Here is a 115,343-nt window from a genome sequence, read left to right as displayed (position 1 = left end):
AGTGGTGGTGCGTGTTGACCAGGCCGGGGGTGACCAGGTGGCCGGTGGCGTCGACGCGGCGGACGACGTTCGCCAGGCCCTCGGGGGCCCGGCCGGCGCCGATCGACTCGATCCTGTTGCCGGCGACGACGACGTACCCCGAGGCGTACTCGGTGTCCTGGGCGTCGACCGTGGCGATCGCGGCGTTCTCGATGACGATGCGCTCTACGGCGCCGTCGGTTCCGTCGGGGGTTGCCGATGCTGCCATGGTGCTTCCTTCTCTACTGGTGGCGATGCGATGTGGGCACGGCATGACCCTAGGAAGATTTGAGTGCCGCGGCGTTGGAGCCACGGGTGCCGAGATGGTGGAAGAACAGGTTGAGCGAGACCGCGACGAGTGCGCCGGCGCTGATGCCGGAGCCGAGCACCGTCTGGGCCCAGGCGGGGAACTCCGCGTAGAAGGTGGGCGCGGCGAGCGGGATGATGCCCGCCCCGAGCGACACGGCCACCAGGATGATGTTGGAGCTGTCGTCCAGGCCCGCCTCGGAGAGCGTACGGATGCCGCTGACCGCGATGGAGCCGAAGAGGACGATGCCCGCGCCGCCGAGGACCGGCATCGGCACGACGTTGACGACCGCGCCGAGCACCGGGAAGGCGCCGAGGACGATGAGCGCGCCGCCGGCGACGGCGACGACGTACCGGCTGCGTACCCGGGTCAGCGAGACGACGCCGACGTTCTGCGCGAAGGCGGAGGTCGGGAAGCCGCCGAAGACGGGGCCGACCAGGGTGGCGATGCCGTCGGTGCGCAGGCCGCGGGTGATGGTCCTTCCGTCGGTCCTGCGCTCGCAGATCTCGCCGAGGGCGAGCATGCCGGCCGCGGACTCGGTCATCAGGACCAGCATCACGATGCAGAGCGAGAGGATCGCGGCGGGCTGGAAGACGGGGGCGCCGGCGGCGAACGGGGTGGGCAGGGCAGCGAGCGGGGCCGTCTGCACCGAGGTGAAGTCCGCCATGCCGAACGGGATCGCGGCGAGCGTGCCGATGAACAGGCCTGCCAGCAGGGCGACTTGCTTGAGGAAGCCGCGGCCGAAGCGCTGGAAGAGCAGGATCACGACGAGCGTGAAGGCGGCGAGCGCCAGGAACTTCATGTCGCCGAAGGCCGGGTCGGTCTCGTCGCCGCCCTGCGCCCACTTCACGGGCACGGGCATCAGCGTGACGCCGATGAGGGTGATGACGACGCCGGTGACCAGCGGCGGGAAGAAGCGGAGCAGCCGGCCGAAGAAGGGCCCGACGGCGAGGCAGAAGACGCCCGCGACCATCACCGCGCCGTAGATCGCGGGGAGTTGGTCGCCCTTGGCGTTGGTCTCGGCGATGGCGAGGATGGGTGCGATGCCCGCCGACGAGGCGGCGTTCACGAACGGCAGACGGTTGCCGACGAAGCCTTTGACGCCGAGGGTCTGCAGGATGGTGGCGAGACCGGCGATCAGCAGCCCGGCGGCGATGAGCCGGGTCTGCGCCACGGTGTCCAGGCCGCAGGCCTGGCCGATGATGAGCGGAGGGGTGACCACACCCGCGTACATGGCGGCGATGTGCTGGAGCGCGGCGGGGACGAGCCGCGAGGGGTGGAGCTTCTCGTCCACCGGGTGACAGTCGGCGGTTGCCGCGCCGTCGGTCATGTCCGATGGGGTGGAACACGGGCCTTCGGCTGCTGCCGGCCCCTTTGCAGGCTGTGCCATTGCGGATGTTCCCTCCGGTGTGGCGCGCCCCCGACCACTGCGGTGGGGCGGGGGCGCGCATCCCGCGTCAGAGGTTGGTCATGTCGACCGGGATCTTCGGCTCGACGCCGTCCCGCAGAATCGTGGCCTCGATGAGGCCGTAGGGACGGTCGGCGGCGTAGTAGACCGCCCCGTCCTTGGCCGCGTTGTCGAGGCCGAAGGGCGAGAGGTCCTGACGGAAGTGGTGCTTGTTGGGCGCGGAGAAGCGGATCTCGTCGATCTCGCTGCGGTTGTTGATGACCCGCGAACCCATCTGGTAGAGCGTCTGCTGCAGCGACAGCGAGTAGGTCTCCACGAAGGCGTGCAGAATGTGCTTCTTCGCCTGCTCGTAGCTGCGCTCCCAACTGGGCATGCGCTGCTCGTCGTTGGTCCAGTTGTGCCGCCACCAGGTGGACAGGGAGGTGGCGAGGATGCGGTCGTAGTCCTCTTGGAGGGTCGTGTACTTGTCCTTGATGTAGCCCCAGAACTCGGAGTTCGTGGAGTTCATCACGGTCAGGTCCTTCAGACCCGAGAGGACCTCGAAGTTCTCGCCGTCGTAGGTGATCTGGGCGAGCCGCGTCTCCTGGCCCTTGCGGACGAAGGAGTGCTTGACCTCGTCGGCGCCTATGAACTTGGAGTTGCTGTCGGAGCCGCCGATGCGCTCCCAGGAGTACTCCTCGATCCGGATCCGCGCGCGGTGGATCGAGGGCTGGCTGTCCACGAAGTGCCGGGCGAGGTGGATGCCGTACTGCTCGGCGGACTCGATGCCGTATTCCTTGGCGAACGCGAAGCAGGTGTTCTTCGTCGTGTCCGTCGGCAGGCAGTTGGCGTTCGAGCCGTTGTAGTGGACGTCGTCCAGGTCGCCGGAGAGGGCGACGGAGACGTTCAGGTCCTTGATGTGATGGGTGTCGCCGTCCCGCGTGATCTTTACGACCCGGTTCTCAGCCTTGCCGTACTGGTTCTGTCCCAGAATGGTGGGCATGTCTGCTAGCTCCCTCGGTAAACGGAGTAGCCGAACGGGTTGAGCAGCAGCGGTACGTGGTAGTGCTCGCCCGGCGTGACGGCGAACGTGATCGCCACCTCCGGGAAGAACGCTCCGGTCGCACCGCTGTCCCGATTCGCGGGGGCGTCCTGCTGCGCCTCGGCTTGCTTGTTCTGCGTGTTCGTCCTGGCCAGGAAGTACGGCTCGGTCTCGAAGTCGAGCCGTACGTGCGAGGTCCCCTCCGGCAGGGCCGGCAGGTCCTTGCAGCGCCCGTCCGCGTCGGTCGCGCTGCCGCCGAGCGCCTTCCACTCCTCGCCGGCGCCGCTGCGGGCCGAGAGGGAGATGGCGACGCCCTCGGCGGGGCGTCCGATGCTGGTGTCCAGGATGTGCGTGGACACCGATGCGGTCGTTTCCGTGCTCATGCGACTTCCTCCTCCAGGAGGCGGGTCAGGCGGATGCGGTTGATCTTGCCCAGTTCGGTGCGGACGATTTCCCGCTCCTGCTCGGGCGAGTTGCCGATCCGTTCCTTGACCGCGTCCCGCATCTGCTCGCCGGTGCGACCGGTGGCGCAGATCAGGAAGACGTGTCCGAACTTGTCCTGGTAGGCCAGGTTCAGTTCGAGCATCTCGGTCTTCAGTTCCTCGGAGGCGCCGGCCATGCCCCGCTGTTCGCGGGACGAGGTCGGGTCCCCGGGCTTCGGGCGCCCGATCGGCGGGTGCCCCGCCATCGCCTCGGCCAGGTCCTCGGCGGTGAGCTCGGCCATGGCGGCGTCGCTCGCGGCGAAGAGGTCGTCGGCGGTGGCGTAGGGGCGCTGGGCGAGCAGCTTGCTTCCCCAGGCCGAAGAGGCGCAGGCCTCGTGGAGCGCGGCGGTGGCCGCGGCATCCTCCAAGGCGTTGAACCGGGTGAGACCCGGCGTCTTACTCGAAGTCACGGGAGCCTCCGTGGCCTTGTGCTGGACGGGCTGCGGAACAGCTAAGACCTTCAACAACACCGCGTCAACAGTTTGTTGAAATAACTTGAACAAAGAAGCCGTCACCCGGTGAAAAGGGTGACGGCTCGGCCGCTCAGAGTGACGAGAGGGCCGGGGTGCGCGGGGGCCCCGCGGGCGGATTTACTCCCCCTTCGCGGCATTCTCCCTGTTCAGGTAGTTGTAGACGGTGAAGCGGCTGACGCCGAGCGCCCCCGCGACCGTTTCCACGCCGTGCCGGACGGAGAAGGCGCCGCGCGCCTCCAGTATGCGCACGACCTCCTGTTTGGCCTTGCGGTCCAGCTCGGAGAGGGGCCGGCCCTGCTTGCGCTCCAGGGCCAGCAGGATGTGGTCCAGCGAGTCGGCGAGCTGGGGCAGCCGCACGGCCACCACGTCCTCGCCCTCCCAGGCGAGGACCACGTCGTCGGCCCCCGCCTGCTCGGGCGGCATCATCTCGCCGCCCATGGCGTCCACCAGCGGCTTCACCGCGGTGACGAAGGGGTCGTCCCCGAAACCGGTCACTTATCCGCCTCCCCCGGGTCCGCCGGGCCGCCCGGCTCGCCGATCACGTTGACCTGGAGCGAGACACGGGTGGCGCCCGCGCCCAGGGACCGGCGCAGCATCGCGTCGACGGCGGTCAGCACCGCGTCGACGTCCCCCTCGGCCGTATTGCCGAACGGACCTACGTCCACGGCGTCCAGCGGGGCCCCCTGGATGACCTCACGGGCCACCAGCGCATGCGCGGGGGCCTCGTCGAGATCGAAGGGTTCGGTCGTGAACTCCACTCTCAATCGCACGTCCACAACCTAATGCCGCCGGTCGAATTTTCGGCAGCCCCCTCTTGACAGCTTCCGCAGACCAGAGGCAGTCTTCCATCAAGCAGAAATGAACTTCCGCAATACGGAAGGAGCGCGGAAGCCCCATGGGATACTCCGACCAGCGCTTCAATGTGAACCTGTCGATCCTCTTCACCGAGCTCCCGCTCCTGGAGCGCCCCGCGGCCGCCGCGAAGGCCGGCTTCAGCGCGGTCGAGCTGTGGTGGCCCTGGGTCGACGCCCCCACCCCCGAGCAGTCCGAGCTCGACGCCCTGAAGAAGGCGATCGAGGACGCGGGCGTGCGTCTGGTGGGTCTGAACTTCTACGCCGGGCAGCTGCCCGGCCCCGACCGCGGCGCCCTGTCGATCCCCGGCGAGGAGAGCGAGAAGTTCCGCGCCAACCTCAAGGTGGCGGCGGACTTCGCGCAGTCGCTCGGCTGCACGGCGCTCAACGCGCTGTACGGCAACCGCGTGGAGGGCGTGGACCCGGCCGCCCAGGACGAACTCGCCCTGGAGAACCTGGTGCTCGCCGCCCGCCAGGCCGACCGGGTCGGCGCGATCCTGCTGATCGAGGCCCTCAACAAGCCCGAGTCGCCGCGCTGCCCGATCGTGAGCGCGCCGAAGGCGATCGAGGTCGTCGACCAGGTGAACGCGGCCACCGGCCTCGGCAACGCCAAGTTCCTCATGGACCTGTACCACCTGTCCATGAACGGCGAGGACCTGCCGTCGGTCATCGAGACCTACGCCGACAGGACCGGCCACGTGCAGATCGCGGACAACCCCGGCCGCGGCGCCCCCGGCACCGGCTCGCTCCCCCTGGAGGGCCTGCTCGACCAGCTCGCGAAGGCGGGCTACGAGGGCTGGGTCGGCCTGGAGTACAAGGCGGGCGACCGCCCGAGCGCCGAGGCCTTCGACTGGCTGCCCGCCGAGGCCCGCGCCGCGCGCTGAGCGCGAACTCACCGTCGTACGAAAGCAGTTAGAGAGGCACCCTCATGAGCAACCTTCCCAAGATCGCGTGGATCGGCCTCGGCATCATGGGCTCCCCCATGTCCGAGAACCTGATCAAGGCGGGTTACTCCGTCACCGGCTTCACCCTCGAGCAGGACAAGCTGGACCGCCTGGCCGCGGCCGGCGGCACCGCGGCGAAGTCCATCGCCGAGGCCGTCAAGGACGCCGACGTCGTCGTGACGATGGTGCCCGCCTCCCCGCAGGTCGAGGCCATCGCGTACGGTCCCGACGGCATCCTGGAGAACGCGAAGTCCGGCGCGCTGATCGTCGACATGTCGTCGATCACCCCGCAGACCTCGGTGGACCTGGCCAAGGCCGCCAAGGAGAAGGGCCTGCGCGTCCTGGACGCCCCCGTCTCGGGCGGCGAGGCCGGTGCCATCGAGGCCGTGCTCTCCATCATGGTCGGCGGTGAGCAGGCCGACTTCGACGAGGCCAAGCCGCTCCTGGACGCGCTGGGCAAGACCATCGTGCTGTGCGGTCCGCACGGCTCGGGCCAGACCGTCAAGGCCGCCAACCAGCTCATCGTCGCCGTGAACATCCAGGCGTGCGCCGAGGCCGTGGTCTTCCTGGAGAAGTCCGGCGTGGACCTGAAGGCCGCGCTCGACGTCCTGAACGGCGGACTGGCCGGCTCGACCGTGCTGACCCGCAAGAAGGACAACTTCCTGAACCGCGACTTCAAGCCCGGTTTCCGGATCGACCTGCACCACAAGGACATGGGCATCGTCACCGACGCCGCCCGCAACGTCGGTGCGGCCCTCCCGGTCGGCGGTGTCGTCGCCCAGCTCGTCGCCTCGCTGCGCGCGCAGGGTGACGGCGGCCTGGACCACTCCGCCCTGCTGCGCTCCGTCGAGCGCCTGTCGGGCGCCGAGCTCTGAGCCACTCCGAGCTCCCCTGATCTTCCGGGCCGTGGCGGCGCTGACACCTGTCCTGTCGCGCCCAGGCGTCGCCGCGGCCCGGAACACCACCCGCTCCACCCGTCGCACCAAGGCCCACCCAAAAACTTCAACAAACTGTTGACGTAGCTGCTCAGGGCTCCATACGCTCCCGAACACCGTCTGCAGTCGAAGCAGTTCCGTACGGAAGGTCAACCTCGCCACCATGTCGAAGCGTGTGCTCACGACCGAGTCCGGCGCCCCCGTCGCCGACAATCAGAACTCCGCCACCGCCGGCGTCGGTGGCCCGATCCTGCTCCAGGACCAGCACCTCCTGGAGAAGCTGGCCCGCTTCAACCGTGAGCGCATCCCGGAGCGCGTCGTGCACGCCCGCGGCTCCGGCGCGTACGGCTACTTCGAGGTGACCGACGACGTCACCGGCTTCACCCACGCCGACTTCCTGAACGAGATCGGCAAGCGCACCGAGGTCTTCCTGCGCTTCTCGACCGTCGCGGACAGCCTCGGCGGCGCGGACGCGGTCCGTGACCCGCGCGGCTTCGCGCTGAAGTTCTACACCGAAGAGGGCAACTACGACCTCGTCGGCAACAACACCCCGGTGTTCTTCATCAAGGACCCGATCAAGTTCCCCGACTTCATCCACTCGCAGAAGCGCGACCCCTTCACGGGCAAGCAGGAGCCGGACAACGTCTGGGACTTCTGGGCGCACGCCCCCGAGGCCACGCACCAGGTGACCTGGCTGATGGGCGACCGCGGCATCCCCGCCTCGTACCGTCACATGAACGGCTACGGCTCGCACACCTACCAGTGGACGAACGCCAAGGGCGAGGCCTTCTTCGTCAAGTACCACTTCAAGACGAACCAGGGCGTCCGCAGCCTCTCCGCCGACCAGGCCGCCGAGACCGCGGGCAAGGACGCCAACTCGCACCAGACGGACCTGCTCCAGGCCATCGAGCGCGGCGTGAACCCGTCCTGGACGCTGCACGTGCAGATCATGCCGGCGGCCGAGGCGGCGGACTACCGCTTCAACCCGTTCGACCTCACCAAGGTGTGGCCGCACGCGGACTACCCGCTGCAGCGCGTCGGGCGCCTGGTCCTCGACCGCAACCCCGACAACGTCTTCGCCGAGGTCGAGCAGGCCGCGTTCTCCCCGAACAACTTCGTGCCGGGCATCGGTCCCTCGCCGGACAAGATGCTCCAGGGCCGCCTGTTCGCCTACGCGGACGCGCACCGCTACCGCCTGGGCGTCAACCACACCCAGCTCGCGGTGAACGCGCCCAAGGCGACCAAGGTCGACAACTACGGCCGCGACGGTCTGATGGCGTCCAACGCCTACGGCCGCGACCGCAAGAACTACGAGCCCAACTCGTACGACGGCCCCGCCGAGACCGGCCAGCCGCTGTCGGCGCCGCTCGCCGTCGCCGGCTACACCGGCACGCACGCGGCCGCGACCCACACCAAGGACGACGACTTCTTCCAGGCGGGCGAGCTGTACCGCCTGATGTCGGAGGAGGAGAAGTCCCGTCTGGTGGCGAACATCGCCGGCGGCCTGTCCCAGGTCTCGCGCGACGACGTCATCGAGAAGAACCTCGCCCACTTCCACGCCGCCGACGCCGACTACGGCAAGCGCGTCGAGGAAGCGGTCCGCGCCCTGCGCGAGGACTGAGCGAGCGCAGTAACCCCCAGGCTGTGCCGGTGGGTTGACGGGAGGTCGACCCACCGGTGCTGAGCCCGCACCGCCACGGACCCGGATGAGGGGTGGTCCCGTGCGCACCGCGGGCAGTCCGCTGACGCGGACAGGCACGGGTCCGCGGCGGCTCTGCGAGCCAGTGCGGTGGTCAAGGTCCGACGCTTTTCCCTCTCGACCTGAGGGAGGGGAATCCTCGGTCCATCGCAACCGGCCGCCGCGGCCCCGACCGATCCCTCCGCCCGCCCCGGAGGCCCCCATGGACTCCGTCCGGCAGCGCGTATGCATGTTCCGCCAGTCGCGCGCGGTCGGGCGGTCACCACGTAGAACCTCACGGCCGGAGCGCCGGGTACGGACGGTCCCGTATCCGGCGCTCTTTCGCGTGCGCGGGGCCGGCCAGGGAGCGGTGGGCGTTGTCGACGAGCTCCTTGTAGGTGAGGACCTCGACGCGGACGGTGTGTGAGTTGAACGTCCGCAGAGCGTCGTTGAGCTCCTGCTCGGGCACGTCGGGCTGCAGCGCAGGGTGCCCGATCAGGACCAGCGCACTGGCCCTGCGCACCTCGATGCCGAACTCCTCACGGATGCTGCCGCGGTACTCGTCCAGGCCGGTCAGGTAGTTGACGGCCTGCCCCACGGCGTCATGCACCCTGGCGGTGGGCACCCAGGCGTTGCGATGCCTCTTGACCAGCGGCCCTTCGAGGCTCATGGCGCGCTTGAGCTCGACGATGTGCAGGGCGCCGTCGCCACGTGTCAAGGCGATGTCCACCTCGTCACCGGGCACGAGCCGCCGTTGAGCGGCCTCGCCGACATAACGGCCGCCGAAGATCCAGGGCTGGCCTTGCAGAGCCCGTTGCAGGTCGTGCTCGGATGCGCCGGGGTCCTCGACGACGTGTCGCAGCTCCTCCAGGCCGGCCGAGCGACGCCGCAACTCGGCGGCTTGCAGCACGAGTTGCCCCTCGTCATCGGCGGCGAGCAGCGCCAGCGCCTCCGGTGAGGTGGTGATCCGCCGGGCCGCCTCGGCAGGGTCCTCGATGTCGATGCGGCCGTCGCGCAGGATGCGCTCCAGCCAGAGCGCCAGCTCCCCGCTGCCGCGCGGGACGACGTAGCGCCCCGGGCGGTCTACCGGTGCCTCCAGGAATCGGGCGTCCCGCTCCAGGCCCCGCAGCCGGTCCGACAACTCCCGCGCCGACGCCTCGGGATGCGTGGCGAGGTAGCTCTCGCAGGCGTCCGCCGCGTGGGCGTAACCCGCCGCGACGACACCCCCGATGCCCCCGATGCCTGAGCGGCGCTCGCCGTCCCGGAACAGCCGCAGACGGTCGTCCAGCTCCGGCTTGAGAATGCGCCCTTCGGCATAGTCCAGGGCGCCCTGCACGAGGCGTACGACCTGCCACTCCCCGGCCGCGGCCGCCTTGCTCCGGGCCTCCTCCAACAGCCCGAGGAGCTTCTTGCCGCCCCGGATGTTCCCCCTCGGGTCCGAGCGCAGGTGCCCCGCCACGGCCGCCAGGCACTCGCCCGTCCCCGCGTCCGCTGCCGCCTCCGCGGCGATCTGCACCTGCTTCTCCAGCGTCGCGTCAGCTCTTGGTTGCATGCCCGCCAGTGTGCCGCCCAGCGCTGACAACGCCCCTGATACACCAAAGGGGCGGCCCACCCCCCACGGGTGGGCCGCCCCGGCTTCGGAGGAGCGGTCGGTCAGACCTTCAGCGGGCGGATCGCCGTCGGCGCGTGGCCCGGCTCCGTCGCGATCTCCTCGAACTCCTTCACCGCGCTGATGTCCGCGGTCGGGCTCATCGAGATGTTGGTGATGCGCTCCAGGATCGCCTCGACGACGACCGGCACCTGGAACTCCTGGGCCATCTTCTTGGCCTGCTCGAAGGCGGTGGCCAGCTCGTTCGGGTCGGTCACGCGGATCGCCTTGCAGCCGAGGCCCTCGGCGACCTTGACGTGGTCGACGCCGTAGACGCCCAGCTCAGGACTGTTCTGGTTCTCAAACTCCAGGTTGACCTGGAAGTTGATGTCCAGACCGATCTGCGCCTGACGGATCAGGCCCAGGTAGGCGTTGTTCACGAGGACGTGGACGTAGGGGATGCGGTGCTGCGCGCCGACCGCCAGCTCCTCGATCATGAACTGGAAGTCGTAGTCACCCGAGAGCGCGACGACCTGCGCGTCCGGGTCCGCCTTCGCGGCGCCGAGCGCGGCCGGGATGGTCCAGCCCAGCGGGCCCGCCTGGCCGCAGTTGATCCAGTTGCGCGGCTTGTAGACGTGCAGCATCTGCGCGCCGGCGATCTGCGAGAGACCGATGGTCGTGACGTACCGCGTGTCCCTGCCGAACGCCTTGTTCATCTCCTCGTAGACGCGCTGCGGCTTCATGGGGATGTCGTCGAAGTGCGTGCGGCGCTGCAGCGTCTCCTTGCGCTCCAGGTGGGAGGCGACCCACTCCGAGCGGTCGGGCAGCTTGCCCTCGGCCTTGAGCTCCTTCGCCACCTCGACGAACAGCTCCAGGGCCACCTTCGCGTCCGAGGCGATGCCGTAGTCCGGCGCGAAGATCTTGCCGATCTGGGTCGGCTCGATGTCGACGTGCACGAACTTGCGGCCCTCGGTGTACACGTCCAGCGCGTAGCCGGTGTGACGGTTGGCCCAGCGGTTGCCGATGCCGAGGACGAAGTCCGACTCCAGGAACGTGGCGTTGCCGTAGCGGTGGCCGGTCTGCTGGCCCACCATGCCGGCGTTCAGGTCGTGGTCGTCGGGGATGGTGCCCCAGCCCATCAGGGTCGGCACGACCGGCGTGTTGGTGAGCTCGGCGAACTCGACCAGCAGGTCGGAGGCGTCGGCGTTGATGATGCCGCCGCCCGCGACGATCAGCGGGCGCTCCGACTCGACCAGGAAGCGGATCGCCTTCTCGATCTGGGCGCGCGACGCGGACGGCTTGTAGACCGGCAGCGGCTCGTACGTCTCCGGGTCGAACTCGATCTCGGTCTGCTGGACGTCGATGGGCAGGTCGATGAGGACCGGCCCCGGACGGCCGGAGCGCATCAGGTGGAAGGCCTGCTGGAAGACGCCGGGGACCTGCGCGGCCTCCAGGACGGTGACGGCCATCTTCGCGACCGGCTTGGCGATGGTCGCGATGTCGACCGCCTGGAAGTCCTCCTTGTGCAGGAGGTGCGTCGGCGCCTGGCCAGTGATGCAGAGGATCGGGATGGAGTCGCCGGTCGCGGAGTACAGGCCGGTGATCATGTCGGTGCCGGCCGGACCCGACGTACCGATGCAGACACCGATGTTGCCCGGGTTGGCCCGGGTGTAGCCCTCGGCCATGTGCGAGGCGCCCTCGACGTGGCGGGCGAGCGTGTGGTCGATGCCACCGCTCTCCTTGAGCGCCTTGTAGAAGGGGTTGATCGCGGCGCCGGGCACACCGAACGCGTTGACGACGCCCTCGCGCTTGAGGATCTCAACTGCCGCACGGACAGCGGTCATACGAGCCATGGGGTTCTCCTGCTTCGACAGCTACGACAGCTCTTCGGCTGCCGGATTCGGCTGGCGGATCCGGCTCCCGTCGCGCCCCGCGGTGAGCTTCTGTTTCCGCATTGTGGAAATTTAGTTCTGCTATATGGAAGCAATGTATGCGGGCGTGCCGGAGACCGTCAAGAGAGGGGCCGGGAGAGAGGGCCGGTTCTTTCTCGCGGACCGTCCCGTGCGCCGTCCGTCCCGGAGCCCGGTTCGTCCGTTGTGCCAACTTCCAGCCGCGGGGGATGCCTTGGGTGGAGGATGGGAGGAGACGACGGCCCGAGGGCGGGCCGTACGGCACGGCACGGCATTGCGGGGCAGGGCGGGGCGGGGCGGTTCACGGCAGGCGGTGGTTACGGTGACGGACAGCGGCGCGCCGATACGGTGTCCGGGTTGCCGGCGCGAGCATCTGTACGTTCCTCCGGCCTACCCCTGCGCGTGCGGGGCCCCCGTGACCCCGGCGGTGGACCGGGGTGCCGCGCCGGAGCTGGTAAGGGACCGGGCCTGGGCCGACGAGTGGGTCACCGTGCGCTGCAGGGCCTGCGGCCGCCCGGGGCACTGGCCGCAGCCGGAGCTGGACTGCGTGTGCGGGGTCGTACTGCGCGTTCCGGTCATTTCGGGGGACGGGCAGGGGCACGGGGGCGGGACCGGGGGCGGGAGTGGGGGCAGGGCCGAGGGCGGGACTGGGAGCAATCCTGGGGATCACCCCGGGAACGGTTCCGGTGAAGGGCAGCTCTATGGCGGTCCCGGCGGGGAGCAGTCCTATGGCGGTCCCGGCGGGGAGCAGTCCTATGGCGGTCCCGGCGGGGAGCGGTCCTTCGGCGGTCCCGGCCGGGAGGAACCCCGCAACCGCCCTGGCCCGGAGGACCCCCGCGAGGACGTCCCGCCCGACCCGCCGGCCCACGTCTCACTCCCCCGCACGGCCCCGCGCCCGAGGCCCGCCTTCCGCCCCGTGACGATCCGCGACGCGCGCGACGCGGTGACGGTGGCCGCGCTGTATCTGCGGTGGCTCGGCTACCCGGACACCCGCAGCGCCGCCCGGCGACCGCCCTCCGGCGCCCGGATCGCGGCGCGCGGCCTGCTGGCCCAGGTCGAGTCCACGCTGCGGCCCACGAACCTGCGCGACGTCGAGTGCCTGTGGCTGACCGCCATGACCGAGGCCGGGGACACCCCGGTGATCTGTGCCTGCTTCTCCCTCGCCGGATATACGGCGGGCGCCCGTACCCGCGCCGACACCCTGGGCGTTCCCTTGTTCACCATCGACCTCACCGGCACGCCCCAGCCGGTCAACAGCGCGGCGGACGAGCTGGTCGCCACCGGGGCGTGAGGGGCCTCAATCGCGCGGCCGCATGGGGACGACCGCGTACCGGCGGGACCTCCCGGGCCCGTGTACATCCGTACCCCGCTACTGAGCGCCTCCCTACCCCGCGGCCCCCGCACCCCGCAGCCGCCCCACCCGCACCAGATACGTCACGTGCCGGGCGAGCGCGAGGCCGGTCAGCAGGACGACGAGCCCGCACACCCCCGCCCAGCCGTACGCGCCGTACGCCCTGACCGCCAGCCAGGAGCCGACGCTGCCGCCCAGGTACGCGCAGGTCATGTACGCCGTGTTCAGCCGGGCCCGCGCCTCGTCGCTCAGGCCGAAGATCCGTACCTGGTTGGCGACCGTGCCCGACTGCATCGCCACGTCGAGCAGCAGCGAACCCACCGCGAGGGCCACGAGCCCCGCCGCCCCGCCGAGGCCCCCGAAGAAGAGGACCGCGGCGGCCGCGAGGACGGCGACCATGCAGACGAGGTTCACCGCGTCGGAGCCCCTGCGGTCCACCTGCCGCCCCGCCACCGGCGTACAGATCATGGTCCCGGCGTTGACGAGGGCGAGCAAACCGACCGCCGAGGCACCGAGACCGTACGTGGGACCGGTCAGGAGCAGCGCGACGCCGGTCCACAGGGCGGAGAAGGCACCGAAGATCATCGCCTGGTAGAAGCCGGAGCGGCGCAGGTCCGGCTCGGTGCGCAACAGCCGCAGCGACTCGGCGAGCAACGCGGGGTAGCGCTGCCGCGACGGCGCGGTCGACCTCGGCAGGGCCCGGGCCAGGACACCGGCGATGAGCAGGGTGACGACCGACGTCAGCAGATACGGGGCCCGCCAGCCCAGCCACTCCCCTACGGCGCCGCCGAAGACGCGGGAGAGCAGCATGCCGCCGATGGATCCGCTCAGCAGCGTGCCGGTGACGGCGCCGCGCCGCTCCTCGGGGACGAGGCCCGCGGCCATCGGCGCGATGACCTGGGCGATCACGGTGGTGACGCCGACGAGGACACTCGCCCCGACCAGCGGTGAGAGCCCCGGCGCGGCGCCCGCACCGAGCAGGCCGAGCCCGGTGAGCGTGAGGAGGGTGACGATGAGCGTCCGGTGCGGGATGCGGTCGCCGAGCGGCACCAGCAGGAAGATGCCGCCCGCGTACCCGAACTGGGTGGCCGTCACGACGAGCGCCGCCGTGTCGGCCGACACGTCGAGGCCGTCGGCCACCAACGGGCTGACGGCCTGCGGGAAGTAGACGTTCCCGACGGCCACGCCGCAGGTGACGGCGAGCAGCAGCACCATGCCGCGACCGAGTCCGGGTGGGCGCGCCGCGCCGCTCGATGTGCCGGCCACGCGCTCCTGTTCGGCTCCGGGGCTCGCGGGCTCCCCCGCCTGGGACTGGTGCGGCTGGTGCACTCTCACCTCACGGTATCGGCTGCCGGGCCGGCAGGCACGCCAACCAGCTGAAGGACCGGCTCACGATCGCCGGTCGGCCCCTCGCCGCACAACCGGTTTTGGCCACGGCATACTCGCCGCATGTCCACGCCCACGCCCATGCCCATGCCCATCATCCGTCCCGCCACGGCCGCCGATCTGCCCGCGCTCCAGGACATCGAGCGCGCCGCGGGCGAGCCGTTCCGCGCCCTCGGCATGGCGGCGATCGCCGGCGACGAGCCGTTCACGGTCGAGGAGTTGGAGCGGTACCGCAGCGCGGGCGAGGCCTGGGTCGCCGCCGGTGATCCGGCCGACGCGGACGCCACCCCGGCCGCATACCTCATCGGCGAACTCCTCACCGAACCCGTCGCCGAACCGCACGACCCCGGCCCGGCGTTCCACATCGAGCAGGTCTCCGTCCACCCGCGCGCCGCCCGACGCGGCATCGGCCGCGCCCTGATCGAGCACGTGGCGGACCACGCCCGCACGGTGGGCGCGACCGCGCTGACCCTGACCACCTTCGCCGACGTGCCGTGGAACGCCCCGTACTACGCGCGCATCGGCTTCCGCCCGCTCACGGAGGCCGAACTCACCCCGGCCCTGCGGCGGATCCGCGCGCACGAGGCGGAGCTGGGCCTCGACCGCTGGCCCCGCCTCTGCATGCGCCGCGCCCTCCCGGACGTCGGCACGCTCACTCCCCGTACCGCTCCCTGAGCTCGATCTTGCGGACCTTCCCCGAGACCGTCATCGGGAAGGAGCGCAGGACCCGCACCCCTGCGGGGATCTTGTAGTGCGCCAACTGCCCCTTGCAGTAGGCCTGGAGCTCCTCCAGCGTCAGTACGTCGTCGGGGTCCCGCAGGATCACGCAGGCCAGCGGCACCTCGCCGTACCGCTCGTCGGGGACGCCCACCACCTGTACGTCGGTGATCCTCGGGTGGCCGTACAGGAACTCCTCGATCTCCCGCGGGTAGATGTTCTCGCCACCCTTGATGATCATGTCCTTGATGCGGCCGACGATCTGTACGTAGCCGTCCTCCCGCATGACCGCGAGGTCGCCGGTGTGCATCCAGCGCCCGTCGTCGATGACCTCGCGGGTCCGCTCGGGCTCGTCCCAGTAGCCGAGCATCACGCTGTAGCCGCGGGTGCACAGCTCGCCGGAGGTGCCGCGGGGCAGGGTGACGCCGGTCGCCGGGTCGACGACCTTCACCTCGATGTGCGGAAGGACCCGGCCGACCGTGCCGGTGCGGCGCTCCAGGTCGTCGTCGCGGCGCGTCTGGGTGGAGACGGGCGAGGTCTCGGTCATGCCGTAGCAGATGGACACCTCCGCCATGTGCATCTCGGCGACCACTCGCTTCATCACCTCGACCGGACAGGGCGAGCCCGCCATGATGCCGGTGCGCAGCGAACTCAGGTCGTACGTGGCGAAGTCGGCGAGGCCCAGCTCCGCGATGAACATCGTCGGCACGCCGTACAGCGAGGTGCAGCGCTCACGCTCGACGGCGTGCAGGGTGGCGACGGGGTCGAAGGACGGGGCGGGGATGACGATGCACGCGCCGTGCGAGGTGGCGGCGAGGTTGCCCATCACCATGCCGAAGCAGTGGTAGAAGGGCACGGGCAGACAGATCCGGTCCTGCTCGGTGTAGCCGACCGTGCGGCCCACCCAGGACCCGTTGTTGAGGATGTTGTGGTGGGAGAGCGTGGCCCCCTTGGGGAAGCCGGTGGTGCCGGAGGTGTACTGGATGTTCACGGGGTCGTCGCAGCTCACCTCGGCCTCGCGTGCGGCCAGTTCGTCCGGCCCAACCGATGCGGCGGCGTCCAGGAGGTCGTCCCACGAGCCGTCGCCGATGTAGTGGACGGCGCGCAGCTCCGGGCAGCGGGGCCGGACCTCGTCGACGAGCGCGCGGTAGTCGCTGCTCTTGTGCGCCTGCGAGGCGACCAGGACGGAGATGCCCGCCTGCTGGAGGACGAACTCCAACTCGTGGGCGCGGTAGGCCGGGTTGACGTTCACCATGATGGCGCCGATGCGCGCGGTGGCGTACTGCACGAGGACCCACTCGGCGCAGTTGACCGCCCAGATTCCGACGCGGTCCCCCTTGGCCACCCCCGCCCCGAGAAAGCCCCGGGCCAACTGCGCGACGACCGCCCCGAATTCGGCGTACGTCCAGCGGGCACCCGCCGCGACGTCCACGAGGGCGTCCCGATCGGGCCAGGCGGCGACCGCCCGGTCGAGGTTCCGGCCGATGGTGTCGCCGAGCAGCGGGGTGCCGCTGGTGCCGTGCGCGTACGAGAGTTCGCTCACGCGTAGTCCTCCTCGCGGCACCAGGCCCACCGGCCCGCCGCCGCACACAGCTCGATGGATCACTCGATGAATCAGAAGTGTCACCCGGGGACGCGTCGGGCGCCAGTACGGGTGACCGCATACGCCTTACGGCGCAGGCACCCGCACCCCTCCGCCCCCGTCGGTCCGTCCACCCCGGGCCCGGGGTTCGGGTGGGACAGCCGAGCGCAGGGCCGCCACCGCCGCCTCGACGGCGGGATGCTTCCCGGCGCCGCCGCGGTAGGCGACGGCCGTGCGGCGCTCGATGGGCAGTGGGGCATGGGGGCGTGGGGTGAGTCAGCCGGCTGCGGCACCGTGATGCGCGTCGCCGAGTCGCGCGAGTTCGCACCTTGGCACGACGTCCTCATCGCCCGATCACACCACCGTCGGTCAGGTTGTTGCCGGTACCTCGGAATCCGTACAGCAGGGCGTTGAGGCACTGGCCGTAGCAAGCCTCAGAGATTCGATGGCGCCACCTCAGCCCGATCGGTGATGAACGGGTGAGGGAGCCAGACGGCAAAGGCTGCCGTCCGAGGCGTACAGCAGGGCGGCCCGCCGCGTATCCGCACCGCGGCGGGCCCCGCGAACGGGTGGGTCACGACGGCAGGGCTCAGCCCCTCCCCCGCTCCGTCCACTCCCCCTCCGACGCTCCCCCGGCCGTTCGCTCGCGCAAGTCCACCCGGCGGATCTTGCCCGAGATGGTCTTCGGCAGTTCCGGCACGAACTCGATGCGGCGGAGCCGCTTGTAGGGGGCCAGCACCGAGCGGGTGTACGCGAAGATCGCCTCGGCGGTCTCCTCGCCGGGTGACCAGCCCTTCACCAGGACCACGTACGCCTTGGGGACCGCGAGCCGTACCGGGTCGGGGGCGGGCACGACGGCGGCCTCTGCCACCGCCTCGTGCTCCAGGAGCGCGCTCTCCAGCTCGAACGGGGAGATCTTGTAGTCGGAGGCCTTGAAGACGTCGTCGGAGCGGCCGACGTACGTGATGTAGCCGTCCGCGTCGCGCGAACCGATGTCGCCGGTGCGGTAGTGGCCGTCCGCCATCGCCTCCGCCGTGCGTTCCGGATCGCCGTGGTAGCCGGCCATGAGGCCGACGGGGCTCGCGCTCAGGTCGAGGCAGATCTCTCCCTCCGTCGCGCCCGGTTCGCCGGTCACCGGGTCGAGGAGGTCCACGACGAAGCCGGGTGTCGGGCGGCCCATGGAACCCGGCTTCAGCTTCTGGCCGGGCGAGTTGGCGACCTGCACGGCCGTCTCGGTCTGGCCGAAGCCGTCGCGGATCGTGACCCTCCAGTCGCGCCGCACCTGCTCGATGACCTCCGGGTTGAGCGGCTCACCGGCGGCGACGACCTCGCGCGGCGGGGTGCGCAGCTGGGTCAGGTCCGCCTGGATCAGCATGCGCCACACGGTGGGCGGCGCGCAGAACGACGTCACGCCCGCCCGGTCCATCTCCGCCATCAGCCGCCCCGCGTCGAACCGGGAGTAGTTGTGGATGAAGACGGTGGCCTCGGCGTTCCACGGGGCGAACAGGTTCGACCACGCGTGCTTGGCCCAGCCGGGCGAGGAGATGTTCAGATGGACGTCGCCGGGCCGCAGACCGATCCAGTACATCGTCGCCAAGTGGCCGACGGGGTACGACACATGGGTGTGTTCCACGAGCTTCGGGCGCGCGGTCGTGCCCGACGTGAAGTAGAGCATCAGGGGGTCGTCGGCGAGCGTGACGCCGTCGGGTTCGAAGGGCTCGGGGGCCATGTCGGCCGCTTCGTACGAGAGCCAGCCGCCACCGCCGACGGCGTCCCCGCCCACGGCACCCCCGCCCACGGCGCCCCCGCCGACGACGATGCGCGTGTACGCGCCCGGCACGTCGTCGAACTTCGCTGTGTCCTCAGGACGTACGACCACGTGCCGGGCCCGGCCCCGCTCGATGCGGTCGCGCAGGTCGACGGGGCCGAGCAGCGGTGTCGCCGGGATGACGACGGCGCGCAGCTTCATCGCGGCGAGCGCGATCTCCCACAGCTCGACCTGGTTGCCGAGCATCACGACGATGCGGTCACCGGCCCGGACGCCGTGCCCGCGCAGCCAGTTGGCGACCTGGTTCGAGCGGGCGGAGAGCCGCGCGAAGGAGAAGCGGTCCTCCTTGCCGTCCTCCTCCACGATGTGCAACGCGGTCCGCTCGTTGCCCTCGGCGATGACGTCGAACCAGTCGAGCGCCCAGTTGAACCGCTCGGGCCGCGGCCAGGCGAAGCCCTCGTACGCGGCGGCGTAGTCCTCTCGATGCCGCAGGAGGAAGTCCCGTGCGGTACGGAACTGTTCCGTGGCGCTCGTCCCGGTCATCGTCATGTGCACCCCTACTCGATTCCTGCTCATGCCCGCTCATGCTTGCTCATGCCTGCTCGTACCCGATCGCGTGGTCCGGCGCCGGGCTGCTTCCACATCTCCTGGCTGCTTCCGCGGCTTCCGTCTCCCGGCCGCCGTACTCATTGCCGGACGCTACGGAACATCGTGTAATTCGGGGAGCGGATCTCACTACCCCCGGACGGGGGTGTCGCGGGGTGGAGGGCGAACGCGTGGCGGCTGACGGCGGCGAGGCGGCGGAGATGCGGACCGCGCTGCTGCGGCTGCGCCGCGCCACGGGGCTCCCGGTGGCGTTCGGCGGCCTCGTCGACAACGCGCGCCAGATGCGGATCGGCGAGCTGAGCGGCACCGACACGCGTGCCCTGCGGGGCCTCGCCGTCTCGTCCGGCAACGGCCTCGGCGGCAAGGCGGTCGCCCTGTCCCGGCCGTGCGCGGTCATCGACTACCCCGCGTCGCGGCACATCAGCCACGAGTACGACGCCGCCGTCGCCGCCGAGGGCCTGCGCTCGGTGCTGGCGGTGCCGGTCGTGGTGCGCCGCCAGGTGCGCGGGGTCCTGTACGGCGCGCTGCGCGCGGCCCGGCCACTCGGCGACCGGGCCTTGTCGGCGGCGGTCGCCGCGGCCCGGGACGTGGAACAGGCGCTTGTCGTACGTGACGAGGTGCGGTCCCTCGTGGCGGCGGCCCGGGAGACGGCGGCGCAGGCCGGGGCGGGGCGTGGGGCGGGGGCCGGGGCCGGGCGTGGTCCGGGTCCGGCTTGTGGCACAGGGCCGGTGCCCGGCGGAGGGCCGATGCCCGGCGGAGGGCCGATGCCCGGCGGAGGGCCGATGCCCGGCGGAGGGCCGATGCCCGGCGGAGGGCCGGGAAGCGGGGCAGGGTCGGCTTCCGGCGCGGGGCACGGAATCGGGGCAGGAGGTGAAGGGAGCGAGCCGCAGGACGTGCCCGAGCCCGGGCCCGAGGCGTGGGAGCAGGTACGTGCCGCGCATGGCGTACTCCGCGCCCTCGCCCCTCGCCTCACCGACCCCGCCCTACGGGCCGAAGTCCTCTCCGTGTGCGGCCTCCTGGAGTCGGCGGCGACCGTGCCGGGCCGCGACCGCGCCCCCGTCGTTAGCGCCCGCGCCCTCGCCCTCGCCCCGCGCGAGCTGGACGTCCTGTCCTGCGTGGCCGCCGGCGTGACGAACGCGACGGCGGCCGACCGGCTGGGGCTCCGCCCGGAGACCGTGAAGGGGTATCTGCGCTCGGCGATGCGGAAGTTGGGCGCCCACACCCGACTGGAGGCGGTGGTGGCGGCCCGCAGTGCGGGCCTGCTCCCTTAGGGTCTTCCGGCGGGCCCACTCCGTATGGCGCTCCCGAGGCCACCTGGTGGCCGCTACTTCCAGGGTTCGCCGAAGGAGCGGCCGGGGATCGGCTTGGCGATGAGGGCGACGGCGATGAAGAAGTTGACCTGCCCGATCGCGAACATCAGGGTGGCGAGCGCCTTGGCGTCATAGTGCTCGGCCGCCTGCGCGTACAACGCGTCGGACACCCGTTCACCCCCCGCGGACGGCTGGTGCACCGCCTCCACGAGCGCGAGCGCGGCGCGTTCGGCAGCGGTGAAGTACGGCGAGTCCCACCAGGACGCCACCGACGTGATCCGCTCCTCCGACTCTCCGGCCTTCCGCAGGAATCCGGTGTGCAGCACGGTCAGGTACGTGCTCCCCACGAGCTGGCCCGCCCGCAACTGGACCAGACTGATCGTGGCCCGCGGAACGGAGCCGTTGCCCACGAGCTTGAACAGCGCCGCCGACACGTCCGCCAGTTCGGGCACGAGCTCTCCAGGGTCCTCGGACATGCGCGGAACCAGGGGGACCTCTTCGGTGATCGCACGCGTTTCCATGGTCGACAACTCCTCAGGGTGGGGATTGCTGTTGCTCTCACCTCCCTGACGGATCCCGCCGGAAAGACGTGACAGGTCGCCGAAGACTTCTCACGAAAAAAGTTTTCCCGCTCACCGGTCACACTCTCGTCGCGCCATCCGTCATGGCAGTGCGTCCACAAGGACGGCCACGGCCCAAAAGGTCCACCTCTGCCCGGGAGACAACGATGACCAACATCAACCCCACCCCCGCCACCGGCTCCACCCCCACCCCCGCCCCCATCCTCGTCACCGGAGGCACGGGCACACTCGGCAGCCACGTCGTACCGCTGCTGCGCGAGGCAGGCCGCACGGTCCGCATCCTCACCAGGAACAGCCGCGAGCCCGCGCCCGGCATCGAGTACCGGAGCTGCGACCTGCTCCGGGGCGACGGCCTGGACGACGCGCTGCAGGGCATCGAAACCGTGCTGCACCTCGCGGGCGGCCCCAAGGGCGACGACGAGGCCACCGCGAACCTGGTGCGCGCCGCACGCGCGGCCGGGGTGCGGCACCTGGTCTACATCTCGGTGATCGGCGCGGACCGGATCCCGCTGGCGTACTTCCGCGCGAAGCTGGGCGCCGAGCAGGCCGTCGCCGAGTCGGGGATCCCCTGGACGACGCTGCGGGCGGCCCAGTTCCACGACCTCGCCCTGACGGTGGCGGAGAAGATGGGGAAGCTGCCCGTCGTACCGGCTCCGGGCGGAATGCGCTGGCAGCCGGTGGACGCCCGCGACGTCGCCGCCCGCCTCGTGGAGCTGACGCTGGGCGAACCGGCCGGCTTGGTCGCCGACCTGTCGGGCCCGCAGGTGTACGGGCTGGGTGAGCTGGTACGCGGCTACCTGAAGTCGACCGGCAAGCGACGCCCGCTGATGCCGGTCCGCATGCCCGGAAAGGTCGGCCGGGCGTACCGGAGCGGGGAGAACCTGGCCACCGTCGGCGCCGCGTCGGGCACCCGCACCTGGGAGGCGTTCCTGGCTGAGCGGACGGGTTGAGCGGTGGGCGGGTCACGCGGTGAACGGACCTGTACAGTGGGCGAGTTGAGCGCCCTCACGTACCCCGGACGCTCCCGAAGCGGATGTCGTACGAGAAGGAGACAGAGGAAGAGGCCGGGGAAGAGGCCGGGGAAGAGGCCGGGGAAGAGAAGAACCTCCCCATGCGCTCGGCCTCCCCCGTCAACTCGTCCCGCTGCGCACGGCTCGGCTTCCCGAACGGCTCGATGGTGAGGACGGCGGTCCCGGCCTTCGTGTCCTCCCGCAGCCGCCACACGCCGGCGAGGAACCCGTCGAGGAGGAAGACGCAGTGCGACTGGTTCCCCTCCCACGTACGCCCCTTGTACTCGGCCGGCACCACGCGGGCCCGGTCTGCGTGTGAGAGCAGGAGGTTGTCGTACTCGGGCAGGAAGCGGGCCGGGGCCGGGGTGTCGGCGTCGGGGCGGGGCGCGTCGGGCAGGTCGAAGAGCTCGACGCCGTTCTCGTCACGGAAGGTGCGCAGCCCGGGCCGGAGCCGCTCGAAGACGTCCCGCATCCGGGTGAGCCGGGCCCAGGTCTGCATGTCCTTGACGGAGGCGGGCCCGAAGGCGGCGAGGTAGCGGAGGACGGCGGAGTCGCGTTGCGCGTCGGTCTCGGTCTCGGTTTCGGTGAGGTCGCCGAGGTCACGCGCCCGGTCTCCGGACGGCCGCGCACCGGGCCCCTGCTCTCCGAGCCACCGCTCGAGGGTGGTGAGGGCGACCTGTCCGCTGCGCCGCCAGAGTCCGCGCGGAGTGACCTGGACGAGCGGCAACGTACAGCGAGCGGCCACGGCGAGGGACCGCGGGTCGGCATCCGGCCATCGGACGTGCAGAAGTTCGCGGAGTTGCTTCATGGTGCGGGGTTCGGCATCGACGGCCTCGCGGGCGACCTCGGCGAGTTCCGTCAGGTCGACGCCGCCCAACCCCTTCCGAAAGGCGGAGAGTTCGCGTTCGCGTGCGTCCTGTACGAGCGGTCGCAGTGTACGGGCGAGCGGAGCGTGACGATGCGGACCAGCCGGCGCGACTCCAGGAGGTCGGAGAGTTCGGCGGGGTCGAAGTCGGCGAGCCGGGCGGCGAGGGCGTAGTACGGCGGTTTGACGTTCTGCGCCTGGAGCCCGACGAGGTGGGCGACGGCGTCCTCGACGGACAGCTCACGGGACCGGCGCAGGAGGAGCTGGCGGTCGAGCGTGGCCCGGTTGAGGGCACGGGCGCCGAGCAGAGGGGCGGCGCCGGCCGTGGTCCGGGTCCGCCGCGTCGACTTGGTCATGGGGGCACGCTAGCGGGACTCACGGACACGTACGGTCCGCGATGCGTCCGGCCGGGGCTGCCGGGCCGCATATCCTGCCTCCGGAGCCACGACGTGGCCATTCCGCGACCGCACCCTGGTCGACGGGACAAGCGTTCGACAGAGGAGGCGGCCAGGATGGCGGAGCGCCGAGCCCGTCCTACGACGCCGACGGGGCGGGAGACACCGACGGGGCGGGGGACGCCAGCGGATCCGGAGACGCGCTCGGATCCGGGGAAGTCGCCGGCCCCGGAGACGCACTCAGATCCGGAGAAGTCGCCGGCCCTGGAGACGTCGGTGAGTCCTGAGCCGTCCGCCCCGCCCGAGCACCCGCCCACTCAGCCCGACCCGCCCGCGAGGAAGCACTCGTGGCTGCGCATGACGCGCCCCCAGACGACGCCCAAGTCCGGCGCGTCAGCCTCCGAAGGCTCCAAGACCGCAAGGGGCGCCAAGCGGTCCAAGGCCACGGCGGCGGCGCTCTCCACGGAACGGATCCGGGACCGGGACCAGAACCGGGACCGGCACCAGAACCGGAACCAGGGCGACAGAGTCGAGGCCAGGGCCACCCGCCCGAACGGGGACACCCTCGTCCAGGCGGCGCTGTACCGGGACGGCGTACGGGTGGCGACCCCCGCCACCCTGGCGGACACCTTCCGCGAGCTGCGCGACCAGCCGGACGGCATGGCGTGGATCGGCCTGGCGCGCCCGACGGAGGCGGAACTCCTTTCCCTGGCCGCCGAGTTCGACCTCCACGAGCTGGCCGTGGAAGACGCGATGGAGGCCCACCAGCGCCCGAAACTGGAGCGCTACGGCGAAACGCTCTTCGTCGTCCTGCGCGCCGCCCGCTACCTCGACGCGCCCGAGGAGGTCGACTTCGGCGAGCTGCACGTCTTCGTGGGGCCGGACTTCGTCATCACGGTCCGGCACGGCGCGGCCCCCGACCTCACAGCGGTCCGCCACCGCATGGAGGACTCCCCCGACCTCCTCAAACTCGGCCCCGAGGCGGTCCTGTACGCCATCCTGGACGCGGTGGTCGACGGTTACGCCCCGGTCGTCGCCGGCGTCCAGAACGACATCGACGAGATCGAGACCGAGGTCTTCAGCGGCGACCCGGCGGTGTCCCGCCGCATCTACGAACTCTCCCGCGAAATGGTCGAGTTCCAGCGCGCCACCCGCCCCCTGGTCAGCATGCTGCACGCCCTCATGGCGGGCTTCGCGAAGTACGGCACGGACGAGGAACTCCAGCGCTACCTGCGCGACGTGGCCGACCACGTGACCCACACCAGCGAACGCGTCGACGGCTTCCGCCAGGCGCTGGCCGACATCCTCACGGTGAACGCGACCCTGGTGACGCAGCAGCAGAACGCGGAGATGCGAGCGCTGGCGGAGGCGGGCTTCGAGCAGAACGAGGAGATCAAGAAGATCTCCTCGTGGGCCGCCATTCTCTTCGCACCCACATTGGTGGGAACGATCTACGGCATGAACTTCGACGCGATGCCGGAACTGAACTGGGCGTTCGGCTACCCGTTCGCGATCCTGCTGATGGCGGTGGTGTGCGTGAGCCTGTACTTCATCTTCAAGCGGCGGGACTGGCTGTAGCGGGGAGTCCAGATGCTTGATCGACTTCATGCAAGCGAATGGAATCGAGAGCGCTGCGGAGCCCCTGGGGAGCGTCTGGGGAGAACAGGCGCCCCGGTTTCCCATCGATCGTCCCGGCGGCCGCACTTTCGTCATGCGCCGTGGTCGCCCTCCCGCATACGACGACGTTCCTGCTCGCGCTTGGAATAGGCGGCCGCGCGGATCGCCTCGTCGCTCTCCAGGCCCGACCCCAGCGCACCGCCCACGGTGGCGACCGAAGCAACGAACCAGGCCAGCGTCACATAATCCGCTCCGTCCAGCGGGGATCGCGTGAGGGACGCGAAGACGCGGTCGTTGAGGATGAACAGCGCCCACACGATGTTGATGACCATCAGACCGACGTAGCAGGCCAGTACTCCCATACCGACGGTCACGATCGTCGAGGCGTTGTAGAGCCTCGCCCGCTGTCTCGCCTCCGGTGCGCTCTTCGACGGGCGATGCCACAGCTGCGCGTCCACGATCAGCCATCCGATCATGGTCGCGAGAGATCCGATCGTGGCAATCACGAGACGGGGCGTGCTCAGGGCTTCGGCCAGACTCCAGACGGTCGAGTTCACGGTGGCGACGGCCCCGGTCGCCAGCGCGGCCGCCAGAGCCTTCGACAGCCCCGGCACCAGGCGCCAGGGCCGGTTGGCGCGGACCATACCCGCAAGCACCCGTAGGCGGCCCCGTCGGCCGCTGACGACGTAACGAAGATCGGCCGCCTCGGCGCCGTCGCCCGGGCCCAGGTGGACAGGCACGATGCGTCCGGCGAACGGCGTCGGCAGCGCTTGCTGAAGCGGGCCGTCCTCATCCGCGGTGACCTGCGGGTTCACCAGGCCGAGCACGGCTTCTTCCACGGCCTGCCGGGCTCTTTTCTGCAGCCGCAGACCGCCTAGCGAGGGCAGCGACAGCAGTGCCAGACCGTGCCTGTGCCGCACATCCGCCACCAGCGTGTGCCCGTCGGCGTGCAGGGGAAGGTCGGTGAGTGCCACGACGACGTCCCAGTTCTCCGCGCTTGCGCGGTCTTCGATCCGGCGCATCAACGTGGGCGGGTCCTCGCTGCCCGAGGTGAAGGGCTCGCTCACCACCTCGACATCGAACCGTCGCCCGGGGGCGGATCTGTCGGCGAGCCGGGCCGGAAGAACGCGGGCCATGCGCTGCGCGACCTCCGTCGGCGCGTCCGGATCCGCCAGGAGAGCGACGACCGTGACTCCCGGAGACGACACCCGCATGCCCCGACTCCTGCCCGCTCCTGAAGCACATGTGCCGCCAGGATGCCCCACCGGTGGCCGCCGTCCACGGTGACACGCTTTCCCCACCTGCCTGGCCCCCATCGACCTGGCGTCGCCGCCGCCTGGTCACGGCGGTGCTCATCATGACGTGCGCTGACCGGACTGCGCCCGCGGGAAACACTGCCTAACGGTGCGCCCGGGCCGTCGCCGCCCAACCGCCGTACCGGCCGACGAGGGCGCCGCCGTCTCCGACGACCCGGCCCATGCCCACCGGCTCATCTCCGCGCAGCACCGCGAGCCACCCGAGTGGTCGAACGGTGCGGCGGCTGACGTGCGGAGACATCGCCCGGCTTCCAGGGTGGGGAAAGGCGCGCGCACCGGCAGCCGCTGACACCGCCGGACAGCAGGAACCCCTGTACGTGGGCTGCCTTCTTCTCCGCAACGAACGCGGCATCCGGCTCGTCACGCGGACCGCATGACTCAGGATCGGACGACCGCTGTGACGACTTCGCCCTTCGGATCCGGTGACCCCTTCTCGGACCTGTTCAACCGCTTCTTCGGCACGAGCCCGGCGGCCTCCCCGCCGGCGGTCCAGCGTGTGCCCATCGGGCGCCTGCTCAGTGACGCCTCACAGGAGCTGCTGGCGACGGCCGGCGCTCGGGCCGCCGAGGACGGCGCCGATCTCGACACCGTGCACCTGTTGTGGGCCGCCACCCAGGTCGATCCCGGTCGGCAACTCCTCGCGCAAGCAGGCGGCGACCCCGACGCGCTGGCAGCCCAGGTGGAGCAGTCGCTGCCCACCGGTGGCAGGGTGCGGGAACCGCGGCTGACCCCGGCGGCGAAACGCGCCCTGCTCGGGGCCCACGCCAAGTCCCAGGAAGCCGGCGCGTCCTACATCGGGCCCGAGCACATCCTGGCCGCGGTCGTGGAGGATCCCTCGTCCGGCGCGGCCGGCGTCCTGGGCCCGGACGGTGGTGCGGGAACCCGCCGCGGACGCGCGGGCCATGGCGGGGCCGGCGCTCCAGCGGCGGGCGGGTCCGCCGCCACGCCCACGCTGGACGAGTACGGCCGCGACCTCACGGACGAGGCCCGCGCAGGGCGGCTGGACCCCGTGGTGGGCAGGGCGGAGGAAATCGAGCAGACGGTGGAGATCCTCTCCCGGCGATCGAAGAACAACCCGGTGCTGCTGGGCGACCCGGGAGTCGGCAAGACCGCCATCGTGGAGGGCCTCGCGCAGCGCGTCGTCTCCGGCGACGTGCCCAAGACCCTGCGCGACCGGCGGGTGGTGGCGTTGGACCTGTCGGGCCTGGTGGCCGGTTCGAAGTACCGCGGAGAGTTCGAGGAGCGTCTGAAGAAGGTCATCGACGAGGTCACCGACGCACAGGAGAGCGTCATCCTGTTCATCGACGAACTCCACACGGTCGTCGGCGCCGGAGGCGGCAGCGAGGGCGCCATGGACGCGGGCAACATCCTCAAACCCGCTCTCGCGCGCGGCGACCTCAGTCTGGTCGGCGCCACGACCTTGGACGAGTACCGCAAGAACATCGAGAAGGACGCCGCACTCGCACGCCGGTTCCAGCCGGTCATCGTGCCGGAACCCACGGTGGAGGAGACCGTGGAGATCCTTCAGGGTCTGCGCGACTCCTACGAGGCCCATCACGGCGTCCGCTTCACCGACGCGGCGCTGGAGAGCGCGGCGATCCTCTCCGACCGCTACATCACCGACCGTTTCCTGCCCGACAAGGCCATCGACCTGATGGACCAGGCGGGCGCCCGTGTGGCGCTGCGCGGCGGCGCCGACAGCCCCGAGGCGGACGAGATCCAGCAGGAACTGATCCGGCTGAACCGGGAGAAGGACGAGGCTGTCCACAACGAGGACTACGAGCGGGCCGCCGGGCTCAAGAGGCAGATCGACGAGACGGACGTCAGGCTTTCGGGCCTGGACGGCGACCGGGCACCCGCCGCGGAGGTCACCGAGGAGGACATCGCCGACGTCGTCTCCCGGCGCACCGGCATCCCCGTCGCCCAGCTGACGGCCACCGAGCGCGAACGTCTGATCCGACTCGAGGAGACCCTGCACGAGCGGGTCATCGGCCAGGACGAGGCGGTCACCGCGGTGGCGCAGGCGGTACGGCGCGGCCGGGCGGGGATGGGCGACCCCGACCGGCCCACCGGCAGCTTCCTCTTCCTCGGCCCCACCGGCGTCGGCAAGACCGAACTCGCCAAGGCCATCGCCGAGATCCTCTTCGGACAGGAGGACCGGCTGATCCGCTTCGACATGAGCGAGTTCCAGGAACGCCACACGGTCTCCCGTCTCGTCGGTTCGCCCCCGGGGTACGTCGGCTACGACGAAGCCGGCCAGCTCACCGAGGCCGTCCGCCGCAAGCCGTACAGCGTGGTGCTGTTCGACGAGGTGGAGAAGGCGCACCCGGACGTCTTCAACCTGCTCCTCCAGGTACTCGACGACGGGCGGCTGACCGACGCGCAAGGCCGTACCGTCGACTTTCGCCAGACGGTCGTCATCATGACCAGCAACCTGGCCTCCCAGCTCATCCTGAACCACCAGGGCGCCGTCGAGGAGATCCGCGACGAGCTGATGAGCGAGCTGCGCAGCCACTTCCGTCCCGAGTTCCTCAACCGCATCGACGAGGTGGTCGTCTTCCACGCGCTCACCCGCGACGACCTCGTGCGCATCGTCGACCTGCTCCTTGACCGCAGTCGCCGCAGGCTCCACGCCCAGCAGGTCGCACTCCAGGTGACCGACGCGGCCAAGGAATGGCTCGCGCAGCAGGGATACCAGCCGGAGTTCGGGGCCAGGCCCTTGCGCCGCACCATCCAGACCGAGCTCGACAACCGGCTGTCCACCATGCTCCTCGACGGCCGGATCGGCCCCGGCGACACCGTCACCTGCGACGTGCGGGACGACGAGATCGAGTGCACGGTCTCCCCCGGCAGCCGTGAGGAAGCCGGCGGGCCGGCCACGACGGACTGAGAACCCGTCCTGGACCCCGACACCGGGGCAGAGTGTCGCCGCGAGCGGGGACTTGTTGTGGAACCTCTCCGGGCGCAGCCGCGTCAGTAGGGCACCACACCCTGCCCGCCGCTGCCCGTCCGGAGGTCGCACGTGTACCAGAGCGTCACGTGTCGTCGGCCTGCTGACTTTGGTGCCCTTGCTCGCCGTCGGTCTGGTGGCCGTGTCCGGCCCTGACGGCCAGAAGGAGGGCGGTGGCAACAGCGGGGGCGCGGATGTGTTGGCGCGCCGCGCTCAGCAGGTCGCCGCGGCCTGGAACGGGTCAACCGCCGCCGCCGCGTGGCGTGCCGGCTACTACCCCATGGGTGCGGTGGTCCAGCTGCCGCGCGGCGGCCTGCACGGCAAGGGCGATGAACAGGCTTACCAGAAACGGAGCTCGGCCCTGCGGAGCACGTTGCCCGACACCGACACGACACCGAAGACCGGCCGGGTGGCTTGGCCCGGGGATGGATCGCTTCCCCGGCTACCCGGTCAATCAACTCGTCCGGATCGCCGCAGGCGGGCGATCGGTGACCGTCGTCGCCCTTCATGGTGTCTGCGAGGGCGGCGCCGCGGTGAACGTGCTGGAAGCAAGAGACAGCGTCGTACTGTCGGCCTCCGTCACCTCCCGGGAGCACACCGGCATCTGCACCCACCAAGCAAAGATGCGGCAGGTCACGGTCCTGCTGGAACGCCCCCTCGGCGACCGCGTTCTGCTCGACGCCCACACCGGCAAACCAATCCGCTACAAGGGATCCTTCGCTGCAGATCTCTGACCATTTCCCCTGCGGCGCAGGTGAGTTGGGGCCGGTCATCCCGTGAGCAGGCCGGACACGGGTGCCGCATACGCTACGGGGCCCGTACGCCCCCCGTAGCGGCGTCACACCGTCAGGACGAGCTTGCCCTGGAGGTGGCCCGTGTCGAGGAGGCGGTGGGCGTCGGACACTCGGTCGAACGGGAACGTCCGATGCACGTGGATCCGGAGCCTGCCTGCCTCGACCAGTTCGACCAGGCCCCGCAGGGCGACCGGATCGGGGTCGACCGCGATGCCGCTGAAACGCAGGCCCGCCGCCTCGTACTTGGCGATGAGCCCCGCGTCCTCCTCGGCGACCGCCGTCACCAAGTGGCCTCCTGGGCGCAGCACTTCGAGCGACCGCTCGACCGTGTCGCCGCCGATCGTGTCGAGCACGACGTCGACGTCGCGGACCGCCTCGGCGAAGTCGGCCTCCGTGTAGTCGATCACCTCGTCGGCGCCGAGTCCCTCGACGAAACCCCGCTTGCCCGCGCCGACGGTCGCGATCACGTACGCGCCGAACGCCTTCGCGATCTGGACGGCCACGTGACCGACCCCGCCACCGCCCCCGTGGACCAGAACGCGGTCCCCCTCACCCACGCCACCGAGATCGACGAGACCCTGCCACGCCGTCAGCCCGGCGATCGGCAGCGCCGCCGCCTCCGCGTGCGAGAGCGACGCCGGCTTGCGTACGAGGTGCAGCGCGGGCGCCGACACGACCTCGGCGTACCCGCCCGCCGCCCTTGGGAACAACGGCATCCCGAACACCTCGTCGCCGGGCCTGAACCGCCACGTCTGCGACGCCTCCTCCACCACACCGCTGATGTCCCAGCCGAGGACGAACGGCGGCCGGCCGATCAGCGGGAACTCGCCCGCCCGCAGGCGCGCCTCCAGCGGGTTCAGCCCAATCGCCTTGACGCGGACGAGGACCTCGGTCGGGAGGGGACGGGGCTCGGGCGCGTCCACGATGGTGAGGACCTCTGGGCCGCCGAGCGTCTGCTGGGTGATGACACGCATGACCTGACTCTCCTGATGTCGGGGGGGGGAAGCGGGGGGCAGGAAAACCAGGCTAGGGAGGTGACAGGAACCGGCAGGTACCTTTGGTACCATGAGCGGTTTCGGTCCCGATGGCGTCTTCCTCGCGGACTGTCCGGCGCGCCTGGCGGTCGAGTTGATCGCCGACAAGTGGACCGTGGTCGTGCTCTACGGCCTAAGCGAAGGCCCCGTACGCCACGGCGAGTTGGCCGTGCTGATCGGCGGCATCTCCCGCAAGGTGCTCACCCAGACCCTTCGCCGGCTCGAAGCGCACGGACTGGTCCGCCGCCACGCCTACGCCGAGGCGCCGCCGCGCGTCGAGTACGAACTCACGCCGCTCGGGGCGACGCTGATCGAGCCGATCCACACGCTGACGGAGTGGGCCAGGGCGAACGGTGACGCGGTTCTTGATGCCCTTGATGCGGGGGATGCCCTTGATACGGGCGAGGCGGGTGATGCGGGTGATGTGCGCGACGCCGTCGACCGTCGCGAGTGACCGAGGTGCCCCGCGGCGACGTACGAGAGGCCCTCACACCGACCGGTGTGAGGGCCTCTCGTAGGCACGTGTCGTCGTACGCGCGGCGATCAGGCAGTCGCGAGGGAGATCTCCGTGGACTTGATCAGCGCGACGACGGAGGAGCCGGCCGCGAGGCCGAGGTCGGCGACCGCGTCCTTGGTGATGGCGGCGGTGAGCGCGCCGCCCTCGACGTCGACCTTTACGGAGGCCATGGCGCCGCCGGTGGCGATGTCGGTGACGGTGCCCGCGATCTGGTTGCGGATGGAGAGACCGGAGACGGGGCCGGTGGCCAGGGACACCTCGGTGGACTTCACGAGGGCCTTGACCTCGTTGCCCTCGGCGAGGCCGAGGTCCTTGACGGATTCGGTGGTGATCGCGGCGGTGATCTCCTGACCGCCCGCGAGGCGGACCTTGACGGTCGCCATGGCCTCGCCGGTGGTGACGGATGCGACGGTGCCGGGGATCTGGTTGCGGATGCTCAGGCTCATGGTCGTACTGCCTCACAGAGTCGGTTTTACGGGAGCGGCGGTTTTACGGGAGCGGCGGTTTCACGGGAGCGGCGGTTTCACGGGAGCGTGGCCGCGAGGGGCGACCCGCCGCTTGCGACGGTAATACGTCTGCAAACGGTCGTTTCTGGGCGCGCCGCATCCGCTAAGTGGAATGCCACATCCGCCTGGCAGATCGCCCGAGGACGGAGGGCAAGAGTTTTTCGAGCCCTTCGGCTCTTGGGGCGGCGACGTCGGGCGGATCACAACGGCCGCCTCCCGCTGATGCACTGGCAGTCACGCCGACGGCCCGCGCGGCTCTCGCGGATCCGGCCGGCGTACGTGAGGAAGGGCTGCGTGGCGCTCGCGGAGTGCGCCACGCACCCCCCTCCACGGATTCGTCATGGATCAGAATCACTCCCATGGACAACACGACGACCACCCACACCTCCACCACTCCGACCACTCCGACCACTCCGACCACACAGGGACTACTGGCCGACAAGGTCGCCTTCATCACCGGTGCCGGACGCGGCATCGGGGCCGCAGCGGCACGGTTGTTCGCGAAGGAGGGCGCTCGGGTGATGCTCGCCGCCCGCACGGAGAGCGAGTTGAAGGCGGTGACCGGGGAGGTCAGGGAGGCGGGCGGCACAGCGGACTACGTGGTGTGCGATCTGGCCGACGCGGACAGCGTGCGCGCCGCCGTCGACCGCACGGTGGACCTGTACGGCCGACTCGACGCCGCCTTCAACAACGCCGCGACGGGCATCCCTCCCGGCCCGATGGACCAGGTGACCGAGGCCGACTTCGACCACATCTACGCCGTGAACCTCAGAGGCCCCTGGCTGACCATGGTCGCCGAGGTCGCCGCCATCCGCGCCACCGCCGGGACGGGGGCCATCGTCAACAACTCCAGCGTCGGCAGCCTGAGGGGCAACCCCCAGTTGCCCGCCTACGGTGCGATGAAGCGGGCGCTCAACAGCCTCACCGAGTCGGCCGCCGTCACCTACGGGCCGGAAGGCATACGGGTCAACGCGATCGCCCCCGGCACCACGCTGACCGAGATGATCCGTTCCTGGGAGGCGAACTCTCCCGGCGTCATCGACCGGCTCAACTCGCAGACCCCCCTGCGCCGTGCGGCCGACCCCGACGAGATCGCTCAGGCCGCCGCCTGGCTCCTCAGCGACCGCTCCTCCTACGTGACCGGCACGGTGCTGCGGGTGGACGGCGGCATGCGGGCCTGAGGCCGGTAAGGGGTGCGGCTACACCTCGCCGGCCTTCTGGTCGGCGGTTTCGTTGGCGCGGTCGATCTCGGCCATGTGCTCCTCCGCCCACGTCCGCAGTCCCGCGAGCGCGACTTCCAGAGATGACCCGAGTTCGGTGAGCCGGTAGAAGACCCGTGGCGGCACGGTCGGTTCGACCCGGCGCGCCACCAACCCGTCGCGGGTCAGGGCGCGCAGCGTCACGGACAGCATCTTCTGCGAGACGCCGGGCATCCGGCGTCTCAGCTCGGCGAAGCGCACCTCGTCCGGTGCGGCGTCGGCGAGCGTCTTGACGGCCATGGACGTCCATTTCGTACCGATGCGGTCCAGCAACTGCCGCGTCGGGCACAGGGGATCGAACAGGTCGCCGCTCTCGCCGCGACGGGCGGCCTCGGCTGTGGCTCTGGTTTTCGTTCTGGCTGCGGCTGCGGGTGCGGCTGCGGGTGCGGCTCCTCGGGTGGTCACCTGTAGCTCACCACCTTCCCTGAAAGTGCCGTCTAGGAAGCGGTACGACGGTTACCTATCGTCATGTGGTCACCAATGGTAACCACTCGGAGGAGCCGTCGTGCCCGCCACCACCGCACCCCACCTGCGTCGCATCGCGACGAACGGCGTCCAGCTCAGCGTCGCGATCGCCGGGGACGGGCCTGCCGTTCTCCTGCTGCACGGCTTCCCGCACACCTGGCGGCTCTGGAGCGGCCTCATGGGCCGGCTGTCCGGGCAGTACCGGCTCATCGCCCCGGACCTGCGCGGCGTCGGCGCCAGTACACGCGCCGTCGAGGGGTACGACGCCGGCAGCATCGCCGCCGACCTCGAAGGGCTGCTCGACGCCCTCGACGAGCCATCGGCGGCGGTGGTCGGCATCGACGCGGGAACCGCCCCCGCCGTCCTGCTCGCGCTGCGCCGACCCGCCCGCGTGCGGCGGCTCGTCGTGATGGAGGCGCTGCTCGGCCGGCTGCCCGGAGCGGAGAATGCCGTCGCGGGCGGCGCCCCGTGGTGGTTCGGCTTCCACGCCGTGCCCGGTCTCGCCGAGACCGTCCTGGCCGGCAACGAGGCCGCGTACATCGACTGGTTCCTGGATGCGGGGACGCTCGGGCGAGGAATCCCTGACGACATTCGTGCGGCCTTCGTCCACGCCTACACCGGCAGTGAGGCCCTGCGCTGCGCGTTCTCCTCCTACCGGGCCCTGCCCACCAGCACGCGGCAGATCGAGGACGCCGTCGCGACGTCCCGGCTGACCATGCCCACCATGGCCGTCGGCTCTCATCCCGTCGGCACCGGGCTGGAACGCCAGCTCCGCCCCGTCACCGATGACCTGGTCGCTCATCACCTCCAGGACTGCGGTCACATCATTCCCCTGGACCGCCCCGACGCGCTGCTCGCGCGCCTGGCTCCCTTCCTCGCCGCCGATCGGGCGAAGTGACGGGAGTGGGAGTGGGGCGGACGTCGGCCTGCGCCCGTGCGGAACGAGCGTGCCTACCTGGCCGTCCGATCACCACCGGGCCGGCGCTCGACCGGTCGCGCCGTCGTACGCCGGACGCCGCTGCGGCGCCGACGCGTCGAGGCGCCGACGCGTCGACTACGCGTACGGGTCAGCTCGCCCCGCCCTGGCCCGCGCTGCCGATCGGGCCGACCTCGACCGCGGAGCCGCCGCCCTCCGTGACGGGCAGCGTGGCGGCGCCCGGCCACTCCAGGGAGAACGATTTCGTCTCGTTGGGCGGGGTCACCACAAGTCCCGTGATCTTGACACCGGAACCGCCCGAGTCGTTCATCGGGTAACTGATGTTGAAGGACACCGACTTACCGCTCCTGAGGGTCATCGGCTGGGCCTGCTGGCCCGTGCGCTTGGCGGACAGGTTCCCCTCGCTGGTCTTCAGGTCGATGCCCGCGTACGCGGCCAGCGTGCAGTCCTTGCCGCCGTTCTCGAACGTCACCGCGACCGAGCCCTTGTGGTCACCGTCGATCGTCGTGTCCGACGCGGTGATGTTCAGGTCATCGGTGTGGCACGCGCCGGACTTGGCGTTCGAGCCGGAGCCGCTCCCCGCGCCCGACGAGGCCGACCCGCCGGATCCCTTCCCGGCGGAGTCCTGCCCGCCCGACCCCTTGCCCGCCGAGTCCTGGCCGCCGCCCTGGTCCGAACCGCCGCCCGAGGAGGACCCGGCGCTCGCGGACGAGGCATCGCCGTCCGCCGTCACGTCATCACCGTTGCAGGCCGTGAGAGACAGGCTCGCGGCAACGGCCAGGGCGGCGAAGGTGGTGAGCTTACGAACACGCATCGGATTTCCTCAGTCTCAGTCTTGGGGGTCTTGGGGGTCTTGGGGGTCTCGGTGGGAGGCGCCGCCGCTCGGTCGGGCCGGTGCGAGTCGGTACGGGTCGGCACGAGCGAGCGTTACTGACCAGCAGGAGCGGTCCGGCCCAGCGGGACGTTCCGCCCAGCTCCCCGCCAAGACATTCCTGTTACACGCACGAGCCGGCCCGACGAGCGCCACCGCCGACCCCGCCACCGGAACCCCGACCCACGCCCGAACCCCGCCACGCCTCGGCCGCACCCCCGCTGGACCTCCACTCGCCCTAGGGAAACCCCGCTCGAACACGGGTACGCCCCACCACGCCGGGGCACACCGCGAGCCGGCCCGAGGCCGCAGTTCCCGTGCGTCCCGAGCCCCGCTCCCCGCTCGTACGCGCTCACCGTCCGCTGGGACAGACCCGTGACCCGGCGGATCTTGACCGTGCCCGGCGGAATACTCTCCTCGCGCCCGCCCGGAAGGGTGCGGCGACGCGAGTGACGAGCGAGCGTCGGCTCAACGACGAGAGAGGGATGCGTGAGCGATGAGTTCGGGCGGCGCAACCGGTCTGTCCTGGTATGACGCGCATCATCAAAGCCAATGACATCGCCCTGGGCATCGAGTCCTTCGGTGCCGAGGACGCGCCGCTCGTCCTGCTCGTGGGCGGGACCACGATGCTTTCCTGGCCCGACGCGCTCTGCGCGCGCCTCGCCGCCGGCGGGCGCCACGTGATCCGCTACGACCTGCGCGACAGCGGGGAGTCGACGACCACGGATCCGGAGGCACCCGCGTATACGCTGCGGGACCTCGCTGCCGACGCGGCGGCCCTCGCGGACGCGCTCGACGGGGCGCCCGCGCACCTCGCGGGGATCGGCGTCGGCGGGATGGTCGCCCAGGTGGCCGCGCTCGACCACCCGGACGCGTTCTCGGCGCTCACCCTGATCGGCACCCGCGCGGTGGCCCCCGGCCCGCCCGACGACGACCTCCCCGACCACGACCAGGCGACGATGAGCCGGCTGTTCGCCGAGCCGATGCCCGACTGGACCGACCGCGCGGCGGTCGCGGAGTTCACCGCCGCCGGGGCGGAGGTCCTCGGCGACGACCCGGTCGCGGCGCGCGCCACCGCCGAGCGCGTCTGGGACCGTACGCCCGGCACGGCACCCGCCGTACAGATGGCCAACCATATGGGCATGGTGTTCTCCCGGCTCGACTGCACACCCCGCTGGCGCGAGCGTCTGCCGGAGATCGAGGTCCCCACGCTCGTCGTGCACGGCCGCCGCAACCGTTTCTTCCCCGTCGGCAACGGCGAGGCGATCGCGCGCGAGATCCCCGGGGCCCGGCTGCTCGTCCTCGACGAGGCCGCCACGACGATCCCCGACGCGGCGGTCGGCGAGGTCGCCGAGGCGATGCTCGCGCTCGGTTAGCCGGTACGGCCCGTATACCCCGTCTATCCCGTACAGCCCGTCTATCCCGTACAGCCCGTACACCCCGTACAGCCCGACCGGAGGGCGCACCGCCATCAGCACCGCCACGCGGCGCGCGGACCCGGGACCGCGGCCGTCCGGGTCGGTCAGCACGCCGGGCGTCGCGCTGCTGCCCCCTCCCCCGAAACGGGCCCAAGTACGACGCGGTGACGTGCCGCGGGGGTTCGTTTCGGGGATCGTGGGTGGCTACGAACGTGGCGGAACGTCGGCGTGGACGTGGGCGTCGACGACCGCTCGGGTGCGGTGGCGGCGGGAGGAGTTGCGGATGGGGTCGTTTCTGGGGCGAGGGAGCGCCGTGGGGATGCGGGACGCCGCTCGTGCACTGGTGGCCGTGCTCGATCCGGAGCAGGTGCGTGAGCTGCGCGCGGGGCCCGCTCGGCTCGACGCGCCCGAGCTGCGCGCCTGGACGTACCTGCCGGGGACGCGGCCCGGCCTCTCGACCGAGGGGTTCTCCGAGCCGCAGCGCGAGGCCGTCGACGCGCTGCTGGGCGCGGCACACGGCGCGGCGGGGGCCGAACTGGCCCGTGGGGCCATCGAGGTGGAGCGCCACCGTCGCGCGACGGCGGGAGGCACGGGCGGAGACCGCTACTGGCTGCGACTGCTGGGCGACCCGGACGGCGACGCCCCCTGGAGCTGGCGGATGAACGGCCACCACCTCGCTGTACACGTGCTCGTCACGACCGTCGGCATCCGTGTGACCCCGCACTTCATCGGTGCGGAACCGGCCCGTATCGAGCAGGGCCCGCAGGCCGGCCGTCGACTGCTGGGCCTGGAGGAGGACTTGGCCCGGGAGCTGGTCACGGACCTGAGCGCCGGACGAGCGGCCGAAGCCGTCTTCGCCGCCGCGCCTCCGGACGACATTCTGACCCGCGACGACCCGTTCGCCGATCCGGCCCTGCTGCCGACCGGTCTCTCCTACGGCGACATGACGCCCCATCAGCAGCGGCTGCTCGAACGTCTGGTGCGCCGGTACCTCGACCGCGCGCCCGCCGCGTACGCAGCGGAGTGCTGGTCCGACACCCTCGCGCACGGTCTCGGCGCCCTCTCCTTCGCCTGGGCCGGCGGTCGCGCACCCGGCGACCGCCACTATTACTGCGTCCGGGCCCCGGACTTCCTCATCGAGTACGACAACACCCAGGACGGCGGCAACCACGCCCACTCGGTGTGGCGGCACGTCCGCCACGACTGGGGCGCCGATCTGCTGCGCGCGCATTACACCGAGCTGCACGGGTGACGCGGCCCTCGGGTACCGGATTCAGGCCCCGCCTTGCACAGGCCCAAGAGAGGCGCATCTCGCCTCCCGCGTACGACCACGGACTCCGGGAGCTCCAGGAGCCTCGGGCCGAGGGCGCCCTCCTCGGACGAGAGGGCGCCCTCAGCAGGCCCCTCGCGTCAGCGCTTCGCGCCCTCCCCCACCGTCGGCAGATAGCGCGGCGCGCGCCAGGCCTTCAGGCGGTGCTCCACCGCCGCCCCGAGCGACAGCAGCTGGGCGTCGTGGCGGTCGCCCGCCATCATGAGCAGGCCGACCGGCAGTTCGCCCACGGTCCCCGCCGGGACCGAGAGGGACGGGTACCCGGCGACCGCCGCCGGCGTGGAGGACGGGATGACGTCGTTGTCGCCACGCGCGCAGTCGGTCGTCCACGCGGGGGGATTCGTGGGCGCGGCGATGGCGTCCAGGTGGTGGGTCGCCATCGTCTCGTCGATGGAGCGGCGCGACAGATCCTTCAACTCGGCGCGCATCGCACGGTACTTGGGGTCATCGGTCGACGGGGCGGCGAGTGCCTGCTCGAAGAGCTCCTGGCCCGCGAAGCAGGTCCGCTCCTCCGCGTGGGTGCGGTTGAACTCGATCAGCCCGGCAAGGTCCTTGGGTCCCTTGCGCGAACCGAGGTAGGCGTCGATGTCGCGGTGGAACTCGCTGAGCAGCGCGGGGAATTCGAGCTCGGCGAGCCGCGTCTGGTACGGGGGCGTCACCTCGACGACCGTCGCCCCGGCCGCCCGCAGCTTCTTCGCCGTACGGGTCATCACCGCGTCGACCTCGGGGCCGAGGGACGGCAGCCGCCACAGGCCGATGCGCTTGCCCCGCAGATCGCCACCGAGGCCCGCCGCCGCGCCGGCGCCCCGCGCAACCTGCGCACCCGAGCCGCCCGTTCCGGTCGCTGCGGTCGTTCCGGTCACGTCACCCAGGCCGGCCACGTCCATCAGATCGGCACGCGCACTCTTGTCGCCGCTCAGCACGGCGAGCGTGAGCGCGGTGTCGACGACGTTGCGGGCCATGGGTCCGGCCGTGTCCTGTTCGGCGGAGATCGGCACCACGCCCGACTGGCTGACCAGGCCGAGGCTGGGCTTGTGGCCGACGACGCCGTTCATCCCGGCCGGGCACACGATGGAGCCGTCCGTCTCGGTGCCGATGGCCACCTGCGACAGGGACGCGGCGAGCGCGGCGGCGGAACCGGCGGACGAACCGCAGGGGTTGCGGTCCAGGACGTAGGGATTGTTGGTCTGCCCGCCCACCGCCGACCAGCCCGATGTCGGCTTCGTGGCGCGGAAGTTGGCCCACTCGGACAGGTTGGTCTTGCCGAGGATCACCGCACCGGCCTCGCGCAGCCGGGTCACCAGTGGGGCGTCGGTGCGCGGCGGGCTCCCCGCGAGGGCGAGCGAGCCCGCCGTCGTCGGCATGTCACGGGTGTCCACGTTGTCCTTGAGCAGGACGGGAATGCCGTCCAGCGGACCGAGGGTCTTGCCGCGCCGGTGCCGGGCGTCGCTGGCGGCCGCCTCGCGCAGAGCCGCCGGGCTCGTCCGCAGCACCGCGTGGATCGCGGGATCGATGTCCTTGATCCGTCGCAGATACGCCCGGGTCAGCGCCGCCGAGGTCAGCGAACCCTTGCCCATGCGCGCCTGCAGTTCCGGGATCGTCACGGTGTCGAGGTCGACCCCCGCCACCCGAGGTAAGGCGGTCGGCGGCGACGCGTCGTCGGCGCCGTGCCCGGCGGCTCGCGCACCCGCGTTCGGTACGCCCGTCAGAAGGGACCCCGCGACGAGGGCGGCGGTCATTGCAGCCATGCTCTTCTTCCCCATGCGGGTCAGCCGACTACACCGACCGCGTCCGGCGCAAGGGTGTCCGGGGCACACTTGAGGGTCGCCTCGCGCGGGAGTGACGCGTGCGTGACATCGGCGTGCGGTTAGGGTGATCGGTCGATGGCGTCAAGCCGACTCACAAGCGGACTCAGGAGGGGCAACAGTGCGGGCCGAACCCCTGCCGATACGTGTCCCCGTCGGGGCCGGGTCCGCACGGTGGACCAGCCGCGCGGCCCAGCGCCGGGTCCTGCTGGTGGTCCACAACGTCACCTCCGCGGGCCGTCTGCTGGACGTGCTGCCCCTGTTCCACGACGACTTCCGCGTACAGCTCCTGGTCACCTCGACGGGGTCCTCCGCCTTTCAGGCCGGGATCGATGAGCTCTTCGCCGCGTGGGGGCTTCCGGTGCTGCCGTGGGAGCAGGCGCTCGCGACGCCGGTGGATCTCGCCGTCTCCGCCAGCTTCGGCGGTCAAATCGCCTCTATTCAGGGCAAGTTGACGATTATCTCACATGGAGTGGGATACACTAAGAAACTGCCCCAGCCGGGAGCCGGGAGCCGGGAGCCGGGAGCCGGGAGCCGGGAGCCGGGAGCCGGGAGCCGGGAGCCGGGAGCCGGGAGCCGGGAGCCGGGAGCCCACGTTCGGTCTGTCGGCGGAGTGGCTTCTCGCGGACGGCAAACCGTTCATGGACGGGCTCGTCCTGTCGCACCCGGAGCAGCTGGAGCGGCTGTGGCGCGCGTGCCCCGAGGCGGTCGACGTCTCCGTACTGGCCGGCGACCCCTGCTTCGACCGCATGCTCGCGGCGCGCCCGTACCGCGACCGCTTCCGCCGAGCCCTCGGCGTACGGCGAGGCCAGCGACTCGTCGTCCTGAACTCCACCTGGAACCCCGAGGGATTCTTCGGCAGCGGCAGCGGCAGCGGAAACGGCGGCGGTGACCGTGACGACCTCTTCCCCTCCCTCCTCCCCCGCCTCACCGCCGAGTTGCCCGCCGACGACTACCGGATCGCCGCCGTCCTGCACCCGAACATCTGGTACGGGCACGGCCCCGGCCAGGTCCGCGCCTGGCTGGACCGGGCCCGCCGCGCCGGGCTGACCCTGATCGACCCCGCCCACGCCTGGCGGCAGGCCCTGCTGGCGGCCGACGCGGTGATCGGCGACTTCGGTGCCGTCTCCTACTACGCGGCGGCTCTGGGCCTCCCCGTGTCCCTGGCCGCCACCGGCGAGCAGCGGCTCGACCCCGAGACGCCGCTCGCCGCGTTCGTCCGGGACGCGCCGCGGATCGATCCGCACGGTCCGTTGCGCCCACAGGTGGAACAGCTCTTCGCCGGACACCATCGGTCCGCCGAGCCGACGAGATCCGCCGTGAGCCCTGCCGACCCGGCCGAGTTCGTCACCTCGGCCCCCGGCTCCTCGGCAGCGCTGCTCCGCCGCCACTTCTACGCATTGATGGACCTCCCGGAGCCGGCCGCCCCCGCCCTCCTGGAACCGCTGCCCCTCCCCCCGTACGACCCGCCACGTCGGACCGCTCCCCTCCGCGTCCTCACACGTGTCGACGGCGCGGACGTCGTGATCGAACGGTCCACCGAACTCGGCTGCGACGCGCACGGCGACGCGCACCTCGCCGTGCACGAGGAGACCCGGGACCCGGGCACCCTGGAGTCGGCCGACGTCATCGTGGGTGACGGCGCCCCGGACGACCCGCGTCTCGGCGGGCCGGAGGTGTGGACGGCCGAGGTGCTGCGGCGGCACGCGCACTGCTCGGTCGCCGCGTACGTCAGCGGCCCGGACGTCTGCACCGTGCGCAGCCGGGAGCACGGCCTGTTCCGCCTGTCCGCGGGGCCGGATGCGGACGCCGATCCGGCGGCGTACGCCTCGTCGCTGCACGCGTGGCTGACGGGCGGCGGCAGCGTGCCGCCCGTCGGCGGCACGCTCCGCGTGCACGTGGCGGGCGGCACCCACCCGGTGGCCGTGGAACCGGTCCAGGACCGGTCCGACGTCCGATGGAACGCCTAGCCCTCGTCCTCACAGCGCTGCCGCAGTCCCGTGAGATACCGCAGGTGCGGAGTGGCGGCCGGGGTGAGCAGGACCTCCGCCTCGGTGATCTTCGTCAGCGCCGCGGTCCGTTCGCCCGACTCCATGAGCGTCTCGGCCAGATCCGTGAGCGCGCGGGCCTGGTTGTACCCCTCGCCCCGCTGCTCGAAGAACTCCGCCGCGGACTCCAGCAGGCGCCGGGCTTCCGCCGTGCGCCCCATGCCCCGCAGCGCACGCCCTTGATGGCGTCCGGCCAGCGCGAGGGCGCGCGGGACGTCCTCCGCGCCCTCCTGACCAGCCTCGATCCGCCGGTAGATGCCTTCGGCCTCGACGAACCGCTCGTACGCGGGCTCGTACCGCCACTCGTAGAGGTTCAGCAGGCCCTGCAGTTCGACGGAGGACGCCTCGCCGCGCAGGTGGCCCGCCGCGCGCTCGCAGTCGACGGCGGCCCGCGCCGCACGGCCCGCCTCCTCCCACCGCTTGAGCTCGCCCAGGCAGTGGCCGAGCTGGAAGTGGAGGCCCGCCGCCGTGCGGGAGCGCGGCTCGTGCAGGTCGGCGCACCGTGCCGCCGTGCGCAGCGCGGGCAGCACCTCGTCCCAGTGGCCCGCCTTCAGCTGCAGCGGCCACAGGGCGCGGGCCAGCCGCAGTGCGGTCGTGACGTGCTGGTACTCCTCAGCGATGGTCACCGCGCGGACCAGGTTGCCCACCTCGGCCGCCAGCGCCGCGACGCCCTCCGCCTCGTCCCGGCACGGATTCCCGTCCCGCGGCGCGGGCTCGGTGCGCCAGCTCTGGGGCAGCGCCGCGTGCGCCGCGTACAGGGCACGGTTCAGGAGGGCGTCCAGTACGCGTGCCACCGCGGCGGAGCACTCGGGAACGCCGTGCTCCGGGGCGGCGGTGTCGGCCAAGTACCGCGCCACCTCGGGGCGGAAGCGGTAGCGGTCGCCGGTCAGGGGCTCGACGAGCTGGAGGTCGGCCGCCGCCTGGAGCATGCGGTCCGCCTCCTCGGGCGGGACGCCGGCGGCCGCGGCCGCGAGGCGAGCGTCGACGGAGGGCCAGCCGCCCAGTGCCGTCAGCCGGACGAGCCGGGCCGCCGTCGGTCCGAGCCGGTCGCAGGCCTGCCGGACCGCGTGGCGCACCGGATCCGCTCCCGAACTCCCGTCCCGCAGCGCCGCCTCGGCCTCGTCCGCCGCCTGCGCCTGACGCGCTTCCTCGGCCAGCAGGCCCAGCGCCTCGGTCTTCAGCGCGAAGGCGTTGCCCGCGCAGTGTTCCAACAGCCGCGGCATGCGCGTCCTGGCCCGCGCGACGCCGTCCCGTCCGGCCACCTTCCGGAGCAGTTGCGCGGCGTACCGGTCGGTCAGGGCGGGGACGGGTACGCGTTCGGCCTCCAGAGCGAAGGGCCGGCCGGACACGACCACCAGCAGGAAGACGTCGGGGGTGGCCGGGACCAGGTGGCGGACCTGGGCCACGGACGAGGCGTGGTCGACGACGACCAGGGCCCGGCGGCCCGCGGTGAGGCGCCGGTAGAGCTCCTCGCGGCCCGGCGCGGTGGGCGGCGTCTGCTCGGGGGTGACGCCCAGCTGCCGGAGCAGGAGGAGCAGTACGGTGGCGGGGTCCGGGCCGTGTCCACCCGGCGCGTCCCGCAGGTCGACGTAGAACTGGCCGTCGGGGAAGCGGGCGTGGAGCTCGGCGCCCAGGCGCAGGGCCACCGCGGTGGTGCCGGCCCCCGGCGCCCCGTGGAGCAGCGCGACCCGCGGTCGTCCGGCGGCGGGGCGGGTCGCCTCCCGTTTCAGCTGCCGCAGGACCTGCTGACGGTTGGTGAAGTGCCGTGTGGCGGGCGGCAGTCCGCGGGGTGGGGCCAGGGTCGGGCTCTGCTCGGGGGCACTGCGGACGAGCAGAGCCCATTCACGCGCCCGCGACGGGTCGTCGCCCAGTCGTGCGTGCACCTGGCCGGCCAGCGCCTGCCACCCTTCGGGCCCCGCCGGTTGCGGGGCTTCCCGTCCCAGGGTCCGGCGCGCCAACGCGCCGGTGGAGAGCAGCAGTTGTTTGCCCATCTCGCCCGCCGCGCCGTTGCCCGCGGCGGTGAGAAACGCGGTCAGCGCACTCAGCGCCACCACTTCCAGCACGTCGGCCCCTCCCCTGGTCACCGTTCCGACTTCGCCGGACTGTACCGCCGCGAGCGAGAGCCGCGGAAACATTTGAGTCGGCGTCAACTCGGCTCGGAGCGGGCGCCCGTGCGGGGCTCAGCGTCCTGCCACGTGGAAACCCTCGCACATGGCCGGCGATGTGCCACCCCCATTCGGCGAATTCAATTTCGACGAACGCCCTTTTTCGCCGCCCGATAGCGGCCTTTTGTTTTCGCGTGAAAAAGCGTAACTTCCGTGCCACGGACCGGCCGAGATCTGATTGCGTTCCGGTGAATTCAGCTGCCGCGCCCCGCACCTCACCGCGCCGCAGGTGTTTTCTTCCTGCGCTCTCCGCAGCGTCGAATGGAGACAGATTCCGGAGCGTCCTCCGGAATCCCGGTGTACCGCTCACCCCGCCACGCACTGCATCACGGCCGAAAAGACGCGCCACCGAGAAGGAGAGCCGATGACAGCCCAGACCGTCCCGGACGGAGAGAATCCGGCCGGCGTGACCGCCCCTCGTCCGCGATCCGGGCAACGCCCGCAGTCCCGGCGCGATGGGGATCCCCGGCCCACTTCGGACACCGTGCCCCGCTGGCTGCTCGCCCGGATGCGGCCCTTCAGGCCGCACATCGCGCTGTTCCTCCTCGGCAGCCTGGCCTGGCAGGCACTGACCGCCGCCATCCCCCTGGTCACCGGCCTGGCCTTCGACGCCGTCCTCGATCAGGACGGCGCCGGGCCGGCCGACTTCGGCACCTTCCACGCCCTCGTGGCCGGGCTCCTCGCCCTCGTGGTCGTCCGGGCGCTGGGCGGCATCATGGCCACGTACTGCCTGGAGTCGTTCGCCAGCGGTCTCGAACGCGACGCGCGCGCCCAGGTGTTCGGCGGTCTGCTCCGCAAGGGGCAGGCCTACTTCGAGCGGCGGCGGGTCGGCGATCTGTCCGCCCGGGCCACCGGTGACGCCGAGGCGCTCAACCTGATGGTGTCGCCCGGCTTCGACCTGGCCGTCGACCTCGCGCTGAACATCCTGATGCCGATCGTCTTCATCGCCCTGGTGGATCCGCGGCTGTTGCTCTCCCCCGTCCTCTTCGTCCTGCTCTTCGCGGTGGCCCTGGCCGAGCACGGGCGGCGGCTCCAGCCCGTGTCCGACCTCGCGCGCGAGCGCTTCGGCGACATGACGGCGCAGGCCTCGGAGAGCATCGCGGGGATCGAGGTGGTGGCGTCGACCGGCGGCACCGATCAGGAGCGCCGCCGGTTCGCCGGGCCGGCCGAGGCCTACCGCGACGCCTCCGTACGGCAGATCCGCGCCCAGGCGCTGGCCCTGCCGCCGCTGCTGCTGACCCTCGCGACCGTCGGCGCCCTCGCGCACGCCGTGCTCCTGCTGCGCGAGGGCTCCCTGAGCATCGGCGAACTCGTCGCCGTCCTGGGCCTGATGGGCACCCTGCGCGCCCCGACCCAGCTGGCGTCCTTCAGCCTCGGCCTGATCCACCTCGGCCTGGCCGGGGCCCAGCGCATCAAGGAGGTCGTCGACGACCCCGAGGGCGAGGACGAGCCGGGCGGCCTACACGTCGCCCCCGTCGTCGGCGATGTCGCGATGGAGAACGTCACCTTCGGATACGACCCCGAAGAGCCGGTGCTGCGCGACGTGTCGTTCCGGGTGGCCGCCGGCACCACCGTGGCCGTCGTCGGCGCCACGGGCAGCGGCAAGTCCACCCTGCTGCACCTGTTGAACCGCACCTACGCGCCGGACGAGGGGCGCGTCCTGATCGACGGTGTCGCCACCACCGACTGGGACACCGGCGCGCTGCGCTCGCGCGTCCGTGTCATCGAGCAGGACGTGGTGCTGTTCTCCCGCTCCATCGCGGAGAACATCGCCCTCGGGGCGGACGAGGTCGCCGACCGCGCCCGCCTGGAGGCGGCGGCCCGTATCGCGCAGGCGCACGACTTCATCATGGCGACCGAGCACGGCTACGACACCGTGGTCGGTGAGCGCGGCGCCACCCTCTCCGGCGGACAGCGCCAACGGATCGCCATCGCACGGGCGTTGGTCGCCGACCCGCGGATCCTCGTGGTCGACGACGCGACCAGCGCCGTCGACGGCGCCACCGAGTACGAGGTGCGGCGCGCCATGCGGCAGGCCTCGAACGGGCGCACCACCTTCCTGGTCACTCCCCGGCTCTCCCGCGTCCGGGCGGCCGACCACATCCTCGTCCTGGACGCCGGTCGCATCGTCGCCCAGGGCGGGCACGAAGAGCTCCTGCGGGACTGTTCCCCCTACCGCCGGATCTTCGCCCCCTATCCGAGCGGCCCGGCACCCGCCGGCCGGGACACGGCGGGCGCCGCGGAGGAGAGCCACTGATGGCCCACCTGCTGGAAGGCATCGAGCCACAGGACGGCACCGAGCCGCAGGAAGGCGCCACACTTCGGGAAGGCACCGAACCGGAGGGCCCCGACCGGCGCTACGGCGACCGCCAGCTGGCCCGTCGCATCGCCCCGTACTTCCGCGGCAGAGGCGCCGCGGTGGCCTTCGTGACCCTTGCCGTGACCGTCGCCGCGACGGCGGGAAGCGCCGTACCGCTGCTCCTCGCCCGCACCGTCGACTCGGCCCTGGAGGACGACAGCGATGGCCGGCCGGCCCTGCTCGTCGCGGCCATCCTGGTCGCCGGCGTCGTCTCCTGGCTGCTCACGCTGGTGCAGGAGCGCGTGACCGGAACGCTGGCCGGTGACGTGGTGCTCCAGCTCAGGGAACAGGCGTTCGCCGCGGCGATGCGCCAGGACATGGCGTTCCACGACGCCCACCCCACGGGTGTGGTCGTCAGCCGCGTCACCAACGACACCCAGGCGTTCGCCACGCTGGTCGGCCTGGTGCTCGGTCTGCTCGGCCAGGTCCTGATGATCCTCATCCTGCTGACCGCGCTCTTCGTGATCAATGTGCCGCTGGCCGTGGTGACGGCCTCGGTGGCCGCGGTCATCGTCGCCGTCAGCCTGGTCTTCCGGCGCGCGGCGCGCAGCGCCTCGCTGCGCCGGCAGCAGGCGCTGGCCGAGGTCAACGGATACGTCCAGGAGACGCTGCGCGGCATCGCCGTGGCGCGCAACCACCGCCATCAGGAAGCCGCGCGGGCCGGCCTCGACGAGGTCGACCGCCGGTGGTTCCGGGCCAGTGTGCGGCTGAACCGCCTCTTCAGCGGCATCTTCCCGCTGCTGATCTCCCTCACCGGCCTGGGCACGGTCGCCGTGGTCCTGGTCGGCGGCCACGGCGTCGACGCGGGCTCGGTGTCGGCGGGCGAGTGGGCGCTGTTCCTGGAGGCCCTGGCCCTGTTCTGGTCGCCGCTCACCGGCATCGCCTCCTTCTGGAGCCAGCTCCAGCAGGGCCTGGCCGCGGGCGAGCGGGTCTTCGCGCTCGTCGACCGCGAGCCCACGGTGCGCCGGCGCGGCCGGGTACCGGTCCCCCGCCTGCGCGGCGAGATCACCCTGCGCGACGTCCACTTCGGCTACGACCCCGACCACCCCGTCCTGGACGGCCTCGACCTCACCGTCCCGGCGGGCCACACCGTCGCACTGGTCGGCCGCACCGGCGCCGGCAAGTCCAGCGTGGTACGGCTGGTCATGCGCGCGTACGAGTTCCAGAGGGGAACGATCGAGGTCGACGGTCTGGACGTGCGGACCCTGGACCTGGCCTCATACCGGCGCTGCCTCGGCGTCGTGACGCAGACGCCGTTCCTCTTCTCCGGGACGGTGGCCGACAACATCGCGCGCGGGCGGCCGGGGGCCGGACGGGACGAGGTCGAGGCCGCGGCGCGCGCGGTCGCCGGCGGCGACTGGCTGGACCAGCTCCCCCGGGGCCTGGACACCCCCACCGACGAGGGCGGCCGCAACCTGTCCACCGGGCAGCGCCAGCTCGTCGCCCTCGCGCGTGTCTACCTGCAGGACGCGCCGGTACTGATCCTCGACGAAGCCACGGCCGGCATCGACCCGTTCACGGAGGCTCAGGTCCAGGAGGGCCTGGAAACGCTCACCGCGGACCGTACGACGCTCGTCGTCGCCCACCGCCTGCCGACGGTGCGGAAGGCGGACACGATCGCGGTCGTCGACCGCGGCCGGATCATCGAGCGGGGCGACCATGCGGAGTTGCTGGCACGCGGTGGCGCGTACCGGCGCCTCTACGACCGGTACTTCCGGCATCAGGAGCCGGAGACGGATGAGGAGGCGGCCGGCGGTACGGACGACGGTGGTTGAGGTGTTGGCGGTACGGATTTTGGCGGTACGGACGCTGGCGGTCGGCCACCCCGGCGACCCCTGCCCGGTGATGCCGCCCGCCGTCGCCCCTCACGCCGCCTCGCCACGGCGGGCCTCGGCCGCCGACCTCCGGCGGCCCAGACGTTCCTGCGCGGAGACGAGGCGCAGGTGGCGTCGATGGCGGCCGGAAGGTGGCGGTGCCTCCCCTTTCAACCGGTCCTCGACCCGGTCCATCCCGATCAGCAGAAGTCCCATGACCGGCAACAACAAGAGCGCGACAACTAGCATCTGCGGCAACCTCCCCGCGGCGTCCCTTGTCGGCTGCCCCGCTCGACCACCTTCACGGGCCCCGAGATGTGAAGGTCCAGCAACGCCTCGACCGCACCCGTCCGCCCTGCCCTCAACCTCGCGTCAACGGCGCTCCGTTGGCGTCACCCTGAGTCAAGGTTTCATCGGTGCCCACGCGGACATGTGGTCCTCACCGCTGGTCGGCACGGCACATCCGTCGCCGACACGGCACATACGCGACACACGAGACACGCGACGTACACACCGCACAACAGCCGGATGCCGCCCGCGGCGGAGAGGATCAGAGCAAATGACCGACAGCCTTCAGGACGCCGGGGCCCCGAGCCGGGGCGTCTCCCCCGCCGACCTCGTCGGGTACGAGGTGGAAGCGAGTGACGGCTCGATCGGAAAGGTGGACCCCACCGCGGAGGAGGTGGCGCCCGACCACCTCGTCGTCGACACGGGCGGGGCGCTGCTGAGCAAGAAGGTCCTGCTCCCCCTCTGGGTCGTCGCGCACGTCGACCACGGCAACGGGACCCTGCACGTGCCCCGCACGAAGGAGCACGTCAAGGCCGCGCCGCGCTTCGACAGGGACCTGCGTGTCACCGACCCCGGCTACCGGGCGCAGATCGACCGGCACTACCTCGACGAGCCCGGCGCCCAGCTCGACGAGCCCGGCGCCTGACGGGCCGGGCTCGGGGCCCCGGCGCCCGAGGTCGGGGCCGCCCCCACCTCCGAACATCCAAACCAAGGGTGGCATATGCCGCCCTTTTTGGCTGATAGCCCAAGCATGAGCAAGGCACCTATGCGTTTGCGTGCCGCAGATGCAAGATGGATGTCGTCGTTCGGGGTGCGGATGCCGCCGCCCCGGCCAGGCCCGAAAGGCGAGGTCCCCCATGGTCATGCGCACCCACGACGGCACCACCGCAGCGGTCGGCGCCGCAGGCGTCGGTCACGGACCGGCCGGGCCGGGATCCGGCGCCCGGCGCCGCCCCGACGAGCGCATCGCGCGCGTCATCGCGCAGGTCCTCGGGGACGCGCGCAGCGTCCTCAACGTCGGTGCGGGCACGGGATCGTACGAGAACGCGGCGCACATGGTCACCGCGGTCGAACCCTCACCGGCCATGCGCGCCCGCCGCCCCGCACGGCTCGCCACCGCCATCGACGCCGTGGCCGAGGACCTCCCCTTCGCCGACGGGCAGTTCGACGCGGCGATGACCCTCTTCAGCGTCCACCAGTGGTCCGACGTCGAGGCCGGGCTGCGCGAGATGCGCCGCGTGACGCGCGGCCCGGTCGCCGTACTGACCTGCGACCCCGCACGCGTGCGCGACTTCTGGCTCTACGAGTACGCCCCGGACGTCCTCGACACCGAGGCCCGGCACCACCCGCCCCTGGACCGGCTCACGGCCGCACTCGGCGGCGACGTCACCGTTCAGCCGGTCCCGATCCCGCTGGACTGCACGGACGACTTCAACGAGGCCTACTACGGCCGCCCCGAGCTCCTCCTCGACCCCGCGGCCCGCCGGGCCTGCTCCGCCTGGAGCTTCATCGACGACCGGGCCCGCCAGGACTTCGACACCTCCCTGCGCCGCGCCCTGGGCTCGGGCGCGTGGGACGAGGCCTTCGGCCACCTCCGCGGCCGCGCGACCTACGAGGGCTCACTGGTCCTGCTGTGCGCCACCCCGTGAGGGGAGCGCGTCCCCGTACGGCACGGGCGCGCCCGTCGCATGAGGCGGGGTCGTCACCTCATGCGGCGGGCGCGGGGCGGGAGTTGATTCGTCAGCGCTCGTCGTGTCCGGCGTCGGACACGGTCGAGTGGACCGGCCTGGGGTGTTGGGGAGGATGCGCGGCGTTGCTGTCGTGACCGTCGACGAGCCACGCGCCGGCCAGCAGGCCCACGACGAGCAGGACCAGGTGCCGGTTCCTCTTCCACCACGAGGGCGAGTTGGGCTTGGACAGAACGTATTCAACACGCACGGGCTTCGACACGGTGTTCCTCCTTCACTTGTCGACGGGGCATGGCCGGGGCAGGCCAAGAGGCCATAAATGGAAGGGAGTTGGCGGACGCGAGCTCACGCCCCGGAGCGGGAGTCCCCGTGACCGCCGGTACTCAAGTGTGGAATACGAGCGGCCCCGGATTCCACCGGATTACCCCCGGCAGGGCTCCGGAGCGCCCTTGACCGGGCCGGCACGGGCAGCGCGGGAGCCTCCGCCCCATACCCGAACACGCCTTCTCTGCCTACGCTCCCCTCCATGGATTCCTCGGATCACTCGCCGCGCCGCCTCGACCCCGCCGCGTCCGGCGGCCAAACCGTCCCCGGCAATCCGCTGCGGCAGCTCTCCCTGGAGCAGTTGCGGAAGCGTACGAGCATGAAGTGGCGGGCCCATCCGGCCGACGTCCTGCCGTTGTGGGTGGCGGAGATGGACGTGCCGCTCGCCGAGCCGGTGGCGCGGGCGATCCGGGAGGCGGTGGAGCGCGGGGACACCGGGTATCCGGCGGGGACCGGCTACGCCGAGGCGTTCGCGGAGTTCGCCGCGCGGCGCTGGGGCTGGGACGGTCTGGCCGTCGACCGCACGGCGATCGTCCCCGACGTGATGCTCGGCGTCATGGAGATGCTCAAGCTGGTCTCCGGCCCCGGTGACCCCGTCGTGGTCAACTGCCCGGTGTACCAGCCGTTCTACCAGTTCGTACGCAGCGACAGCCGGCCGGTCGTCGAGGCGCCCCTGAACACGACGGGCAGGATCGACTTCGCCGGCCTCGCGGACGCCTTCGGTGCGGCCCTCGCCCGTGGCGGACGGCCGGTGTACCTGCTCTGCAGCCCGCACAACCCCACCGGGACGGTCCACACGGCCGCGGAACTCGCCGAAGTCGCCGGGCTGGCGCGGCACTACGGCGTCCGGGTCGTGGTGGACGAGATCCACGCCCCGATCGTGGCCGAGGGCACCCGGTTCACCCCGTATCTGAACGTGCCGGGCGCCGAGGACGGCCTGTCGCTCCTGTCCGCGTCCAAGGCCTGGAACCTGGCCGGCCTCAAGGCGGCCGTCGCCGTCGCGGGACCGGCGGCCGCGGACGACCTGGCCCGCCTCCCCGAGGAGGTCGGTCACGGCCCCAGCCACCTCGGCGTCCTCGCCCACACCGCGGCCCTGCGGGAGGGTGGCGCCTGGCTCGACGCGCTCCTGGCCGGACTGGACGAGAACCGCCGCCTGCTGGACGAACTGCTGCGCGAGCACCTGCCCGCCGTACGTCACCGCCCGGGCCAGGGCACCTATCTGGCCTGGCTGGACTGCCGCGGACTCGGTCTCGGCGACGATCCCGCGGCCGCCTTCCTGGACCGGGGCCGCGTGGCCCTGAGCCACGGCCCCGATTTCGGCACCGGCGGCGCGGGCTTCGTCCGCCTGAACCTGGCCACCTCCCCCGAACTCCTCACGGAGGCCGTCCACCGCATGGCATCGGCCGCCCGGCCGCGGCGCCCCTGAGCCGTGCGCCCCAACACGGCCGCGCCCGTCACGCGCCCGATACGCGCCCTGCGGCCACCACCGTGCGCACCTTCTTCAACGCCGCCAGGTCGGCCAGCGGGTCGCCGTCGACGAGGAGCAGGTCGGCGCTGAGACCGGGGGCGATGCGGCCGGTGACGTCGGCCAGGCCGAGGGCGCGGGCGGCGCGGTGGGTGGCCATGGCGAGGATGCGGGCGTGCGGGATGCCGAGGTGGGCGTAGCAGGTGAGCGCGCCGGGCAGGCCGTCGAAGCCCGTGCGCTGGACGCCCGCGTCCGTGCCGAGGACGAGGTTCGCCCCGGCGTCGGCCATCTGCCGGATCTGGTCGAACATGGTGGCCGCGCGTTCCTCGCCGAACACCTGTGGCAGCATGCGCCAGTGCGGCGAGACGGTGAGGCTGACCGCGATGTCCTCGTCGACGATGCGCCGCAGGACGTCGGCGCGGAGGTCGAAGCCGCGCTCCGTCATCCACGTGCAGTGCTCCAGGGTCTGCACCCCCGCCCGGACCGCCTCGGCGATGGCGTCCGCGCCGTGCGCGTGCGCGGCGACCGGCAGTCCCGCGGCGTGCGCCTCGTCGACCAGGGCGTGCAGCTCCTCGCGGGAGAACTGGCTCTGCCAGCTGCGCGGGCCGTCCTTCGTCAGGCCTCCCCCACTGGTCATGACCTTGATGACGGCGGCGCCCGCGTCGGCGTTGCGCCGCACGAGCTCACGCACCTGCTGCTCACCGGCGACCTCGCCGCCGAGGAAGTGGCAGTGCCCGCCCGGCGGCGTCGCCGGGGTGCCGGCCGCGAGGATGCGCGGGCCGGCCAGTCGTCCGTCCGCGGTCTCGGCGGCGACCCGGAAGGCGAGGCCGTCGCGGTCGCCGAGGTCCCGGGCCGTCGTCACCCCGGCCCGCAGCAACTCCTCGGCGCGGCCGCGCATCTTCGCGAGCAGGACCTCGTCGGTGTCGCGCAGGCCGGCCACCGGGTCGGTGGAGCCGTCGAAGACCAGGTGGACGTGCGAGTCGATGAGGCCCGGCATGAGGGTGCCGGTGTGGGCGAGGTGCCTGACGCCCGGATCGGCCACGCGGCGGACCTCGTCGTACGTGCCGACGGCGGCGATCTTCCCGTCGTCGATGAGCACGGCGCCGTTCTCCACGCACGCGCCCATCTCCCGGTCCGAGCCGGTGCCCGTGGCCGCGCCCCTGTCTGCGGCCGTGCCCGTGCTCGTGCCCGTACCTGTCAGGACCCGGTCCGCGGTGATCAGCATCCGCTCATTCTCCCCGCCGGGGCCGGGAGGTAATCGGCGACCGCCCTTTCGGGCCGTCGGCGTTATGGAACACCGGCCTCGATGGTCTAAGATCAATCCTGCCTCCTCGCGCCGGGCTTCCGGCCAGGGGACCGGCGTTGGTCGTCCAAGGAAAGACGCCCCGCTTCCTGCGGGGAAATGCAGGTGCAAGGCCTGCCCAGCGCTCCAGACGAGCCCTGGACTCCGTATACGGAGTCCAGGGCTTCTTGTCTTCCCGCGCACATCCGCGTTCACGTCGCGGCGGGCGCGTCACGTCACCCCGTGCCGCGGGTCAAACAGGGGAACACGGACAAGAGAACACGAGAGAACAAGGGAACACGGGACCGATAGGTGGCAGCCCCGCCGCCGACCTGCACGAAGGAGCACCTCCATGGACAGTCCGACGCCCCCCGTGCACGGCGTTCCCCTCCACCTCCCGCACGGCCGCGCGGCGGGCCCCTCCCCCACGGACGAACCCGGGGCCACCTCCACCCCCGCCTCCCCGTCGGCCGACACCCCGTCGACCTGGGCACTGCGGCGTACCGCGCTGCGCCGCACCCCCGTGGCGATGTGGGACGACGACGTGTCGGACTGGGCGGCGGCCCTGACGTACTACGCGATACTCGCCCTCCTCCCCGCCATGCTCGTCAGCGCCAGCCTCATCAGCCTGGTCAGCCCCGCCACTACTCAGGCGCTCATCGCCGAGGTCGCCGACTGGGCGCCGGCGGAGTCGGGGCGTTCCCTGCACTCGGCGCTCAGCGAGATGGCCGACGCGCGCTCCGCCGCCCTCACCGTCGTGATCGCCGGCGGGGTCAGCGCGCTGTGGTCCGCCTCCAGTTACGCGGCGGTGTTCCGGCGCGCGCTGCACGCCATGCACGGCGTCGCGGACACCCGGCCCGCCTGGCGCAAGGGTCACCGCGTGCTGATGACGGCGGTGTCGCTGCTCGCGCTGCTGGTCGCCAGCGCGCTGCTGCTCGTCGTCAGCGGGTCCTTCGCCGAGAGCGTGGGGCAGCGCATCGGCCTCGGGGACGCGGGGCAGAACGCCTGGGCCGTCCTGAGGTGGCCGGCCCTGGTCTGTCTCGTGCTGCTGCTCGTCCTCGTCCTGTTCCGGAACGCGCCGCCCGAGGCCCGCGACTGGCGCCACATCCTGCCCGGCGGGCTCCTCGCCGCGGTGCTCTGGCTGCTCTCCTCCGGTCTGTTCACGCTGTACGCCTCCTGGTTCGGCACCTACGGCAAGCTGTACGGCTCCCTCGCGGGCGTCGTCGTCTTCCTCGTCTGGCTGTGGGTGTCCAATCTGGCGCTGCTCGCCGGGGCGCAGTTCACGGTGGAGATGGACCGCGCGCGAGCCGCCGTGCGGTAAGGCCTCGTCGCACGGTGGGAGTACCGCACGCATCAGGTCGGCCCGTCCGGGTAACCGGAGCTGGAACCGGACCCCAGAGGCACGGAGTCAGCATGGGCACATCCCTGGAGACACTGCTCGATCAGGTGCAGGAGCGCGGAGACTTCACCAGTCGTCAGCAGGCGGCGGGAGCCGTCGACAACGTCCTGGCCATACTGGGCGCCCACTTGGTGGGCGACGACCGCACCGACCTCGCCCGCCTGCTCCCCGAACAGCGCGGGTCGGTGCTGGCCGAGGCCGAGCCCGCCAGCGAGCCGCTCACCCCCTTGGAGTTCGTCGACGCCGTGGCCGCGCGGACCGGTGACGACCCGGCCGGGGCGCGCCGCGCCGTCACCGCCGTACTCGGCGCGCTCGCGTGGACGGCGGACGACGCGCTGCTGCGCCGCATCCTCACCCAGCTCCCGCCCGGGCACGCCGGCCTGTTCGGCCGCACCGAACCGACGTGACCCGGCCCGGCGGCCCTGCGGCGGTCATCGGACGACGCCGCCATCAACCGGCCGATGGGCATGGCCCTTTCTGGAGGCACTGATGGCACGAATACGTCGCTCGAAGTCCGCGCGCCCCAAGACGACGAGCTCCAGGACGGCGCGCACCAAGGCGGCGCGTCCTCATGGCGAGGGGTACAGGACCGGGCGCACCGAGACGGCTGGTGAGCGACTCGACCGGACCGCGCCCCCGCGGGCCGCGCCGCTGTCACCGCTGGCCCGGGCGGCGACCATGCTGGTGGCGTTCGCGGGCATGGTCGCGTTCGGTGTGGTGCTCGCCCGGCTGACGCTGGAGCCGTCGGCGGCCTCGGAGGCGCTGACCCACAGCAACTTCACCCCCGGCGACTCCATCGGCGACTACCTCTCGCAACCCGCCTTCCGCGACACGGTCAAGCAGCTCGGCGGGAACATCCTGTTGGGCGTGCCGTTCGGACTGCTGCTGCCCGTCGTGCTGCCGCGCACCCGCGGCCTCATCCGGGTGGGTCTGGCCACCGCGGTGACCATGGTGCTCGTCGAACTGGCCCAGGGGGCGTTCGTGACCGGGCGCACCTTCGACATCGACGACGTCATCCTGAACACGGCGGGGGCGCTGCTCGGATATCTCTTCCTGGGCCGCCGCCTCGGCCGTGCCGTCCATCCCCGTCGGCACCACTGGTGGCACCGCTTCACCCGGCGCGACACCGCGGGTGTCTGACCCGGTGGCCGGGGGCCGGGGGACTGCTGCCCGGGCGGCTGTCCCCGCTGCCCCCTGTTCCCCTCACCTGCTGTTCCCCTCAGCCACTCGGCTCCACGGCCGGGCAGCTCGCCCCATGGACCGGGACCTTCGACTCGATCAGATAGTCGTCGACCGTCCGACGGGCGCAGGGGCTGCTGCTGTACGTGCCGTGGCCCCAGCCCTCGTAGGTGTGCAGGACGGCGTGGCGGCCCAGTTGCCGGGCGACGGAGGTGGCCCAGCCGTAACCGGTCGCCGGGTCGTGGACCGAGTTGGTCAGGAGTATGGGGCGGGTGTTCCGCACCTTCAGGCGGTGTTGCGGGTTGTCGGGCTTCGGTGCGCCGAGGCAGGCGGATATGGACATCAGGGCACGGGGGTAGCGCATGTCCGGCGCCGCCTCGGCGACGTGGCGCAACTCCCGCGCGTAGTCCTGGTAGTCGCGCACCGGGAGCCGCCAGTCCTGGCAGAAGATCTCGAACGGGTTGCTCCCCAGGCTGTCGGCTCCTCTACTCACGGCCTTTCCCGTGGCTGTGGCCTCGGCCCCGGCTGCCCTCGTGCCCTTGCCGCCGCTTCCGTCCTCGCTCAGACCGTTCAGGAACTCCGCGAGCCCCCGCCACTCGGGGTCGTACAGCCGCTTCATCACCTGGACGTTGAGATCGAACGGCGCCAGTTTCGCGCCGCCCTCCGACAGGTCCCCGCGCTCGGCCCCGGCCAGGAGGTCCCTCCAGAGCGTCCGTACGTCCGAGCCGTGCAGCGCGCAGTCCTCGGCCCGGTCGCACCACGCCGCGAACTCGTCGAAGGAGTCCTGCAGCGTCGCGGCCTGTGTGGTGAGGAAGTCGCGCGTGCCCAGGCTGTGGTCGACCACCGACTCCAGGACCAGGGCGCGGATCCGCTTCGGGTACCGCTCCGCGTACTGCTCGCCGAGCAGCGTGCCGTACGAACTGCCGTGGAAGGTCAGGGACCGCTCGCCCAGCGCCGCTCTGATCGCGTCGAGGTCCTTGACCATGCTGAGGGTGTCCACGTGGTCGAAGAGGCCGTGCCCGGTGTTCTTCCGGCAGTCCGCGCGCAGCTCGCGGTTGTACTTCACCGTGGCGTCGAAGGCGGCCTGGTCCTCGATGACCGTCGGCGGGCGGCGGTCCAGGAGCCGCTGCGAGCAGCGGACCGGGTTGCTGAGCCCCACGCCGCGCGGGTCGAAGCTGACGATGTCGAAGCGGCCGCGGAGTCTGTCGCTGAACCGGGCCATGTTGCCCTGGCCCACGATGCGCTCCACGCCCGAGTCCCCCGGCCCGCCGGGGCCGAACACCATGGAGCCGACCCGCGCTCCGGGGTCGGTGGCCCTGCGCCGGGCCAGCCGGAGATCGAACCGCTCCCCGCCAGGCTCCTCCCAGTTCACCGGCACCGACAGCGCGCCGCACTCCGCCGACGCGTCCTGCTCGCACGGCCGCCACGCGACGCGTGAGCCCGCACCCGCCGGCGGACCCGGCACCGGTCTCTTCCCCACCGGGGTCGCCGAAGCCACCGAAGCCACCGGCGTCGCCGAGCCTGTCCCGCCCGTCGCCCGCGCAGCCTCCGCGCCCCCGAAGCCGACCGCGCCAACCGTGCCGACCAGCACGGCGAGCACCGCACCCCATCCCAAAGGTGCCCGCCCGCCACGTGACAGCCACCGTCGCCGGCCGCGCTGCCGCCCGTGACCGTGGCCCTCGCTCCCCACCTGACGCTCCCCCACGGTGACCGCTCCCTCGCCTCGTCCGGTCTCGATCTTCGCCCGCCGTGGACGCCGACCGATATCCGGCAAGACCCTGGAATGCCCCGTAGGGGGCTGACCTCAACCGCTGCTAAGGGCACCCCAGTTGCGCCTCGCTGCCCCCTCAAACACCCCAGCGGCCTCAGCGGCCTCAGCTCTTCGTCAGCTCCCCGCTCAGCGCCCCGTGCATCCGCGCGCTGTGTTCGTTCAGCCCGATGATCTCCACCCGCTTCCCGCGCTGTTCGTACTTGCCGGTGACCGCGTCGAGCGCCGCGACCGAGGACGCGTCCCAGATGTGCGCGGAGGTCAGGTCGATGACGACCTTGCCGGGGTCGCCCGCGTAGTCGAACCGGTTGACGAGTTCGTTGGAGGAGGCGAAGAAGAGCGCGCCGGTGACCGCGTACACGACCTGCGTGCCGTCGGGGTCGACGACCGCCGTGACGTCGGCGAGGTGGGCGACGCGGCGGGCGAAGACGGCCATCGCGGTGACGGTGCCGACGACGACGCCGATCGCGAGATTGTGCGTGGCGACCACGACCGCGACGGTGATCACCATGACGGCGGTCTCCCCGGCGGGCAGCCGCTTCAAGGTCTTCGGGGCGATGGAGTGCCAGTCGAAGGTCGCGAAGGACACCATCACCATCACCGCGACCAGGGCGGCCATCGGGATGTCCGAGACCACCGGGCCGAAGACGACGCAGAGCACCATCAGGAAGGAGCCCGCGAGGAACGTCGAGAGACGGGTGCGGGCGCCGGAGACCCGTACGTTGATCATCGTCTGGCCGATCATGGCGCAGCCGCCCATGCCGCCGAAGAAGCCGGTGACGATGTTGGCGATGCCCTGCCCGATCGACTCGCGGGTCTTGGAGGAGTGGGTGTCGGTGATGTCGTCGACGAGCTTCGCCGTCATCAGCGACTCCATCAGGCCGACCAGCGCCATCGCGAGGGCGTAGGGGGCGATGGTGGTGAGGGTGTCGAGCGTGAAGGGCACGTCGGGCAGGCCCGGTACCGGCAGCGAGGACGGCAGGTCGCCCTTGTCGCCGACGGTCGGGACGGCGATCCCGGCGGCGAGCGTGACGGCGGTCAGGACGGCGATGGCGACGAGCGGCGCGGGGACCGCCCGCGTGACCTTCGGGAGGAGGACCAGCAGCGCCAGCCCGCCGAGGAGCAGCGGATAGACGGGCCAGGGCACGTCGTGCATCTCGGGGACCTGGGCCATGAAGACCAGAATGGCGAGCGCGTTGACGAAGCCGACCATCACGCTGCGCGGGAGGAACCGCATCAGCTTCGCGACGCCGAGTGCGCCGAGAACGATCTGGAAGACGCCGGCCAGGATCACCGCGGCGACCAGGTAGCCCAGGCCGTGCTCGCGGTTGAGCGGCGCGATGACCAGGGCGACGGCGCCGGTCGCGGCGGAGATCATCGCGCGCCGGCCGCCGACGACGGAGATCGTCACGGCCATCGTGAACGACGCGAAGAGGCCGATCGCGGGATCGACGCCGGCGATGATCGAGAACGAGATCGCCTCGGGGATCAGTGCGAGCGCGACGACCAGGCCGCCGAGGATCTCGGTGCGCCAGACCCTCGGGTCGTGCAGCCAGTCGGGGCGCAGCGCGCGCAGCCGCGCGGCCGGGGACGGTAGGGAGGAGGACAAGAGAAGCGGAACCTGTCGTGCTCGGGCACGGCACCGGCGGCGCCTGGATTCGGGCACCGTGGGACGTGCGGAACAGCGCGGAAGACCGGGCGGAGATCCGCGGAGCCCGTCGCGGCGGGCGGAAGATGACGGCGGCGCTGGTGCGGCCGGGCCCACCACAGCCGGGCGCGCCCCCTCAGAAGCGGTAGCTCACGGAGCAGGGGATCACGAGGCGAGGGGGCACACGGCGGTGGGTCAGGGCGGGCATACGGCGCAGGATCACGGCGGGCAGGTGGCGGCGCTCGGCGACGGGGGCATGCGCACACTCACTCCTGCGGGCGTCGGTCTTCGCCGGACACGGCCGGGAACGGTACGCGGGCGGGGACGGCGGCGGCCCCGGCGCGGCGGTCGGGTGCGGGAAACGGAGGAACCGTCCCGATCATGGGCGCGGCATCGCACGACCCATCCCGACGATCACTTAGTCTACCTAACGTTACGGGAGAGATCATCGTCGGTCGGCCCCGGCCCCAGCGGGAGACGAGGCCGATCACGGCCCCGGCGACGGATACGGAAGGGCGTCCGCGTGAGCAGTGAGCACATGCAGATCGGCGAAGTCGCCGCACGGACCGAGCTGTCGTTGCGCGTCATCCGGTACTACGAGGACACCGGTCTGGTCACCCCCTCCGCCTGTTCCCAGGGCGGATTCCGGCTCTACACCAGGACCGACGTCGCACGGCTGATGGTGATCCGGCGCATGAAGCCGCTCGGTTTCACCCTGGATCAGATGCGGGACCTGCTGCACGCCACCGACCGGCTCGACGCGCCCGAACCACCGGAAGGCGCCGAACTGGAGGCGCTCCTGCTGCGCGTCCGGCACTTCGAGCAGCTCACGGCCGAGCGCGTCGCCGACCTGCGCAAACAGCTGGGCCGGGCCGAGGAGTTCGGCGGCACACTGCGCGAGCGCCTCGAGCGGGTGCCCTGCGCGTCGTCCGCCTGACGCTCCCGCGCGGGACGGGGCAGGCCACCGTTCGGCCGCGCAGGCGCAGGGTCGCCGTCTGCCGCGTACGCCGCGGGATCACCGTCGACTGCGTACCAGGAGATAGAGGAAGTACGGCGTTCCGATCACCGCGGTCATGAGTCCGGCGCCGAGCTGTGCCGGTGCGATGACCGTCCGGCCCACGAGGTCCGCCGCGCACACGAGGATCGCTCCGAGGAGCACCGCGACCGGCACCACCCGGACGTGCCGGCGGCCCACCAGGGCCCGGGCCGCGTGCGGTGCGACGAGCCCGACGAAGCCGATCGTGCCGGCCGCGGCCACGGCCGCGGCGCTGAGCAGCACGCCGAGGACGAGGAAGCCGAGGCGTCCGCGGCTCAGCCGCAGGCCGAGCAGTTTCGGGGTGTCCTCGTCGAGCGACACGATGTCGAGTTCGGTGCGCCGCACCACCGCGACGGCGAGGCCCGCGGCGAGGACGACGGCGAGGGGCGTCACGTCGGGCAGGGTCCGGCCGTAGGTCGAGCCGGCGAGCCAGGTGAGCGCCTTCGTCGCGTTGAACGGGTCGGTGAGGATGATCAGCAGGCTGACGACGGCCGCCGACCCGGTGGCGACACCGAAGCCGACGAGGACGAGCCGGTTCTGCCGGAACCCGCCCCGGGCCGCGAGGCCGAAGACGAGGAGCGCGGCAGCGGCGGCGCCCGCGAAGGCGCCGGCGGCGATGCTCCAGGAGCCGGCCAGGGGCACCGTCGTCACGAGCAGCACCGCGCCCACCGCGGCGCCGTTCGTCACGCCGAGGATCCCGGGGTCGGCGAGCGGATTGCGGGTCACCGCCTGGATGAGGGTGCCCGCGAGGGCGAGGGCGGCGCCCGCGAGCAGGGCGGCGAGGACGCGCGGGACGCGGGTGTCGAGGACGAACGAGACGGTCCGACCTGCCCTCCCCTGCGCCCAGTTGGCCACATCGCCGAGGAGCAGCCGGCTGTCGCCGATCAGCACGGCGGCGACCGTCAGGCCGACCAGCACCGTCACCAGGACGGCCGTCGTGACGACGAAGACCGTCCGGCTGCGGATGCGCAGCCGCTCGGCCGGTGCGGCTCCTCCCGAGTCCCGTGCCCGCGCGGCCATGCCGACGAGGAAGACGGCGCCGACCAGGCTGGTGACGACGCCGGTCGGCACGGCGACCGCGGTGTCCGGGGGCACGACGGCGCGCAGCAGCACGTCGGAGCCGAGCACGAGGGCCGCGCCGGTGAGGCCCGCGAACGGCAGCCGCGCGCGGGATCGCGTGAACGCGCGGAACCTGCGGGCGAGCGGGCGTACGAGGGCGGGCGCACACAGGCCCACGAAGCCGATGGGCCCGGCGAGGGTGACGGCGGCCGTGGAGAGCAGGGCGGCGAGGACGACGGCGGTGACGCGGGTGGCGCGGACCGGGACCCCGACACCGCGCGCGGTGTCGTCGCCGAGGGCGAGGGCGTCGACCCGGCGGGCCAGCACGATCAGCCCGGCCAGGCCCGCCAGGGCGACCGGGGCCATCTGCAGGACGCCGTCGAAGCCGTTCTGCGCGATGCCGCCCTGGTTCCACTTGTAGAGGCCCTCGGTCTGCTGCGGGAAGAGCAGCAGCAGACCCTCGGTGACGGCGGTGAGGCCGAAGGTGAGGGCGCTGCCGGCGAGGACGAGGCGGACGGTGCCCGCGCCGAGGCCGGAGAGCCCGAGGACGACGGCCGCCGCCGCGAGGCCGCCGGCGAACGCCACGCCCGAGGAGGCGAGCATCGGCAGCGAGATGCCGGTGGCGGCGGCCAGGCCGAGGGCGAGGTAGGAGCCCGCGTTGACGGCGAGGGTGTCGGGCGAGGCGAGGACGTTGCGGCTGACCGCCTGCAGCGCGGCGCCCGCCGTGCCGAGTACCGCGCCGACGAGCAGTCCCGCCGTCATGCGCGGCAGCCGGGAGGCGATGACAACGGAGGAGTCGGCGGTGTCGGCCCGTCCGGTGAGGGCCTTCCAGACCTCGGAGGGGCCGACGGCGGAGGCCGCGCCCTGGGTGATGTCGACGACGGCGAGAGCGGCGACGAGGAGGATCAGGGCGGCCGTCACCGCAGCCGCGCCCGTGCGGGAAACGGAGGCCGGCGGGCGGGTGGCGGTGGTGGTCGCGGTGACGGCCATGGGGTTACTTCGTCAGCGCCGCGACGACGGAGTCGACGTACTGCTTCATCGACTCGGTACCGCCGAACATCCAGATGCCGTCGGGCAGCCGGTCCACATGGCCCTTCTTCACGAACGGCAGCGACGTCCACACCTTGTCCTTCTTCAGGACGCCGGAGAACGGGTTGCTGCCCTTGTCGCCGTCGTTGCCGATGTACGCGAACCGCACGTCGTCGTCGAGCTTGGTAAGGCCCTCGACGTCGGTGGCGCCGAGGCCGTACGCCTTGTCGCCCTTGACCTTCCAGTCGTTCTTCAGGCCGAGCTTCTCGTTGACGGCGCCGAGCAGCGAGCCGCTGGTGTACGGGCGGATCGACGTCTGGTTGCCGGTCACATAGCCGTCGGCGAAGGCGAACGCGGCGCCCTCGTGTCCGGCGGCGGCGAGCTTCTTGCGGCCGTCGGCGAGCTTCGCCTCGAAGTCCTTCTTCAGCTTGCCGGCCCGCTCGGTGGTGCCGGTGGCCTTGGCGAGGAGGTCGAGGTTCCCGGTCATCCGGCCGATCGGGTCCGCGGCGTCGGCGGGGCGCAGGTTGAGGACCGGGGCGATCCTGCGCATCTGCTTCACGGCCGCGGCGGGCAGGTCGGTGGTGGCGACGATGAGGTCGGGCTTGAGGGACGCGAGGGTGTCCATGCTCGGCTCGCCGCGGGTGCCGATGTCCTTGGGGTCGTTCGTCAGCGGGGCCGCGGTGTCCCACGTCCGGTAGCCCTTGACGTCGGCGACGCCGGCCGGCTGGACGCCCAGGGATATCAGGCTCTCGACGGCGTTCCACTCGGTGCCGACGACCTTCTCGGCGGGTCCGTCGAGGCGCACCTCGGTTCCGGTGCCGTCGGTGAGCGTGAGGGCACCGGCGCTCTTCTTGGCGTCGTCGTCGGCGGCGGGCTCGGTGGTTCCGCAGGCGGACAGGGCGAGGGCCGCGGCGGTGGTGGCGGCCGCGGTGAACAGGAGGCGTCTCATGGGGTGGCGCTGAGCCTTTCGCTTCGCGAGTGGTGGCGGCCGATGGCGCGGGTGCGCAGCCGGCCGGTGCGGGGGTCGGAGTCGACGTCGACGCGGATGCCGTACGTGTCGGTGAGCCGCTCCGGGGTCAGGACGTCTTCGGGGGCGCCGTGCGCGACGATCCGTCCGGCGCAGAGCAGGAGGATCCGGTCGGCGACGGCCGCGGCCTGGTCGAGGTCGTGCAGGACGGCGCCGACGGCGATGCCGTGGTCGTCCGCCAGGTCGCGCATGAGGTCGAGGAGTTCGACCTGGTAGCGCAGGTCGAGGTGGTTGGTGGGTTCGTCGAGCAGGAGCACGCCCGTCTCCTGGGCGAGGCAGCCGGCGAGCCAGACGCGCTGGAGCTGCCCGCCGGACAGGTGCTCGGCGCCGCGCTCGGCGAGCTCCATCACGCCGGTCAGCGCGAGCGCGCGGTCCACCGCGGCCCGGCCTCCCGGGTCGGCCCTGCCCCAGCGGCCCCGGTGCGGGTAGCGGCCGAACTCGACGACGTCCCGCACGGTCAGGCCGCTGGGGGTCGGGCGGCCCTGGGTGAGCAGGGCGACGTGCCGGGAGAACTCGCGGGGGCCGAGCGCGAGTCCGTCGGTCGCGCCGTCGACGACGAGCGTTCCGGTACGGGCGCGTTGCAGCCGCGCGAGGGTGCGCAGGAGTGTCGACTTCCCGCTGCCGTTGGGGCCCACGAGGACGGTGACGTCGCCGGGCCGCAGCGTCATCGAGGCGTCGTGTACGACGTCGACACCGTCGTACGCCACGGTGACGCCCGTGGCGGACAGTTCATGACCTGGGGGGCGCGGGGGCGCGCCGGTCTCTTCACCTTCGTGACCTTCATGCACGAGGCGAGGTTAGCCTAACCTTACCCCTGCCGGAAACGGGCCCCCAAGGTGCGGACACAAGGGGGTATTCGGCCAGATTCCCTGACCGGCACGTGAGACCCCGCGTGTCGGCTCGACGAAACCTCCGCGAAGCGCTGTGCGACACTCCGTCCATGGACAAGGGCCGCGAGTCGCGCTGGGAGAAGGACGCGATGACCGTCGAGATCGTCTTCGCGCTCGTCAGCGCGTCGGTCGTCGGGCTCCTCGTCTTCGGCGCCGTGCTGGCGCCCGCCCTGGTCTGGGATCTGCCGGGAGGCGTCGACAGGGCGTTGCGCTGGAGCGGCGGCGCGCTGGGCGGCGCGGCCGCCGTGTGGCAGCTGGTGCGCGTGCTGCTGCACCACGACCGGGACCGCAGCGTCGGGCGCTGAGGCGGTACGGGGAGGTGGCCGCGCGTCGGCTCAGGCGAGGTACGCCAGTCGGTCGTACGGCACCGGATGGGCGAAGCCGTCGCCCGCGGCCCAGCGGCGGACCTCGTCGACGGCGAGTCCGGCGAGGCGCCGCCACTCGTTGCCCTGGGAGCCCGCGATGTGCGGGGTGATGAGGGCGTTGTCGCTCTCCCACAACGGATGGTCCGGCGGCAGGACTTCAGGGTCGGTCACGTCGAGTACGGCGCGGACGCGGCCCGCCGTGACGGCCTCGGTGAGCGCGTCCTGGTCGACGACGGCGCCGCGGGCGGTGTTGATGAGCACGGCGCCGGGCCGCATGGCCGCCAGCAGGTCGGGACCGACCAGGCCGTGAGTGGCGGGCAGCAGCGGCGTGTGCACGCTCACCGTGTCGCTGCGGGTGAAGAGTTCGGCCAGGGTGACGAGTTCCGCGCCGAGTGCGGCGGCCTCGTCGTCGGTGACGTACGGATCGTGCAGGAGCACCCGCAGGTCGTGGGGGCGCAGCAGTTCGATGACGCGGCGGCCGATCAGCGAGGCGGAGAGGATGCCCACGGTGCGGCGGTAGTTGCCGACGTCGCGGGGCGTGCGCACCCAGTCCGCCTCGGTGCGGGAGGCCCGGAAGTCGCGGGCGCTCTCCAGGACGTGCTTCCCGGTGAGCAGGATCATCGCGAGGGTGTACTCGGCGACGGGGAGCGCGTTGGCCGCGGCGGCGGACGACACCTGGATGCCGCGCGCCCAGCACGCGTCGGTGACGTGGGCGCGGACGGAGCCTGCCGTGTGCACGACGGCGCGCAGCCGCGGGGCGCCCGCGAGCACCTCGGCGGTGAGCGGCGGGCAGCCCCACCCGGTGACGAGGAGCTCGGCGCCGGCGAGCACGGCGCGGGCCCGCCCGGTACCGAAGTCGTCCAGCACCGGCGGCGGTTCGAGGTCGGTGAGCTCGGCGAGGGAGGTGAGGACGTGCGGCTCCAGGACGGCCTCGGCCGCCCTGTCCGACATGGCGAGCGCGGCGCGAGGCCGGCGGGACGATGACATCTTCCTCCTCGTGGGGCGGACGGTTCCCTTCTCGCGTCCGAACATTACGTGCGAGAGACCCTGCTCGGCCGCCATGACGGGGGCCGCCGCGGGAGCTGCCGGCCTACTCGCGCCCCGGCACCAAGTCCGGCACCGTGCGGCGGCGCGCCTGGCGTTACGTCAGATGCCGATCCGCCCGCACGAGTTGGTCCCACGTCCAGGGGGCGGCAGGGCCGTCGTCGAGCTCCGAGCCGTACGGCGGCCGGGGCTCGACGGGGAGCAGGCCGGCCGTGCGGGCCCACCGCGCGAACTCGTCGGCCCGCGGGGACCCGGCCTTGCGCAGGGCCGTCAGGAGCGCCAGGTGGCAGGAGTCCGTCGCCTTGCCCCGGTCGACGTGGGCGAGCGGGTCGCGGCGCAGCAGCACTTCCACCGCCCCGGTCTCGCCCGCCGCGAGGAACGCCTCGATCAGCCGGGCGACGCTGTTCATGTGGGTCAGCGCGGCGCCCGTGGCCGCCCGCCGGACGAGCTGCCCACGCGGGCCGGTCAGGTCGTGGGCGGTGAGCGTGGCGATGAGCTCGCCGACGTCGTAGGTGTCGCCGAGTTCGATCGTGGCGACGGCCTGTTCGGCGATCGACGCCGCCGCCGCGGTCTCCCCCAGCTCGCAGAGGGTCTCGATGAGGTCCGCGGGCGTGCACCAGTCCTTGTGGTCGGTCACGTCGAGACGGTCCAGGAGTCCGCGGCCGAGCAGGATCCGTACGGCGTCGGGGGCGTCGGCCCGCATCAGCGCCCAGAGGACCAGATCCATGGTGTTCACGTCCGGGGCCTCGACGTGCTCGGCGAGGTGCCGGGCGAGTCGTGTGCGGGCCTTCGCCGCCCCGGCCCGGCGCAACGAGCCGACCAGGAAGGCCATCTCCTCGCACGGCCGGTGGGCGAGCGCCCGCTCCACCAGCGGGGCGATGGCCCGGTCCTCGCCCGCCGCCCACAGCACTTGGACGACCTCGTCGGCGAAGTCCGGGTTGGTGATCTCCACGTCGCGGGCGACGCACGCGGCCAGCGCGTCGAACTCCGCCGTCGCACCGGTAGCGAGCAACACATCCAGAAGCGGGCGCAGTTCCGCCGGATCGAAGTAGTCGATGCCGGACATCGGGGCGCGGTCCAGCAGCCGGCGCGCGTCGTCCGTGCGGCCGGTGGTGTGGAACAGGTCGAGGTACGCCGCCACCTCGTCCGGTCCCTGCACGTCGGCTCCCTCCGCCACGCGCCCGGCGAGCACCGCGAACTCCTCGTCCGCGTCCAGGTTCTGGAGCTCGGTGAGGAGCAGGCAGAGCGTGGACCCGATGTCGTAGAGGTCCGGGCGGCCGACCACGTCGACGTGCCGGGCGGGTGAGCGGGCGAGCAGGGTGCGTACACCGTCGTCGTCACCGGCCTCGCGCAGCACACGGAGCAGCCGGAGCACGACGTCGGCCTCGGTGAGGCCGATCCGGGCGGCCGGGTCCCGGGCGAGGAGGATGCGGGCGGCGTGGTCGGCACCGGCCTGCTGCAACGCGTCGGTCAGCCACGGGAGTTCATCGGGCACCCCTTCTTCGGCGCAAGCCACGACGCGGGCTACGAGGGTGTCCAGCGCGTCACTCGCGCCGACCGCTTTCACCGCCCGCAGGAGCTGCGTAAGACGCCAACTGAGTGACGGGCCCCAGGTGCTCGTCAGCGCGGCGTGGGTGGCCGCGTGGAGGGCGAGCGGTTCGACGGCCCGGCGGGCGGGCGACTCGGCCAGATCCCGCAGCACCCAGAGGACGGCCTCCGGGTCGACCCGGTCCACCTGGGCCACCAGGGCGTCGGCGAGAGGGGCGACGACATCCTCGGGGACGCCCTGCCCGGCCAGGAGCCGCGTGAGTTCGGTGACGGCCCTGATGTCGGCCGGGTCGGCCGCCGCGACGACGCGCCGGGCGAGGGTCTCCAGCGCCGCCGGGGACCCCGCCCCGTGCAGGGCGGTGAGGAGCCGGGCGGTCGCGTGGCCGTAGGACGGGTCCCGGTGGGCCGACGCCGCCCAGGTGGCGGCCTGCTCGGCGTCGGGGTGCCCGGCCATGCGCTCGACGACGCGTGTGCACGCGTCCGAAGCGCCGTCGAGCGCGGCCCGCCGGTCCAGCCGCAGGGCGTATCCGGCCAGCCCGCGCCGCCAGGCCGCACCCTGGAGCCGGTGCAGGTCCTCGAGGTCGGCCGTGTGCCGGACGAGCGCCTCCCACAGCGCCGCCGAGCCGGCCGGACTCGGGTGGCCGGGGTCGGCGTGCTGGACGAGGTAGTCGGCGGGTTCGTAGCGGGGCGGCGCGCCCGCGAACTCCCGCACCGCGCTCAGCGGTACGAGGGTGCGGCGCGGACCGTCCCCGCGGACACCGCCCGTCAGCGCGTCCAGTTCGGGGCCGGCCCAGTCCGCGGCGGGCGCCCGGTCGTACGGGGCGAGGGCGCCGTCGGCCGCGGCGGCCAGCAGGGGCGCGGGGAGCGGCGCCTGGTGGCCGAGGCGGCGGGCGTCGAGCGCGGCGGTGACCAGGGCGTGCTCGCGCGGGGTGAAGTGGCCGCCGGGTCCGCTCCGGTAGTCGGCCAGCATCTCGGGCCCGCCGCTCAGGTGCTGGACGACCTGCCCGTCCGCCGCGCCCGCGCGTCCGGCCGAGTGGAGGCGGACGTCCTGGTGGTCGAGGGCGAGTCGCCGCCACTGGGTACGTTCCGCGGCGGTCAGCGTGCGGGGCACCCTGAAGCGCCGGGCGTGCGGCCCGGTCAGCAGGGTCCGGGTGTGCCGCGAGGGGTCGCCGGGCCGTCCCTGGGCGGTGAACTCGTGCCAGTACGGGTCTTCCCAGAGCGCGGCGACGGCGACGATGCCGGCGCGCTCCTGGAGGGCGGCGGCCAACTCGGCGGCTGCTTCGTCCCCTTCGCGGTCGTGCAGGATCCGCTGGAGCTCGTTCAGCCAGAGCACGCATCCGTCGCCGACCTCGCCGCCGGCCAGCTGGGCGAGGAGTGCGCGGGCGGTCTGCGGCCGCACCAGCCGGTGGTCCGGGGCGACGTCCAGGACCGCCTCGTACATGGCCCGTGTCTTCCCGGTCGACGAGTCGCCGGTCAGCACACCGAGCACGGAACTCCCGCCGTTGAGGGCGGACTTGAGGTGGGCGCGCAGGGCGTTGTCGTGGTCGCGGACGAGGTACGGGGTGAGGGGCGCGGTCTCGTCGGGGGCGCCGGGACGCCGTGCGCGGCGGACCTCCAGCCGCCAATGGGTGAGGTCCCGTACCGTCACGTGGACGCGGGGAGGCCGCTGCGCGCCACCGGCCGCCGCCCGCTCACGCGCCTGCTCCTCGCGCGCCTCGTCCAGCAGATCGCGCAGTCCGCGTCCGGGCGGGGGCTCACCGGCCCACTCGGCCCAGAGGCGGGCGAGCGCGACGACACGGTCGTCGTTCCGCGCCTGGGGGACGGCCAGGCGCGACGCCTCCGCGGGCACCCAGTCACTGATCCGCTGGCCGGAGAAGCCCCGCGCGCCCGCCGGGCCGCGGGCCCTGAGCTCACGCTCCATCGCGGCCTGGGTGTCGGGCAGCCCCTGGGCGCGGCGGGCGGCCCTCGCCCGTTCGTGCAGTCCGTGCAGTTGGAACCAGAGTTCGTGTCGTGCCGCGCCCATCGCTCCGCGCCCTCCCCCATCCCGCGCCCCGCGCCCGCCCGTTCTCCCCGGAACAGGGGATCCGGGCGCCGGAACGGGTGATCCGGGCGCCGCCCCTCAAGGGCGCTGACCAGCAGGATAGTGCGCCGCTCACCCGGTCCGCCCGGGAGTACGGGGTCGCGGCGCCGTATGGCCCGAGGGTGGGGTCACCGGCCGCACACCAGGTGCGGTCGAGGGCAACGAGCCCTGGAGTGGCGGAGGTTGGCGTGCGAGACGACCGGGACGCGGTTCGAGGAGACGACGAGTCGACGGAGGGCCGGCCCCCGGCGGAGCGGAACGCGGCCCCCGAGGCGCGGGACCGCCCCCTCTGGCGGGCGGCGGGGCGGCGCGCCGTCCTGAGTCTGGCCGGGACGGCGGGCCCGCTCCTGCTCGCGGGCGTCGAGTGCTGGGCGCGGGCCCACTGAGCCGGGGGCCACCCCGCGAGGGAGGACCCCGTCGTCGGGACCACGCCGCCCGCCCGCCGGGGCACCGAACACGGAAAGTGACCGGTTGATCCAGCCCGAGTGAGGACAGGCGGCTCCCGGAAGGGCACTATAAACCAGGTGTATACACCTTATGTATAGTGCTGGCATGCCCCTTCTGAACAGCCCTTCCGGCAGCAAGATGTCGCGAACGCACAAAAGGTTCCGTCGCACCGCATCCGTCCTCGCGGCGGGGGCGGCCCTCCCCCTCGTGATGACGGGGTGTACACAGCTCCACACGACCTCGCCCAGCTCCGTGCGCAACGCGGCGGCGGCCGTGAAGGCCGTCGATCAGGGGAAGACGGGTGCCGTCGACTGCCGCAAGGTGAAGTGCGTGGCGCTGACCTTCGACGCGGGCCCCAGCGAGAACACGCCCAGACTGCTCGAGATCCTCAAGGAGAAACAGGTCCACGCCACGTTCTTCACGCTCGGCAAGAACCACATCGAGAAGTACCCCGAGCTCGTGAAGCAGATGGACGCCGAGGGCCACGAGGTCGCGAGCCACACCTGGTCCCACAAGATCCTGACGAAGATCGACCCCTCGGAGGCGCGCGAGGAGCTGGAGCGCCCCAACAAGGCGATACAGAAGCTCATAGGCAAGAAGCCGACGCTGATGCGCCCGCCGCAGGGCCGCACCAACGACGACGTCAACAAGCTCTCCAAGGAGCTCGGCCTCTCGGAGATCCTGTGGACCGTCACGGCCAAGGACTACACGACCAATGACTCCGAGCTGATCCAGAAGCGGGTCCTCGACCAGACGAAGCGGGACGGCATCATCCTGCTCCACGACATCTACAAGGGGACTGTGCCGGCCGTCCCCGGCGTCATCGACGAGCTGAAGAAGCGCGGCTACGTCTTCGTGACAGTGCCGCAGCTGCTCGCGCCGGGCAAGGCGGAGCCGGGCAAGGTCTACCGCTAGGCCCTGCCGTGAGGGGTACCCGGCCGGTGGGTCGGTCGAGGTTCGGGCTACGGATCCCGGCCCCGGTCCCGGCGGGGGCCACAGGTCACGGTCACCGCGACCCGGCTGCCGCCCGCGCGCCGACCTGGCAGGCTCGACGCCGTGGCCATCTTCCAGATCACCCGAGACGTGTCCCTGCCCGCCGACGAGGTCTGGCGGCGGCTGACCGCCTGGGAGCGGCACGGCGACGTCGTCCCGCTGACCCACGTCACCGTCCGCACTCCCCCGCCCAGCCAGGTGGGCACGGTCTTCGTCGCGCGCAGCGCGCTCGGCCCGGTCGGCTTCGACGACGTGATGGAGGTCGTGGAGTGGTGCCCGCCGGACGGCGCCGCGCCGGGGCGGTGCCGCCTGGAGAAGCGGGCCACGTTCGTGACGGGCTGGGCCGAGATCGAGGTCTACCCGGCGTCCGCCGGGGCGGGCTGCACCGTCGTCTGGCGCGAGGACCTCCGCGTACGGTGGCTGCCCGCGCTCTGCGACGGCGTACTGGCGGCCGTGGCCCGGCGGATGTTCGGCCGCGCGGCGGACCGTCTCATCGCGACCGGACCTGGACCACGTGACGGCCGCGCCTGAAGCGAAGACGGACGGGCCGGGGCGCCGGGCCGGCTGCTCGCCGCGCCCTCACCCCCGCCCGCCACAGAGCAAGGCCATCCGCCCCGCCCACCGCGAAACCCCTCAGGCAACCGACCCGATCCGCCCCGAGGGGGACCGCGACCCGTCGTGGTGGATGGGCGTGTGCGCGCCGGTCAGGGACACTCCGCTGCCTCCGCGCCGGTGGGCGACGATCTCCGCCGCGATCGAGAGGGCCGTCTCCTCGGGCGTGCGCGCGCCCAGGTCGAGGCCGATCGGCGAGCGGAGCCGGGTCAGCTCGAGTTCCGTGACGCCCACGTCGCGCAGGCGCTTGTTGCGGTCCTGGTGCGTGCGGCGCGACCCCATCGCGCCGACGTAGGCGACCGGCAGCCGCAGCGCGAGCCGCAGCAGCGGCACGTCGAACTTGGCGTCGTGGGTCAGCACGCACAGCACCGTGCGGCCGTCGACCTCGGTGCTCTCCAGGTAGCGGTGCGGCCACTCGACGACGATCTCGTCGGCGTCGGGGAAACGCGTCGCCGTGGCGAAGACGGGCCGCGCGTCGCACACGGTCACGCGGTAGCCGAGGAACTTGCCCATGCGCACCAGGGCCGAGGCGAAGTCGATGGCTCCGAAGACGATCATGCGGGGCGGCGGGACGCTCGACTCGACGAGCACGACCAGCGGCTGTCCGCACCGCGATCCGTCCTCGCCGATCTCCACGGTCGTGGTGCGTCCCGCGTCGAGCAGGGCGCGCGCCTCCCCCGTCACCGTGCGGTCCAGCTCCGGGTGGCCGCCGAGGCCGCCCTCGTACTCCCCCGCCTCGTCCGAGGCGCGGATGAGGAGGGCGCGGCCGAGGAGATCGGCGGGGCCGGAGGTGACCCGCGCGACCGCCGCCGCCTCCCCCGCGGACGCGGCGGCCAGGGCGGCGGCGAACACCGGCCTGGCCGGGGCGTCCGCGCGGACCGGGGTGACCAGGATGTCGATGATGCCGCCGCAGGTCAGGCCCACGGCGAAAGCGTCCTCGTCGCTGTATCCGAAGGTTTCGAGGACGGTCTCGCCGTCCTCCAGCGCCTGCCGGCAGAGGTCGTAGACGGCGCCCTCCACACACCCGCCGGAGACCGAGCCGATCGCCGTGCCCTCGCTGTCGACGGCGAGCGCGGCACCCGGCTGCCGGGGTGCGCTCCCGCCGACCGCCACCACGGTGGCGACGGCGAAGTCACGTCCTTGCTCGACCCACCGGCTCAGCTCGTCGGCGATGTCCAGCATCTCGGCCTCCTCAGGCTCTACGGGTGTGCGGAGGGCACGGCGCCTCAGTGGACGCCCAGCCAGCTCTCGATGGGGTTGAGCGCGAAATAGATGATGAAGACGAGCGTCAGGCCCCACATGAAGGCGCCGATCTCGCGGGCCTTGCCCTGTGCGATCTTGATGGCGACCCAGGAGATGACGCCCGCCGCGACACCGGTGGTGATGGTGTAGGTGAAGGGCATGAGCACGACGGTCAGGAAGACCGGGATGGCGGTGGCACGGTCGGCCCAGTCGACGTGCCGGGCATTCATCATCATCATCGCTCCGATGACGACGAGCGCGGCGGACGCGACTTCCTGGGGCACGATCGCCGTGACCGGCGTGAAGAAGAGGCAGGCCGCGAAGAACAGACCGGTGACCACCGAGGCGAGGCCGGTACGGGCGCCTTCGCCGACGCCGGTCGCGGACTCGACGAAGACGGTCTGGCCGGAGCCGCCCGCCACGCCGCCGATGGCGCCGCCTGCGCCGTCGATGAACAGCGCCTTCGACAGGCCCGGCATGCGGCCCTTGTCGTCGGCGAGGTTGGCCTCGGTGCCGACGCCGATGATGGTGGCCATCGCGTCGAAGAAGCCGGCGAGCACCAGGGTGAAGACGATCATGCCGACGGTCATCGCGCCGACCTCGCCCCAGCCGCCGAACTCGACGTCGCCGAGGAGGGAGAAGTCGGGCGAGGAGACCGCGCTGCCGTGCAGCTCGGGGGCGCCGTTGGCCCACTGCTTGGGGTCGATGACGTCGAGCGCGTTCAGCGTGACGGCGACGACGGTGCCGGTGACGATGCCGATCAGGATCGCGCCCGGGGTGTTGCGCGCCTGCAGCATGAAGATCAGGAGCAGGGTGCCGGCGAAGAGCAGCACGGGCCAGCCGGAGAGTTCACCGGCCGGGCCGAGCGAGAGCGGGGTGGCCTTGCCGGGGTGCACGAAGCCGCCCTTGACCAGGCCGATGATGGCGATGAAGAGCCCGATGCCCATGGTGATGCCGTGCTTGAGGGCGAGCGGGATCGCGTTCATGATCATCTCGCGCAGCCCGGTGACCACCAGGAGCATGATCACGGCGCCGTACATGACGCACATGCCCATGGCCTGCGGCCAGGTCATCTCGGGTGCGACCTGCGAGGAGATCACGCCGGACACGGAGAGCCCGGCGGCGAGCGCCAGGGGGACCTTGCCGACGAACCCCATCAGGAGCGTGGTGACCGCCGCGGCGAGCGCCGTCGCGGTGATCAGGGCCTTCTGGCCCATGGTGTCGCCCGCCGCGTCCTTGCCGGACAGCAGGACGGGGTTGAGCAGGACGATGTACGCCATCGCCATGAAGGTGGTGATACCGCCGCGCACCTCGCGCGCGACCGTGGATCCCCGCCGGGATATGTGAAAGTACCGGTCGAGCCAGGACCTTCCGGCCGGGACGCGTGAGCCGGGGCCCGCGTCCTCTGCGGTGGTCCTGGGCTCCACTGACGACTGGGTCATGGTGCCTACTCCCAAGGTTCACAGGGGCACCCGCTGGATTGCGGGATTTGGGATGGTGCGTTGGCTGCACGACCCGGGGGACGGCCCGAGACGAACGACGTCTCCCTCGACGAGAGGGGGAGCTGGGGCTCCGGGCGGTGTGGGCGTCGGAAGTGTGACGTTCCTGGGAGGCACACACCGCCCGGAGAGCTGTACTGATCCCTGAGCGGGGGATCGGAGCGAGCGGATCCCCGAGCGGGGGGATCGAATCCGTCAGTGCGGGATCACGTTCCGGTGAGGTGCTCGGGCCGTACCGGCGTCTTGTTGAGCTCCAGGCCCGTCGCGTTCCGGATCGCCGCGAGGACGGCCGGGGTGGACGACAGGGTCGGGGCCTCGCCGAGTCCGCGCAGGCCGTACGGCGCGTTCGGGTCGGCGAGTTCGAGCACGTCGACCGGGATGGTCGGGGTGTCGAGGATGGTGGGGATCAGGTAGTCCGTGAAGGAGGGGTTCCTGACCTTCGCGGTCTTGGGGTCGACGATGATCTCCTCCATGACCGCGACGCCCAGGCCCTGGGTGGTGCCACCCTGGATCTGGCCGATCACGGACAGCGGGTTGAGCGCCTTGCCGACGTCCTGGGCGCAGGCCAGTTCGATGACCTTGACCAGGCCGAGCTCGGTGTCGACCTCCACGACCGCGCGGTGCGCGGCGAAGGAGTACTGCACGTGGCCGTTGCCCTGGCCGGTGCGCAGGTCGAAGGCCTCGGTGGGGCGGTGGCGCCACTCGGCCTCGATCTCGACCGTCTCGCCCTCCAGCACGTCGACCAGGTCGCCGAGGACCTCGCCGCCGTCGGTGACGACCTTGCCGCCCTCCAGGAGGAGTTCGGCGGTGGCCCACGCCGGGTGGTACGTGCCGAACTTGCGGCGGCCGATCTCCAGGACCTTCTCGCGGACGAGCTCGCAGGAGTTCTTGACCGCGCCACCGGTGACGTACGTCTGGCGCGACGCGGACGTCGAACCGGCGCTGCCCACCTGGGTGTCGGCCGGGTGGATCGTCACCTGGGTGACGCCCAGCTCGGTGCGGGCGATCTGCGCGTGGACGGTGACGCCGCCCTGGCCGACCTCGGCCATCGCCGTGTGCACGGTGGCGACGGGCTCGCCATTGATGACCTCCATGCGCACCTTGGCCGTGGAGTAGTCGTCGAAGCCCTCGGAGAAGCCGACGTTCTTGATGCCGACCGCGTAGCCCACACCGCGTACGACGCCCTCGCCGTGCGTGGTGTTGGACAGGCCGCCCGGCAGCTGGCGCACGTCGGCGCCCTCGCTGGACTCCCACTGGCGCTCGGGCGGCAGCGGGCGGGCCTTGATGCGGCGCAGGATCTCGGCGACCGGGGCCGGCGAGTCGACCGGCTGCCCGGTCGGCATGATCGTGCCCTGCTCCATGGCGTTGAGCCTGCGGAACTCGACCCGGTCCATGCCCACCTTGTCGGCGAGCTTGTCCATCTGGGCCTCGTAGGCGAAGCACGCCTGGACCGCGCCGAAGCCGCGCATGGCGCCACAGGGCGGGTTGTTGGAGTACAGGGCGATGGCCTCGATGTCGACGTCGTCGATCACGTACGGGCCGACCGACAGGGACGAGGCGTTGCCCACGACCGCCGGGGAGGCCGACGCGTAGGCGCCGCCGTCCAGGACGATCTTGCACTTCATGTGCGTGAGCTTGCCGTCCTTGGTGGCGCCGTGCTCGTAGTAGAGCTTCGCCGGGTGGCGGTGGACGTGGCCGAAGAAGGACTCGAACCGGTTGTAGACGATCTTGACCGGCTTGCCGGTGCGCAGCGCGAGGAGGCAGGCGTGGATCTGCATCGAGATGTCCTCGCGGCCGCCGAAGGCACCGCCGACGCCGGAGAGCGTCATGCGCACCTTCTCCTCGGGCAGGCCGAGGACGGGGGCGATCTGGCCGAGGTCGGAGTGCAGCCACTGGGTGGCGACGTACAGCTCGACGCCGCCGTCCTCGGAAGGCACCGCGAGGCCGGACTCCGGGCCGAGGAAGGCCTGGTCCTGCATGCCGAAGGTGTACTCGCCCTTGACGATGAAGTCGGCCTTCTTCGCGGCCTCGTCGGCGTCGCCGCGGATGATCGGCTGGCGGTGCACGATGTTCGGGTGCGGCACGTGGCCGATGTGGTGGTCGTCGCGGCCCTCGTGGACCAGGACGGCGTCCGGAGCGGTCGCCGACGCCTCGTCGGTGATGAGCGGCAGCTCGCGGTACTCGATCTTGATCTTGGCGGCGGCGCGGCGGGCGGTCTCCGGGTGGTCGGCGGCCACGATGGCCACCGGCTCGCCGTGGTGGCGGACCTTCTTGTGCGCGAGGACGGGGGTGTCCTGGATCTCCAGGCCGTAGTGCTTCATCTCGGCCGGCAGGTCGTCGTAGGTCATCACCGCGTAGACACCGGACTGCGCGAGCGCCTCCGACACGTCGATGGAGACGATCTCGGCGTGCGCGACGGTCGAGCGCAGGGTGTGGCCCCAGAGCATGTCCTCGTGCCACATGTCCGAGGAGTACGCGAACTCGCCGGTGACCTTCAGGGTGCCGTCGGGGCGCAGCGTCGACTCGCCGATGCCGCCCTTGGTCTTGGAACCCTGTGTGATCTTGGTGGGTGTACCTGTGGTGCCCATGGCGTCAGACCCCCTCGGACTGGCGCGCGGCCGCGAGGCGGACCGCGTCAAGGATCTTCTCGTAACCGGTGCAGCGGCAGAGGTTGCCGGAGAGCGCCTCACGGATGTCGGCGTCGGACGGCTGCGGGTTGCGCTCCAGCATCTCGTCGGCCGCGACGAGCAGGCCGGGGGTGCAGAAGCCGCACTGTACGGCGCCGGCGTCGATGAACGCCTGCTGGATCGGGGAGAGTTCGCCGCCCTCGCCGGTCTGCGAGTCGGTGGCGCCCTTCTCCGGGTCGGCCTGCCACGCCTGGGCGTCCTGGATCGAGGTGCCGCACGCGCCGGAGGCGCAGCCGCCGCCCGGGTGGGCGTCCTCGCGGTGCTTGGCGTAGTCGGCGAGGCCCTCGACGGTGGTGACCTCGCGGCCCTCCACCTGGCCGGCCGCGACCAGACACGAACAGACCGGCACGCCGTCGAGGCGGACGGTGCAGGAGCCGCACTCGCCCTGCTCGCAGGCGTTCTTGGAGCCGGGAAGCCCCATGCGCTCACGCAGCACGTAGAGCAGGGACTCGCCCTCCCACACGTCGTCGGCTTCCTGCTGACGGCCGTTGACCTTGAAGTTCACGCGCATTATGCGACTCCCTCAGTGCTGCGGCCCGTGCCGCGGTACGACTCCCAGGTCCAGCCGAGCGTGCGGCGGGCCATGATCCCGACGGCGTGCCGGCGGTAGTTCGCCGTGCCACGTACGTCGTCGATCGGGTTGGCGGCACCGGAGGCGAGCTCCGCGAACTGCTTGGCGATCGAGGGGGTGATGATCTTCCTGCTGTCCCAGAAGCCACCCTCTTCGAGGGCCGCGTTCAGGAACTCCTCGGCCGCCTTCGCCCGGATGGGGGTCGGGGCGGCGGAGCCGATGCCGGTCCGCACGGTGCGGGTCTCGGGGTGCAGCGCGATGCCGAAGGCGCACACCGCGATGACCATCGCGTTGCGGGTGCCGACCTTGGAGTACTGCTGCGGGCCGTCCGCCTTCTTGATGTGGACGGACTTGATGAGCTCGTCCTCGGCGAGGGCGTTGCGCTTCACGCCGGTGTAGAACGCGTCGATCGGGATCAGGCGGGAGCCCCGCACAGACTCCACCTCGACCTCGCAGTCGGCGGCCAGCAGGGCCGGGTGGGCGTCGCCCGCGGGGGACGCGGTGCCCAGGTTGCCGCCGACGCCGCCGCGGTTGCGGATCTGCGGGGAGGCCACGGTGTGCGAGGCGAGCGCCAGACCGGGAAGCTCGGTGCGCAGCTCCTCCATGATCTGGGTGTACGGCACGGAGGCACCGAGCCGGACCGTCTCCTCGCCCACCTCCCACTCGCGCAGCTCGACGATGCGGTTGAGGTCAAGCAGGTATTCCGGGCGGCGGTGGTCGAAGTTGATCTCGACCATCACGTCGGTGCCACCCGCAATCGGCACAGCCGTGGGGTGCTCGGCCTTGGCGGCGAGCGCCTCCTCCCAGCTGGCGGGGCGAAGGAAGTCCATGAGGCTCTCTTCTTCGTGTCGAGGGTCTTTCGCTTCGAGGGACCGGAAAATCCGAACCGGAGATTCCGAATCAGGGGATTCCGTTCAAGCCACTCGGGCCGTTGGTCCCTCGACTGCTCGTTCATGTGCTGTTAACGCGGAGTGGGGCAAGTACACCGCTCGCTCGTCCGATGGGGTCAGTCACCGAAACCATGAAGGAGTTGGCTGGCCAAGCCGCGCGTCTTGTAGATTCGTATGAAGAACGGGCCCCGGAAGCCTCGCGGGTTCCCCCCGAAACCCGGACCCACGCTGCGGCGCAGGGCTCCAGCGTTACAGAGCGCACATGTTTGTACACACCATTCGAGACAGATCGGCGGGCGACTCACCATGCGGCTGCGCGCACTCCTGGACACCGACGCGCTGGGCCTGCGGTTGCTCGGCGGCGAGGACGAGCTCGATCGCACCGTGCGCGGTGTGATGACCACGGACCTGCGGGACCCGAGCCGCTATCTGGCGGGCGGCGAGCTGGTCCTCACCGGCCTCGCCTGGCGCCACGACGCCTCGGACACCGAACCCTTCGTACGGATCCTCGCGAGCGCCGGCGTCGCGGCGCTGGCCGCCGGCGAGGCCGAGCTCGGCGACATCCCCGACGACATCGTTCAGGCCTGCGCCCGGCACCGGCTGCCGCTCTTCGCGGTCAACGAGTCGGTGGCCTTCGCGACCATCACCGAGCACGTGGTGCGGCAGGTCTCCGGCGAGCGCGCCGGGGACCTGGCCGCGGTGGTCGACCGGCACCGCCGCCTGATGACCTCGGGCCCCGCGGGCGGCGGCCCGGACGTCGTCCTCGACCTGCTCGGCACCGACCTGGACCTGCGGGCGTGGGTCCTCTCGCCCGCCGGCCGGGTGATCGCCGGGTCGGCCGCGGCGGGCACCGCCCTGCCCGGACCGCTCTGCGCACGCCTCGCCGGGGAGCACCTGGCGGCCGTCAGGACCGGCCGCCGGGGCCCGCACCGCGTGACGGTGGACTCGGTCACGTACTCGCTGTTCCCCATTCGGACCAGTGGGCGCGGAACAGCCGGCGCCTCGCGCGACGTGCGCGAGTCGGTGCTCTCGGACTGGGTGCTCGCCGTGGAGGCCGACGCGGGCGACTGGCCCGAGGAGCGCCTGGACCTGCTGCAGGGCGTGACGCAGCTGATCGCGGTGGAGCGGGACCGGCGCGACGCGTCCCGCACCGTGCGGCGCCGGCTCGCCCAGGAGGTCCTCGAGCTGGTGCAGACGGGCGCGGCGCCCGCGGAGATCGCGGCCCGGCTGCGCGTCGCCGCCCCGGTGCTGCTGCCCGGGCTCGGCACGGCGCCGCACTGGCAGGTCGTGGTGGCCCGGGTGGAGTGGGAGGGCGGCGAGATCGACGGCGGACCGGTCGCCCAGTCGCTCCTGGAGGAGATCCTCGTCGACCCGCTCTCCGCGGGCCCCGAGCCGTCCGACCGGATCGCGGTGGCGCACACCGGCGACGAGGCCATCGCGCTGGTGCCGCTGCCCGCGGTCCCCGGCGAGCACGACGGCGCGGAGCCGGGCCTGATCGCGGACTCGCTGCTCGCCTCCGTGCACGACCCGCTCTCGGCGGGCCTGGACGGCGACGGGCGCCTGACCCTGGGCGTCAGCGCTTCCGTGCACTCCGCGGAGGGGCTGCGCGGCGCCCTTGAGGAGGCGCGGCACGCCCGCCGGGTCGCCGCCGCCCGCCCGGGCCGGGTCTGCGCCGCCGGGCACCAGGAGCTGGCCTCGCACGTCCTGCTGCTGCCCTTCGTCCCGGACGACGTGCGCCGGGCGTTCACCGCGCGGCTCCTGGACCCGCTGCGCGAGTACGACTCGCGCCACCGCGCCGAACTCATCCCGACCCTGGAGGCGTTCCTCGACTGCGACGGCTCGTGGACGCGCTGCGCCGCCCGCCTGCACCTCCACGTCAACACCTTGCGCTACCGGGTGGGCCGCATCGAGCAGTTGACGGGCCGTGACCTCTCGCGCCTGGAGGACAAGCTCGACTTCTTCCTCGCGCTGCGCATGAGCTGAGGGAATGCCACGAGGGGCCGGCCGGGGGCGACAGGACGCCGGCCGGCCCCGACGCGTTTCCTTGCCCGCCCTTTGTGAATTCTTTCACCCAGCCTCTTGGCCCGGTGCCGCGATCCATGCTGAGATTCGCCCACGACTCAACAGCTCAATGGTGTGCTCGGGGAGGGCAACGTGGCGCATACCGCCATGTCTGGTACCGGAACGACCGCAGAGCACGATCCACTCCAGACCGCGGTATGGCGGCTGCGCTCACGCGGCTGCTGGACCGACGCCGCAGCGCTGCTCGCCTCGCGGGCGGGGGCCGCGGCGGCACTCCAGAGGACGGCGCTCCTCGTCGAGCGGTGCCTGTTCACCGGCGACGGCTGGGGTGAGGCCGAGGACGGCCTGCGGACCGCGGAGGCCATCGCCGAGGACGACGACGACCGCGGCGCCGCCGCCTGCGAGCGCGGCCAACTGGCGTACGCGTCCACCGTGTTGGGGGTACGGGACCGGGCCGACGAGGCACGGACGGCGCTCGGCCGGGCGGCAGCGCTGCTCGCCCCCAACGCGCCCGGACGGCCGCTCCTGGACTTCCGCAGGGGCCTGATCGCGGAACACATCTCCGACTCGCCACAGTCCGCGAAGGCCGCGTACCGCAGGGCGCACGCGGGCGCCACCGTCCACTCCGACCCACTGCTGCTCTCCTTCACCTGGCGCCATCTGGCCGGACTGGCCCTGCGCGAAGGGGAGTTGGCCGAGGCGCGGCACGGTTTCGCCGAGTCGCTGCGCATCCGCGAGGAGCTCGGCTACCTGGTCGGCACCGCGCCGGCGCTCGCCGCGCTCGCGGAGGCGGAGCCGGAGCCGGAGGCCACCCGGCTGCGCGCCGAGGCCACCCGGCTCTTCCGCCTCCTGGGCGGCGTACCGTCCTGGCTCGCCCACCATCTGCAACCGCCGGCCGCCGCGGTCTGACTCCTGGCCGGGACCCGGCTCCCGGCCATGGCCTCGGCTCCGGCCCGTCGCCCGAAGTCCCTTCCGCGGTCGCCCTGTTCGCCACCGGGGCGCCCGCGCAAGGGCCGTCGGCACGGTGCCGGGGCCTTCGTGACGAGGTTCAGCTCTCGGAGCCCGTGAAGTGCTCCTTGACCAGGGACGAGACCACGTCGAGCTCCTGGGCGGTGAGGGCTTCGAGGAGGGCCATGTGCTCGGCGGCGTCCGCGAGGAGGTCGGCACGGCGGCCCGCGACGGGGCCGCTGACCAGCGGCCACTGCGAGCGGCGGTGCAGGTCGTCCGCGACCTGCACCAGCTGCTGGTTGCCGGAGAGGGAGAGGACCGCGCCGTGGAAGGCGCGGTCGGACTCGGCGTAGTGCGCGAGGTCGCCGCTCGCCGCCGCGGCCGCGGTGGCCTCGGCCAGCGGACGCAGCGCGGCCCAGCGCTCCGTGGGCACCGTACGGGCCAGACGCAGCATCACCGGCACCTCCAGCAGGGCCCGTACCTCGGCCAGCTCCGCCAGCTCGCGCGTGCTGCGCTCGGTGACCCGGAACCCGCGGTTGGGGACGACCTCGACCGCGCCCTCGACGGCCAGCTGCTGCATCGCCTCGCGCACGGGGGTCGCGGAGACGCCGAAGCGCTCGGCGAGGGCCGGCGCCGAGTACACCTCGCCGGGCGCGAGCTCGCCGCCGACGAGGGCGTGCCGCAGGGCGGCGAGGATCTGGCCGCGCACGGAGGTGCGGCGGACCGGACGGCGGGGGCCCGGCACGGCGTGCGTCCGCTCCCGCGGAGCGGCGTCGCGCTCACCCGTCGCCTGGGCCGGCACCCGGACGATCGGCACCCCCGCCAGGGGCCGCCCGGCCGAGGGCTCCCCGGCCGGGGGCTCCCCCGCGCGTGCTCCGGTCTGCTCCACGACGTCCGTCCTGCCTGTGCCCGCTCCGAAAGGTCCGAGAGGCACCCTAGGCGGCCACGACCGGAGTTGAAACCTCGATCACGTCGGGTAAGGTAAGGCTAACCTGCTATCGATCGCGATTCGGTGGTCCTCCGCATGTCCGTCCCCACCTTGGCCGCACCCGCCCTGGGCGCCCCCAGTGCCGTAGCGGACTCCTACGCCCGCCTCTCCGAGGCGTACTCCGGACTGCGCGTGACCGAGCTCGCACCCGAGGAACGGACCCCACAGGGCGGCGGCTGGGTCTGTGCCGCCCGGCTCGCGGAGGGCGGGGCCGACCTCGACGCGTTCCTCGCCTGGGACAACGCCCAGGTCCTGAAGGACTACGGGACGCAGGCGCGGCCGGACGTGGTGGCGAGCTTCGGGCTGCACCGCTACGCCTGGCCGGCCACGCTGCTCATCACGGTCCCCTGGTTCCTGCACCGCCGCGTCCCGCGCTTCCCGGTCGCCAACGTCTCCTTCCAGCGGACGCTGGGCCGGATGGCGGTACGTACGGACTCTTTCGCGTGTCTTCCCGGCGACCCGGCCGCCGCGCTGCCCGGCGCCCGTGTCGTGCCCGACGAGGAGGCGCTGCGCGCGGAAGTGCGGGCCGCGGTCGCCGAGCACCTCGGGCCGCTCCTCGACGCCTTCGGCCCCCGGATGCGGCGCCGCTCGCGCGCCCTGTGGAGCCTCGCCACGGACGAGATCGTCGAGGGCCTCTGGTACGTCGCCCACCTCTTCGGCGAGGAGCAGCGCGCGGTGACGGAGCTGGAGCGGCTGCTGCCCGGAGCCACCAAGCCGTACGTCGGCACGGCCGGTTTCCGGGAGCTGACGGGACCCGACGGCGAGGCGCTGCCGACCCGGGACCGGGCGAGCTGCTGCATGTTCTACACGCTGCGCCCCGACGACACGTGCGTCACCTGCCCGCGCACCTGCGACGAGGAGCGCGTCGCACGGCTGAGCGCGGGCGCGGCGGCGAGCTGAGACGCCGGGTTCCTTCCCCTACCCGGCCGGTTTTCCCCGCCGGCCCGGTCGCCCGGCCATCGAACCGCTCCGGCCGCCACCGATGGGTGGTCCAGCACAGAGCGGTCGGCAGATGTGCCCGCCCTCGCGGAGCCGCCCCACCTGTCGGACACCTGTCGGTGCCGTCCTCCGCCTGTCGGTCGTCTGTAGGCCACCTGTCGCCGGACCCCGGGAGATTGAAACAGGTCGGAGTCGGTCGGCAACGCCACCGGACCGGCCTCGCATCGTCCCGGCCCACCGGCGCGGCACGCCCGGTGTGACCCGCCGCGTACCCGCCCCAGGGGCCACGGTCAGGAAGGAAGCCCTCATGACGCATGACATCACGATCATCGGCGCCGGACTCGGCGGCCTCACGCTCGCCCGCGTCCTGCACCTCAACGGCATACCGGCCGCGGTGTACGAGGCGGAGCCCTCCCCCGCCTCGCGCACCCAGGGCGGCATGCTCGACATCCACGACTACAACGGCCAACTCGCGCTCCAGGCAGCCGACTTGATGGACGAATTCCGCGAGCTCGTCCTGGAGGGCCGTCAGGCCATGCGGATCCTCGCCACCGACGGCACCGTCCTGCTCGACGAGGCGGACGACGGCACGGGCGGCCGTCCCGAGGTGCTGCGCGGCGAACTGCGGCAGACGCTGCTCGACTCGCTGCCGCCCGGCACCGTCCGGTGGGGCGCCAAGGTCACCGGCGCCCGCGCACTCGGCGGGGGCCGCCACGAGGTGGCCTTCGCCGACGGCACCACCCTCACCACCGGCCTGCTCGTCGGCGCGGACGGCGCCTGGTCCCGGGTGCGGCCGCTGCTGACGTCCGCCACCCCCGAGTACAGCGGCAAGTCCGTCGTCGAGACCTACCTGTTCGACTCCGACACCCGGCACCCGGCCACCGCCAAGACCGTCGGCGGCGGGTCGATGCTGGCGTACGCGCCGGACCGGGAGATCTTCGCGCACCGGGAGCGGGGCGACACCCTGCACGCGTACGTGGGGCTGACCCGCCCGGAAGACTGGTTCGACGCCGTCGACTTCGGCGACGGCGCCGCGGCCCGCGCGCGGATCGCCCGGGAGTTCGACGGCTGGGCGCCCGAACTCACCTCCCTGATCACCGACGCCGACCGCGCGCCGACCCTGCGCCGCCTCTACGCCCTGCCGGCCGGCCACCGCTGGGAGCGGGTGCCCGGGGTGACGCTGATCGGAGACGCCGCCCACCTGTCGATCCCGAACGGAGAGGGGGCCAACGTCGCCATGCACGACGGCGCCGAACTCGGCACGGCGCTCGCCGCCCGCCCCGACGACGTCGAGGCCGCCCTCGCCGCGTACGAGGAGGCCATGTTCCCGCGCAGCGCGGAGGCCGCCGCCTTCGGAGGACCCGACGGCCCCACGGGCGAGCCCGGGGAGCCGGTCCAGGACATGATCGCCGCGTTCTTCCAGCAGCAGTCCTGACCGGTCCACGCGAGCGGTTCACGCACCCGGTTCACGCAGCGCACGATTAATCGAACTCAACGCCCGGCTTTCCCCTGTGAGTTCGAGCAAAAGTGCGCCCTGCACGCTCCCTTGCACCCCCTTGGCTGCCTCTTGCCCCGAAACCCCCTGCGGGTCTTCGGGGTTGGGTCAATATGGCGCCCGTTACGCCCTACCGCAATGCAAGGGACCCCCAGATGAGACTGACCGATATATCGCTGGACTGGCTGCTCCCCGGCAGCGTCCTGCTCCTGGGCATGCTGGTGGCGGTGGCGGTGCTCACGCGCGGCAAGCGAGCCCACGACAAGACGGCCAAGGGGACCGCGGGCGACGACTCGTGGGAGCGCAGCGAGGAACGCCGCAGACGCAAGGAAGCCGTCTACGGAACCGCCTCCTATGTGCTGCTGTTCTGCTGCGCGGCCGTCGCCGCCGCGCTGTCGTTCCACGGCCTGGTCGGCTTCGGGCAGCAGAACCTCAGCCTCTCCGGGGGCTGGGAGTACCTGGTCCCGTTCGGCCTCGACGGCGCGGCGATGTTCTGCTCCGTCCTCGCCGTGCGCGAGGCCAGCCACGGCGACGCGGCGCTCGGCTCGCGCCTGCTGGTGTGGACGTTCGCGGGCGCGGCCGCCTGGTTCAACTGGGTGCATGCGCCACGGGGGTTGAGCCATGCCGGTGCCCCGCACTTCTTCGCGGGCATGTCGCTGTCGGCGGCGGTGCTCTTCGACCGCGCGCTCAAGCAGACCCGCAGGGCGGCGCTGCGCGAGCAGGGTCTCGTGCCGCGTCCGCTGCCGCAGATCCGCATCGTGCGGTGGCTGCGCGCGCCCCGGGAGACCTTCGCCGCCTGGTCGCTGATGCTCCTCGAAGGCGTCCGCACGCTGGACGAGGCCGTCGAGGAGGTGCGGGAGGACCGGCGCGAGAAGGAGCGCACCCGGCTGCGCAGGCGTGACCAGGAGAAGCTGGAGCGGGCGCAGCTCAAGGCGCTCAGCCGGGGTCACCGCACCTGGCAGGGCCGTGGCGGCGGCCGTCAGGTGGAGGTGCAGGCCGTCGCGTCGGCCGCCGGGTCCGCGCAGGTCGGCGCGGACCCTGCCATACCGGCGCAGGACCAGTTGCCGCTGCGCTCCCGACCCTCCCTCCAGGCCGTCAGGAACGGCCCTGACGGCACCGAACCCGTCGCCCCCGTCACCGTCGACCTGACGGCCGAGGACGACACCCAGGCGCTGCCCCGGCTCGACTCGCTGGAGCAGAAGCTGAAGGACCTGGAGCAGCAGTTCGGCTGACCGCGCCAGGACCACCTCGTCACCCGACGACGGCGGCGGCAGGGCTCACGCCGTGCCGCCGCCGTCCAGTTCGAACCACACCACCTTTCCCACGCCGTGCGCCCGTACGCCCCACGCGTCGGCGAGGGCCTGCACGAGGATCAGACCCCGGCCGTTCGTACCGCTGTCGGCGTCCGGTACCCGCGGCTCGGGGCGGCTCCCCACGAAGTCCCGCACCTCGACGCGCAGGCCGCGCGGGCCCACGGTCGCGGTGACGAACGCGTCGTGATCGGTGTGCACCAGTGCGTTGGTGACCAGTTCGCTGGTGAGGAGTTCGGCTGTCTCGGCGCGTCCCGGCTTCCCCCATGGCCGCAGGAACTCCCTCAGGGCCTTCCTCACCTCGGCCACCGCGCGCAGATCCGCCCTCCCCAGCCTGCGTGTGAACTGCTCACCGTCGGCTCCGCCACGCGTCGCGCCGGCTCTCTTGTCCCGTTCCTTCTGCGGGGTGGCCCCGATGCTCCCGGAGCCGCCCGCACGTGACTGGCTTGTCATGACCCCCGCCCACAAAGCGATGGCTCTGCCTCCTTGCTCGAACAACTTCACGGGATGCATGCCCCCCGCCAGGTGCGGCACGCTTGTCGAATCGTCAACCAATGGCGGGGGGTGCGCCCCGGGATCGGGGGGAAGTGAAGCGGAGAGCCCCACCTCCGAGCCTCCCGAGGAGCCCGAGTGCACGACGACCGACTGCTGGTGGAAGGCCGCCTGGAACGCGCGCTGCGCCAGTTCATCCGTCCCGCCCAGTACGCGCGGCGTACCCCGCTGACCCTCTCCGTCTGGCACGCGCCGGGCGAGCCGGTGCCCGTCGCGACCGCGCTGGAGGCGGCGTACGAGCCCTTTACGACCGGCACCGCATGGGGAAACCCCTGGTCCACCAGTTGGTTCAGGCTTCAAGGGCAGGTGCCCGACGAGTGGCGCGGGCGGCGGGTGGAGGTGGTGATCGATCCCGGCTTCAGCGAGGAGGGGCCGGGCTTCCAGGCGGAGGGCCTGGTGTACGACGCGACGGGCGTACCCCTGAAGGGTATTCACCCGCGCAATCGGCATATTCCGGTGGCCTCCCCCGCCCGGGGCGGCGAGGACGTGCACCTGCTCCTGGAGGCGGCGGCGAATCCTGCCGTTCTGCACGACTTCATGCCGACCCCGCTCGGTGACGTACTGACCGCAGGCAATGGTCCGATCTACCGATTCGCGTCTGCCGACCTCGCCGTACTGGACGAGGACGTATGGCGGTTGACCCTGGACATCGAGGTCCTCTCCGAGCTGATGCGCGAACTGGACGCCGACCGTCCGCGCCGCCACGAGATCCTGCGCGCCCTGGAGGACATGCTCGACGCACTCGACCTGCACGACGTCGCCGGGACCGCCGCCGCGGCCCGCGCCGAGCTCGCCGACGTCCTCGCGCGGCCCGCCCACGCCAGCGCGCACCGCGTCTCGGCGGCCGGGCACGCGCACATCGACTCGGCGTGGCTGTGGCCGCTGCGCGAGACGGTGCGCAAGGCCTCGCGCACCTTCGCCAATGTGACGGCGCTGGCCGAGGAGTATCCGGAGCTGGTCTTCGCCTGCTCGCAGGCCCAGCAGTACGCCTGGGTGAAGGAGCACCAGCCGCACATCTGGGAGCGCATCAAGAAGGCGGTCGCGGACGGCAACTGGGCCCCGGTGGGCTCGATGTGGGTCGAGTCGGACGCCAACATGCCGGGTGGTGAGGCGCTGGCCCGGCAGATCACGCACGGCATGCGGTTCTTCCGCGAGGAGCTGGGCGTCGAGACGGAGGAGATCTGGCTACCGGACTCCTTCGGCTACACGGCCGCCTTCCCGCAGCTGGCGAAGCTCGCAGGCGTGCGCTGGTTCCTCACCCAGAAGTTGAGCTGGAACCAGTCCAACAAGATGCCACACCACACCTTCTGGTGGGAGGGCATCGACGGCAGCCGCGTCTTCACCCACTTCCCGCCCGTGGACACCTACAACTCCCAGTTCCACGGCGCCGAACTCGCCCACGCAGAGCGGAACTTCACCGACAAGGGGCGGGCCTCGCGCTCCCTGGTGCCGTTCGGCTGGGGCGACGGCGGGGGCGGGCCCACCCGCGAGATGATGGAGCGGGCCAGGCGGCTGCGCTCCCTGGAGGGTTCGCCGCGCGTCGAGATCGAGAAGCCGTCGGCGTTCTTCGCGGCGGCCGAGGAGGAGTACGGGGCGCAGGCGCCCGTCTGGTCGGGCGAGCTGTATCTGGAGCTGCACCGCGCGACCTACACCACCCAGGCGGCCACCAAGCGCGGCAACCGCCGCAGCGAACACGCCCTGCGCGAGGCGGAGTTGTGGTGCACGGCGGCCGCGGTGCGCGATCCGGCGTACGTCTATCCCTACGACACCCTGGACCGGCTGTGGAAGACGGTGCTCCTGCACCAGTTCCACGACATCCTGCCGGGCTCGTCGATCGCCTGGGTGCACCGGGAGGCGCGCGAGACGTACGAGCGGGTCCTCGCCGAGCTCGACGAGCTGACCGCGGCGGCCGTCCGGTCGCTCGGCGCGGGCGGGCCCGCCGCGCTGAACGCCTCGCCGTACGCCCGCAGCGAGGTCGTCGACCCCGGCGACGGGACGCTGGTGCGCGTCGACGTCCCCGCGCTCGGCACCCGGAGCCTGGACGCCGCGCGGGACGCGGGCGCCGGGGCGGTGGCCCACACCACCGGCGAAACCATCCTGCTCACCAACGAGCACCTGAGCGTCACCGTCGACGCCGCCGGGCTCCTCACCTCGGTGACCGACCTGGACGCGAGGCGGGAGGTCCTCGCGGGCCCCGCCAACCTCCTCCAGCTGCACCCCGACCACCCCACGCACTACGACGCGTGGGACCTCGACCGGCACTACCGGCGCCGGCACACCGACCTCACCGACGCCGAGTCCGTCGAACTCGTCGAGGACGGGCCGCTGCGGGTCGCGGTACGCGTGGTGCGGTCCTTCGGGGCGTCGCGGATCACCCAGGAGATCCGCCTCGCGGCGGGCAGCCGGCGGGTGGACATTGTCACGGACGTCGACTGGCACGAGTCGGAGAAGGTCCTCAAGGCGGCCTTCCCGCTGGACGTGCACGCCGAACGGTCCGCCGCCGAGATCCAGTTCGGCCATGTGCACCGGCCGACGCACGCCAACACCGCCTGGGACGCGGCGCGTTACGAGATCTGCGCGCACCGCTGGCTGCGGGTGGCCGAGGAGGGGTACGGCGTCGCGGTGCTCAACGACTCCACGTACGGCCACGACGTGACGCGCACCGAGCACGACGGCGCCCTCGGCACCACCGTGCGGCTGACCCTGCTGCGGGCCCCGCACAGCCCGGACCCGGAGACCGATCAGGGCCCGCACCGCTTCCGTTACGCGCTGCTGCCCGGGGCGGACACCGGGGACGCCGTCGCGGAGGGGCTCGCGCTCAATCTGCCGCTGCGGGTGGCCGACGCGCCCGCCCTGGCGTCGCTGGTGAGCGTCGACCACCCGGCGGTCACCGTCGAGTCGGTGAAGCTCGCCGACGACCGCAGCGGCGATGTCGTCGTCCGTCTCTACGAGTCGCGCGGCGGGCGGGCGGCGGCCGTGCTCGGCACGTCGTTCCCGGTGGCCCGCGCGGAGGTGACGGATCTCCTGGAGCGGCCACTGCACGAGGCGGAGACCGCGGAGGCCGGACTCGCGCTGGCGCTGCGGCCGTTCCAGATCGTCACGCTGCGGCTGCGGCCCGCCTGAGCCGAGGCGACCCGGGTGCCGGGGCCGGTGTCACGGCCTCGGCACGTTCCGCAGGTTGGACCGGGCCATCTGCAGCATCCGGCCGACCCCGCCGTCGAGCACGATCTTGCTGGCGGAGAGGGCGAAGCCGGTCACCATGTCCGAGCTGATCCTGGGCGGGATGGAGAGGGCGTTCGGGTCGGTGACGATGTCGACGAGGGCGGGGCCCTTGTGCGCGAAGGCGTCCTTGAGGGCGCCCGCGAGCTGCTTGGGCTTCTCCACGCGCACGCCGTAGGCGCCCGCGGCGCGGGCGACGGCGGCGAAGTCCGGGTTGTGGTTGCCCGTCCCGTACGAGGGGAGACCGGCGACGAGCATCTCCAGCTCCACCATGCCCAGGGAGGAGTTGTTGAACAGCACCACCTTCACCGGCAGGTCGTGCTGGACGAGGCTGAGGAAGTCGCCCATCAGCATCGAGAAGCCGCCGTCGCCGGACATGGAGACGACCTGGCGCTTGCGGTCGGTGAACTGGGCGCCGATCGCCTGCGGCAGGGCGTTCGCCATCGAGCCGTGGCTGAAGGAACCGATGATGCGGCGCCTGCCGTTGGGCGTGAGGTAGCGGGCTCCCCAGACATTGCACATGCCGGTGTCGATGGTGAACACGGCATCGTCCGCGGCGAGTTCGTCGAGGACGGAGGCGACGTACTCGGGGTGGATCGGAACGTGCTTCTCGACCTTGCGCGTGTACGCCTTCACGACCCCTTCGAGGGCGTCCGCGTGCTTCTTCAGCATCTTGTCGAGGAACTTGCGGTTCGTCTTCGGCGTGACGCGCGGGGTCAGACAGCGCAGCGTCTCGCGCACGTCGCCCCAGACCGCGAGGTCCAGCTTGGAGCGCCGCCCGAGGTTCTCCGGCCGCACGTCCACCTGCGCGATCTTCACGTCGTCGGGCAGGAAGGCGTTGTACGGGAAGTCCGTGCCGAGCAGGATCAGCAGGTCGCACTCGTGGGTGGCCTCGTACGCGGCGCCGTAGCCGAGCAGGCCGCTCATGCCCACGTCGTACGGGTTGTCGTACTGGATCCACTCCTTGCCGCGCAGCGCGTGGCCCACCGGGGACTTGATCTTCTCGGCGAACTCCATCACCTCGGCGTGCGCGCCCGCCGTGCCGCTGCCGCAGAACAGGGTGACCTTGTCCGCCTCGTCGATCATCGCGGCGAGCCGCTCGATCTCCGTGTCGCCGGGGCGCACGGAGGGGCGCGAGGTGACCAGGGCGGTCTCGGGGGCCTTCTCCGGGGCGGGCTCGGCCGCGACGTCGCCGGGCAGCGACACGACGCTGACGCCGCTCCGGCCGACGGCGTGCTGGATGGCGGTCTGCAGCAGCCGCGGCATCTGCCGCGGCGTGGAGATCATCTCGCTGTAGTGGCTGCACTCGCGGAACAGCTGGTCCGGATGGGTCTCCTGGAAGAACCCGAGCCCGATCTCGCTCGACGGGATCTGCGCGGCGAGGGCGAGGACCGGGGCCATCGAGCGGTGCGCGTCGTAGAGACCGTTGATCAGGTGCAGGTTGCCGGGGCCGCAGGAGCCCGCGCAGGCGGCCAGCTTCCCGGTGATCTGCGCCTCCGCGCCGGCCGCAAAGGCGGCGGTCTCCTCGTGCCGCACCTGGATCCAGTCGATCCCCTTGGTGCGGCGGATGGCGTCCACGACCGGGTTGAGGCTGTCGCCGACGACTCCGTACAGGCGCTCGACGCCCGCGCGGACGAGGATGTCGACGAACTGCTCGGCGACGTTCTGCTTGGCCATGCTGTACGCACCTCTCGACGCCGGTGAGCCGTGGCTCACCCCATGTGACCCGTGGGACCGGTGTTCACTCGTGCCCCTGCCCGGTCGCTCCTCGGGTCCATGAAGTCACAGGTGCGGCGGTCATGCCTCCCAGACCGCGGCGGCGGTGCGGTCGTCGGCGTACCCCTTGACCCTTACCTGGATGTCGGCCAGGAACGCGGCGAGCCCCGGCGGACCGCTCTTCTCCCATCTGCGGGTGAGGTGTTCGGCCAGCTCGGGCTCGCCGCGCAGCGGTTCGGCGAGGCCTTCGCTGCACAGGACGAGGGCGTCACCCGGGCGGGCGACGGAGGCCCGGAACCGGAACGGCTCGCGAGGCGGCTCGGGCGCGGGTTCGTACGGGCTGGGCGGGGTGCTGATCCCGAGGTCCATGGTGAGGTGGTCGTCCTCGGGGAGCCGGCCTGGCGGCGAGCCGAAGCCGACCACGGCGTCGCCGGTGGCCTCGGCCACGCGGGGCTCGATGTCCTGCCACGCGCCGTCGCGCAGCCGGAAGAGGCCGCCGTCGCCGACACCGAAGAAGACCCGGGTGCGGCAGCGGGGGTCGGCCGGCAGGAGCAGGCAGCGCAGCGACGCGGCGTACTCCTCCGGCTCCAGGCCCAGGTCGGCGGCGCGGCCACGGAGTTTGCCGAGGCTGCGGTCGGTGAGCCGGTGCAGCCCCGACTTCAGGTCGCCGCGCCGGGCCGCCCTGAGGTCCTCGGCGAGCCGCAGGTGGCTGCGGCCCACGGCCCGGCCGATCCACCGGCACGCCTCGGCGGCGGCGCGGTGCGCTCCCGGGGTCGCGCGGGCGCCGGTGGCCATGGCGACGAGGACGAGGGCGTCCTCGCCGCTGCCGAACCGGGCGGTGAGCAGGGAGTCGCGCCGGGGCTCACCCCGGTACCGGGCGGAGTCCCCGCGCACGGAGGCGGCCCGCAGGACGCTGCTCCCGTACCGCGCCCCGTCGAGCACGGTGTCGGCGACAAGATCCCCGAGGTCGTCGGGGTCGGCGGCGGGCAACTCGGTGGGCTCGGCCTCGTAGGTGGGGGGTCCGTCCCCCACGTGCGGGAGCTGGGGGTCGAGGGGGGCGGGGGTGGGCCCGTCGGTACGGACTCCTCCGGTCGGGAAGGACACGGGGCCGACGGGGGCGGAGGGGGGCGGCGCCCAGGGTGCCGGGGCGGTGAAGGTGGGGACTCCCCTGCCCGAGCCCCGGCCCGGAGGTGAGGGCGGGGGTGGGGGTGGGGGTGCCTGCGGGGGTCGGGGCGGGTCCGGAGGCTCGGGCGGCACGGGTTCGGCGGGCGGCCCGAAGGACTCGGCCGGCGGGGCGGGCTCGGTGCGCGGGGCGGGTGGGAGGACAGGCTCGCCCGGCGCGGATCCGGCCCGCGGGGCGCCGGGCGGGCCGGGCTGCCCGCTCGACGGCTCCGGTACGTGCGGGGGTGCGGAGGGTGTGGACGCCGGGCGTCCCGCCTCCGGCGTCGAAGGCCCGGGCGGCTCGGTTCCCGGCGAGGCGAACCGCTCCGGTGGCGGGTCCGAGAGGGGTGCCGCACCCGCTTCGGGCGTCGCACCCACTTCGGGCTCCGCGCCCGCTGAGGGCGCCGCGCCCCGCCCCGGTGGCGCCCCCTCCGGTCGTGGCGCGGGGAGGGAGACGTCCGGCGCGGGGCACCCGACCGCGTCCGCCGCCGAGGCGAATCTGTCGTCGAGGGTGTCCCGCGCCGCCGCGGGCCCCGTGTCCGGCGCCGCGTCGTCGTACAGCTGTCCCCACCAGTCGTCGTCGCGATCGGTTGGCCTGTCCCCCTGCTGGCTCATGCCCCTAATTTTCCACCGCGAGGGCCGTACGAAAACGGTTCTTCCGGAAATTCCGGCCACCACGGAGACCGCCGGGCGGGCCCACCCCCCACGGGAGGACCGCCCGGCGGGGCCGGTGTGACTACCGCACGTCGTAGGCGCGGGCCACGGTCTGGGTGACGGAGTTCCCGCGGGCGTCCGTCAGCCGGGACTTCAGCCAGACCTGCTTGCCGGAGGCGCCCGCGTGGTCCACGGTCGCGCGCCATGTGCCGTCGTGCTCGGCGGTGGTGGCCGCCTGCCACGTCGTGCCCTCGTCGTACGAGTAGGACAGCTCCGCCTTCGTGAGCGGGCCCGGCCGGTAGCCCGCGTGCCCGGTGGCGCCGAGTTCAATCCGCAGACCGTCCTTCGCGGGCAGCGTCTTGAGGCCGTCCTCCGGGAGACGGTAGGTGGGGAAGAGCATCGGGATGCCCTGCGAGTAGGCGTCCTCGTCCAGGTGCGAGCGGAACGACCAGGTCGTCTCCGTCCCCTGCGAGCGGTGCCACACCCGCGAGCCGATCTTCTGCGTGGTGAGGGTCAGTTCGTACGCCGAGTCCTCCGCCGGTACCGTGAACACCCCGGACGGCCAGCCCGAATCGCCCACGATCTCGCCGTTCCGCTTGAGCTGTACGGAACCGATGTCGCCGAAGCTGCCCTGGATGCCCGCGTGTTCGGCGTCCGACCAGAAGCCGGGCGCGACCCCGATCAGGTTGCCCTGCCGCTCCCCGGCGAGGGCCGGCTCGCCCGCGGCGTCCCGCGGGGTGCCCGGCACGAGGACCCCGTCGTACCAGGTCTCCGCGCGCCGTTCGCCCTTCTCGTACGTACGCACCGGGTCGATCATGAACTCGCCGTACGGGAAGCTGCTGGAGACCTGGTGGCCCCAGCCGGTCGTGCCCGCCGAGTAGTACTCGGTGCGCTTGCCGGGTGCCGGGACGGACGCCAGGTCGGCGAAGTAGACCTCGACGCCGCTGGGGCGGACGGCCGACGGCAGGTCCACGTAGTCCGTGGCCTCCCCCATCGCCCGGTACGTCGCCTTGTTCGCGGCGAGGTCCCCGTCCCGCACCCGGTAGGTGCGGTCGTCGCGGATTTGGCCCGTTTCGGGGAACGCCAGGTTGTAGACGTAGGGGCTCTTGGCCGTCGCCTTCCACGTCAACTGGACCTGGCCCGAGTGGAGTCGGGCGAGCAGCGCGTCGGCCTCGGCCGTCGGGAGGCCGAGGACCGGCAGCGGGGAGCCGACGAAGCCGGCGGAGGGGTACCAGCGGCCGGCGGCCTTGCGGTGGGCGAGGACGGCGACCGCGCCCGCCTTCTTCGCGTCGTTCGCCACGCCCGCGGCGTCACCGCTGTCCGGGACCTCGACGAGGGCGATCTTGCCCTTGACCCCGGCGGCGGCGAGTTCGGCGGGGGTGCCGGACCTGGCGTCGACGAGGACCGCGCGCCCGCTGCCGTCCAGGTTGGCGGAGCCGGTCGACGCCGTCACCGGGTGCAGCGAGGGGCCGCCCGCGACGGCGAGCCGGGAGATCTGCGGCGCGGCGGCCCGCCAGTAGCTGCCGGACTCGAAGGTGCCCTGCGAGGGCCTGCCCTCGACGGACCGGTAGTAGGAGCGGACGGTGCGCGGCCCCGCGGCGGTGCCCGCGTGCAGCCAGTTGTCCCTGCCCCAGGTGCGCGAGAAGGCGAGGGTGGCGCCGCGTACTTCGGACGCCTTGTCGGTGCGGACCGTCAGCCGGTGCGCCGTGCGGGCGTCGAGCGTGATCGTCGTGTCCTTCTTGATCTCGACCTGGGGGCGGGCGAGATGGGTGAGGGAGTCGACGAGCTTCCCGTCGCCGTGCGCGTCGGGCGTCGCGATGAACCCCGTCAGGAAGTAGGCGCCGGGGCGCACTTGGTACGTCTGGTCGTCGGCGCCCTCGTTGAAGCGCCGTTCGCCGGTCGCCGTGTCGGTGCCGATGAGGTCCACGGACGACGCCCCGTCGGCGGGCCTGCCGTTGCGGTCGACGAGCTTCACGCGGAGGCTGACGGTCTCCGGCTGCACGTAGAGCGAGAAGGGCGTGGAGACGTGGCCGCCGCCGTCGGTCTCGGCGAGCACGCGGCCCGTGATGTCGCCGTACTGGGCGCGCTTGAGGTCCGCGTCGGGGCTGAGCTCGAGCGGCACCTGGACGGTGGCGCCGGCCGGGAGCGTCACGGAGCGCTTGCCGAGCCGCGCCACTTCGGAACCCACGGCCGAGCCGTCGTTGCCGGTCACTCCCGCCACCGACAGCTTCACCTTCACTGTCTTGTCGGTGGTGTTGGTGTAGGGGACGCGGACCGTGGTGCGGTCGGAGGCGTCCTGCGGCCAGCCGAAGCTGCCGCCCCGCACGGCGGGCGAGCCGAGCACCTGCTGGTCGATCGCGGCCTTGACGTCGAGCCGTCCGCCGCCGGTCTCGCGCGCGTCGCCGGGGACGCCGCTGTCGGCGGACGAGACGAGGGCCGCCTTGATCTGCTGGGCGCTCCAGTCGGGGTGGCGCTGCTTGACGAGGGCGGCGGCGCCCGCGACGTGCGGGGTCGCCATCGACGTACCGCTCATGGACTGGTACGCGTAGACGCCGCGCCCGCCGGCCGCCGCGGCGGAGATGCCGACACCGGGGGCGGCGATCTCCGGCTTGAGCGTGTGCGAACCGTACGCCGGGCCGCGGCTGGAGAAGGCGGCCGTGGTGTCGTCGCGGTCGACGGCGCCGACGGTCAGGACGCCGGGCGCGCAGCCGGGCGAGGAGACCGAGTTGAGGCTCGGGCCGGTGTTGCCCGCCGCGATGACGAAGAGGGTGTCCTTCGCGGACCGCGCGAGCTCCTCGGTCGCGGTGCTCATCGGGTCGGTGCAGTCGGTCTGCGCCGGGTTGCCGAGGCTCATCGAGACGACGTCGGCCTTCTGGCCGACGGCCCACTCCATGCCCGCGATGATCCAGGAAGTGGCCCCGGAACCACTGTCGTTCAGCACCTTGCCGTGCAGCAGCTCGGTGCCGGGCGCGACGCCCTTCTTCTTGCCTCCGCTCGCCGCGCCGGAGCCGCCGACGGTGGAGGTGGTGTGGGTGCCGTGGCCCTGGCGGTCGTCGTTGTCCGGGGAGTCCGTGAAGTTCTTCGTCGCGCCGAGGCGGCCCTCGAGGTCGGGGTGCCCGGCGTCCACTCCGGTGTCGAGCACGGCGACCTTGGTGCCCTTGCCGTCGTAGCCGGCGGCCCAGGCCTCGGGGGCGTGCACCTGCTTGGTCGACCTGTCGAGGGTGGCCTCGACCTTGGCGTCGAGCCAGAGCTTCCGCACGTCGGACGCGGCGCGTGACCTGGAGGACGTGATGTCCGCCCAGAAGGCCGCCGCCTTCTTCTTGTCGGCCTTCAGGGCGACGCCGTCGACGGGGTCGAGGACGAGTCCGCGTGTCGCGCCCCGCGGCATGACGGGCACCGCGCGCGCGACGTCGACGGACTTGTCGTACACCGCGATGAGCGGCAGCTGCTTGGCGTGCGCGTCGTCGTAGCCCTGGCGGACGAGCCCGGTGACGTTGAACAGTTGCTCGTCGACGAGGCCTTGGGAGAGGGCGTGTTCGGCGCCCTCGGGGTAGACGTACAGGTCCTTGCCGGACTGCCGGGTCTGGATCAGCGGCGCGGTGCCGTCGGCGCCGGGCAGCGCGACGGCGCCCGCTCTCCCCTTGCCGTCGGACGTCACGAGGATCCGGTCGCCGGTGACGAGCGTGACCACGGATCCGCCCCCGCCGCGTGCGGCGCCCTGGGGCACGCTCCCCGCCAACGGCGGTCGCTGCGACGACGGTTGTGGCTCGGCCACGGACGGGACGGCCGCGGTGACGGCGAGGACGACGGCGGACGCCGCCCCCCATGCCGTACGCGATATCGGGCGCATCGCTCTCCCAGGGTTGACGGTCGACGGGCACGCGGAACCACGGGCCGGTAGGACCCGAAGGCCGCACAACCGGCCACGGTTGGTGCTGCGGTGGCGTCACCTTGGCAGAGAGACGGGTGGTGCGGGGATGATGTCCCGGGGCGGGTTTACGCCGTGGCTCTTTCCCGCCACGACACCGTCCGAGCAGAGCCTTTTCGGAAACGGAGCCTGGGGAGGGACGTCGCCGCATGCTGGCAGCGATCGGTCTGGACGAGACGCACGAGTCGGCGTACCGGGCGCTGGTGTCGGTGGGCGCCGCCGACGTCGCCGACCTCGCGCGCCGGCTCGCCCTCGGCGAGCCGGAGACCGAGCGGACCCTGCGCCGCCTGGAGCGGCACGGCCTGGCCGCGCAGGCGTCCGGCCGGACCGGCCGCTGGGTGGCGGCGCCGCCCGGGGTCGCGCTCGGCGCGCTCCTCGCCCAGCAGCGCCACGAGCTGGAGAAGGCCGAACTGGCGGCCACCCTGCTCGCCGAGGAGTACCGCGCGCAGGCCGCGGAGCCCGCCGTCCACGACCTGGTCGAGGTGGTCACCGGGGCGGCCGCGGTCTCGCAGCGCTTCCTCCAGCTGCAACTGGGCGCGGGCGAGGAGGTGTGCGCCCTGGTGACCGGCAGTCCCGTGGCGATCACGGGCACCGAGAACAGCGCCGAAGAGCAGGCCGCGGGGCGCGGGGTGCGCTACCGGGTGGTCGTCGAGCGCGCCGTCCTCGACCTGCCGACGGGCATCGTCGAGCTGTCGACGGCGCTCGGCCGCGACGAGCAGGTGCGGGTGGTCGACCGCGTCCCGACCAAGCTGGTGATCGCCGACGGCTCGCTCGCGATGGTCCCGCTGACCTCGCGCACGGCCGAGCCCGCCGCGCTCGTCGTGCACGCCAGCGGCCTGCTCGAATCACTGTCGGGCCTCTTCGAGGCGGTCTGGTCCCAGGCGCTGCCGCTGCGCCTCGGCGAGGACGGCGGCACGCCCCGCGAGGTCGCCCCCGAGGGCCCGGACGGCACGGACCTGGAGATCCTCTCCCTGCTCCTGGCGGGTCTGACGGACGCGAGCGTCGCCAAACAGCTCGACCTGGGGCTGCGCACGGTGCAGCGCCGGGTGAAGCGCCTGATGGAGCTGACGGGCGTCACGACACGGCTCCAGCTGGGCTGGCACGCCTACGAGCGGGACTGGGTCTCACGGGGCGCCCGCCCGCCCCAGGACTGACCTGACCTGCGGCTTCGCCCTGTCTGGTGCAGGCTGGACAGATGGGAGCGTGGGAACTCCTGCTGGTCGGGGTGGTCATGCTGCTCGGCCTGTGCGGAGTGCTGGTACCCGGAGTGCCCGGCTCGTGGCTGGTGTGGGCCGCGGTGCTCTGGTGGACCCTGCACGACCCGAACGGCCTGGCCTGGGGCATCCTCGTCGGCGCGACCGTGGTGCTGCTCGCGGCCCAGGCCGTGCGCTGGCAGCTGCCGCCCCGCAGGCTGCGGGAGAGCGGCGCCACGCCCCGGATGGCGGTCTGCGCCGGTGCCGGGGCGCTGGTCGGCTTCTGCGTGGTGCCGGTGATCGGCGCGATCCCCGGCTTCATCGGCGGGATCTACGCGGGCGAGCGGCTGCGGCTCGGCCGGCACGGTGAGGCGGCGGCGTCGACGCGGAACGCGATGCGGATGGGCGGGAGCAGCGTGCTGACGGAGCTGTTCGCGTGCCTGCTGATCGTGGGGGCGTGGCTGGGGGCGCTGCTCTGGGGCTGAGGGCGTCCGGGCGGGGGGCTGAGGGCGTCCGGGCGGGGGCAGGCTCCGCTCCTGTGCGTGCCGCTTCCGGGGTCGGGTCAGCTGTCGGTGGGCGGCTGCCAGGTCAGGTGGCGCAGGGCGTACGAGCGCCAGGGGCGCCAGGCGTCGACGGCCGCCTCCGGCTCGCCGGGCAGCGCCACGTCGGGGTCGCCGAGGGCCCGCATGCGGATGAGGGCGACGGTCCGCGCGTCCAGGCCGGGCAGGGCACGCAGCGCCGCCTCCGCGTCGTCGCGGTCGGCACCCGCGTCGAGGCGCAGGGAGCCGTCGGCGAGGGCCGCGGCCAGCGCGCCCGGGGGGCCGGGTTCGCCGACCAGGTCGGCCGGGGCGGGGAAGACGTGGGTGAGCTCCCCGCACGCGGCGTCGAGCACCTTGCCGTACCGCGCCACGAGCCGTGCGGCCCCCGCGCGGCCGACGAGCGCGCGCATCGCGAACTCGTCCGGGTCGGCGGCGCCGGGCGAGCGCAGGCCCGGCCGGGCGGCGACGAGCGGGGCGAGCCGGGGATCGGCGCCGAGCCGCTCGTCCACGGCGTACGGGTCGGCGTCGAGGTCGAAAAGCCGGCGGAGCCGCTGGACGGCCGTGGTGAGGTCGCGCAGATCGGTCAGGTGCAGCCGGGCGTCGAGCCAGCCGCCGCGGTGCACGGCGTCGGTGCCCGACCCGCCGCCGGGCGCCGTCGCGGAGTCGTGCTGCGCTTCCTCGACGGCCACGATGCCGGTGCCGTACGGGAGCCGGAGCGTACGCCGGTAGGTGCGGGCGCCGCGCGCCCCGCCGATCTCCTCGATCCCGGGGACGGCCTCGTCGGCGAGCAGGTCGAAGACGGCGTCGGCGCGGTAGGGGCCCCGGTGGGCCAGGCGGAGTGGGATGCCGGCGGCGGGCGTGGGGCGCGCGGTGCCGCGCCGGGGGGCGGCGGCGCGCAGGGCGGTGGGCGTGAGCGCGTACACCGCCCTGATGGTGTCGTTGAACTGGCGGACGCTGGCGAATCCGGCGGCGAAGGCGATCTCCGTGATCGGCAGGTCGGTGGTCTGCAGCAGGACGCGGGCGGTGTGGGCGCGCTGGGCGCGGGCCAGGGCGACCGGGCCCGCGCCGAGCTCGGCGGTGAGCTGGCGCTGCACCTGCCGGGCGCTGTAGCCGAGCCGCAGGGCGAGGCCGGGCACGCCCTCACGGTCGACGACGCCGTCGCCGATCATGCGCATGGCGCGGCCGACGACGTCGGCCCGCACGTTCCAGTCGGCGGAGCCGGGGACGGCGTCCGGCCTGCACCGCCGGCAGGCCCGGAACCCGGAGGTCTGGGCGGCGGCCGCGGTGGTGTAGTAGCGGACGTTCTTCCGCTTGGGGGTGACGGCGGGGCAGCTGGGCCGGCAGTAGATGCCGGTGGTCCGGACGGCGAAGAAGAACTCCCCGTCGAACCGGGCGTCCCGGCTGCGGACGGCTTCGTACCTGGTGTCTTCATCGATCACACCACCATTGTGAGCGCGATACGGGGCATCGGCTGGCGGCTTTCGGACACGACGCTGGGAGCCCGGAGGGGGCGGGCGCCCCTTAGGGGCCGCAGGCCCCTAAGGGGCGCGGGGAACGGCGCGCCCAGCCACGACGAGCCCGCGGCTCCCCACACACCCCACCAGCCCCGCACCGCCAAACCGCCCAACCTCAGCGCACGCGCCCCCGCTTGAGGTCCAGAGCCGCCCGCCCCTCCGCGCCCCGCAACCGCCACTGCCGCCGCATCTCCGCGCGGGCCCGCGCGTCCGTCTTGGCGACGATGCGCTGATTCTCGCGGAGCAGCTTGCGATAGCTGTCGAGGCGGCGCTCGGACAGCGTGCCGTCCTCGACGGCGGCGAGCACCGCGCACCCCGGCTCCGCCGCATGCGCGCAGTCGTGGAACCGGCACCGCTGCGCCAGCTCCTCGATCTCCGAGAACACCTGCCCGACGCCGCTCTCGGCGTCCCACAGACCGACCCCGCGCAGCCCCGGCGTGTCGATGAGGACCCCGCCGCCGGGCAGCGGGATGAGGTTGCGGGTCGTCGTGGTGTGCCGGCCCTTGCCGTCGACGTCCCGGATCGCCCGGACCTCCATGACGTCGGCCCCGGCGAGCGCGTTGGCCAGCGTGGACTTGCCGGCGCCGGACTGCCCGAGCAGCACCGACGTGCCGCCGGAGACGACGGCGGCGAGGACGTCGACGCCGTCCCCGGAGGTGGCGCTGACCGGCAGCACCTGCACGCCGGGCGCCGTGGTCTCGACGTCCTCGACGAGATGGCCGAGGGTGACGGCGTCGGGCACGAGGTCGGCCTTGGTGAGCACGACGACGGGCTGCCCGCCCGACTCCCAGCCGAGCGCGAGGAACCGCTCGATGCGGGCGAGGTCGAGCTCGGCGGCGAGCGAGACCGCGATGATCGAGTGGTCGACGTTGGCGGCGAGGATCTGCCCCTCGGACCGCTTGGACGAGGTGGAGCGCACGAACGACGTACGCCGGGGCAAGTACGCCTGCACGTAACGGGGATCGCCGCCCGCGGGGTCCACGGCGACCCAGTCGCCGGTGCAGACGACCTTCAGCGGGTCGCGCGGCGTGACGAACTCGGTGTCGGCCCGTACGGTCCCGTCGGCGGTGAGGACGTCACACTGCCCGCGGTCGACCCGGACGACGCGTCCGGCGACCAGTCCTTGCGCGGCATACGGGGCGAACTCGGCCTCCCAGCCCGCGTCCCAGCCGTACGGGGCGAGGGGATGCGGGGCGGACGGGGCCCCGGAACCGCCCGCGAGGGAGGCGGAGAACGGAAGAGAAGAGGAGAAGGAAGAGGAGGAAGACAAGGGGTGACCCTTCACAGGGTGGCCCCGGCGTCCGCGCACGATCGGCGCGGGAGGAGAGTCAGGTCAGCCGGAGGCCACGGAGGTGGACTTGACGAACTTCCGGATGCGGGCAGCGCCCACCGCAGCGACAGCCATCGGTCACACCTCCAACTCCTGCTCGGCCGAACCGAGTCGCCGTACGGCGACTCGGGGAACACCAGAACCCTAACCACACCCCCACCCCGACACCACCGATTTATTTCGACGCCCTTTCCTGCCCTTCCCCCGGGCCCTCCCCCGCGTCCCGACCGGCCGAATCCGGTACCCGGAGGCCGGAAACCGTGCCCGTAAACCGACGTCGTGAGGGGCCGGCAACCCCGCGTGGGCGTCACGGCACCTCTCGCGAGCGGCGCCGCCGAGGGGTGCCCCGCCCCCCGACACCACCGCGCCGACCCGCAGATCCGGGGCCCACCACCCCCGCCCACCGCGGCCCCGCACCCGCCCCGTCAGCCATAGACGCAGGCAGGTTGCGCGGAGGGGGTGATTCCGGACAGATGTCCGGGCGCGGTGAACTGGCCGGTCTTGCGGTGGACGACATAGATGCCCCAGGCATCCAATGGGAAGGGAGATAAGCGAAGAACTGCGCTTGCGAGGTAGATCCATGACGGAGTCAATGGAAGCGACGGAAGCGACGGAGACCGTCGCCTTCCCCCAGGACCGCACCTGTCCCTACCACCCGCCGACCGCGTACGCCCCCCTGCGCGAGACCCGGCCGCTCTCCCGCGTCAGCCTCTTCGACGGCCGCTCCGTGTGGGTGGTCACCGGGCAGAAGGAGGCCCGCGAGCTGCTCATCGACCCACGCCTCTCCTCGGACCGCCAGCACGAGGCGTTCCCCGCGCCCACCGAACGCTTCGCCGGGCTCAACGACCGGCGCATCGCGCTGCTCGGCGTCGACGACCCGGAACACAACACCCAGCGCCGGATGCTGATCCCCAGCTTCTCCGTCAAGCGCATCGCGGCCATGCGCCCGCGCATCCAGCGGACGGTCGACGGGCTCCTGGACACGTTGATCGAACAGGGTCCACCCGCCGAGCTGGTCGGCGCCTTCGCGCTGCCCGTGCCGTCCATGGTGATCTGCGCCCTGCTCGGCGTGCCCTACGCCGACCACGAGTTCTTCGAGGAGAAGTCACGCCGCCTGCTGCGCGGCCCCACCGCCGACGACAGCCGGCAGGCGCGCGAGGAACTGGACGCCTATTTCCACGCGTTGATCGACCGCAAGCGTCGAAGCCCCGGTGAGGGGCTGCTCGACGAGCTCATCCAGCAGCAGCTCGCCGCCGGCGCCGTCGATCGGGAGGAGCTGGTCCGGCTGGCCTCGATCCTGCTGATCGCCGGGCACGAGACCACCGCGAACATGATCTCGCTGGGGACGTTCGCCCTGCTCCAGCACCCCGAACGGCTGGCCGAACTGCGCGCGGGGCTGCGGGCCGATCCGCCCCTGATGCCCGCCGCCGTCGAGGAGTTGCTGCGTTTCCTGTCCATCGCGGACGGTCTGCTGCGGGTGGCCACACAGGACTTCGAGTTCGCCGGGAACACCATCCGCGCCGACGACGGCATCGTCTTCGCCACCTCCCTCATCAACCGCGACGACGCCGCCTACCGGGCCCCCGAGGAGCTGGACTGGCACCGCCCCGACCGGCACCACGTGGCCTTCGGGTTCGGCATCCACCAGTGCCTGGGGCAGAACCTCGCGCGCGCCGAGATGGAGATCGCTCTGGGCACGCTCTTCGAGCGGCTGCCGGGGCTGCGGCTGGCCGTCCCCGCACAGGAGATCCCGTTCAAGCCGGGCGACACCATCCAGGGCATGCTCGAACTCCCCGTCACCTGGTAGGTGCTGTAGGTGTGGGGCAGCATACGAGCGGCAGTCAGGAGGAGTCGACCATGGCGAACACGATGATCCACGTCGAGAAGGACCGGTGCGTGGGCGCCGGCATGTGCGCGCTCACCGCGCCGAGCGTCTTCACCCAGGACGACGACGGCTTCAGCGAGGTGCTGCCCGGCCGTCAGGACGGCGGCGGCGATCCCCTGGTACGGGAAGCCGCGCGGGCGTGCCCGGTGCAGGCCATCAGCGTCGAGGAGGGCGACCTGGGCTGATGGGCCGTCAATCAGCCTGCGCAGGCGGGGGTTTCAGTGGTCGAGCGTGGCCGTGAAGCTCCTGCCGTACGCATGGTGCGTGTCGACCTCGACGCGGGTGCCGCCCGGCACCCGGTCCACCCGGACCCCCGGATCCGCGGTGACCTCGCGCAGCGGGCGGCCCCGGAGCAGCACCGTCACGGTGTCCCGGTCCATCGTCGGGTCGGACACCGCGAGCGAGAGCGGCGCGCCTCCCCGGCCGCGGCGGACGATGACCGAGGCGGGGCCGTGCACGCGCAGGCCCGCGACCTCGTGGCGGCCCCGCGAGAAGGTGTTGGCCGCCGTCAGGCCGAGGCCGGTGTGGGCGATGGCCTGCACATGGGCCGAGTTGGCGAGGACCGTGAGCGGCCCGTGGCGGTGGGCGCGCAACCGGTCCTCGTCGGCGTTCGGCAGCAGCGCGTACGCGAGCCGGGCAGGACGGCCGCCCGCGACCCCGTCGAGGGTGACGCCGAACACCGAACGGGTCACCGCCGTATCGGGGTTGGCGGTACGCACGACCCGGCGGCTGCGGGTGACCTCGTCCAGGGTGACGCGCACCGGCGGCCCTTCCAGGAACAGATAGCCGACGGCGGTGTCCCGGGTGGCGTTGGCGTAGCGCAGCCAGCGCAGGGCGGCGGTGCCGGGGCCGCTCCAGGGGCGGCCGTCGCGGCGCAGCCCGGTGAGGGTGACACGGTCGGCGGGGGCGGCGGTGCGGGCGTCGACGGTGGTGGTGACGGCCCGGCCCGCCGGGTCGCCGACGTCGGCGGCGAGCACCACGATCTCGTCGTCGAGCAGGAACCACGACTTCGTCGCCGTCGCGTTCCGGTAGGTCACGAAGTCGTCGGGCAGCAGCCGCCGGTCGCGGTGGGCGACGTCGTCGGACTGCACCATCCCCGCCGCGCCGTACGCGCCGAGGACGGCGCCGCCGGAGTAGCGGGCGGTGCCGCACGGGAAGTAGACGTAGGTGTTCTGCGACTCGGACGACGACGTGAAGTGCAGCGGGTGACCGGGGTTGTCGTAGTAGGGCTTGCCGTACAACTCCGGTACGGTGCGCCGCTGTTCGACCGGGGCGGTGACGCCCGCGAGGCCGTACGGCGAGACGGTGGTGAAGTAGTCGACGCCGTACGCCTGTGTCTGGTCCTGACCCGCGAGGTAGAGGTAGTGGGCGCCGTCGCCCTGGAACCAGGGCATGAGGTTCTCGCCGCTCATGTACTCGTACTTGCTGATCCGCGCGGAGCTGCGCGCGAGGGCGAAGGCGTAACCCGGCCTGCGGTGCACGGTGCGGTCCATGGCGTTGAAGGCGACGCTGCGCGCGGCGGGGTTGAGGTCGGCGGGCGGCACCGCCGCATCCCCCACGATGTCGGCGTAGCGCGCGATGCTGACCGGCGAGACGAAGCGCACCGGGTCCAGGGGCGCGCGCGAGGTGGCCCTGACGTGTTTGACGTAGCTCTTCAGCGCGGCGGCCCCGGCGCCCGTCGCGAGCGAGGAGAGGTCGACGACGGCCTCGACGACCACCGCCACGTCGGCGTACCCGGAGTCCGTGCGCGACACCGCCCGACCCTTGACGATCTCCATCATCCAGCCCTCGAAGATCAGCGGGGCGAATCCGTTCTTCACCCAGCCGGACACCGTGGGCACGAGCTGCTCGCCGTGCGCGAAGCCCGTGCCGTCGAGGATCTTGAGGGTCTGCACGACGCGGGTGAGCAGCCCCTTGCCGTACGAGCCGGTGTAGGCGACGGAGGCGTGCTGGAGGAACGAGCCGTCGGCGTAATGCCCGTCCGTCACCCGGTGGTTGAGGTGGTAGGGGTCGATGGTGGCGAAGACCGTCAGCTGGTCGGTGAGCGCCTTGCGGATGCGGGCCTCGCCCGGCTCGCCCAGGAGGGCGCCCTGCAGGATCCGATTGGTGGTGAGGTCGGCGAGGTTGGCGCCGGTGTGGAAGCGCGAGTCGAGGTTCACGTCGCCGCCGGTGCCGTTGCGCAGGTAGGCGTCCATCGAGGCGACGTAGGTGGCGATCAGCCCGGGGCGGTGGGCGGCGGCCTCCTCGGCGAGCAGGACCAGGGTCTTGCTGATGTGCTGGGAGATGCCGATCTCCCAATGGAACCAGTTTCCGTAGTAGCCCTTCGACTGGTCGCCGTAGTACCGCTCGTGCAGCCACGCCAGGCCGTCGACGACACGGCGCCGCACGGCCGCGTCGCCGTACAGGTCCGGGGCGGTGCCCGGCGTGCGGGTGGCGAGGGCGATCTCGTACAGGCGGCGGTAGGCGGTGTCCAGGTTGGTCTCGTCGGTGCCGAGGACCAGGCCGGCGAAGAGCTCGCCCTCGCGCGCGTCGTCCATCGCCTTCAGGCCGGCCCGCGCGGTCTTCTCCACGGCGGCGATCTTGGCGGCCGTCTCCGGGCGGGAGTTGGACGCGGTGGTCCCGGCGAAGACCGCCACGGTGTTGGCGAGCAGCCGGGCGCGGCCCTCGGCGGACGCGGCGGCGAAGGCGGCGGCGCCCGCGCGGCCCGCGGGCCCCGCCGTGAAGAGCGGGACGACCGGGACGGCCGTCAGGAGACCGGTGGCCGACAGGGCGGACAGCAGGCGTCTGCGGGTGATCTCCATGGCGGCCTCCAACGGCGACGTACGTGGCGTTCCGCGGGCGTTCGGCGAGCGGAGTCAAGCAGACACCCCCGGCGCCGACAAGGGTCCCGGGCCCCGGTCGCGCCCGGGCGGATTGATACCGTCCACTCCGATCATGGTGCCGTGCACGGGGGAAGGGGAGCGCCATGCCCGCAACGGGCGCGCCGCGTCGGCCGCGAAAGCGCACCTGGCCGGCGGCCGCGGTGGTGGTGACCCTGCTGGCCGCGTCGTCGGTGACCTGGGCCGCCTGGTCGCGGGCCGAGGAGCGCGAGGACCGGCTCGACGCCAATCGGGCCCTGGTGGCGCGGGGCTGCGCGGGCCTGCTCCGGGAGGAGCTGTACGCCTCCGTGCCGGACGACGAGCGGGCCGTCCTCGACGCGTTCGGGACGATGCTGCGGCCCCACCGGGAGAGCCGTGCGCTGCTCGACTGCACGCTGGCCTGGGCGGGTGACGGCGCGGCCTCGGGCGTACGGGCCCGGGTGCGGGCCGAGCCGGTGCGCGCCCGTACCGACCCCGACCCCCTGACCGGCGACTTCGGCCTGCCCCTGCCGCCGGGCGCGGTGGGCGGTGCCGGCTCCGCGGGACGGTGGGACGACAGCACGGTGTCGGCCTCCCTGCTCGTCGACTGCCCGAAGGGGCTGCACAGCCGTGGCGGGGCCGCACGGGATCTGCTGGTGTCGGTGCGGTTGCCGGCGGACGGCGACGCGTCCGTCGTACCGAAGGCCGACCGGCTCGCCGCCGCACGGACGGCGGCGAAGGTCACCAACTGGGTGACGCACCGGCAGGGTTGTGGCGGCGAGCCGCTGCGCACCGAGCCCGGCCGCGCCCCCGCGAAGACGCCGGAGCTCTGCGCCTGGCTCTCGCCGAAGGCGCTGCGGCTGACGCCGGGCAGGTGGCGGTCGACCGGGAACGAGCCGGTGTACAACCGGCGCCTCGGGGCGTGCGGCGGACAGTGGGACGACACCGCGGGCTCCCCCGGCCACCTCACGGTTCGGGCGGCCGGCGCGGAGAGCTGGTCGGGTGTCCTCGCGCGCGGCGCCTACGAGGCCTACGCACAGGACGCGTCGGTGCCCGACCCCGGGGCGCCGGCCCCGCACGAGAAGCCGGTGGCGGTCGAGGAGTCGGGCGACGACCCGCAGCTCGCCCTGTGGGCCAGATCGGTGTGCGTGGCGGGGCCGACGTACCACCGCGTGACGGTGACCCCCGCGTTCGACTTCGACCGGGGGCCGGAGAAGGGCCGCGTCGTGCTCCGACCGCAGGACCAGCAGCGCCTCTCGGGCCGGGCGCGCGCGGTGCTCGACCGCTATCTGGCGGCGCCCGGCGGATGGCCCCGGCGCTCGCACTGCGGCCGGACGAAGATCGTGGGAGAGGTGACTCAGTGGCGCGAGCGGGACTGACCTGGCGGACGCGGACGGGGCGCGTGGCTCTGTCCTCCCTCGGGGCGCTCGTCGTCCTGGCCCTGGTCGCGGGCGGTTTCTACTGGTGGGGCGGCCCGCGCGAGCGCCGCGCCGCGCAACAGGTGCTCGACGAGGCCTGCGACGGCGTACTGCCCTCGCGCGAGCTGCGGGACGTGCTCGGGGACGGGCCCTACGCGTCCGGGCCCGGCCGGCTCGACCTGCGGCCGGCGGAAGGGGGCGAGGGCGGCCACGGGGTGCGTACCGTCACGTGCGACGTGCGCGGCGACGGCGTGCGCGTGGCGGGCGGCGACGCGAACGGGGCCGAGGTCGAGGTCACCGTGCAGAGCGTGCCGCGGCACGGCGGCGACGTCACCGGGGACGCCGGGCGCGAGGAGGCCGGCCTCGACGAGGACCCGCCGTACCCCCGGCTGTCCCCCGAGCTGCCACCCGTGGCGCTCGGCGGCGGCTGGCGGGGCCTGTTCACGACTGGGGAGAGCCTCACGGACCGGCCCGGTACCGGTGCCGGCGCCCGTGCGGCGACCGCGGTGACGCTCCTCGACTGCGCCCGGGACCGCGGCGGACTGCTCGTCACCGTCGACGCGCAGGACGACGACGTCACGCTGGACGACCCGGAGCGCCGCACCGCCTTCGCGCGGATCGCCACCGCGACCGCCGCGAAGGCATCGCAAAAGTGGGGCTGCGACGCCGCGTTGGGGGCGCCGCCGCGCTCCGTGGCGCTGCCGGTGAACGTCGACGAGAGCGTGCCGCTCGCCGACGCGTCCGGGACCTGCCGGGGCGTGCCCGGCCGGGGCCGGCCGCTGTCCCGGGCGTGGGAGGGCGCGAGCGCCGGCAGCCCCGTCGAGGTGTGCGTCGTGGCGGGTGAGCGGCCCGAACTGCCGGGCCCCGACACGGCGTTCGGCGTACGGGGCTACCACCTCGTCGCGTCCTACGGGCCGTACGCGCAGACCGAGCGCCGCGCCTACGAGCGGCGGCACGGGAGGTACAGCGACACACCGGGCCCCGGCGAGGCGCCGGCCGGGCGGCTGGCGGACGGGGGCCTCTGGGCGAGCGCGGTCTGCCGGGACGGGAGCGGCCCCGCGCTGTACACGGTGCGGGACGAGGGGGCATGGAACCGGGACCGGTCCGGCACGTACGGCGAGCGCCCCACGAAGCCGTCCGCGGCCGACCGGGCGTACGAGCGGGCCGCGCTCACGCGGTTCGCGCGGCACTCGGCGCGGACCCACGGCTGCGAAGCGCCCCGACTGCCGTGAGCCCGCACGCGCCGGGCGCGGGGCCCCTCAGAGCCTGTCGTCGGACCCCTGCCGCGTTCCGCTCCGCCCCGCGATGTGCGGCGGCGGCGCGATGCCGGCGGGCAGCAGCGGGTCCGGCACCGGTGCGCCCCACATGGCGGTCAGCGGCAGATTCCCGGCCCAGACACCGAGCCCGGCGTCCGGGCCCGCGCCGTCCTCCGGCGGCCCCTCCGCCACCTTGACCGAGGCTTCCGTGAGGGAGAGGGCGAGCAGGGTGGTCGCGGCGAGTTCCTTGCGGCTGGGGCGGCGCGCGTAGTCCCACTGGCCGGGTGCCGCGTGCTCGGTGAGCAGGCGCAGGCCGCGCAGTTTCTCGTCGGGGTCGGTCACCCGGCGCGGCACCCCGTGGATCATCGCGCTGCGGTACGCGACGCCGTGCTCGAACACGGAACGGGCGAGTATCAGCCCGTCGACGTGGGTGACGGTGACGCAGACGGACGCCTCGGGGTCGGCCGCCAGACTGCGGCTGGCCACGGAGCCGTGCAGGTAGAGCCAGGCGTCGTCGCGGCCGTAGACCGTGGGCACGACCATCGGGTGGCCGTCGACAACGACACCGAGGTGGCAGACGAAGCCCGTGTCGAGGATCGCCTCCAGGTCGGCGCGGACCAGGCTGCCCTGCTCGCGCAGGCGGCGGTGGCGGGTGCGGTCGGTGACGGGCAGCGTGGCGGGCAGCGCGGCGTCGCCGTCACCGGCCGGCCCCCTCGCGGTCAACGGCTGTTCATGTCGTTCGTTCACACCTCGACAAGTTACCGATATCGCCAGATGGACGCCACGGTTCAACTGAATCCGCTGCACGACGCGTGCCACCGTACGAAATCCGCAGCATCCGTCCGTGGCGCCCGCACACCCGTCCAAGCCGGTCCCGAAGAATCCAACGACTCCCCGCCCGCGACGATGGCGTGCCCCCGCCCCCGCGCTGTCTGATGGAATCCATGGAGCTTCCCCACCACGAGGACGTGTCCCCCGGCACCGGCAGCCTTCCGCCCCGCGCGTGGTACGCGGCGTCCGACGCCGCCACCCTCTCCCTCAACGGCCGCTGGCGCTTCCGGCTCTCCCCCGGCGCCGACACCGAGGACGAGGCCTTCGCCGCCGACGGGTACGACGTCGCACGCGGCGGCTGGGACGAGATCGCGGTCCCCGGCCACTGGGTGCTGCAGGGCCACGGCGCGCCCCACTACACCAACCAGCTCTACCCGTTCCCGGTCGATCCGCCCCGCGTGCCCACCGAGAACCCCACCGGCGACCATCTGCGCGCCTTCGACCTGCCCGCCGGCTGGCCGCGCGACGGCGAGGCCGTGCTGCGCTTCGACGGCGTCGAGTCCTGCGCCCGCGTGTGGCTCAACGGCACGGAGCTCGGCGACTTCAAGGGCTCCCGGCTGCCGCACGAGTTCGCCGTCGGCGCGCTGCTGCGGCCCGAGCACAACGTCCTCGCGGTCCGCGTCCACCAGTGGTCCGCGGGCTCCTACCTGGAGGACCAGGACCAGTGGTGGCTGCCGGGCATCTTCCGCGATGTGACGCTGCTGCACCGGCCCGAGGGCTGTGCGGGCGACTTCTTCGTGCACGCCGGGTACGACCACCGCACGGGGACGGGCACCCTGCGCGTCGACTCCGACGTCCAAGGGCGCGTCACCGTACCCGAGTTGGGCGTCGACGTGCCGACCGGTGAGCAGGTCGCCCTGCCCGTGGAGCCGTGGACGGCGGAGACGCCGCGCCTGTACGACGCGGTCCTGGCCACCCCCGGCGAGCGGATCCCGCTCCGCGTCGGCTTCCGCACGGTCGCCCTGCGGGACGGCCGCATCACGGTGAACGGCCGCCCGATCCTCCTCCGGGGCGTCAACCGCCACGAGTTCCACCCGGAGACGGGCCGCACCCTGGACCCCGAAACCATGCGCGCCGACGTCCTGCTGATGAAGCGTCACAACATCAACGCCGTCCGCACCAGCCACTACCCGCCGCACCCCGCCTTCCTCGGCCTCTGCGACGAGCTCGGCCTGTGGGTGATCGACGAGTGCGACCTGGAGACCCACGGGTTCACCGCTGTGGGTTGGCGCGGCAACCCCGTCGACGACGACCGCTGGACGCCCGCGCTCCTGGACCGCGCGGCCCGGATGGTCGAGCGCGACAAGAACCACGCCTCGGTCATCCTCTGGTCGCTCGGCAACGAGTGCGGGACGGGACGCGGCCTGACCGCCATGGCCGAGTGGATCCGCGCCCGCGACGACAGCCGCCTGCTCCACTACGAGGGCGACCCCTCGTGCGCGGACACCGACGTCCACTCCCGGATGTACGCCGGCCACGCCGAGGTCGAACGCATCGGCCGCGGCGAGGACGACGGGCCGCCGGAGCGCGCTCGACTCCCTTTCATCCTCTGCGAGTACGCACACGCCATGGGCAACGGGCCGGGTGGCCTCAGCGAGTACCAGCGGCTCTTCGAGACGTACGACCGGCTCCAGGGCGGCTTCGTCTGGGAGTGGATCGACCACGGCATCGCGCACCCCGCGTACGGGTACGTGTACGGCGGCGACTTCGGCGAGGAGCCGCACGACGGGAACTTCGTCTGTGACGGGCTGCTCTTCCCCGACCGCACGCCCTCCCCCGGACTCGTCGAGTACAAGAAGGTGATCGAGCCGGTCCGGATCGACGGCGACGGGCGGGAGGGAACGGTCGGGATCAGCAATCTCCACGACTTCGCCGACCTCTCCCACCTCGCCTTCAACTGGTCGTTCGAGAAGGACGGCACGGCCGTCGCGGACGGCGTCCTCGCGGTGGGGCCGGTCGCCCCCGGCGAGCGTGTGGAGGTGAAGCTGCCGCCCCCGCCCCGCCGCGACCCGGACGCCGAGACCCGGTGGACGGTGCGGGCGGTGCTCGCCGAGGACACGGCGTGGGCGGCGCGGGGGCACGAGGTGGCGTGGGCCCAACTCCCGGTCGAATCCGGCATGTTCCTGCCGGTGCCGGGCGGTGTCGTCCCGGAACGGGAGACCGACGGGCGGCGGATCGCCCTCGGCGCCGCGACGTTCGACGCGCGCACCGGCGCGCTCCGGACCTTCCACGGCCGCGAGATCAAGGAGCTGCGGCTCGACGTGTGGCGGGCGCCCACCGACAACGACAACGGCATGCCGTGGCGCCCCGAGCCGGCCCTCGCCGCCCGCTGGCGCGCCCTCGGCCTCGACCGGATGCTGCACCGCGTCGACGCCGTCGAGACGAGCGCCGAAGGGCTCACCGTCCGCACCCGGGTCGCGCCCGCGGCGAGCGACGTGGCGCTGCGCACGGTCTACCACTGGGCGTCGGACGGCGTCAGGCTGCTGCTGCGGATGACCGTGACGCCGGAGGGCGAATGGAGCGTGCCGCTGCCGCGGATCGGCGTCCGCTTCGGGCTGCCGGGCGCGGGCGACCGGGTGCGATGGTTCGGCGGCGGCCCCGGCGAGGCCTACCCCGACACCGCGGCGGCCTCCCGGATCGGCGTGTGGGAGTCGGACGTCGCGGCCCTGCAGACCCCGTATGTGCGCCCGCAGGAGAACGGGGCGCGCGCGGACGTCCGGTGGGCCGAGGCCGGCGGCGTGCGGGTCGCGAGCGACGACCACCCGGCCTTCACGGCGCGGCGCTGGACGACCGAACAGCTCGACGCGGCCCGGCACCGCACCGACCTGGTGGCCGGCGACACCGTCTGGGTCAACCTCGACGTGGCCCGGCACGGCATCGGTTCCGGTTCGTGCGGCCCCGGCGTCCTGCCCCCGTACGAGCTGCGCGCCACCGGCACGACGACGTTCGGCTGCGTCTTCGCACCCGCCGCCGGGTGAGACGGCCCGGGTCAGCCCGCGGGGGCGGCGAGCCGCTCCCGCAGGAACGCCACGACCCGCTCCCGCGCGGCGTACGCGGGGTGCCCCGGCTCCTCGCGGACCTCCTCGGTGAGGACGGAGTGCGCCGACGCGGCGAACCCCGTCGCGTTGCCCGGCGACGAATCGAGCTCGATGACCTCGAACGCGTCGCCGAGGTGGCGGCGGAGCGTGGCGAAGCGGTCGCGCGGGGACAGCTTGTCCGCCGAGAAGCGCAGCCCGAGCGCGCACAGGCCCTCGTTCCTGGTCCGCGCCACGACCGTGTCGAACTCGGCGCGGGACATGCCCGCGTCCACCCGGCGGGCGCCGCTGACGGGCAGCGGCAGCGAGGGCTGGCTGAGCACCGGTGCGAGCACCGCGTCGTCCGTGGCGGCGGCCAGCGCGAAGCCGCCGGTGAAGCACATGCCGATGACGCCGACGCCCGGGGCCGGCGTGCGGGCCGCCAGGTCGCGGGCGAGGGCGCGCAGGTGGTCCGCGAAGGGGCGCCGGGCGTTGGTGGCGAAGGCGCGGAACTCGGCGGAGACACAGACCCGCGGCATGACCCCCAGCACGTACGGCGTGGAGACCGGGCGGCCCGGCTCACCGAAGGGCGACGGGATCGCGACCGTGAAGCCCTCCTTCACCAGGTGTTCGCCGAGACCCAGCACTCCCGGGTGCACCCCGGGGATTTCGGGAACCAGGACCACACCGGGGCCTGTCCCCTTCTCATAGACATCGTGCGTGAGACCCGCCCCCGTGAACGGGGCCCTGCTCCAGCCGGTGAGATCCGCTGTCGGTTCCGGACCGGGCACGGTGCTCACTCCCTTTCGTCACAAGTGTCATATGGGTAAGTGAAGTTCATGCCTACAGCACCCATGCGCGGAAGCACAGACCCCGCCGGGCCCCCCGGGCCGCCCGCCCCGCCGCCCGGGCCGCCGGCCGGGCGGATGGTGGCGTGGCTCGGCCGGTTCGGGCCCGTCGCCGTGGGCTACGCCGTGTTCCAGGCCCTGGTGGGCCTGCTCCCCGACGGTCTCTTCGGCGACACGGCCCGCTACTCGCTCGCCGTGGTCAGCGGCCTCGGTACGGGCATCTCCGCGTGGCTGGCCGGCGCGCTGCTGCGGGCCAGAGCGGCGGCGGGCGGGGGCGGGGACGACGGGGCGGACGACGGGAGCGGCGACCTGAACGGGGTGCCCTCGCCGCGCCGCCCGCGGGGACGCGCCACGGCACCGGGCGCGGGGGCCCCGGCGCCGGGGCCACTGCCGGGGCTCTCCGCCGCCACGTACACCGCCCTCACCGACCGTCTGACGGTCTTCGACGACCCGCTGCGGGGCCGTCTCGTCGGCTGGCCGCACGCCCTCGACGAGCAGCCGGAGCCGGTGCGGCCCACCCCGACGGGCACCGCGTACGGACTGCACACCGTCCTCGAACTCGGCATGCCCGACGGGCGGTTGCGCGCCTCCGAACTGGTGGAGACGCTCTGGCGGCTGCGGCTGCCCGAGGGCGGCTGGGCGGCCCGCTCGCAGGGCGCGGTGGGCCGCCCCGAGGTGACCGGCCTGGTGCTCGGCGCGCTCGCGCGGGCGGGCGCCGACCCGCGTCTCCTCGCCGCCGAGGCGGAGCGCTGCACCGAGCGGTTCAGCCGAGAACTGGAGCCCGCGGGGACGGAGTTGACCCATGTGGTCACCACCGTGCTGCGCGGTCTGCTGCGGGCCGCGCCCGACTCCCCCGCGCTGCCGCTGCTGCGCGACGCGTTGGTCGACGGCGCCGTCACCGATCCGGCGCGCGGCCACCGGCGCTGCTGGGGCACCCGGCTCACGCCGCCGCGCGGCCGGGCGGTGCCCCCGTCGGCGGTGCACACCGCGCAGGCCGTGGTCGCCCTCGACCGCGCGGCACGGGTACTCGGCGAGGACGCCAACGCCCGGGCCACCCGCGAGGAGGGCATCCGCTGGCTGCTCTCCTGCCCCGGCCCCGCGCACGACGGCTGCGAGGACCTGGAGAGCGGCCACGAGACGGTGCGCCGCCCGCACCCGGTCGACGCGTCGCGCCACGAGGTGCTGTCCGTGCGGCACTTCGCGGCGGCCTGGGTGGTGCGGGCACTGCTCACCCCCGACGCCCCGGCGGTCGCCGCGGACGAGGAGCGGGAAGCGGTCCGGCAGGAGACGCTGGC

Annotated in this window: 87 protein-coding genes and 1 pseudogene (2 of these 88 only partly in view); 43 read left to right on the top strand and 45 right to left on the bottom strand. The window is 72.6% G+C overall.

Features of this window, described 5'->3' with window-relative positions; all coding sequences use genetic code 11:
- The 7 genes from ACZ6B8_RS09045 to ACZ6B8_RS09015 all read right to left on the bottom strand — a co-directional run.
- Nucleotides 1-247: the start of an 8-oxoguanine deaminase gene (locus ACZ6B8_RS09045; protein ID WP_471077878.1), read on the bottom strand. Its footprint begins 1,163 nt before the window's first position; only the first 247 of its 1,410 coding nucleotides appear in the window; the start codon lies at nucleotides 245-247; its stop codon lies beyond the left edge, outside the window.
- Nucleotides 248-296: 49 nt separating this feature from the next.
- The gene (locus ACZ6B8_RS09040; protein ID WP_471077875.1) at nucleotides 297-1,715 is read right to left on the bottom strand and encodes a nucleobase:cation symporter-2 family protein; all 1,419 of its coding nucleotides are present in this window, start codon (nucleotides 1,713-1,715) and stop codon (nucleotides 297-299) included.
- A 67-nt stretch (nucleotides 1,716-1,782) separates the two neighbouring features.
- The gene (pucL, locus tag ACZ6B8_RS09035; protein ID WP_306337172.1) at nucleotides 1,783-2,715 is read right to left on the bottom strand and encodes a factor-independent urate hydroxylase; all 933 of its coding nucleotides are present in this window, start codon (nucleotides 2,713-2,715) and stop codon (nucleotides 1,783-1,785) included.
- Between the two features lie 5 nt (nucleotides 2,716-2,720).
- Nucleotides 2,721-3,137: a hydroxyisourate hydrolase gene (gene uraH, locus ACZ6B8_RS09030; protein WP_471077872.1), complete on the bottom strand. Its 417-nt coding sequence runs from the start codon at nucleotides 3,135-3,137 to the stop codon at nucleotides 2,721-2,723.
- Nucleotides 3,134-3,646, bottom strand: a complete 513-nt coding sequence (gene uraD / locus ACZ6B8_RS09025) for a 2-oxo-4-hydroxy-4-carboxy-5-ureidoimidazoline decarboxylase (protein ID WP_471077869.1) — start codon at nucleotides 3,644-3,646, stop codon at nucleotides 3,134-3,136. Before uraD ends, uraH begins: the two co-directional genes overlap by 4 nt.
- Nucleotides 3,647-3,826: 180 nt before the next feature.
- The gene (locus tag ACZ6B8_RS09020) at nucleotides 3,827-4,204 is read right to left on the bottom strand and encodes a helix-turn-helix domain-containing protein (protein ID WP_471077866.1); all 378 of its coding nucleotides are present in this window, start codon (nucleotides 4,202-4,204) and stop codon (nucleotides 3,827-3,829) included.
- Complete coding sequence (locus ACZ6B8_RS09015; RefSeq protein WP_355805625.1) at nucleotides 4,201-4,479, bottom strand: YkoF family thiamine-binding protein; 279 nt, start codon at nucleotides 4,477-4,479, stop codon at nucleotides 4,201-4,203. The genes ACZ6B8_RS09020 and ACZ6B8_RS09015 overlap by 4 nt, the downstream gene beginning before the upstream one ends.
- Before the next feature lie 125 nt (nucleotides 4,480-4,604).
- On the opposite strand from ACZ6B8_RS09015, the gene ACZ6B8_RS09010 reads away from it, so the two are divergent.
- From ACZ6B8_RS09010 to ACZ6B8_RS09000, 3 genes are all read left to right on the top strand, one after another.
- Nucleotides 4,605-5,444 carry a TIM barrel protein gene (locus ACZ6B8_RS09010; RefSeq protein WP_471606757.1) on the top strand — a complete coding sequence of 280 codons (840 nt, stop codon included), beginning with the start codon at nucleotides 4,605-4,607 and terminating at the stop codon, nucleotides 5,442-5,444.
- Between the two features lie 44 nt (nucleotides 5,445-5,488).
- A complete protein-coding gene (locus ACZ6B8_RS09005) occupies nucleotides 5,489-6,379 on the top strand; it encodes a 2-hydroxy-3-oxopropionate reductase (protein WP_362365713.1) in 891 nt (296 codons plus the stop codon).
- Between the two features lie 223 nt (nucleotides 6,380-6,602).
- Nucleotides 6,603-8,060: a catalase gene (locus tag ACZ6B8_RS09000; RefSeq protein ID WP_471077860.1), complete on the top strand. Its 1,458-nt coding sequence runs from the start codon at nucleotides 6,603-6,605 to the stop codon at nucleotides 8,058-8,060.
- 352 nt (nucleotides 8,061-8,412) lie between these two features.
- Here ACZ6B8_RS09000 and ACZ6B8_RS08995 read toward each other — a convergent pair whose 3' ends face one another.
- Together ACZ6B8_RS08995 and gcl are read right to left on the bottom strand one after the other, a co-directional pair.
- Nucleotides 8,413-9,669: a Shedu anti-phage system protein SduA domain-containing protein gene (locus ACZ6B8_RS08995; RefSeq protein WP_471077858.1), complete on the bottom strand. Its 1,257-nt coding sequence runs from the start codon at nucleotides 9,667-9,669 to the stop codon at nucleotides 8,413-8,415.
- 101 nt (nucleotides 9,670-9,770) lie between these two features.
- Complete coding sequence (gcl, locus tag ACZ6B8_RS08990; protein ID WP_471606756.1) at nucleotides 9,771-11,558, bottom strand: glyoxylate carboligase; 1,788 nt, start codon at nucleotides 11,556-11,558, stop codon at nucleotides 9,771-9,773.
- Between the two features lie 973 nt (nucleotides 11,559-12,531).
- Here gcl and ACZ6B8_RS08985 point away from each other — a divergent pair.
- Entirely contained in the window at nucleotides 12,532-12,906 is a 375-nt protein-coding gene (locus tag ACZ6B8_RS08985) for a hypothetical protein (protein ID WP_471606755.1), read from the top strand.
- Nucleotides 12,907-12,999: 93 nt separating this feature from the next.
- On the opposite strand, the gene ACZ6B8_RS08980 is transcribed toward ACZ6B8_RS08985, so the two are convergent.
- Nucleotides 13,000-14,181 carry an MFS transporter gene (locus ACZ6B8_RS08980; RefSeq protein ID WP_471607178.1) on the bottom strand — a complete coding sequence of 394 codons (1,182 nt, stop codon included), beginning with the start codon at nucleotides 14,179-14,181 and terminating at the stop codon, nucleotides 13,000-13,002.
- Between the two features lie 234 nt (nucleotides 14,182-14,415).
- Between ACZ6B8_RS08980 and ACZ6B8_RS08975 the strand changes: the two genes are divergently transcribed.
- Nucleotides 14,416-15,027 (top strand): GNAT family N-acetyltransferase, encoded by a 612-nt coding sequence (locus ACZ6B8_RS08975; RefSeq protein WP_471606754.1) that lies wholly within the window; start codon nucleotides 14,416-14,418, stop codon nucleotides 15,025-15,027.
- Here ACZ6B8_RS08975 and ACZ6B8_RS08970 read toward each other — a convergent pair.
- Together ACZ6B8_RS08970 and ACZ6B8_RS08965 are read right to left on the bottom strand one after the other, a co-directional pair.
- Nucleotides 15,005-16,612 carry an AMP-binding protein gene (locus ACZ6B8_RS08970; RefSeq protein ID WP_471606753.1) on the bottom strand — a complete coding sequence of 536 codons (1,608 nt, stop codon included), beginning with the start codon at nucleotides 16,610-16,612 and terminating at the stop codon, nucleotides 15,005-15,007. The genes ACZ6B8_RS08975 and ACZ6B8_RS08970 overlap by 23 nt on opposite strands.
- Before the next feature lie 628 nt (nucleotides 16,613-17,240).
- Nucleotides 17,241-18,962 carry an AMP-binding protein gene (locus tag ACZ6B8_RS08965; RefSeq protein ID WP_471607177.1) on the bottom strand — a complete coding sequence of 574 codons (1,722 nt, stop codon included), beginning with the start codon at nucleotides 18,960-18,962 and terminating at the stop codon, nucleotides 17,241-17,243.
- A gap of 233 nt (nucleotides 18,963-19,195) precedes the next feature.
- On the opposite strand from ACZ6B8_RS08965, the gene ACZ6B8_RS08960 reads away from it, so the two are divergent.
- Entirely contained in the window at nucleotides 19,196-20,296 is a 1,101-nt protein-coding gene (locus tag ACZ6B8_RS08960; RefSeq protein WP_471606752.1) for a response regulator transcription factor, read from the top strand.
- Nucleotides 20,297-20,349: 53 nt separating this feature from the next.
- Here ACZ6B8_RS08960 and ACZ6B8_RS08955 read toward each other — a convergent pair whose 3' ends face one another.
- Entirely contained in the window at nucleotides 20,350-20,856 is a 507-nt protein-coding gene (locus ACZ6B8_RS08955; RefSeq protein ID WP_471606751.1) for a carboxymuconolactone decarboxylase family protein, read from the bottom strand.
- 206 nt (nucleotides 20,857-21,062) lie between these two features.
- Here ACZ6B8_RS08955 and ACZ6B8_RS08950 point away from each other — a divergent pair, with 206 nt between their 5' ends.
- Nucleotides 21,063-21,866: an SDR family oxidoreductase gene (locus tag ACZ6B8_RS08950; protein ID WP_471077837.1), complete on the top strand. Its 804-nt coding sequence runs from the start codon at nucleotides 21,063-21,065 to the stop codon at nucleotides 21,864-21,866.
- A gap of 55 nt (nucleotides 21,867-21,921) precedes the next feature.
- Here the strand turns inward: ACZ6B8_RS08950 and ACZ6B8_RS08945 are convergent.
- Nucleotides 21,922-23,147 (bottom strand): annotated as a pseudogene (locus tag ACZ6B8_RS08945) (winged helix DNA-binding domain-containing protein).
- 315 nt (nucleotides 23,148-23,462) lie between these two features.
- Between ACZ6B8_RS08945 and ACZ6B8_RS08940 the strand changes: the two are divergent.
- Entirely contained in the window at nucleotides 23,463-24,764 is a 1,302-nt protein-coding gene (locus ACZ6B8_RS08940) for a magnesium and cobalt transport protein CorA (protein WP_471606750.1), read from the top strand.
- A gap of 131 nt (nucleotides 24,765-24,895) precedes the next feature.
- Here ACZ6B8_RS08940 and ACZ6B8_RS08935 read toward each other — a convergent pair whose 3' ends face one another.
- Nucleotides 24,896-26,017, bottom strand: coding sequence for a hypothetical protein (locus ACZ6B8_RS08935; protein WP_471606749.1), 1,122 nt, complete (start codon nucleotides 26,015-26,017; stop codon nucleotides 24,896-24,898).
- A gap of 499 nt (nucleotides 26,018-26,516) precedes the next feature.
- On the opposite strand from ACZ6B8_RS08935, the gene ACZ6B8_RS08930 reads away from it, so the two are divergent.
- Entirely contained in the window at nucleotides 26,517-29,009 is a 2,493-nt protein-coding gene (locus ACZ6B8_RS08930; protein ID WP_471606748.1) for an ATP-dependent Clp protease ATP-binding subunit, read from the top strand.
- Between the two features lie 485 nt (nucleotides 29,010-29,494).
- Nucleotides 29,495-29,803 carry a hypothetical protein gene (locus ACZ6B8_RS08925; protein ID WP_471606747.1) on the top strand — a complete coding sequence of 103 codons (309 nt, stop codon included), beginning with the start codon at nucleotides 29,495-29,497 and terminating at the stop codon, nucleotides 29,801-29,803.
- A gap of 104 nt (nucleotides 29,804-29,907) precedes the next feature.
- On the opposite strand, the gene ACZ6B8_RS08920 is transcribed toward ACZ6B8_RS08925, so the two are convergent.
- Nucleotides 29,908-30,837 (bottom strand): NADP-dependent oxidoreductase, encoded by a 930-nt coding sequence (locus tag ACZ6B8_RS08920; RefSeq protein ID WP_471606746.1) that lies wholly within the window; start codon nucleotides 30,835-30,837, stop codon nucleotides 29,908-29,910.
- A 91-nt stretch (nucleotides 30,838-30,928) separates the two neighbouring features.
- On the opposite strand from ACZ6B8_RS08920, the gene ACZ6B8_RS08915 reads away from it, so the two are divergent.
- Entirely contained in the window at nucleotides 30,929-31,351 is a 423-nt protein-coding gene (locus ACZ6B8_RS08915; protein ID WP_471606745.1) for a winged helix-turn-helix transcriptional regulator, read from the top strand.
- An 89-nt stretch (nucleotides 31,352-31,440) separates the two neighbouring features.
- Here ACZ6B8_RS08915 and ACZ6B8_RS08910 read toward each other — a convergent pair whose 3' ends face one another.
- The gene (locus ACZ6B8_RS08910; RefSeq protein ID WP_471606744.1) at nucleotides 31,441-31,860 is read right to left on the bottom strand and encodes a TOBE domain-containing protein; all 420 of its coding nucleotides are present in this window, start codon (nucleotides 31,858-31,860) and stop codon (nucleotides 31,441-31,443) included.
- 419 nt (nucleotides 31,861-32,279) lie between these two features.
- On the opposite strand from ACZ6B8_RS08910, the gene ACZ6B8_RS08905 reads away from it, so the two are divergent.
- Nucleotides 32,280-33,101: an SDR family NAD(P)-dependent oxidoreductase gene (locus tag ACZ6B8_RS08905; protein WP_471606743.1), complete on the top strand. Its 822-nt coding sequence runs from the start codon at nucleotides 32,280-32,282 to the stop codon at nucleotides 33,099-33,101.
- A gap of 18 nt (nucleotides 33,102-33,119) precedes the next feature.
- Here ACZ6B8_RS08905 and ACZ6B8_RS08900 read toward each other — a convergent pair whose 3' ends face one another.
- Entirely contained in the window at nucleotides 33,120-33,482 is a 363-nt protein-coding gene (locus ACZ6B8_RS08900) for a winged helix-turn-helix transcriptional regulator (RefSeq protein ID WP_471078487.1), read from the bottom strand.
- Nucleotides 33,483-33,684: 202 nt separating this feature from the next.
- On the opposite strand from ACZ6B8_RS08900, the gene ACZ6B8_RS08895 reads away from it, so the two are divergent.
- Entirely contained in the window at nucleotides 33,685-34,542 is an 858-nt protein-coding gene (locus tag ACZ6B8_RS08895) for an alpha/beta fold hydrolase (RefSeq protein ID WP_471606742.1), read from the top strand.
- 169 nt (nucleotides 34,543-34,711) lie between these two features.
- Here ACZ6B8_RS08895 and ACZ6B8_RS08890 read toward each other — a convergent pair whose 3' ends face one another.
- Nucleotides 34,712-35,395 (bottom strand): DUF4232 domain-containing protein, encoded by a 684-nt coding sequence (locus ACZ6B8_RS08890; RefSeq protein ID WP_471606741.1) that lies wholly within the window; start codon nucleotides 35,393-35,395, stop codon nucleotides 34,712-34,714.
- 587 nt (nucleotides 35,396-35,982) lie between these two features.
- Here ACZ6B8_RS08890 and ACZ6B8_RS08885 point away from each other — a divergent pair.
- Both ACZ6B8_RS08885 and ACZ6B8_RS08880 read left to right on the top strand, forming a co-directional pair.
- Nucleotides 35,983-36,828, top strand: a complete 846-nt coding sequence (locus ACZ6B8_RS08885) for an alpha/beta fold hydrolase (protein ID WP_471606740.1) — start codon at nucleotides 35,983-35,985, stop codon at nucleotides 36,826-36,828.
- A gap of 325 nt (nucleotides 36,829-37,153) precedes the next feature.
- Nucleotides 37,154-38,122, top strand: a complete 969-nt coding sequence (locus ACZ6B8_RS08880) for a DUF3500 domain-containing protein (RefSeq protein ID WP_471606739.1) — start codon at nucleotides 37,154-37,156, stop codon at nucleotides 38,120-38,122.
- 158 nt (nucleotides 38,123-38,280) lie between these two features.
- Here ACZ6B8_RS08880 and ACZ6B8_RS08875 read toward each other — a convergent pair whose 3' ends face one another.
- Complete coding sequence (locus ACZ6B8_RS08875; RefSeq protein ID WP_471606738.1) at nucleotides 38,281-39,948, bottom strand: amidase family protein; 1,668 nt, start codon at nucleotides 39,946-39,948, stop codon at nucleotides 38,281-38,283.
- 698 nt (nucleotides 39,949-40,646) lie between these two features.
- On the opposite strand from ACZ6B8_RS08875, the gene ACZ6B8_RS08870 reads away from it, so the two are divergent.
- Nucleotides 40,647-41,975 (top strand): hypothetical protein, encoded by a 1,329-nt coding sequence (locus tag ACZ6B8_RS08870; RefSeq protein ID WP_471606737.1) that lies wholly within the window; start codon nucleotides 40,647-40,649, stop codon nucleotides 41,973-41,975.
- Here ACZ6B8_RS08870 and ACZ6B8_RS08865 read toward each other — a convergent pair.
- Complete coding sequence (locus tag ACZ6B8_RS08865; RefSeq protein WP_471606736.1) at nucleotides 41,972-44,116, bottom strand: AAA family ATPase; 2,145 nt, start codon at nucleotides 44,114-44,116, stop codon at nucleotides 41,972-41,974. The genes ACZ6B8_RS08870 and ACZ6B8_RS08865 overlap by 4 nt on opposite strands.
- A gap of 466 nt (nucleotides 44,117-44,582) precedes the next feature.
- On the opposite strand from ACZ6B8_RS08865, the gene ACZ6B8_RS08860 reads away from it, so the two are divergent.
- From ACZ6B8_RS08860 to ACZ6B8_RS08845, 4 genes are all read left to right on the top strand, one after another.
- Entirely contained in the window at nucleotides 44,583-46,475 is a 1,893-nt protein-coding gene (locus ACZ6B8_RS08860; protein ID WP_471606735.1) for an ABC transporter ATP-binding protein, read from the top strand.
- Nucleotides 46,475-48,352, top strand: coding sequence for an ABC transporter ATP-binding protein (locus ACZ6B8_RS08855; protein ID WP_471606734.1), 1,878 nt, complete (start codon nucleotides 46,475-46,477; stop codon nucleotides 48,350-48,352). Before ACZ6B8_RS08860 ends, ACZ6B8_RS08855 begins: the two co-directional genes overlap by 1 nt.
- A 598-nt stretch (nucleotides 48,353-48,950) precedes the next feature.
- On the top strand, nucleotides 48,951-49,325 hold the full coding sequence (locus ACZ6B8_RS08850) for a PRC-barrel domain-containing protein (RefSeq protein WP_471606733.1): 375 nt from the start codon (nucleotides 48,951-48,953) through the stop codon (nucleotides 49,323-49,325).
- A gap of 211 nt (nucleotides 49,326-49,536) precedes the next feature.
- On the top strand, nucleotides 49,537-50,328 hold the full coding sequence (locus ACZ6B8_RS08845) for a class I SAM-dependent methyltransferase (RefSeq protein ID WP_471606732.1): 792 nt from the start codon (nucleotides 49,537-49,539) through the stop codon (nucleotides 50,326-50,328).
- Between the two features lie 91 nt (nucleotides 50,329-50,419).
- On the opposite strand, the gene ACZ6B8_RS08840 is transcribed toward ACZ6B8_RS08845, so the two are convergent.
- Complete coding sequence (locus ACZ6B8_RS08840; RefSeq protein WP_471077760.1) at nucleotides 50,420-50,629, bottom strand: hypothetical protein; 210 nt, start codon at nucleotides 50,627-50,629, stop codon at nucleotides 50,420-50,422.
- 381 nt (nucleotides 50,630-51,010) lie between these two features.
- Between ACZ6B8_RS08840 and ACZ6B8_RS08835 the strand changes: the two genes are divergently transcribed.
- On the top strand, nucleotides 51,011-52,117 hold the full coding sequence (locus ACZ6B8_RS08835; RefSeq protein WP_471607176.1) for a MalY/PatB family protein: 1,107 nt from the start codon (nucleotides 51,011-51,013) through the stop codon (nucleotides 52,115-52,117).
- Between the two features lie 28 nt (nucleotides 52,118-52,145).
- Here ACZ6B8_RS08835 and ACZ6B8_RS08830 read toward each other — a convergent pair whose 3' ends face one another.
- Entirely contained in the window at nucleotides 52,146-53,381 is a 1,236-nt protein-coding gene (locus ACZ6B8_RS08830; RefSeq protein ID WP_471606731.1) for an amidohydrolase family protein, read from the bottom strand.
- 409 nt (nucleotides 53,382-53,790) lie between these two features.
- On the opposite strand from ACZ6B8_RS08830, the gene ACZ6B8_RS08825 reads away from it, so the two are divergent.
- From ACZ6B8_RS08825 to ACZ6B8_RS08815, 3 genes are all read left to right on the top strand, one after another.
- Nucleotides 53,791-54,759: a YihY/virulence factor BrkB family protein gene (locus ACZ6B8_RS08825; protein WP_471606730.1), complete on the top strand. Its 969-nt coding sequence runs from the start codon at nucleotides 53,791-53,793 to the stop codon at nucleotides 54,757-54,759.
- A gap of 92 nt (nucleotides 54,760-54,851) precedes the next feature.
- Nucleotides 54,852-55,244, top strand: a complete 393-nt coding sequence (locus tag ACZ6B8_RS08820) for a DUF2267 domain-containing protein (protein WP_471606729.1) — start codon at nucleotides 54,852-54,854, stop codon at nucleotides 55,242-55,244.
- Nucleotides 55,245-55,326: 82 nt separating this feature from the next.
- Complete coding sequence (locus ACZ6B8_RS08815) at nucleotides 55,327-55,977, top strand: VanZ family protein (protein WP_471077748.1); 651 nt, start codon at nucleotides 55,327-55,329, stop codon at nucleotides 55,975-55,977.
- Nucleotides 55,978-56,056: 79 nt separating this feature from the next.
- Here the strand turns inward: ACZ6B8_RS08815 and ACZ6B8_RS08810 are convergent, their stop codons facing one another.
- Entirely contained in the window at nucleotides 56,057-57,481 is a 1,425-nt protein-coding gene (locus ACZ6B8_RS08810; protein WP_471606728.1) for an alpha/beta hydrolase, read from the bottom strand.
- Between the two features lie 409 nt (nucleotides 57,482-57,890).
- Entirely contained in the window at nucleotides 57,891-59,393 is a 1,503-nt protein-coding gene (locus tag ACZ6B8_RS08805; RefSeq protein ID WP_471606727.1) for a SulP family inorganic anion transporter, read from the bottom strand.
- 562 nt (nucleotides 59,394-59,955) lie between these two features.
- On the opposite strand from ACZ6B8_RS08805, the gene ACZ6B8_RS08800 reads away from it, so the two are divergent.
- Complete coding sequence (locus ACZ6B8_RS08800; RefSeq protein WP_471606726.1) at nucleotides 59,956-60,369, top strand: MerR family transcriptional regulator; 414 nt, start codon at nucleotides 59,956-59,958, stop codon at nucleotides 60,367-60,369.
- Nucleotides 60,370-60,447: 78 nt separating this feature from the next.
- On the opposite strand, the gene ACZ6B8_RS08795 is transcribed toward ACZ6B8_RS08800, so the two are convergent.
- From ACZ6B8_RS08795 to ACZ6B8_RS08785, 3 genes are read right to left on the bottom strand one after another with little or no spacing between them, the layout of a single operon-like run.
- Nucleotides 60,448-62,517 (bottom strand): iron ABC transporter permease, encoded by a 2,070-nt coding sequence (locus ACZ6B8_RS08795; protein ID WP_471606725.1) that lies wholly within the window; start codon nucleotides 62,515-62,517, stop codon nucleotides 60,448-60,450.
- Between the two features lie 4 nt (nucleotides 62,518-62,521).
- A complete protein-coding gene (locus ACZ6B8_RS08790) occupies nucleotides 62,522-63,505 on the bottom strand; it encodes an iron-siderophore ABC transporter substrate-binding protein (RefSeq protein WP_471606724.1) in 984 nt (327 codons plus the stop codon).
- On the bottom strand, nucleotides 63,502-64,371 hold the full coding sequence (locus ACZ6B8_RS08785) for an ABC transporter ATP-binding protein (RefSeq protein WP_471606723.1): 870 nt from the start codon (nucleotides 64,369-64,371) through the stop codon (nucleotides 63,502-63,504). The genes ACZ6B8_RS08790 and ACZ6B8_RS08785 overlap by 4 nt, the downstream gene beginning before the upstream one ends.
- A gap of 152 nt (nucleotides 64,372-64,523) precedes the next feature.
- Here ACZ6B8_RS08785 and ACZ6B8_RS08780 point away from each other — a divergent pair, with 152 nt between their 5' ends.
- The gene (locus ACZ6B8_RS08780) at nucleotides 64,524-64,778 is read left to right on the top strand and encodes a DUF6332 family protein (RefSeq protein WP_471077726.1); all 255 of its coding nucleotides are present in this window, start codon (nucleotides 64,524-64,526) and stop codon (nucleotides 64,776-64,778) included.
- A gap of 30 nt (nucleotides 64,779-64,808) precedes the next feature.
- On the opposite strand, the gene ACZ6B8_RS08775 is transcribed toward ACZ6B8_RS08780, so the two are convergent.
- Nucleotides 64,809-65,825, bottom strand: a complete 1,017-nt coding sequence (locus ACZ6B8_RS08775; RefSeq protein WP_471077723.1) for a hydroxyacid dehydrogenase — start codon at nucleotides 65,823-65,825, stop codon at nucleotides 64,809-64,811.
- Between the two features lie 154 nt (nucleotides 65,826-65,979).
- Nucleotides 65,980-69,453: a hypothetical protein gene (locus ACZ6B8_RS08770; protein WP_471606722.1), complete on the bottom strand. Its 3,474-nt coding sequence runs from the start codon at nucleotides 69,451-69,453 to the stop codon at nucleotides 65,980-65,982.
- A gap of 245 nt (nucleotides 69,454-69,698) precedes the next feature.
- On the opposite strand from ACZ6B8_RS08770, the gene ACZ6B8_RS08765 reads away from it, so the two are divergent.
- The 3 genes from ACZ6B8_RS08765 to ACZ6B8_RS08755 all read left to right on the top strand — a co-directional run bounded on the left by ACZ6B8_RS08765 (nucleotide 69,699) and on the right by ACZ6B8_RS08755 (nucleotide 71,481).
- Complete coding sequence (locus tag ACZ6B8_RS08765) at nucleotides 69,699-69,896, top strand: hypothetical protein (RefSeq protein ID WP_471606721.1); 198 nt, start codon at nucleotides 69,699-69,701, stop codon at nucleotides 69,894-69,896.
- Between the two features lie 199 nt (nucleotides 69,897-70,095).
- Entirely contained in the window at nucleotides 70,096-70,872 is a 777-nt protein-coding gene (locus ACZ6B8_RS08760) for a polysaccharide deacetylase family protein (protein ID WP_471078481.1), read from the top strand.
- Nucleotides 70,873-71,013: 141 nt separating this feature from the next.
- Nucleotides 71,014-71,481 (top strand): SRPBCC family protein, encoded by a 468-nt coding sequence (locus tag ACZ6B8_RS08755; protein ID WP_471606720.1) that lies wholly within the window; start codon nucleotides 71,014-71,016, stop codon nucleotides 71,479-71,481.
- Between the two features lie 102 nt (nucleotides 71,482-71,583).
- Here ACZ6B8_RS08755 and ACZ6B8_RS08750 read toward each other — a convergent pair whose 3' ends face one another.
- From ACZ6B8_RS08750 to ACZ6B8_RS08730, 5 genes are all read right to left on the bottom strand, one after another.
- Nucleotides 71,584-72,744 carry an XdhC family protein gene (locus tag ACZ6B8_RS08750; protein WP_471606719.1) on the bottom strand — a complete coding sequence of 387 codons (1,161 nt, stop codon included), beginning with the start codon at nucleotides 72,742-72,744 and terminating at the stop codon, nucleotides 71,584-71,586.
- A gap of 44 nt (nucleotides 72,745-72,788) precedes the next feature.
- On the bottom strand, nucleotides 72,789-74,246 hold the full coding sequence (locus ACZ6B8_RS08745; RefSeq protein ID WP_471606718.1) for an NCS2 family permease: 1,458 nt from the start codon (nucleotides 74,244-74,246) through the stop codon (nucleotides 72,789-72,791).
- A 263-nt stretch (nucleotides 74,247-74,509) separates the two neighbouring features.
- A complete protein-coding gene (locus ACZ6B8_RS08740) occupies nucleotides 74,510-76,891 on the bottom strand; it encodes a xanthine dehydrogenase family protein molybdopterin-binding subunit (RefSeq protein WP_471077706.1) in 2,382 nt (793 codons plus the stop codon).
- A gap of 4 nt (nucleotides 76,892-76,895) precedes the next feature.
- Nucleotides 76,896-77,501 carry a (2Fe-2S)-binding protein gene (locus ACZ6B8_RS08735; protein ID WP_471077703.1) on the bottom strand — a complete coding sequence of 202 codons (606 nt, stop codon included), beginning with the start codon at nucleotides 77,499-77,501 and terminating at the stop codon, nucleotides 76,896-76,898.
- Nucleotides 77,501-78,391, bottom strand: coding sequence for an FAD binding domain-containing protein (locus tag ACZ6B8_RS08730; RefSeq protein ID WP_471077700.1), 891 nt, complete (start codon nucleotides 78,389-78,391; stop codon nucleotides 77,501-77,503). The genes ACZ6B8_RS08735 and ACZ6B8_RS08730 overlap by 1 nt, the downstream gene beginning before the upstream one ends.
- Nucleotides 78,392-78,757: 366 nt before the next feature.
- On the opposite strand from ACZ6B8_RS08730, the gene ACZ6B8_RS08725 reads away from it, so the two are divergent.
- Both ACZ6B8_RS08725 and ACZ6B8_RS08720 read left to right on the top strand, forming a co-directional pair.
- Nucleotides 78,758-80,434 (top strand): PucR family transcriptional regulator, encoded by a 1,677-nt coding sequence (locus ACZ6B8_RS08725; protein ID WP_471077697.1) that lies wholly within the window; start codon nucleotides 78,758-78,760, stop codon nucleotides 80,432-80,434.
- A gap of 171 nt (nucleotides 80,435-80,605) precedes the next feature.
- A complete protein-coding gene (locus ACZ6B8_RS08720) occupies nucleotides 80,606-81,382 on the top strand; it encodes a hypothetical protein (RefSeq protein ID WP_471077694.1) in 777 nt (258 codons plus the stop codon).
- A gap of 139 nt (nucleotides 81,383-81,521) precedes the next feature.
- On the opposite strand, the gene ACZ6B8_RS08715 is transcribed toward ACZ6B8_RS08720, so the two are convergent.
- Complete coding sequence (locus tag ACZ6B8_RS08715) at nucleotides 81,522-82,310, bottom strand: GntR family transcriptional regulator (protein ID WP_471606717.1); 789 nt, start codon at nucleotides 82,308-82,310, stop codon at nucleotides 81,522-81,524.
- A gap of 135 nt (nucleotides 82,311-82,445) precedes the next feature.
- On the opposite strand from ACZ6B8_RS08715, the gene ACZ6B8_RS08710 reads away from it, so the two are divergent.
- The 3 genes from ACZ6B8_RS08710 (at nucleotide 82,446) to ACZ6B8_RS08700 (ending at nucleotide 86,075) form a co-directional block, all read left to right on the top strand.
- Complete coding sequence (locus tag ACZ6B8_RS08710; protein WP_471077688.1) at nucleotides 82,446-83,309, top strand: (2Fe-2S)-binding protein; 864 nt, start codon at nucleotides 82,446-82,448, stop codon at nucleotides 83,307-83,309.
- 346 nt (nucleotides 83,310-83,655) lie between these two features.
- Nucleotides 83,656-84,783: an FAD-dependent oxidoreductase gene (locus ACZ6B8_RS08705; protein WP_471077685.1), complete on the top strand. Its 1,128-nt coding sequence runs from the start codon at nucleotides 83,656-83,658 to the stop codon at nucleotides 84,781-84,783.
- A gap of 215 nt (nucleotides 84,784-84,998) precedes the next feature.
- Nucleotides 84,999-86,075 (top strand): DUF2637 domain-containing protein, encoded by a 1,077-nt coding sequence (locus tag ACZ6B8_RS08700; RefSeq protein ID WP_471606716.1) that lies wholly within the window; start codon nucleotides 84,999-85,001, stop codon nucleotides 86,073-86,075.
- 45 nt (nucleotides 86,076-86,120) lie between these two features.
- Here the strand turns inward: ACZ6B8_RS08700 and ACZ6B8_RS08695 are convergent, their stop codons facing one another.
- On the bottom strand, nucleotides 86,121-86,606 hold the full coding sequence (locus tag ACZ6B8_RS08695; protein ID WP_471077679.1) for an ATP-binding protein: 486 nt from the start codon (nucleotides 86,604-86,606) through the stop codon (nucleotides 86,121-86,123).
- A 177-nt stretch (nucleotides 86,607-86,783) separates the two neighbouring features.
- Between ACZ6B8_RS08695 and ACZ6B8_RS08690 the strand changes: the two genes are divergently transcribed.
- Nucleotides 86,784-89,828 carry an alpha-mannosidase gene (locus ACZ6B8_RS08690; RefSeq protein WP_471606715.1) on the top strand — a complete coding sequence of 1,015 codons (3,045 nt, stop codon included), beginning with the start codon at nucleotides 86,784-86,786 and terminating at the stop codon, nucleotides 89,826-89,828.
- A 30-nt stretch (nucleotides 89,829-89,858) separates the two neighbouring features.
- Here ACZ6B8_RS08690 and ACZ6B8_RS08685 read toward each other — a convergent pair whose 3' ends face one another.
- The 3 genes from ACZ6B8_RS08685 to ACZ6B8_RS08675 all read right to left on the bottom strand — a co-directional run bounded on the left by ACZ6B8_RS08685 (nucleotide 89,859) and on the right by ACZ6B8_RS08675 (nucleotide 97,305).
- Entirely contained in the window at nucleotides 89,859-91,601 is a 1,743-nt protein-coding gene (locus tag ACZ6B8_RS08685; protein WP_471077673.1) for a pyruvate dehydrogenase, read from the bottom strand.
- Between the two features lie 120 nt (nucleotides 91,602-91,721).
- Nucleotides 91,722-93,416, bottom strand: a complete 1,695-nt coding sequence (locus ACZ6B8_RS08680; protein WP_471606714.1) for a protein phosphatase 2C domain-containing protein — start codon at nucleotides 93,414-93,416, stop codon at nucleotides 91,722-91,724.
- Between the two features lie 121 nt (nucleotides 93,417-93,537).
- On the bottom strand, nucleotides 93,538-97,305 hold the full coding sequence (locus ACZ6B8_RS08675) for a S8 family peptidase (protein ID WP_471606713.1): 3,768 nt from the start codon (nucleotides 97,303-97,305) through the stop codon (nucleotides 93,538-93,540).
- Nucleotides 97,306-97,532: 227 nt separating this feature from the next.
- Between ACZ6B8_RS08675 and ACZ6B8_RS08670 the strand changes: the two genes are divergently transcribed.
- Together ACZ6B8_RS08670 and ACZ6B8_RS08665 are read left to right on the top strand one after the other, a co-directional pair.
- Nucleotides 97,533-98,537, top strand: coding sequence for a helix-turn-helix domain-containing protein (locus tag ACZ6B8_RS08670; protein WP_471077664.1), 1,005 nt, complete (start codon nucleotides 97,533-97,535; stop codon nucleotides 98,535-98,537).
- A gap of 41 nt (nucleotides 98,538-98,578) precedes the next feature.
- Nucleotides 98,579-99,061 (top strand): DUF456 domain-containing protein, encoded by a 483-nt coding sequence (locus ACZ6B8_RS08665; protein WP_471077661.1) that lies wholly within the window; start codon nucleotides 98,579-98,581, stop codon nucleotides 99,059-99,061.
- A gap of 77 nt (nucleotides 99,062-99,138) precedes the next feature.
- Here the strand turns inward: ACZ6B8_RS08665 and ACZ6B8_RS08660 are convergent, their stop codons facing one another.
- Both ACZ6B8_RS08660 and rsgA read right to left on the bottom strand, forming a co-directional pair.
- Nucleotides 99,139-100,551, bottom strand: coding sequence for a DNA-3-methyladenine glycosylase 2 family protein (locus ACZ6B8_RS08660; RefSeq protein WP_471607175.1), 1,413 nt, complete (start codon nucleotides 100,549-100,551; stop codon nucleotides 99,139-99,141).
- Nucleotides 100,552-100,744: 193 nt separating this feature from the next.
- Nucleotides 100,745-101,899 (bottom strand): ribosome small subunit-dependent GTPase A, encoded by a 1,155-nt coding sequence (rsgA, locus tag ACZ6B8_RS08655; protein ID WP_471606712.1) that lies wholly within the window; start codon nucleotides 101,897-101,899, stop codon nucleotides 100,745-100,747.
- A 640-nt stretch (nucleotides 101,900-102,539) separates the two neighbouring features.
- Here rsgA and ACZ6B8_RS08650 point away from each other — a divergent pair.
- Entirely contained in the window at nucleotides 102,540-103,766 is a 1,227-nt protein-coding gene (locus ACZ6B8_RS08650) for a cytochrome P450 (protein ID WP_471606711.1), read from the top strand.
- Between the two features lie 50 nt (nucleotides 103,767-103,816).
- A complete protein-coding gene (locus ACZ6B8_RS08645) occupies nucleotides 103,817-104,029 on the top strand; it encodes a ferredoxin (protein WP_471077652.1) in 213 nt (70 codons plus the stop codon).
- A 33-nt stretch (nucleotides 104,030-104,062) separates the two neighbouring features.
- Here the strand turns inward: ACZ6B8_RS08645 and ACZ6B8_RS08640 are convergent, their stop codons facing one another.
- On the bottom strand, nucleotides 104,063-106,645 hold the full coding sequence (locus ACZ6B8_RS08640; protein ID WP_471606710.1) for a polysaccharide lyase family 8 super-sandwich domain-containing protein: 2,583 nt from the start codon (nucleotides 106,643-106,645) through the stop codon (nucleotides 104,063-104,065).
- Nucleotides 106,646-106,809: 164 nt separating this feature from the next.
- Between ACZ6B8_RS08640 and ACZ6B8_RS08635 the strand changes: the two genes are divergently transcribed.
- Nucleotides 106,810-108,060 (top strand): hypothetical protein, encoded by a 1,251-nt coding sequence (locus ACZ6B8_RS08635; RefSeq protein WP_471606709.1) that lies wholly within the window; start codon nucleotides 106,810-106,812, stop codon nucleotides 108,058-108,060.
- 23 nt (nucleotides 108,061-108,083) lie between these two features.
- Nucleotides 108,084-109,331, top strand: a complete 1,248-nt coding sequence (locus tag ACZ6B8_RS08630; protein ID WP_471077643.1) for a hypothetical protein — start codon at nucleotides 108,084-108,086, stop codon at nucleotides 109,329-109,331.
- Nucleotides 109,332-109,358: 27 nt separating this feature from the next.
- Here the strand turns inward: ACZ6B8_RS08630 and ACZ6B8_RS08625 are convergent, their stop codons facing one another.
- Nucleotides 109,359-110,027: a pyridoxamine 5'-phosphate oxidase family protein gene (locus ACZ6B8_RS08625; RefSeq protein ID WP_471607174.1), complete on the bottom strand. Its 669-nt coding sequence runs from the start codon at nucleotides 110,025-110,027 to the stop codon at nucleotides 109,359-109,361.
- Between the two features lie 272 nt (nucleotides 110,028-110,299).
- Between ACZ6B8_RS08625 and ACZ6B8_RS08620 the strand changes: the two genes are divergently transcribed.
- Nucleotides 110,300-113,164: a glycoside hydrolase family 2 TIM barrel-domain containing protein gene (locus ACZ6B8_RS08620; protein WP_471606708.1), complete on the top strand. Its 2,865-nt coding sequence runs from the start codon at nucleotides 110,300-110,302 to the stop codon at nucleotides 113,162-113,164.
- An 11-nt stretch (nucleotides 113,165-113,175) separates the two neighbouring features.
- On the opposite strand, the gene ACZ6B8_RS08615 is transcribed toward ACZ6B8_RS08620, so the two are convergent.
- A complete protein-coding gene (locus ACZ6B8_RS08615; protein WP_471606707.1) occupies nucleotides 113,176-113,991 on the bottom strand; it encodes a dienelactone hydrolase family protein in 816 nt (271 codons plus the stop codon).
- Nucleotides 113,992-114,054: 63 nt separating this feature from the next.
- On the opposite strand from ACZ6B8_RS08615, the gene ACZ6B8_RS08610 reads away from it, so the two are divergent.
- Nucleotides 114,055-115,343, top strand: partial view of a hypothetical protein gene (locus tag ACZ6B8_RS08610; protein ID WP_471077634.1) — the 5' portion only. The gene runs 148 nt beyond the window's last position; only the first 1,289 of its 1,437 coding nucleotides appear in the window; the start codon lies at nucleotides 114,055-114,057; its stop codon lies beyond the right edge, outside the window.

This window comes from Streptomyces sp. NPDC041122 (assembly GCF_055592445.1).
Note: the sequence above shows the minus strand (reverse complement) of the source record. Positions and strands in the feature narration are given on the sequence as shown.

Coding starts and splice junctions, on each gene's coding strand:
- ACZ6B8_RS09040 (WP_471077875.1), bottom strand. CDS start 1,715: ATGGCACAGCCTGCAAAGGGGCCGGCAGCAGCCGAAGGCCCGTGTTCC.
- pucL (WP_306337172.1), bottom strand. CDS start 2,715: ATGCCCACCATTCTGGGACAGAACCAGTACGGCAAGGCTGAGAACCGG.
- uraH (WP_471077872.1), bottom strand. CDS start 3,137: ATGAGCACGGAAACGACCGCATCGGTGTCCACGCACATCCTGGACACC.
- ACZ6B8_RS09010 (WP_471606757.1), top strand. CDS start 4,605: ATGGGATACTCCGACCAGCGCTTCAATGTGAACCTGTCGATCCTCTTC.
- ACZ6B8_RS09005 (WP_362365713.1), top strand. CDS start 5,489: ATGAGCAACCTTCCCAAGATCGCGTGGATCGGCCTCGGCATCATGGGC.
- ACZ6B8_RS09000 (WP_471077860.1), top strand. CDS start 6,603: ATGTCGAAGCGTGTGCTCACGACCGAGTCCGGCGCCCCCGTCGCCGAC.
- ACZ6B8_RS08995 (WP_471077858.1), bottom strand. CDS start 9,669: ATGCAACCAAGAGCTGACGCGACGCTGGAGAAGCAGGTGCAGATCGCC.
- gcl (WP_471606756.1), bottom strand. CDS start 11,558: ATGGCTCGTATGACCGCTGTCCGTGCGGCAGTTGAGATCCTCAAGCGC.
- ACZ6B8_RS08980 (WP_471607178.1), bottom strand. CDS start 14,181: ATGGTGCTGCTGCTCGCCGTCACCTGCGGCGTGGCCGTCGGGAACGTC.
- ACZ6B8_RS08975 (WP_471606754.1), top strand. CDS start 14,416: ATGTCCACGCCCACGCCCATGCCCATGCCCATCATCCGTCCCGCCACG.
- ACZ6B8_RS08965 (WP_471607177.1), bottom strand. CDS start 18,962: ATGACCGGGACGAGCGCCACGGAACAGTTCCGTACCGCACGGGACTTC.
- ACZ6B8_RS08955 (WP_471606751.1), bottom strand. CDS start 20,856: ATGGAAACGCGTGCGATCACCGAAGAGGTCCCCCTGGTTCCGCGCATG.
- ACZ6B8_RS08950 (WP_471077837.1), top strand. CDS start 21,063: ATGACCAACATCAACCCCACCCCCGCCACCGGCTCCACCCCCACCCCC.
- ACZ6B8_RS08935 (WP_471606749.1), bottom strand. CDS start 26,017: ATGCGGGTGTCGTCTCCGGGAGTCACGGTCGTCGCTCTCCTGGCGGAT.
- ACZ6B8_RS08925 (WP_471606747.1), top strand. CDS start 29,495: ATGGATCGCTTCCCCGGCTACCCGGTCAATCAACTCGTCCGGATCGCC.
- ACZ6B8_RS08920 (WP_471606746.1), bottom strand. CDS start 30,837: ATGCGTGTCATCACCCAGCAGACGCTCGGCGGCCCAGAGGTCCTCACC.
- ACZ6B8_RS08915 (WP_471606745.1), top strand. CDS start 30,929: ATGAGCGGTTTCGGTCCCGATGGCGTCTTCCTCGCGGACTGTCCGGCG.
- ACZ6B8_RS08910 (WP_471606744.1), bottom strand. CDS start 31,860: ATGAGCCTGAGCATCCGCAACCAGATCCCCGGCACCGTCGCATCCGTC.
- ACZ6B8_RS08905 (WP_471606743.1), top strand. CDS start 32,280: ATGGACAACACGACGACCACCCACACCTCCACCACTCCGACCACTCCG.
- ACZ6B8_RS08890 (WP_471606741.1), bottom strand. CDS start 35,395: ATGCGTGTTCGTAAGCTCACCACCTTCGCCGCCCTGGCCGTTGCCGCG.
- ACZ6B8_RS08885 (WP_471606740.1), top strand. CDS start 35,983: ATGACGCGCATCATCAAAGCCAATGACATCGCCCTGGGCATCGAGTCC.
- ACZ6B8_RS08880 (WP_471606739.1), top strand. CDS start 37,154: ATGGGGTCGTTTCTGGGGCGAGGGAGCGCCGTGGGGATGCGGGACGCC.
- ACZ6B8_RS08875 (WP_471606738.1), bottom strand. CDS start 39,948: ATGGCTGCAATGACCGCCGCCCTCGTCGCGGGGTCCCTTCTGACGGGC.
- ACZ6B8_RS08870 (WP_471606737.1), top strand. CDS start 40,647: ATGGACGGGCTCGTCCTGTCGCACCCGGAGCAGCTGGAGCGGCTGTGG.
- ACZ6B8_RS08860 (WP_471606735.1), top strand. CDS start 44,583: ATGACAGCCCAGACCGTCCCGGACGGAGAGAATCCGGCCGGCGTGACC.
- ACZ6B8_RS08855 (WP_471606734.1), top strand. CDS start 46,475: ATGGCCCACCTGCTGGAAGGCATCGAGCCACAGGACGGCACCGAGCCG.
- ACZ6B8_RS08850 (WP_471606733.1), top strand. CDS start 48,951: ATGACCGACAGCCTTCAGGACGCCGGGGCCCCGAGCCGGGGCGTCTCC.
- ACZ6B8_RS08845 (WP_471606732.1), top strand. CDS start 49,537: ATGGTCATGCGCACCCACGACGGCACCACCGCAGCGGTCGGCGCCGCA.
- ACZ6B8_RS08835 (WP_471607176.1), top strand. CDS start 51,011: ATGAAGTGGCGGGCCCATCCGGCCGACGTCCTGCCGTTGTGGGTGGCG.
- ACZ6B8_RS08830 (WP_471606731.1), bottom strand. CDS start 53,381: ATGCTGATCACCGCGGACCGGGTCCTGACAGGTACGGGCACGAGCACG.
- ACZ6B8_RS08825 (WP_471606730.1), top strand. CDS start 53,791: ATGGACAGTCCGACGCCCCCCGTGCACGGCGTTCCCCTCCACCTCCCG.
- ACZ6B8_RS08820 (WP_471606729.1), top strand. CDS start 54,852: ATGGGCACATCCCTGGAGACACTGCTCGATCAGGTGCAGGAGCGCGGA.
- ACZ6B8_RS08815 (WP_471077748.1), top strand. CDS start 55,327: ATGGCACGAATACGTCGCTCGAAGTCCGCGCGCCCCAAGACGACGAGC.
- ACZ6B8_RS08795 (WP_471606725.1), bottom strand. CDS start 62,517: ATGGCCGTCACCGCGACCACCACCGCCACCCGCCCGCCGGCCTCCGTT.
- ACZ6B8_RS08790 (WP_471606724.1), bottom strand. CDS start 63,505: ATGAGACGCCTCCTGTTCACCGCGGCCGCCACCACCGCCGCGGCCCTC.
- ACZ6B8_RS08780 (WP_471077726.1), top strand. CDS start 64,524: ATGGACAAGGGCCGCGAGTCGCGCTGGGAGAAGGACGCGATGACCGTC.
- ACZ6B8_RS08775 (WP_471077723.1), bottom strand. CDS start 65,825: ATGTCATCGTCCCGCCGGCCTCGCGCCGCGCTCGCCATGTCGGACAGG.
- ACZ6B8_RS08770 (WP_471606722.1), bottom strand. CDS start 69,453: ATGGGCGCGGCACGACACGAACTCTGGTTCCAACTGCACGGACTGCAC.
- ACZ6B8_RS08760 (WP_471078481.1), top strand. CDS start 70,096: ATGTCGCGAACGCACAAAAGGTTCCGTCGCACCGCATCCGTCCTCGCG.
- ACZ6B8_RS08750 (WP_471606719.1), bottom strand. CDS start 72,744: ATGCTGGACATCGCCGACGAGCTGAGCCGGTGGGTCGAGCAAGGACGT.
- ACZ6B8_RS08745 (WP_471606718.1), bottom strand. CDS start 74,246: ATGACCCAGTCGTCAGTGGAGCCCAGGACCACCGCAGAGGACGCGGGC.
- ACZ6B8_RS08740 (WP_471077706.1), bottom strand. CDS start 76,891: ATGGGCACCACAGGTACACCCACCAAGATCACACAGGGTTCCAAGACC.
- ACZ6B8_RS08735 (WP_471077703.1), bottom strand. CDS start 77,501: ATGCGCGTGAACTTCAAGGTCAACGGCCGTCAGCAGGAAGCCGACGAC.
- ACZ6B8_RS08730 (WP_471077700.1), bottom strand. CDS start 78,391: ATGGACTTCCTTCGCCCCGCCAGCTGGGAGGAGGCGCTCGCCGCCAAG.
- ACZ6B8_RS08725 (WP_471077697.1), top strand. CDS start 78,758: ATGCGGCTGCGCGCACTCCTGGACACCGACGCGCTGGGCCTGCGGTTG.
- ACZ6B8_RS08710 (WP_471077688.1), top strand. CDS start 82,446: ATGTCCGTCCCCACCTTGGCCGCACCCGCCCTGGGCGCCCCCAGTGCC.
- ACZ6B8_RS08705 (WP_471077685.1), top strand. CDS start 83,656: ATGACGCATGACATCACGATCATCGGCGCCGGACTCGGCGGCCTCACG.
- ACZ6B8_RS08700 (WP_471606716.1), top strand. CDS start 84,999: ATGAGACTGACCGATATATCGCTGGACTGGCTGCTCCCCGGCAGCGTC.
- ACZ6B8_RS08695 (WP_471077679.1), bottom strand. CDS start 86,606: ATGACAAGCCAGTCACGTGCGGGCGGCTCCGGGAGCATCGGGGCCACC.
- ACZ6B8_RS08685 (WP_471077673.1), bottom strand. CDS start 91,601: ATGGCCAAGCAGAACGTCGCCGAGCAGTTCGTCGACATCCTCGTCCGC.
- ACZ6B8_RS08680 (WP_471606714.1), bottom strand. CDS start 93,416: ATGAGCCAGCAGGGGGACAGGCCAACCGATCGCGACGACGACTGGTGG.
- ACZ6B8_RS08675 (WP_471606713.1), bottom strand. CDS start 97,305: ATGCGCCCGATATCGCGTACGGCATGGGGGGCGGCGTCCGCCGTCGTC.
- ACZ6B8_RS08670 (WP_471077664.1), top strand. CDS start 97,533: ATGCTGGCAGCGATCGGTCTGGACGAGACGCACGAGTCGGCGTACCGG.
- ACZ6B8_RS08665 (WP_471077661.1), top strand. CDS start 98,579: ATGGGAGCGTGGGAACTCCTGCTGGTCGGGGTGGTCATGCTGCTCGGC.
- ACZ6B8_RS08650 (WP_471606711.1), top strand. CDS start 102,540: ATGACGGAGTCAATGGAAGCGACGGAAGCGACGGAGACCGTCGCCTTC.
- ACZ6B8_RS08645 (WP_471077652.1), top strand. CDS start 103,817: ATGGCGAACACGATGATCCACGTCGAGAAGGACCGGTGCGTGGGCGCC.
- ACZ6B8_RS08640 (WP_471606710.1), bottom strand. CDS start 106,645: ATGGAGATCACCCGCAGACGCCTGCTGTCCGCCCTGTCGGCCACCGGT.
- ACZ6B8_RS08635 (WP_471606709.1), top strand. CDS start 106,810: ATGCCCGCAACGGGCGCGCCGCGTCGGCCGCGAAAGCGCACCTGGCCG.
- ACZ6B8_RS08620 (WP_471606708.1), top strand. CDS start 110,300: ATGGAGCTTCCCCACCACGAGGACGTGTCCCCCGGCACCGGCAGCCTT.